At 72.7% G+C, this 113,187-nt stretch carries 92 protein-coding genes and 2 pseudogenes (2 of these 94 running past the window's edge); 45 read left to right on the forward strand and 49 right to left on the reverse strand.

The genetic code is table 11. The features are described from left to right. The 3 genes from ACZ4E1_RS12985 to ACZ4E1_RS12995 form a co-directional block, all read right to left on the reverse strand. A protein-coding gene (locus tag ACZ4E1_RS12985; protein ID WP_467538676.1) for an APC family permease crosses the window boundary here: on the reverse strand, nt 1-1,876 show its 5' portion. 77 nt of this gene lie to the left of the window's left edge; only the first 1,876 of its 1,953 coding nucleotides appear in the window; it begins with the start codon at nt 1,874-1,876; its stop codon lies beyond the left edge, outside the window. 185 nt (nt 1,877-2,061) lie between these two features. Next, a complete protein-coding gene (locus tag ACZ4E1_RS12990) occupies nt 2,062-3,264 on the reverse strand; it encodes a bifunctional class I SAM-dependent methyltransferase/NUDIX hydrolase (protein ID WP_467538679.1) in 1,203 nt (400 codons plus the stop codon). Nucleotides 3,265-3,284: 20 nt separating this feature from the next. Further along, nucleotides 3,285-5,285, reverse strand: a complete 2,001-nt coding sequence (locus ACZ4E1_RS12995; RefSeq protein ID WP_467538681.1) for an ABC transporter ATP-binding protein — start codon at nt 5,283-5,285, stop codon at nt 3,285-3,287. 465 nt (nt 5,286-5,750) lie between these two features. On the opposite strand from ACZ4E1_RS12995, the gene ACZ4E1_RS13000 reads away from it, so the two are divergent. The 3 genes from ACZ4E1_RS13000 to ACZ4E1_RS13010 all read left to right on the forward strand — a co-directional run bounded on the left by ACZ4E1_RS13000 (nt 5,751) and on the right by ACZ4E1_RS13010 (nt 8,860). Further along, nucleotides 5,751-6,200: a hypothetical protein gene (locus ACZ4E1_RS13000; protein ID WP_467538683.1), complete on the forward strand. Its 450-nt coding sequence runs from the start codon at nt 5,751-5,753 to the stop codon at nt 6,198-6,200. A gap of 165 nt (nt 6,201-6,365) precedes the next feature. Further along, nucleotides 6,366-7,592, forward strand: a complete 1,227-nt coding sequence (locus ACZ4E1_RS13005; RefSeq protein WP_467538685.1) for a PLP-dependent cysteine synthase family protein — start codon at nt 6,366-6,368, stop codon at nt 7,590-7,592. After that, nucleotides 7,589-8,860 carry an MFS transporter gene (locus tag ACZ4E1_RS13010; protein WP_467538687.1) on the forward strand — a complete coding sequence of 424 codons (1,272 nt, stop codon included), beginning with the start codon at nt 7,589-7,591 and terminating at the stop codon, nt 8,858-8,860. Before ACZ4E1_RS13005 ends, ACZ4E1_RS13010 begins: the two co-directional genes overlap by 4 nt. 65 nt (nt 8,861-8,925) lie before the next feature. Here ACZ4E1_RS13010 and ACZ4E1_RS13015 read toward each other — a convergent pair whose 3' ends face one another. Beyond that, nucleotides 8,926-11,256, reverse strand: coding sequence for a GH92 family glycosyl hydrolase (locus tag ACZ4E1_RS13015; protein WP_467538688.1), 2,331 nt, complete (start codon nt 11,254-11,256; stop codon nt 8,926-8,928). 184 nt (nt 11,257-11,440) lie between these two features. On the opposite strand from ACZ4E1_RS13015, the gene ACZ4E1_RS13020 reads away from it, so the two are divergent. Beyond that, complete coding sequence (locus ACZ4E1_RS13020) at nt 11,441-13,279, forward strand: SpoIIE family protein phosphatase (RefSeq protein ID WP_467538690.1); 1,839 nt, start codon at nt 11,441-11,443, stop codon at nt 13,277-13,279. Nucleotides 13,280-13,344: 65 nt separating this feature from the next. Here ACZ4E1_RS13020 and ACZ4E1_RS13025 read toward each other — a convergent pair whose 3' ends face one another. Then, on the reverse strand, nt 13,345-16,719 hold the full coding sequence (locus tag ACZ4E1_RS13025) for a pyruvate carboxylase (protein WP_467538692.1): 3,375 nt from the start codon (nt 16,717-16,719) through the stop codon (nt 13,345-13,347). Nucleotides 16,720-17,007: 288 nt separating this feature from the next. Here ACZ4E1_RS13025 and ACZ4E1_RS13030 point away from each other — a divergent pair, with 288 nt between their 5' ends. After that, nucleotides 17,008-17,583, forward strand: a complete 576-nt coding sequence (locus tag ACZ4E1_RS13030; RefSeq protein WP_467538694.1) for a dihydrofolate reductase family protein — start codon at nt 17,008-17,010, stop codon at nt 17,581-17,583. Between the two features lie 60 nt (nt 17,584-17,643). On the opposite strand, the pseudogene ACZ4E1_RS13035 reads toward ACZ4E1_RS13030, so the two are convergent. Beyond that, nucleotides 17,644-18,096: pseudogene (locus ACZ4E1_RS13035) on the reverse strand (glycosyl transferase); the annotation flags it as partial. A 41-nt stretch (nt 18,097-18,137) separates the two neighbouring features. Then, entirely contained in the window at nt 18,138-18,791 is a 654-nt protein-coding gene (locus ACZ4E1_RS13040; RefSeq protein ID WP_467538696.1) for a CatB-related O-acetyltransferase, read from the reverse strand. 105 nt (nt 18,792-18,896) lie between these two features. On the opposite strand from ACZ4E1_RS13040, the gene ACZ4E1_RS13045 reads away from it, so the two are divergent. Beyond that, nucleotides 18,897-19,508, forward strand: a complete 612-nt coding sequence (locus tag ACZ4E1_RS13045; RefSeq protein WP_467538698.1) for a TetR/AcrR family transcriptional regulator — start codon at nt 18,897-18,899, stop codon at nt 19,506-19,508. Nucleotides 19,509-19,531: 23 nt separating this feature from the next. Further along, on the forward strand, nt 19,532-21,127 hold the full coding sequence (locus tag ACZ4E1_RS13050) for a hypothetical protein (protein ID WP_467538701.1): 1,596 nt from the start codon (nt 19,532-19,534) through the stop codon (nt 21,125-21,127). On the opposite strand, the gene ACZ4E1_RS13055 is transcribed toward ACZ4E1_RS13050, so the two are convergent. Further along, entirely contained in the window at nt 21,115-21,888 is a 774-nt protein-coding gene (locus ACZ4E1_RS13055; protein ID WP_467538703.1) for an SDR family NAD(P)-dependent oxidoreductase, read from the reverse strand. The two genes, ACZ4E1_RS13050 and ACZ4E1_RS13055, sit on opposite strands and share 13 nt — an antisense overlap. Before the next feature lie 236 nt (nt 21,889-22,124). Between ACZ4E1_RS13055 and ACZ4E1_RS13060 the strand changes: the two genes are divergently transcribed. The 5 genes from ACZ4E1_RS13060 (at nt 22,125) to ACZ4E1_RS13080 (ending at nt 27,556) form a co-directional block, all read left to right on the forward strand. After that, on the forward strand, nt 22,125-23,330 hold the full coding sequence (locus ACZ4E1_RS13060) for an ABC transporter substrate-binding protein (RefSeq protein WP_467538705.1): 1,206 nt from the start codon (nt 22,125-22,127) through the stop codon (nt 23,328-23,330). Further along, nucleotides 23,327-24,184, forward strand: coding sequence for a branched-chain amino acid ABC transporter permease (locus tag ACZ4E1_RS13065; protein ID WP_467538707.1), 858 nt, complete (start codon nt 23,327-23,329; stop codon nt 24,182-24,184). The genes ACZ4E1_RS13060 and ACZ4E1_RS13065 overlap by 4 nt, the downstream gene beginning before the upstream one ends. 2 nt (nt 24,185-24,186) lie before the next feature. After that, a complete protein-coding gene (locus ACZ4E1_RS13070; RefSeq protein WP_467538710.1) occupies nt 24,187-25,995 on the forward strand; it encodes a branched-chain amino acid ABC transporter ATP-binding protein/permease in 1,809 nt (602 codons plus the stop codon). Further along, nucleotides 25,992-26,750, forward strand: coding sequence for an ABC transporter ATP-binding protein (locus ACZ4E1_RS13075; protein WP_467538712.1), 759 nt, complete (start codon nt 25,992-25,994; stop codon nt 26,748-26,750). Before ACZ4E1_RS13070 ends, ACZ4E1_RS13075 begins: the two co-directional genes overlap by 4 nt. Before the next feature lie 164 nt (nt 26,751-26,914). Further along, nucleotides 26,915-27,556, forward strand: a complete 642-nt coding sequence (locus ACZ4E1_RS13080) for a TetR/AcrR family transcriptional regulator (protein ID WP_467538713.1) — start codon at nt 26,915-26,917, stop codon at nt 27,554-27,556. Between the two features lie 29 nt (nt 27,557-27,585). On the opposite strand, the gene ACZ4E1_RS13085 is transcribed toward ACZ4E1_RS13080, so the two are convergent. After that, nucleotides 27,586-28,323: a glucose 1-dehydrogenase gene (locus ACZ4E1_RS13085; RefSeq protein WP_467538714.1), complete on the reverse strand. Its 738-nt coding sequence runs from the start codon at nt 28,321-28,323 to the stop codon at nt 27,586-27,588. Nucleotides 28,324-28,543: 220 nt separating this feature from the next. Between ACZ4E1_RS13085 and ACZ4E1_RS13090 the strand changes: the two genes are divergently transcribed. Continuing rightward, complete coding sequence (locus ACZ4E1_RS13090) at nt 28,544-29,341, forward strand: IclR family transcriptional regulator (RefSeq protein WP_467538716.1); 798 nt, start codon at nt 28,544-28,546, stop codon at nt 29,339-29,341. Nucleotides 29,342-29,360: 19 nt separating this feature from the next. Here ACZ4E1_RS13090 and ACZ4E1_RS13095 read toward each other — a convergent pair whose 3' ends face one another. Continuing rightward, entirely contained in the window at nt 29,361-30,566 is a 1,206-nt protein-coding gene (locus tag ACZ4E1_RS13095; protein ID WP_467538718.1) for a cytochrome P450, read from the reverse strand. 190 nt (nt 30,567-30,756) lie between these two features. Here ACZ4E1_RS13095 and ACZ4E1_RS13100 point away from each other — a divergent pair, with 190 nt between their 5' ends. The 3 genes from ACZ4E1_RS13100 to ACZ4E1_RS13110 all read left to right on the forward strand — a co-directional run bounded on the left by ACZ4E1_RS13100 (nt 30,757) and on the right by ACZ4E1_RS13110 (nt 35,057). After that, nucleotides 30,757-31,710 carry a PDR/VanB family oxidoreductase gene (locus ACZ4E1_RS13100; RefSeq protein ID WP_467538721.1) on the forward strand — a complete coding sequence of 318 codons (954 nt, stop codon included), beginning with the start codon at nt 30,757-30,759 and terminating at the stop codon, nt 31,708-31,710. 97 nt (nt 31,711-31,807) lie between these two features. Then, nucleotides 31,808-33,469 carry an HAL/PAL/TAL family ammonia-lyase gene (locus tag ACZ4E1_RS13105; protein WP_467538725.1) on the forward strand — a complete coding sequence of 554 codons (1,662 nt, stop codon included), beginning with the start codon at nt 31,808-31,810 and terminating at the stop codon, nt 33,467-33,469. 199 nt (nt 33,470-33,668) lie between these two features. Next, nucleotides 33,669-35,057, forward strand: a complete 1,389-nt coding sequence (locus ACZ4E1_RS13110; protein WP_467538727.1) for a DEAD/DEAH box helicase — start codon at nt 33,669-33,671, stop codon at nt 35,055-35,057. A gap of 31 nt (nt 35,058-35,088) precedes the next feature. On the opposite strand, the gene ACZ4E1_RS13115 is transcribed toward ACZ4E1_RS13110, so the two are convergent. Next, nucleotides 35,089-35,496 (reverse strand): FKBP-type peptidyl-prolyl cis-trans isomerase, encoded by a 408-nt coding sequence (locus ACZ4E1_RS13115; protein ID WP_467538728.1) that lies wholly within the window; start codon nt 35,494-35,496, stop codon nt 35,089-35,091. Nucleotides 35,497-35,551: 55 nt separating this feature from the next. After that, nucleotides 35,552-36,205 (reverse strand): DUF1326 domain-containing protein, encoded by a 654-nt coding sequence (locus tag ACZ4E1_RS13120; protein WP_467538730.1) that lies wholly within the window; start codon nt 36,203-36,205, stop codon nt 35,552-35,554. Between the two features lie 223 nt (nt 36,206-36,428). Between ACZ4E1_RS13120 and ACZ4E1_RS13125 the strand changes: the two genes are divergently transcribed. The 4 genes from ACZ4E1_RS13125 (at nt 36,429) to ACZ4E1_RS13140 (ending at nt 43,275) form a co-directional block, all read left to right on the forward strand. Next, nucleotides 36,429-37,244, forward strand: a complete 816-nt coding sequence (locus ACZ4E1_RS13125; protein ID WP_467538733.1) for a DUF2182 domain-containing protein — start codon at nt 36,429-36,431, stop codon at nt 37,242-37,244. A gap of 26 nt (nt 37,245-37,270) precedes the next feature. Then, a complete protein-coding gene (locus tag ACZ4E1_RS13130; protein WP_467538735.1) occupies nt 37,271-40,603 on the forward strand; it encodes an ATP-binding protein in 3,333 nt (1,110 codons plus the stop codon). Between the two features lie 72 nt (nt 40,604-40,675). Then, on the forward strand, nt 40,676-41,836 hold the full coding sequence (locus ACZ4E1_RS13135) for a class I SAM-dependent methyltransferase (protein ID WP_467538737.1): 1,161 nt from the start codon (nt 40,676-40,678) through the stop codon (nt 41,834-41,836). Continuing rightward, nucleotides 41,833-43,275 carry an amidase gene (locus tag ACZ4E1_RS13140; RefSeq protein ID WP_467538739.1) on the forward strand — a complete coding sequence of 481 codons (1,443 nt, stop codon included), beginning with the start codon at nt 41,833-41,835 and terminating at the stop codon, nt 43,273-43,275. Before ACZ4E1_RS13135 ends, ACZ4E1_RS13140 begins: the two co-directional genes overlap by 4 nt. Here ACZ4E1_RS13140 and thpR read toward each other — a convergent pair. Beyond that, on the reverse strand, nt 43,272-43,886 hold the full coding sequence (thpR, locus tag ACZ4E1_RS13145; RefSeq protein WP_467538741.1) for an RNA 2',3'-cyclic phosphodiesterase: 615 nt from the start codon (nt 43,884-43,886) through the stop codon (nt 43,272-43,274). The genes ACZ4E1_RS13140 and thpR overlap by 4 nt on opposite strands. A 153-nt stretch (nt 43,887-44,039) precedes the next feature. On the opposite strand from thpR, the gene ACZ4E1_RS13150 reads away from it, so the two are divergent. Further along, nucleotides 44,040-44,639, forward strand: coding sequence for an SRPBCC family protein (locus tag ACZ4E1_RS13150; RefSeq protein ID WP_467538743.1), 600 nt, complete (start codon nt 44,040-44,042; stop codon nt 44,637-44,639). A 25-nt stretch (nt 44,640-44,664) separates the two neighbouring features. On the opposite strand, the gene ACZ4E1_RS13155 is transcribed toward ACZ4E1_RS13150, so the two are convergent. After that, nucleotides 44,665-45,237 (reverse strand): hypothetical protein, encoded by a 573-nt coding sequence (locus ACZ4E1_RS13155; RefSeq protein WP_467538746.1) that lies wholly within the window; start codon nt 45,235-45,237, stop codon nt 44,665-44,667. Between the two features lie 124 nt (nt 45,238-45,361). On the opposite strand from ACZ4E1_RS13155, the gene ACZ4E1_RS13160 reads away from it, so the two are divergent. Next, complete coding sequence (locus ACZ4E1_RS13160) at nt 45,362-45,793, forward strand: MarR family winged helix-turn-helix transcriptional regulator (protein ID WP_467538747.1); 432 nt, start codon at nt 45,362-45,364, stop codon at nt 45,791-45,793. A 55-nt stretch (nt 45,794-45,848) separates the two neighbouring features. Here ACZ4E1_RS13160 and ACZ4E1_RS13165 read toward each other — a convergent pair whose 3' ends face one another. Together ACZ4E1_RS13165 and ACZ4E1_RS13170 are read right to left on the reverse strand one after the other, a co-directional pair. Continuing rightward, complete coding sequence (locus tag ACZ4E1_RS13165; RefSeq protein WP_467538750.1) at nt 45,849-46,703, reverse strand: alkaline phosphatase family protein; 855 nt, start codon at nt 46,701-46,703, stop codon at nt 45,849-45,851. Nucleotides 46,704-46,756: 53 nt separating this feature from the next. Next, nucleotides 46,757-48,883 carry an alpha-galactosidase gene (locus tag ACZ4E1_RS13170; protein WP_467538752.1) on the reverse strand — a complete coding sequence of 709 codons (2,127 nt, stop codon included), beginning with the start codon at nt 48,881-48,883 and terminating at the stop codon, nt 46,757-46,759. 130 nt (nt 48,884-49,013) lie between these two features. Between ACZ4E1_RS13170 and ACZ4E1_RS13175 the strand changes: the two genes are divergently transcribed. From ACZ4E1_RS13175 to ACZ4E1_RS13205, 7 genes are all read left to right on the forward strand, one after another. Continuing rightward, a complete protein-coding gene (locus tag ACZ4E1_RS13175) occupies nt 49,014-50,204 on the forward strand; it encodes an ROK family protein (RefSeq protein ID WP_467538754.1) in 1,191 nt (396 codons plus the stop codon). A 142-nt stretch (nt 50,205-50,346) separates the two neighbouring features. Next, nucleotides 50,347-51,630 carry an ABC transporter substrate-binding protein gene (locus tag ACZ4E1_RS13180; RefSeq protein WP_467538756.1) on the forward strand — a complete coding sequence of 428 codons (1,284 nt, stop codon included), beginning with the start codon at nt 50,347-50,349 and terminating at the stop codon, nt 51,628-51,630. Between the two features lie 5 nt (nt 51,631-51,635). Beyond that, nucleotides 51,636-52,649: a carbohydrate ABC transporter permease gene (locus tag ACZ4E1_RS13185; protein WP_467538758.1), complete on the forward strand. Its 1,014-nt coding sequence runs from the start codon at nt 51,636-51,638 to the stop codon at nt 52,647-52,649. Between the two features lie 7 nt (nt 52,650-52,656). After that, nucleotides 52,657-53,502, forward strand: a complete 846-nt coding sequence (locus ACZ4E1_RS13190) for a carbohydrate ABC transporter permease (protein WP_467538760.1) — start codon at nt 52,657-52,659, stop codon at nt 53,500-53,502. 93 nt (nt 53,503-53,595) lie between these two features. After that, entirely contained in the window at nt 53,596-55,533 is a 1,938-nt protein-coding gene (locus ACZ4E1_RS13195; protein WP_467538761.1) for a glycoside hydrolase family 5 protein, read from the forward strand. Nucleotides 55,534-55,568: 35 nt separating this feature from the next. Then, nucleotides 55,569-57,314, forward strand: coding sequence for a glycoside hydrolase family 35 protein (locus tag ACZ4E1_RS13200; protein WP_467538763.1), 1,746 nt, complete (start codon nt 55,569-55,571; stop codon nt 57,312-57,314). A gap of 87 nt (nt 57,315-57,401) precedes the next feature. Continuing rightward, nucleotides 57,402-60,443: an alpha-mannosidase gene (locus ACZ4E1_RS13205; RefSeq protein WP_467538765.1), complete on the forward strand. Its 3,042-nt coding sequence runs from the start codon at nt 57,402-57,404 to the stop codon at nt 60,441-60,443. A gap of 21 nt (nt 60,444-60,464) precedes the next feature. On the opposite strand, the gene exaC is transcribed toward ACZ4E1_RS13205, so the two are convergent. The 5 genes from exaC to xylB all read right to left on the reverse strand — a co-directional run bounded on the left by exaC (nt 60,465) and on the right by xylB (nt 67,316). After that, nucleotides 60,465-61,988: an acetaldehyde dehydrogenase ExaC gene (gene exaC / locus ACZ4E1_RS13210; RefSeq protein WP_467538767.1), complete on the reverse strand. Its 1,524-nt coding sequence runs from the start codon at nt 61,986-61,988 to the stop codon at nt 60,465-60,467. 79 nt (nt 61,989-62,067) lie between these two features. Beyond that, the gene (locus tag ACZ4E1_RS13215; protein WP_467538769.1) at nt 62,068-63,333 is read right to left on the reverse strand and encodes a GAF domain-containing protein; all 1,266 of its coding nucleotides are present in this window, start codon (nt 63,331-63,333) and stop codon (nt 62,068-62,070) included. Between the two features lie 121 nt (nt 63,334-63,454). Beyond that, nucleotides 63,455-64,087: an N-acetylmuramoyl-L-alanine amidase gene (locus ACZ4E1_RS13220; protein WP_467538771.1), complete on the reverse strand. Its 633-nt coding sequence runs from the start codon at nt 64,085-64,087 to the stop codon at nt 63,455-63,457. Between the two features lie 406 nt (nt 64,088-64,493). Continuing rightward, entirely contained in the window at nt 64,494-65,702 is a 1,209-nt protein-coding gene (locus tag ACZ4E1_RS13225) for an ROK family protein (protein WP_467538773.1), read from the reverse strand. Nucleotides 65,703-65,876: 174 nt separating this feature from the next. Next, entirely contained in the window at nt 65,877-67,316 is a 1,440-nt protein-coding gene (xylB, locus tag ACZ4E1_RS13230) for a xylulokinase (RefSeq protein WP_467538774.1), read from the reverse strand. Nucleotides 67,317-67,464: 148 nt separating this feature from the next. On the opposite strand from xylB, the gene xylA reads away from it, so the two are divergent. Together xylA and ACZ4E1_RS13240 are read left to right on the forward strand one after the other, a co-directional pair. After that, nucleotides 67,465-68,631, forward strand: coding sequence for a xylose isomerase (gene xylA, locus ACZ4E1_RS13235; protein WP_467538776.1), 1,167 nt, complete (start codon nt 67,465-67,467; stop codon nt 68,629-68,631). 57 nt (nt 68,632-68,688) lie between these two features. Continuing rightward, on the forward strand, nt 68,689-69,138 hold the full coding sequence (locus tag ACZ4E1_RS13240) for a hypothetical protein (protein WP_467538778.1): 450 nt from the start codon (nt 68,689-68,691) through the stop codon (nt 69,136-69,138). Between the two features lie 128 nt (nt 69,139-69,266). On the opposite strand, the gene ACZ4E1_RS13245 is transcribed toward ACZ4E1_RS13240, so the two are convergent. Then, nucleotides 69,267-70,616 carry an esterase-like activity of phytase family protein gene (locus tag ACZ4E1_RS13245; RefSeq protein ID WP_467538780.1) on the reverse strand — a complete coding sequence of 450 codons (1,350 nt, stop codon included), beginning with the start codon at nt 70,614-70,616 and terminating at the stop codon, nt 69,267-69,269. Between the two features lie 243 nt (nt 70,617-70,859). Between ACZ4E1_RS13245 and ACZ4E1_RS13250 the strand changes: the two genes are divergently transcribed. Beyond that, nucleotides 70,860-71,978, forward strand: a complete 1,119-nt coding sequence (locus tag ACZ4E1_RS13250) for a substrate-binding domain-containing protein (RefSeq protein WP_467538783.1) — start codon at nt 70,860-70,862, stop codon at nt 71,976-71,978. A gap of 183 nt (nt 71,979-72,161) precedes the next feature. Here ACZ4E1_RS13250 and ACZ4E1_RS13255 read toward each other — a convergent pair whose 3' ends face one another. From ACZ4E1_RS13255 to ACZ4E1_RS13290, 8 genes are all read right to left on the reverse strand, one after another. Further along, nucleotides 72,162-74,672 carry a polysaccharide lyase 8 family protein gene (locus ACZ4E1_RS13255; RefSeq protein ID WP_467538785.1) on the reverse strand — a complete coding sequence of 837 codons (2,511 nt, stop codon included), beginning with the start codon at nt 74,670-74,672 and terminating at the stop codon, nt 72,162-72,164. Nucleotides 74,673-74,791: 119 nt separating this feature from the next. Beyond that, nucleotides 74,792-76,186, reverse strand: coding sequence for an NADP-dependent succinic semialdehyde dehydrogenase (locus ACZ4E1_RS13260; RefSeq protein WP_467538787.1), 1,395 nt, complete (start codon nt 76,184-76,186; stop codon nt 74,792-74,794). Between the two features lie 84 nt (nt 76,187-76,270). Next, nucleotides 76,271-76,759, reverse strand: coding sequence for an NUDIX hydrolase (locus tag ACZ4E1_RS13265; RefSeq protein WP_467539589.1), 489 nt, complete (start codon nt 76,757-76,759; stop codon nt 76,271-76,273). A gap of 28 nt (nt 76,760-76,787) precedes the next feature. Then, nucleotides 76,788-78,311, reverse strand: coding sequence for an MFS transporter (locus ACZ4E1_RS13270; RefSeq protein ID WP_467538789.1), 1,524 nt, complete (start codon nt 78,309-78,311; stop codon nt 76,788-76,790). A 153-nt stretch (nt 78,312-78,464) separates the two neighbouring features. After that, nucleotides 78,465-79,736, reverse strand: coding sequence for a cation:proton antiporter (locus ACZ4E1_RS13275; protein ID WP_467538791.1), 1,272 nt, complete (start codon nt 79,734-79,736; stop codon nt 78,465-78,467). A gap of 4 nt (nt 79,737-79,740) precedes the next feature. Next, entirely contained in the window at nt 79,741-80,226 is a 486-nt protein-coding gene (locus tag ACZ4E1_RS13280) for a cation:proton antiporter regulatory subunit (protein WP_188335287.1), read from the reverse strand. A gap of 84 nt (nt 80,227-80,310) precedes the next feature. Next, entirely contained in the window at nt 80,311-81,861 is a 1,551-nt protein-coding gene (locus ACZ4E1_RS13285; protein ID WP_467539590.1) for an ATP-dependent DNA ligase, read from the reverse strand. Between the two features lie 78 nt (nt 81,862-81,939). Beyond that, nucleotides 81,940-82,125 carry a hypothetical protein gene (locus ACZ4E1_RS13290; RefSeq protein WP_467538793.1) on the reverse strand — a complete coding sequence of 62 codons (186 nt, stop codon included), beginning with the start codon at nt 82,123-82,125 and terminating at the stop codon, nt 81,940-81,942. 142 nt (nt 82,126-82,267) lie between these two features. On the opposite strand from ACZ4E1_RS13290, the gene ACZ4E1_RS13295 reads away from it, so the two are divergent. Continuing rightward, entirely contained in the window at nt 82,268-82,912 is a 645-nt protein-coding gene (locus tag ACZ4E1_RS13295) for a phosphotransferase (RefSeq protein ID WP_467538795.1), read from the forward strand. A gap of 114 nt (nt 82,913-83,026) precedes the next feature. Here the strand turns inward: ACZ4E1_RS13295 and ACZ4E1_RS13300 are convergent, their stop codons facing one another. After that, nucleotides 83,027-83,818 carry an ABC transporter permease gene (locus tag ACZ4E1_RS13300; RefSeq protein ID WP_467538797.1) on the reverse strand — a complete coding sequence of 264 codons (792 nt, stop codon included), beginning with the start codon at nt 83,816-83,818 and terminating at the stop codon, nt 83,027-83,029. A gap of 117 nt (nt 83,819-83,935) precedes the next feature. Here ACZ4E1_RS13300 and ACZ4E1_RS13305 point away from each other — a divergent pair, with 117 nt between their 5' ends. Further along, nucleotides 83,936-85,021, forward strand: coding sequence for an S-(hydroxymethyl)mycothiol dehydrogenase (locus ACZ4E1_RS13305; RefSeq protein WP_467538801.1), 1,086 nt, complete (start codon nt 83,936-83,938; stop codon nt 85,019-85,021). Beyond that, nucleotides 85,021-85,668 (forward strand): MBL fold metallo-hydrolase, encoded by a 648-nt coding sequence (locus ACZ4E1_RS13310; RefSeq protein ID WP_467538804.1) that lies wholly within the window; start codon nt 85,021-85,023, stop codon nt 85,666-85,668. Before ACZ4E1_RS13305 ends, ACZ4E1_RS13310 begins: the two co-directional genes overlap by 1 nt. A 60-nt stretch (nt 85,669-85,728) precedes the next feature. On the opposite strand, the gene ACZ4E1_RS13315 is transcribed toward ACZ4E1_RS13310, so the two are convergent. From ACZ4E1_RS13315 to ACZ4E1_RS13325, 3 genes are all read right to left on the reverse strand, one after another. Beyond that, complete coding sequence (locus ACZ4E1_RS13315; protein WP_467538805.1) at nt 85,729-86,133, reverse strand: ATP-binding protein; 405 nt, start codon at nt 86,131-86,133, stop codon at nt 85,729-85,731. 117 nt (nt 86,134-86,250) lie between these two features. Next, nucleotides 86,251-86,556 (reverse strand): hypothetical protein, encoded by a 306-nt coding sequence (locus tag ACZ4E1_RS13320; protein WP_399123769.1) that lies wholly within the window; start codon nt 86,554-86,556, stop codon nt 86,251-86,253. A 92-nt stretch (nt 86,557-86,648) separates the two neighbouring features. Next, nucleotides 86,649-88,226, reverse strand: a complete 1,578-nt coding sequence (locus tag ACZ4E1_RS13325) for an FMN-binding glutamate synthase family protein (RefSeq protein ID WP_467538808.1) — start codon at nt 88,224-88,226, stop codon at nt 86,649-86,651. A gap of 141 nt (nt 88,227-88,367) precedes the next feature. Here ACZ4E1_RS13325 and ACZ4E1_RS13330 point away from each other — a divergent pair, with 141 nt between their 5' ends. Beyond that, the gene (locus tag ACZ4E1_RS13330; RefSeq protein WP_467538810.1) at nt 88,368-89,063 is read left to right on the forward strand and encodes a DUF2470 domain-containing protein; all 696 of its coding nucleotides are present in this window, start codon (nt 88,368-88,370) and stop codon (nt 89,061-89,063) included. Here ACZ4E1_RS13330 and ACZ4E1_RS13335 read toward each other — a convergent pair. The 7 genes from ACZ4E1_RS13335 to ACZ4E1_RS13365 all read right to left on the reverse strand — a co-directional run bounded on the left by ACZ4E1_RS13335 (nt 89,044) and on the right by ACZ4E1_RS13365 (nt 96,728). Then, nucleotides 89,044-90,219: an acyltransferase family protein gene (locus ACZ4E1_RS13335; RefSeq protein ID WP_467539591.1), complete on the reverse strand. Its 1,176-nt coding sequence runs from the start codon at nt 90,217-90,219 to the stop codon at nt 89,044-89,046. The genes ACZ4E1_RS13330 and ACZ4E1_RS13335 overlap by 20 nt on opposite strands. Before the next feature lie 165 nt (nt 90,220-90,384). Continuing rightward, nucleotides 90,385-91,173 (reverse strand): SDR family NAD(P)-dependent oxidoreductase, encoded by a 789-nt coding sequence (locus ACZ4E1_RS13340; protein WP_467538813.1) that lies wholly within the window; start codon nt 91,171-91,173, stop codon nt 90,385-90,387. 8 nt (nt 91,174-91,181) lie between these two features. Continuing rightward, entirely contained in the window at nt 91,182-91,847 is a 666-nt protein-coding gene (locus ACZ4E1_RS13345) for a TetR/AcrR family transcriptional regulator (RefSeq protein ID WP_467538815.1), read from the reverse strand. A gap of 82 nt (nt 91,848-91,929) precedes the next feature. Continuing rightward, nucleotides 91,930-92,970 carry a beta-ketoacyl-[acyl-carrier-protein] synthase family protein gene (locus ACZ4E1_RS13350; protein WP_467538817.1) on the reverse strand — a complete coding sequence of 347 codons (1,041 nt, stop codon included), beginning with the start codon at nt 92,968-92,970 and terminating at the stop codon, nt 91,930-91,932. Between the two features lie 62 nt (nt 92,971-93,032). Beyond that, a complete protein-coding gene (locus tag ACZ4E1_RS13355; RefSeq protein WP_467538818.1) occupies nt 93,033-93,875 on the reverse strand; it encodes an MmyB family transcriptional regulator in 843 nt (280 codons plus the stop codon). A 704-nt stretch (nt 93,876-94,579) separates the two neighbouring features. Then, nucleotides 94,580-95,773: a DUF4032 domain-containing protein gene (locus ACZ4E1_RS13360; RefSeq protein WP_467538820.1), complete on the reverse strand. Its 1,194-nt coding sequence runs from the start codon at nt 95,771-95,773 to the stop codon at nt 94,580-94,582. A 49-nt stretch (nt 95,774-95,822) separates the two neighbouring features. Then, complete coding sequence (locus ACZ4E1_RS13365) at nt 95,823-96,728, reverse strand: Gfo/Idh/MocA family protein (protein ID WP_467538822.1); 906 nt, start codon at nt 96,726-96,728, stop codon at nt 95,823-95,825. 250 nt (nt 96,729-96,978) lie between these two features. Here ACZ4E1_RS13365 and ACZ4E1_RS13370 point away from each other — a divergent pair, with 250 nt between their 5' ends. From ACZ4E1_RS13370 to ACZ4E1_RS13385, 4 genes are all read left to right on the forward strand, one after another. After that, nucleotides 96,979-98,436 (forward strand): MFS transporter, encoded by a 1,458-nt coding sequence (locus tag ACZ4E1_RS13370; protein WP_467539592.1) that lies wholly within the window; start codon nt 96,979-96,981, stop codon nt 98,434-98,436. Between the two features lie 4 nt (nt 98,437-98,440). After that, nucleotides 98,441-99,037, forward strand: a complete 597-nt coding sequence (locus tag ACZ4E1_RS13375) for a TetR/AcrR family transcriptional regulator (protein ID WP_467538824.1) — start codon at nt 98,441-98,443, stop codon at nt 99,035-99,037. A gap of 43 nt (nt 99,038-99,080) precedes the next feature. Further along, a complete protein-coding gene (locus ACZ4E1_RS13380) occupies nt 99,081-99,374 on the forward strand; it encodes a DUF1330 domain-containing protein (protein WP_467538827.1) in 294 nt (97 codons plus the stop codon). A 74-nt stretch (nt 99,375-99,448) separates the two neighbouring features. Next, nucleotides 99,449-100,174 carry a dienelactone hydrolase family protein gene (locus ACZ4E1_RS13385; RefSeq protein ID WP_467538829.1) on the forward strand — a complete coding sequence of 242 codons (726 nt, stop codon included), beginning with the start codon at nt 99,449-99,451 and terminating at the stop codon, nt 100,172-100,174. Between the two features lie 127 nt (nt 100,175-100,301). Here the strand turns inward: ACZ4E1_RS13385 and ACZ4E1_RS13390 are convergent, their stop codons facing one another. From ACZ4E1_RS13390 to ACZ4E1_RS13405, 4 genes are all read right to left on the reverse strand, one after another. Beyond that, on the reverse strand, nt 100,302-102,176 hold the full coding sequence (locus ACZ4E1_RS13390; protein ID WP_467538831.1) for a DUF2264 domain-containing protein: 1,875 nt from the start codon (nt 102,174-102,176) through the stop codon (nt 100,302-100,304). 130 nt (nt 102,177-102,306) lie between these two features. After that, complete coding sequence (locus ACZ4E1_RS13395) at nt 102,307-103,107, reverse strand: arylamine N-acetyltransferase family protein (RefSeq protein WP_467538833.1); 801 nt, start codon at nt 103,105-103,107, stop codon at nt 102,307-102,309. Nucleotides 103,108-103,169: 62 nt separating this feature from the next. Next, the gene (locus ACZ4E1_RS13400; protein ID WP_467538836.1) at nt 103,170-103,409 is read right to left on the reverse strand and encodes a hypothetical protein; all 240 of its coding nucleotides are present in this window, start codon (nt 103,407-103,409) and stop codon (nt 103,170-103,172) included. 46 nt (nt 103,410-103,455) lie between these two features. Further along, the gene (locus ACZ4E1_RS13405; protein ID WP_467538837.1) at nt 103,456-104,910 is read right to left on the reverse strand and encodes a cytochrome P450; all 1,455 of its coding nucleotides are present in this window, start codon (nt 104,908-104,910) and stop codon (nt 103,456-103,458) included. A 142-nt stretch (nt 104,911-105,052) separates the two neighbouring features. On the opposite strand from ACZ4E1_RS13405, the gene ACZ4E1_RS13410 reads away from it, so the two are divergent. Next, nucleotides 105,053-105,685, forward strand: a complete 633-nt coding sequence (locus ACZ4E1_RS13410; RefSeq protein ID WP_467538840.1) for a TetR/AcrR family transcriptional regulator — start codon at nt 105,053-105,055, stop codon at nt 105,683-105,685. A 66-nt stretch (nt 105,686-105,751) separates the two neighbouring features. Then, nucleotides 105,752-106,207, forward strand: coding sequence for a MarR family winged helix-turn-helix transcriptional regulator (locus tag ACZ4E1_RS13415; protein WP_467538842.1), 456 nt, complete (start codon nt 105,752-105,754; stop codon nt 106,205-106,207). 11 nt (nt 106,208-106,218) lie between these two features. On the opposite strand, the gene ACZ4E1_RS13420 is transcribed toward ACZ4E1_RS13415, so the two are convergent. Further along, complete coding sequence (locus ACZ4E1_RS13420) at nt 106,219-107,028, reverse strand: slipin family protein (RefSeq protein WP_467538845.1); 810 nt, start codon at nt 107,026-107,028, stop codon at nt 106,219-106,221. A gap of 292 nt (nt 107,029-107,320) precedes the next feature. Here ACZ4E1_RS13420 and ACZ4E1_RS13425 point away from each other — a divergent pair, with 292 nt between their 5' ends. The 3 genes from ACZ4E1_RS13425 to ACZ4E1_RS13435 all read left to right on the forward strand — a co-directional run bounded on the left by ACZ4E1_RS13425 (nt 107,321) and on the right by ACZ4E1_RS13435 (nt 109,737). After that, nucleotides 107,321-108,109, forward strand: a complete 789-nt coding sequence (locus ACZ4E1_RS13425; RefSeq protein WP_467538847.1) for a putative protein N(5)-glutamine methyltransferase — start codon at nt 107,321-107,323, stop codon at nt 108,107-108,109. A 102-nt stretch (nt 108,110-108,211) separates the two neighbouring features. Next, a complete protein-coding gene (locus tag ACZ4E1_RS13430) occupies nt 108,212-108,829 on the forward strand; it encodes a TetR/AcrR family transcriptional regulator (protein ID WP_467538849.1) in 618 nt (205 codons plus the stop codon). Then, nucleotides 108,826-109,737 carry an SDR family oxidoreductase gene (locus ACZ4E1_RS13435; protein ID WP_467538852.1) on the forward strand — a complete coding sequence of 304 codons (912 nt, stop codon included), beginning with the start codon at nt 108,826-108,828 and terminating at the stop codon, nt 109,735-109,737. Before ACZ4E1_RS13430 ends, ACZ4E1_RS13435 begins: the two co-directional genes overlap by 4 nt. Before the next feature lie 491 nt (nt 109,738-110,228). Here the strand turns inward: ACZ4E1_RS13435 and otr(A) are convergent, their stop codons facing one another. From otr(A) to ACZ4E1_RS13450, 3 genes and pseudogenes are all read right to left on the reverse strand, one after another. Further along, nucleotides 110,229-112,199: a tetracycline resistance ribosomal protection protein Otr(A) gene (gene otr(A) / locus ACZ4E1_RS13440; RefSeq protein WP_467538854.1), complete on the reverse strand. Its 1,971-nt coding sequence runs from the start codon at nt 112,197-112,199 to the stop codon at nt 110,229-110,231. A gap of 137 nt (nt 112,200-112,336) precedes the next feature. After that, nucleotides 112,337-112,793 (reverse strand): annotated as a pseudogene (locus ACZ4E1_RS13445) (protein-tyrosine phosphatase family protein). Between the two features lie 225 nt (nt 112,794-113,018). Further along, nucleotides 113,019-113,187, reverse strand: the final stretch of a protein-coding gene (locus ACZ4E1_RS13450) for an SPW repeat protein (RefSeq protein WP_399123795.1). Its footprint extends 278 nt past the window's final position; 169 of the gene's 447 nt are visible here — the last part of the coding sequence; the start codon falls outside the window, past its right edge; it ends in the stop codon at nt 113,019-113,021.

Genomic DNA, 113,187 nt, shown 5'->3' on the forward strand with positions numbered 1-113,187 from the left:
TCTCGCCCTGGCCGAAGAGGAAGAAGCGCAGGAAGTTGGCGAAGGGGTTGCCCTCGGTCCACTCGAAGTAGATGTGGGGGCGGACGCCGGTGAGGTCGCGGGCGTGCAGGAGGAGCGCGGCGAGGCCGTTGGGGACGGAGGAGGCCTCGACGGTCAGGACCCGGAAGCGGTTGTGGAGGACCTCGCCGCGGACGGTGAGGCCGGCCTCGAACTCGGACGGGTCGGTGATGGTGACCTCGACGAAGACGAAGTCCTCGGCGCCGGGGATGTCGTTGTCGGCGCGGATCTGGTCCTTCTTCGCCCGGTACTCGTCGGCGTCGCGGTTGTCCGGCTCGTTCGCGATGAAGCGCGGCGTGCGCTTGCAGATGTCGCGGATGAAACGCTCGGCCGTTGCGTCGAGCTCGACATGGGTGACGCGCAGCTCGAAGGCGCGGCCGAGGCGGGAGAGCAGGGAGATGAGGATGATGCCGGCGATGAAGCAGGCGCCGATCTTCACGCCGTCCGGGCGCTCGATGATGTTGACGACGGTGGTGTAGAGGAAGACCAGGGCGATGACGCCGAAGCCGATGGTCCAGCCGCGCTGGCCCGCCTTGTTCGCGGCGATGGTGACGGCGATGGCGGCGGAGCAGATGAGGACGAGGACGCCGGTGGCGTAGGCGCCGCCCTGGGCGTCGACGTTGGCGTCGAAGAGCCAGGTGACGAGGAACGCGACGAGGATGAAGACGATGACCATGGGGCGCACCGCGCGCGCCCAGTGGGGGGCCATGCCGTACTTGGGCAGGTAGCGGGGCATCAGGTTGAGCAGGCCCGCCATCGCGGAGGCGCCGGCGAACCACAGGATGAGGATCGTCGAGATGTCGTAGACGGTGCCGAAGGAGTTGCCCAGGTACTCGTGGGCGAGGTAGGCGAGGGCGCGGCCGTTGGCCTTGCCGCCGGCCTCGAACTCGTCCTGCGGGATCAGGACCGTCGTGATGAAGCTCGTGCAGATCAGGAAGACGCTCATGATGAGCGCGGCCGTGGTGAGGAGCTTCTTGGTGTCACGGATGCGGCCGGCGGGGTTCGCCTCGGTGTCCGTGTCCGCGCCCTTCACGTGGGGCATGACGGCGACGCCGGTCTCGAAGCCGGACAGGCCGAGGGCGAGTTTGGGGAAGACGACCAGGGCGACGCCGATCATCACGAAGATGTTGCCGTGCTCCTGGGTGAGGGCGGCGGTCCAGTCGGTGACGACGTGTTCCTCGGTGACGACGTGCCACAGGCCGGTGACGACCACGACGACGTTGAGCGCGAGGTAGATCCCGACGAGGGCGGCGGCGACACCGATCGCTTCGAGGAAGCCCTTGAGGAACACCGCGCCGAGGAGCGCGATGAGGATCATCGTGATCAGCACCTGCTTGTCCTGCAGGGCTGATTCCAGATGCGGGTTCTCCACCAAGTGGGTGGAGGCGTCGGCCGCCGACAGCGTGATGGTGATGAGGAAGTCCGTCGCGGCGAAGCCGAGCAGCGTCAGGACGAACAGCTTGCCCTTCCAGAACGACAGCAGTCGCGACAGCATCGCGATCGAGCCCTCGCCGTGCGGGCTCTCCTCGGCGACGCGTCGGTAGACGGGCAGCGCGCCCGCCAGCGTCACGATCACGAGGACGATCGTGGCGACGGGGGAGAGGAGTCCGGCGGCGAGCGCGGCGATGCCGGGCTGGTAGCCGAGGGTCGAGAAGTAGTCGACGCCGGTCAGGCACATGACGCGGTACCAGGGCTGGCCCCGGTGCTCGGTGCCGGCGTCGGGCTTGGGCACGGACGGCCGGCCCTTGCCCATGTCCGACAGGCCCTCCAGCATCCACGCGCGCAGTCGCCCGCCGCGCGCGGTGTCGGTCGTGGACATGGATGCTCCTGGGGCTGCGGGAAAAGGGGGACGGACCACCGCGCGGACACCCGCACTGACGGTCGAGTCAGCGTAAGCAGCCCCGACCGGTCCGTCCCCGCTCCAGGCGTCAGGGAAGCGTCAAGATCCCCCAGAGGGACGTCGTGTGCCTCACACTCGTACCCTCTCTCCTGGTAGGCACCCCGTCACCGGCCGTGCCGGCCCCCTCCTGCGAAGGCGGTGAAATGCGCCGGCGGATGGTCCAGGGGCAGGTCGGGGTGCCACGCGGTGAGGATCTGCGCCGAGCACTCGAACAGGCCGTGCGGCAGCGCGTCGAGCGGCCACCAGGACCAGTTCCCGACGCTCTCACCGGGCCGCGTCCGCGGCGCGCCCCGCCAGGCCGTCACGACGGCGCCGACGGTGACCCGTACGACGTCCTCGACCCGGTCGACGAGGGTGCCGAGCAGTTCGACGTCCGCCGCGTCGGCCACCAGACCGGTCTCCTCGCGGAGCTCACGCACCGCCGCCCCGGCGAAGGACTCGCCCGGCTCGACGGTGCCGCCGGGCAGTTCGAGCGTGCCGCGCCGGTGTCGGCCGAGCAGCAGCCCCGCCTCGCCGAGCACGATCGTGCCCACGCCGACCGCCGCGTGCGGCACGGGCGCGTGGCGGCCGCGCGGGCGGCTGGAGATCCGCCCCTCCCCGGAGGACAGGCGGCGGGCCCGGATCAGCGTGCAGACCACGGGATTGTCCGGATCGGGCGAGCTCAGGAGACCGGTCTCCTCCAGGCCGAATCCGTACGCGGACAGCAGGCTCTCCCACGCCTCACCGGTCAGCACCCAGGTGTTCAGCGGCAACGGCGTCATGCCGACGACCCCGAGCATCTCCTCGCGCGGGGCCACGGTCGCCGACGGGCCCACACCGTGGACATTGGTGTGCAGGACGGAGAAGACGAACGGGGCGCCCGGCGCGAGCGCGTCGCGCAGTGTGGGCAGGACGCGGTGCGGATCGATCCCGGCCAGCGTGCAGACCGCGTACGCCCCGTCGTACGGCTGCTCGGTGCGGCGCAGATGCTCGACGACGTCGCCGTGGACGAAGGAGACTCCGGGCACCTCACCGAAGTGCGTGACGGCCCGCTCGTGCTGGGTCGGCGACAGTTCGACGGCGTCGATCCGGGCGCCGTGGGTCCGCGCCAGGTGCACGGCGTAGTGGCCGGCCCCGGAGCCGATGTCGACGAGGCGGCGCCCGGCGAGCGGTCCGAGGACCTCGTCGCCGGGCCCCACCCCGTCCCAGAAGCCCCAGCGCATCCGGTCCGGCAGCGGGGGCATGTACTTCCGGCCGATCTGGTGGCGGCCGTACGCGGTCCAGGCCTCGGCGTTCGAGGTGTGCGGGGACGGGGTGTGCGGGGACACGGAGCCTCCTGAGGGCGCGGTCATGCGGGGTCGGTGACCGCCGGGGCGGTCGGTGCCGCGGGGTGCGGGACGGTGGGTGGGACGGGGGCGTACTGGTCGGCCTGGGCCGTGAACATCGCGGCATAGCGGCCCCGGGCGGCGAGGAGTTCCGCGTGGGTGCCCTCTTCAGTGAGGCGGCCCTGGTCGAGGACGAAGATGCGGTCGGCGTGGCGGACACCGGACATGCGATGGGTGACGAGGACGACGGCCCGGTGCGGGGCGGCGAGGCGGCGGATGCGGTCGAACGCCGCGATCTCGGCCTCCGGGTCGAGGGCCGAGGTCGGCTCGTCGACGATGAGGATGCTGTCGGCGCCGGACGTCGCGCTGCGCCAGTGCGTACGGGCGAGGCCCATCTTCTGCCACTCGCCGCCCGAGAGCTCGATCGCGCCGCGGAACATCCGGGCCAGCAGGCTCTGCAGGCCGTCGGGGAGCTTCGCGACGATCGGGCCCGCGCCCGCGTAGTCGAGGGACGGGCGCAGGTCGTCGGGCTCCGCCGGGTGCTCCGGGCGGCCGATCCGTACGTTCATCGCCGCCGTCACCGGCCAGCGCTGGAAGTCCTGCGTCAGCAGCGAGACCCGGCCGTAGACCTCGGCGCGGTCCAGGTCCCGGACCTGCGCGGCCCCCCAGCGCACGGTCCCCTCCTGCGGCAGCAGCAGCCCGGAGAGGATCTTCATCAGCGTGCTCTTGCCGGAGCCGTTCTCCCCGACGACCGCTGTGACCGACCCCATGGGCAGCGTGAGCGACACCTTGTCCAGCGCCGGGGCGTCGCGGTCCGGATAGCGGTAGGTGACCTCGTCGAGTGCGATCTCCGTGACCCGCTCGGGCAGCGGCGCCCCACCCGTCGGGATCGCACGCTGCGCCGCCTCCACCAGAAAACGGGAGTGGTCGCGTACGTAGAGGGACTCCTCGTGGAGCTGGTTCACGTTCATGACGAGCGCGCCGAGACTGGCCGAACCCGAACGGACGGCGATCACCGCCGTACCGGCCACCGCCAGGCCCATGCGCCCGCTCATGATCAGCCAGATCATCGCCCCGTACGTGGCGGCCATGGCGAGCCCCGACAGCGCGGACGCCACCCATTCGGTGACCGCCTTGCTCGTCGCGAGACGCTCCTGCTCCGCCTCCGCGCTGCGGGCCATGCCCCGGTAGCGGTCGAGCAGGAACGGACCCACGGCATGGATCCGGACCTCCTGCGCCGCCGTCCGCTCCGTGAGGAGATTCCCGATCAGCCGGCTGGCCCGGACATGCTCGATCCAGCTCATCATCGACACGTACCGCTCCTGCGCGACCCGCATCGCGCCCCAGCCGCGCGGCGCCGCGATCACCAGCAGCATCGGCAGCAGCACGGGATGCAGCACCGTGAGCACACCGGCCGTGGCGATCAGCGAGATCGTGCTGTTCAGCGCCGAGACGCAGCAGCTGATCATGCGGCGCGCGGAAGCCGCCCCGTACTGCGCGATGTCGATCAGACGGCGGAACTCCGGGTCGTCGATCGCCTCCAGCTCGACCGCCGTCGCCGCCGCCAGGTACTGCGTCGTCGCGATCCGTTCGACCAGCGGCTCCAGCCGTCCGGCCTGAGCGGTGGACCAGCCGGCCAGCGCGGAGTTGACGACGGCGACCGCCGCGGCGGCGAGCAGACCCGGGAGCAGGGCGTGCAGCCGTTCGGTGGCCGTGCCGTCGCCGAGCAGGGCGTGCATGACGGCGTTGACCGCGAGCAGCCCGACGGCGGCGGCCACGCCCTGCCCGATCTCGCTCAGCGCGACGACGAACAGGGCCCGCCGGTCCGCGTTCCACGCCATGCGCAGGGCGGCCCCGACGAGCGCGGGCATCTGACGTAACGCCGAGCGCATCGTCAGGTCGAGGGTCGCGTTCTCGTGCCGGGACCAGCCCATGTCGTAGCGCAACGGGCCGCCGAACAGCTCCCGTTCGGCCTCCGACACACGCGGCTCGGCCGGCCGCACCTTCCCGAAGAACCTCTTCAACTGTCGCCCTCCCAGAGCATCGGCACCCGCGGTGAAGGAACCGTGAGGGCGCTATTTAAAACGGGGATCCGTGGGCGTGGGGCGGCTCTGGGAGGCCTGGGGCGGAGGGGTCCGATGCGGTGCGTGGGGGGTGGTGAGGGGTGGATTCCGGGGGCGCGCGGGACGCGGAGTTCTCGGGGCGCGGCCCGGCTCCTTGCGCCGGCCTCGGCACGGGTGCGGTGTCGTGGCGCGGAGGCCGTGGGCCGTTGAGGCAGGCCGAGTTCCCGCACCAGGCACGGTTCACCCGATCCGGCGATCATGGGCGATCGGTTCGGCCCAGCCCGGGCCGGGCGGAAGCGATCGTTCCGGGGCGGGGGTTCCTTGGCGCCGCTGAGATCCGAGCGGTCCCGGCCGCGCCGGGAGGCGCCTCGCCGCGACCGGTCTTCACGCGCACTTTATGCGCTCACCCGATTACTCTCTGTCGTCATGAGGATCTCGCCCGCACGTCACGACAGGAGCCGCCCCGGTCACCGCACCGGCGCGGTCCTCGCCGTGCTGCTGGCAGCCCTCGTCCATCTCCTGTGCTGCGCCCACGGTCCTGTCGCCTCCGCCGCCGGACGCGCCGACACGCTCACGGCCGTCGCGCCCGCCCCGTGCGGTCCGCCCGCCGGACCGCAGGCGCACCTGGGCCACCAAGGCCACTTCGGTCACGACGGTCACGAGGGCGACGCGCAGTGTTCGGGGACCGACGAGCCGAGCGTGCAGGCCCCGCGCGGCCTTCAGCCGGCCGCTGACATCACGCCGGTCACTCCGCCCGGCGCGGACCTCGACCGGGCGCCCTTGCCCACCGCGCGCAGACCGTTCGGGGGCAGCGGCCCGCTCCTCGCCGTCCCCGCGGAACAGCGGCGCGCCCACCTGGGTGTCTGGCGGACCTGACCGGCCTCGCGCCGTCCCGCCGGCCCGCGCGGCACTCACGTGCCGGGCGCCCACGCCGACCGGACGACGTCCCGGACCATCAGAATCCGCCCGACACGCGGCCCGGCAGGGCCTCGGAACCTCCAGGTCTCCTCCCTGCCGACGGCGCCGCAGGAGAAGCACGCCATGACACACGCCCTCACTCACGGCACGAGCCATGCCAAGAGCCATGCCGCGACCCACAACACCACGTCCCACGCCACCCCTCATGCCACGGCACACCTGGACGCCCCCGCCCGCCTACTCGCCGACACCAAACGCCCCCAGCACACCCCGGGCGGCCTCGTCGGCGACACGCCCGTCCTGTGGATCGGCGCCCCCTTCACCGCCGAGGGCCGCGGCTTCTGGGCCAAGCTCGAAGGGCACAACCCCGGCGGCATCAAGGACCGCACCGCCCTCCACATGGTGCGCGCCGCTCGCGAGCGAGGCCGCCTCCTGCCCGGGGCGCGCATCATCGAGTCCACCTCCGGCACCCTCGGCCTCGGGCTCGCCCTCGCCGGTGCCACGTACGGGCACCCCGTCACCGTCGTCACCGACCCCGGCATGGAGCCGCTCATGACCGGCCTGCTCACCGCCTACGGCGCGGAGGTCGACCTCGTGGACCGGCCGCACCCCGAAGGCGGCTGGCAGGAGGCCAGGCGCCTGCGGGTCGCACGGCTTCTCGCCGAGGACCCCGCGGCCTGGTGCCCCGACCAGTACCACAACCCCGACAACGTGGCCGCCTACGCCCCACTCGCCCACGAACTCGTCGCCCAACTCGGCCGCATCGACACCCTGGTGGTCTCCGTCGGCACGGGCGGGCACTCGGCGGGCGTCGCCTCCGTCCTGCGCGGCTACTTCCCGCGCCTGCGGGTCGTCGGCGTCGACACCACCGGGTCGACGATCTTCGGCCAGCCCGCCGCCGCCCGCCTGATGCGCGGCCTCGGCAGCAGCATCTATCCGCGCAACGTCGCCTACGGTCTGTTCGACGAGGTCCACTGGGTGGCCGCGCCCGAATCCGTCTGGGCGGCACGGAACCTGGCCCGCCGGCACTACGCCACCGGCGGCTGGAGCGTCGGAGCGGTCGCTCTCGTGTCCCGATGGCTGGCCCGCACCCGCCCCGCGGAGGAACGGATCGTCACCGTGTTCCCCGACGGCCCGCAGCGCTACATCGGCACCGTCTTCGACGACGCCTACGGACACCGGCACGGGCTGCTCGACCGGCCGCCGGCCGACGACCCCGACGAGATCGCGCACCCCACCGACCGCGTCGTCACCCGCTGGACCCGCTGCACCCACGTCACCGACCCCCTCGGCCCCGACGCGGCAGGACCGACCCGCGCGGCGGGAACGACGACCGGGACCGCGCGATGACCGGCCTGTGGCGGCAGACCCGCTCCTTCCCGGCCCCCGTGCGGCTGCTGATGGTCAATCAGTTCGCCATCAACCTCGCCTTCTACATGCTCATGCCCTACCTCGCCGCCCATCTCTCCGGATCGCTCGGCCTCGCCGCCTGGGCCGTCGGACTCGTCCTGGGCGTACGGAACTTCTCGCAGCAGGGCATGTTCCTCATTGGCGGCACCCTCGCCGACCGCCTTGGCTACAAGGCCCCGATCATGGCCGGCTGCCTGCTGCGCACCGTCGGGTTCGCCCTGCTCGGCTGGGTGGACAACCTGCCCACGCTGATCGCCGCCTCCGCCGCCACCGGATTCGCGGGCGCCCTGTTCAACCCCGCCGTGCGCGCCTACCTGGCCGCCGAGGCGGGGGACCGGCGCGTCGACGCCTTCGCCACCTTCAACGTGTACTACCAGGCCGGCATGCTCCTCGGCCCGCTCGTCGGACTCGCCCTGCTGGCCGCCGACTTCCGGCTCGTGTGCACCACCGCGGCGGCCGTCTTCGCCGCGCTCACCGTGCTCCAGGCCCGCGCCCTGCCCGCCCGGCGCGGCACGGCATCCGACCGACCCGAAAAGGAGGACGCCGCCGACGAGAGCGTCCTCGCCCAGTGGCGCACCGTCGTCGCCAACCGGCCGTTCCTGCTCTTCGCCCTCGCCATGATCGGCTCGTACGTGCTGACCTTCCAGGTCTACCTGGCGCTCCCGCTCGCGGCGCGGAGCGCCCTGGGGGAGCGCGGCACCTGGGCGACCAGCCTCCTGTTCGTGGTGTCGGCAGCCGTCGCCGTCGCGGGCCAACTGCGCCTCACCGGCTGGGCGAAGACGCGATGGAGCCCGCCGCAGGCGCTCGTGCGCGGGCTGACCGTCATGGGGCTCGCGTTCCTGCCGCTCGCCCTGGTCCCGTCCGACGCGGCCTGGCCCGTACTCGGCGCGCTCGTGACGACCGTGACCCTGCTCGCGCTGGGCGGCGCCGTCGCCTACCCCTTCGAGATGGACACCGTCGTCACCCTGTCCGGCAACCACCTGGTCGCCACGCACTACGGGCTCTACAACACCGTCTCGGGTCTCGGCATCACCCTCGGCAATCTCGCGACGGGCGCCCTGTGGGACTTCGCCGAGCGGTACGACGCCCTGTGGCTGACCTGGTGCGGGCTCACCCTCACCGGGCTGGGCTGCGCCGCCTCCGTCGCCGCGCTCGCCCGCACCGGCCGCCTCACCGCGCGGCCCGAGCCCCGCTTGGCGACCGCGTGAAAAGGGTGCGGGGCGAAGCGCCCCGCAGGCACCCCGCCCCGCACCCCTTCACTTCACGCGACCGCTCAGTCCTGCGCCACCGCCGGCGGCGCCGCGTCGACACCCCAGTTCGTCGGCCGGTCGGAGAGCGTGACCTTGATCGAGCCAGCGTCGAGCAGCTCCCGGTGCGACAGCCAGCTCCGCTGCAGCGGACCCGCACCCGCGCGCACCGAGGACACGTACTGCATCTTCGACGCGTCGGCCCCCGGCGCCTCGATGGCGATCGGCTTGCCGTGCGCGGGCCGGATCTCGACCTTGTCGAACATCGGGGCCGTGACGATGTAGTTCGCCGACCCGGGCTGCGCCTCGAAGATCCCGGCCATCGCGAAGACCAGCAGCGACGAGGTCGCCCCGAGGTCGTCGTTGCCGGGCATCCCGTACGCGTCGTCCGTGAACAGCGTGCGCATCGCGCGCAGCACCGCCGACGTCTTCCACGGCGCGTCCGTCCACGTGTACATCCACGGCGCGTGGAAGTCCGGCTCGTTGTTCGGGTTGAAGGCGAAGTTGTTGTGGTAGTCGTACGCCCCGTTCACCCAGGACTCCGAGGCCGCCTTCGCCGGGTCGGTGAGCACGGTCGGCATGTCGAAGAACGTGTCGAGCCGCTGCTCGGCCGCCCCCGCCCCGCCCATCAGCCCGTACAGGGTCTGCGGGTCCTGCTGGGCCAGCCACTGGTACTGCCAGGCCGTGCCCTCGTGGAAGGCCCCCGACTGGGTCGGGTCGGTGTCGCCGGCCGGCGAGCCGTCCGCCTTCTTCGCCACCGGGAACCCGGAGAAGCCCTTGGAGGAGATACCGGAGTCCCACAGCTTGGTGAAGTTGTCGCAGCGTCCCGCCAGCAGGTCCGCCTTGTCCTCGTGACCGAGCCCGCGCGCCATCGTGGACAGGGCGCAGTCGCCGAGTGCGTACTCCAGCGTCGCCGAGCCCGCCTGCCGGGTGTCGCCGAACTGGTAGCCCGGCAGATCCTGGTAGCCGATGAAGCCGTTCTTCACGTACGTCGGATTGCCGTCGCGACCGCGGAAGCGGGACTGGTCCGCGGGGACCTCGTTGACGTTCTTCCACAGCGCGTCGAACAGGCCGCGCGCGGTGCGGTCGTCGAGCAGACCGCGGTTGTACAGGTCGACGATCCACGGGGTGACGGGGTCACCGCTCATCACGTTGGTCTCGCCGTTGCCGAGCCCCCAGCGCGGCAGCCAGCCGCCGTCCTCGTAGACCCGCAGCAGCGACTTGGCCATGTCCGCGGCCTTGTCCGGGTTCAGCAGCGCCACCAGCTGGTTCTGCGAGCGGTACGTGTCCCACAGGGAGAACATCTGGTAGTACGGCGTGTCCGAGCGGTGCACCTGGTCGTCGAAACCCCGGTAGCGGCCGTCGACGTCGGAGCCGACGGACGGATGCAGCAGCGAGTGATAGAGCGCGCTGTAGTACGTGCGCTGGTCGGCCCTGCTGCCGCCGGCCACCCGCATCCGGTTCAGCTCGCCCTGCCACGTGTCGTGCGCGGCCGAGCGGACCCTGTCGAAGGATTCCGGCTGCTCGGCCCGCCGGTTCAGGCGCGCCCCGTCGACCGACGTGTAGGACAGGCCCACCGAGGCGCCCACCCGGTCGCCCTTGTCCCGGTCGAAGGAGAGCCAGGCGCCCGCCCGCTTGGTGCCGCGCTGCGCCTCCCGCTTGCCCGGCGTGAGCGTCCCGTCCGTCCAGGTGCCGAACTTCGAGAACGTGCGGTCGAACTTGGCGCTGAAGTAGACCCGGTAGCGCTCCTTGACGGTCTCCCAGCAGAAGTTGCCGCCCTGGACCCAGCCCTCCACGGTGTCGTCGCCGACCACCTTGAGGTCACCGGCGAACGTGGCGCCGTTGCTCTCGCCGGCCTCGATCAGCACGTTCTCCGCGCCGGACCCGCTCGGGAACGTGTACCGGTGCTGGCCCGTGCGCTGCGTCGCCGACAGCTCGGCCTCGATGCCGTTGTCGAACGTGACGCCGTAGTAGCCGGGCGACCGGGTCTCGTTGTCATGGCTGAACTTCGCCCGGTACTGCGCCGGGTCCGAGGACGTGACGTCCCCGGTCGTCGGCATGAACCGGATGTTGCCCATCGTCTGACAGCCGACGCCCGACAGATGCGTGTGGCTGAAGCCGAGGATGCTGTCCTGCGCGTAGTCGTAGGAGGCGTACTTGTTCAGCTGGGTGTCGGGGCTCAGCTGCACCATGCCGAAGGGCGTGGCCGCGCCCGGGAAAGTGGTCCCGTCGCCGTTGTTGCCGATCGAGGTGTCGACCAGCGTGGTGGGGTCCTCGGCGAACTTCGGCCCCTGTTCACGGGCGCTCGCGGCGCCCGTGGCGGTGACGGAGGCGGCGGCCAGAGTGGTGGCGATCAAGGCTGCGGTGAACGCGCGTCTCAACGCTCGCATCGCGATCCTCTCGTACGACAACGTTGTCAAAGGGCGTGCCCGTCGATCTTTCTCTCCTGGGCATGCATCCGTCAATGCCGCGACACCGACTCATCACGGATGGCCGCTCCCGGCGCCGGTGAGCAGGCGAGCCACGGCCGATCGTCGGAACATGGAGAAAGCGGAGGGATCACAGGGCGCCGAGCAGACGGGAGTGCCGCACGTGGGAGGCGGGCGCGAACACGGCAACACCGAGGAGCACGACGCCGAGATGCGCCAGGTCGACGCCCTCAACCGACTGGCGGGCCCGGCCACCGCGGGAGCGGGCAGGCCGCCGGACGACCTGCGCCACCGCGGCGCCGACCTCCTCGTCACCGGTCACGCCCTGGCCCGCGTCGCCTCACTGGGCGAGGCCCTCACCCTGATCTCCGGACTGACCGACCCCTCACTGCCCCTGTGCAGCCAGGCCGTGTTCCGCGCGGATCGGGAAACGCTGCACTGCGTCGGCCAGTTGGGGCTGCGCGACGACGGCCGGGACGCGTACCGCATGCCGCTGGGCACCGTGCACCCCGCCGCCCAGGTCGCCCGTACCGGACGGCCCGTCTTCCTCGGCTCGCCGCAGGAGTTCCGCGACCGGTTCCCCGAGGGGCACTCCCTCTCCACCCACACCGGGCACCAGTCCTGGGCCTTCCTGCCCCTGACCACGTACGGCCAGCTCACCGGCGTGTGGATGGCCGCCTTCGACGCCCCCGTCACGATCACCGACGGTCTGGGCGTCTTCCTCATGACCGTCGCCCGGCTCCTCGGCCAGAGCATCGAGCAGACCTACGACGGCCAGGCCGACCGCGCCCTGTCGCAGACCCTGCGCAACAGCCTGGGCGGGGTCGGCTCCGGCGTCGACGGCCTCAGCGTCGCCGCCCGCTACGTCCCCACCGGCGGCGGACTCATGGTCGGCGGCGACTGGTTCGACAGCATCGCCCTGCCCGGTGGCCGCCTCGGGCTCGTCATCGGCGACGTCCAGGGCCACGACCTCCAGGCCGCGGGACTCATGTCCCGGCTGCGCACCGCCATCCACGCCTACGCCGCCGAGGGCCACGGCCCCGACGCCGTCCTCGTGCGCGCCTCGCACTTCCTCGCCTCCCTGGGCGAGGACCGCTTCGCCACCTGCATCTACGTGGAGGCCGACCCCGCCACCGGCACCCTCCGCATCGCCCGCGCCGGCCACCCGCACCCCGTCCTGCGCCTCCCCGACGGCACCTGCGTGCTCAAGCACGTGCGGGGCGGCCTGCCCCTCGGCCTCGACCTCGACGAGGACGACTACCCGGTCAGCGTCGTCACCCTGCGCGAGAACGAGATCATGATGCTGTGCACCGACGGACTGATCGAGTCCGGCGGCCACGACATGTACACCGGATGGCTGCGCGTGCGCGCCGCGCTCGAACCCGGGAGCGCCGGCGACCTCGGCGGACTCGCCGACCGGCTCATGAACGCCGTCGTCGCACCGACACCGGCGCGCAAGGGCGAACAGCCCGCCGCCGCGTTCACCGAGGACGACATCGCGCTGCTGCTCCTGCGCCGCGATCCGTCCGCCGTCCCCGTCGACGGCACCGGCCGGAACCTGCGCTTCACCCTCGAACAGGACCAGGCCCAGGGCCTCGCCGACGCCCGCATCGAGTTCCAGGGCCTGCTCCACGACTGGGCCCGCCCCGAACAGGTCGACACCGTCCTGCTGCTCGTCTCCGAGCTCCTCGGCAACGTCCTCGTCCACACCGAGCAGGCCGCCGCCCTGCGCGCCGACATCCACGGCGCGCACGGCCGGCGACGGCTGCGCGTCGAGGTCTCCGACCGCAGCGACGAGGTCCCGCACCGGCGCGCCCCCGGCGAGCTCTCCTCCTCCGGCCGCGGACTCGTCCTGCTCGACCTGCTGGCCCACCGGTGGAACATCCGGCCCGAACCCGAGGGCAAGACGGTCTGGTTCGAGCTCGACGAGGACGGTCCGGAGGAACCGTGAGCACACGGCGGCGGCCGGGACGGACCAGGCCGCCCCGGCCGCGCACCGCGCACCGGCTCCTCAGATCACCGGATCTCGACGAGCAGGTCGCCGCCCTCCACCTGCTGGATCCGCGAGATCGCGAGACGCGAGACCCGCCCGCCGCGCGGTGCGGTGATCGAGGCCTCCATCTTCATCGCCTCGATCGTCGCCACCGTCGCACCGGCCTCGACCTGGTCGCCCTCGGCGACCGCCAGCGTGACCACACCGGCGAACGGCGCCGCGACATGCCCCGGATCGCCCTTGTCGGCCTTCTCGGTCACCGGCAGGTCGGCCGCCGCCGCGTTGTCCCGCACCTGGATCGGCCGCAGCTGCCCGTTGAGCGTGGACAGCACCGTGCGCAGGCCCCGCTCGTCGGCCTCGCCGACGGCCTCCAGCTCGATCAGCAGCCGCACACCGGGACCGAAGTCGACGCTGTACTCCTTCCCCGGGCGCAGCCCGTAGAAGAAGTCCTTGCTGTCGAGCACACTCGTGTCGCCGTACGCCTCGCGATGCGTCTCGAAGGCCTTCGTCGGACCCGGGAACAGCAGGCGGTTGAGGGTCGCGCGGCGGTCCTTGGCGAGGCCGTCGCGGTCCTCGGCGCTCAGGTCCTGGACCGGCTTGGGTCCGGCCCGGCCCTCCAGGGCCTTGCTGCGGAACGGCTCGGGCCAGCCGCCGGGCGGCGTGCCCAGCTCGCCGTGCAGGAAGCCGATCACCGAGTCCGGGATGTCGTACCGGTTCGGCGTCGCCTCGAACTCGGCGGGCTCCACGCCCGCGCCCACCAGATGCAGTGCGAGGTCGCCCACCACCTTCGACGACGGTGTCACCTTCACCAGCCGGCCCAGCATCCGGTCGGCCGCCGCGTACGTCGACTCGACGTCCTCGAAGCGGTCGCCGAGGCCGAGCGCGACGGCCTGCGTACGCAGGTTGGACAGCTGTCCGCCGGGGATCTCGTGGTGGTAGACCCGGCCGGTCGGCGCGTCCAGACCCGCCTCGAACGGGGCGTAGATCTTGCGGACGCTCTCCCAGTACGGCTCCAGGTCGCCGACGGCCTGGAGATCGAGGCCCGTGGGGCGCGCCGAGTGGTCGGTCGCCGCGACGATCGCCGACAGCGACGGCTGCGAGGTGGTCCCGGCCATGGAGGCCACCGCGCCGTCCACCGCGTCCGCCCCGGCCTGGATCGCCGCGAGGTACGTGGCGAGCTGGCCGCCCGCCGTGTCGTGCGTGTGCAGGTGCACCGGGAGGTCGAACTCGCGGCGCAGCGCCGAGACCAGCGTGGCCGCGGCGGGGGCGCGCAGCAGACCGGCCATGTCCTTGACCGCCAGGACGTGGGCGCCCGCGTCGACGATCTTCTCGGCGAGCCGCAGGTAGTAGTCCAGCGTGTACAGCTTCTCCGCCGGGTCGGACAGGTCGGACGTGTAGCAGAGCGCGACCTCGGCGACGGCGGTGCCGGTCTCCCGCACGGCCTCGATCGCCGGCCGCATCTGGTCGACGTCGTTGAGCGCGTCGAAGATGCGGAAGATGTCGATGCCGGTGGCGGCGGCCTCCTGCACGAAGGCGTCGGTCACCTCGGTCGGGTACGGCGTGTACCCCACGGTGTTACGGCCCCGCAGCAGCATCTGCAGACAGATGTTCGGCACGGCCTCGCGCAGCGCGGCGAGCCGCTCCCACGGGTCCTCGGCGAGGAAGCGCAGCGCGACGTCGTAGGTGGCGCCGCCCCAGCACTCCAGCGAGAGCAGCTGCGGCAGGGTGTGCGCCACCGTCGGGGCCACGGCCAGCAGGTCCTTGGTGCGCACCCGGGTGGCGAGCAGCGACTGGTGCGCGTCGCGGAACGTGGTGTCCGTGACGCCGAGCGTCGGCGCGTCCCGCAGGCTCCGGGCGAAGCCCTCCGGCCCCAGCTCCGCGAGCCGCTGCCGCGAACCGGCCGGCGGCTCTCCCGTGGGCAGGGGCGCCAGCTTGGAGGCGGGCGAGATCAGCTCGGGGCGCGGCCCGTGCGGCTTGTTCACCGTCACGTCCGCGAGGTACGTGAGCAGCTTCGTGCCCCGGTCCGCCGAGTGACGGGCCGTCAGCAGATGGGGCCGCTCCTCGATGAACGAGGTGGTGACCCGCCCGCCCTGGAAGTCCGCGTCGTCGAGCACCGCCTGAAGGAACGGGATGTTGGTGGACACGCCCCGGATGCGGAACTCGGCGACGGCCCGCCGCGCCCGGTCCACGGCCGTACGGAAGTCGCGGCCCCGGCAGGTCAGCTTCACCAGCATCGAGTCGAAGTGGGCGCTGACCTCGGTGCCCGCGTGCGTCGTGCCGCCGTCGAGCCGGATGCCCGAACCGCCGGGGGAGCGGTAGGCGCTGATCATGCCGGTGTCGGGACGGAACCCGTTCGCCGGGTCCTCGGTCGTGATGCGGCACTGCAGCGCGGCGCCGTGCAGCACGACGGACTCCTGCGACAGGCCGAGGTCGGCGAGGGTCGCGCCGGACGCGATGCGCAGCTGCGCCTGCACCAGGTCGACGTCCGTGACCTCCTCGGTCACCGTGTGCTCGACCTGGATGCGCGGGTTCATCTCGATGAAGACGTGCTTGCCCTCGCGGTCGAGGAGGAACTCCACGGTGCCCGCGTTGCGGTAGCCGATCCGGCGGGCGAACTTCACCGCGTCGGCGCAGATCCGCTCACGGATCTCGGGGTCGAGGTTCGGCGCGGGCGCCAGCTCGATGACCTTCTGGTGGCGGCGCTGCACCGAGCAGTCGCGCTCGAACAGATGGATGACGTTGCCCTCGCCGTCGGCGAGGATCTGCACCTCGATGTGGCGGGGGTCGACGACCGCCTTCTCCAGGAAGACCGTCGCGTCACCGAAGGCCGACTCGGCCTCACGGGCCGCGGCCTCGATCGACTCGCGCAGCAGCGCGGGGTCGTCCACCCGCCGCATGCCGCGCCCGCCACCGCCGGCGACGGCCTTCACGAACACGGGGAAGCCGATGCCCTCGGCGGCCGCCACCAGTTCGTCCACGTCGGTGGACGGCGCCGAGGAGCCGAGCACCGGCACTCCGGCCTCGCGCGCGGCGGCCACGGCCCGCGCCTTGTTGCCCGTCAGCTCCAGCGTCTGCACGGACGGGCCGACGAACGTGATGCCCGCCTCCTCGCAGGCGTGCGCCAGTTCGGGGTTCTCGGAGAGGAATCCGTAGCCCGGGTACACGGCGTCGGCCCCCGCGAGCCGGGCCGCGCGGATGATCTCCTCCACCGACAGATAGGCCCGCACCGGATGCCCGGCCTCGCCGATCTCGTACGCCTCGTCGGCCTTCAGCCGGTGCAGCGAATTGCGGTCCTCGTGCGGGAACACGGCGACGGTGCGCGCCCCCAGTTCGTAGCCGGCGCGGAACGCGCGAATCGCGATCTCCCCGCGGTTGGCCACCAACACCTTGCGGAACATCCTGACCCCTTCACCTGGCCGGTGACGAGCACCGTGGATCGTGCCCGGCTCGTTTCGGCAACGCTAAGGGCAGCGCGGGCGCGTACTGAAGGTTCGGCGACCGTGACATGGATCATCGAGCCGAAGGGGCCGCCAATGGCGCAGAGTGGACCCCTTTGCCTCCGTGCCGCCCGCGCGCCGCCCGCCGGCCGATGAGTTCCGCCGGCCCCCACGGTCCTACCCACCGACAGGCCGTTGATCCTCCTCCCCCCACACACACGCAGGCAGCCATCCGCACGGGAGCACGTCATGACCGCCACGTACACCTTCGACATCTTCAGCAGCCTCGACGGCTTCGGCGCCGCGAGCGGCGACTGGACCGGCTACTGGGGCAAACAGGGCCCCGAACTGCTCGAACACCGGCTCCGTCAGTACGACCGGGACCAGCGGATGGTGCTCGGCGCGAACACCTACCGGGCGTTCGCCGAGATGCTGGCCGAGAACACCGAGCCGGGCGTCCGCGACCCGTGGGTCACCCGGATGCGGAACCTGCCGCTCACCGTCGTGTCGACCACGCTCCAGGAGCCGCTCGACTGGCCGGACGCCACGGTCGTGAGCGGCGACGCGGTCGACGTCGTGGCCCGCCTGAAGAAGGAGTCCGACGTCCCGCTGCGCTCGCACGGCAGCCTGTCGATGAACCGGGCCCTGATGGCCGCCGGCCTCGTCGACCGCGTCCAGATCACGGTCTTCCCCGTCATCACGGGCCGCACCGGTCTGGACCCGGTCTTCGCCGGCGCGGAGGACTTCGACCTGGAGCTGATCGAGACCCGTACCCTCGACGGCCGCACCCAGGAGTTCGTCTACCGCCCGACCCTGCACGGCTGAACGCGCACGGCGCCGCGTCAGCCGCGCATGATCGAGGGCGCGGGCGGCTCAGTGGGCGGGGTCGGCGCCGGGCAACTGTCGCAGGTGGACGGCGACTTCCTCCTCGTAGCCGTCCCAGGCGACGAAGGTCGGGGACAGCTGTACGAGCGGGCGGTCCTGCGTCTCGGCCAGGACGCGTGCGGCGTACGCGCCGATGTCGTAGAGGTACAGGTCGGCCGGGTCGTCGTCGTACGCGGCGTGCAGGTGTGGGAGCGCCTGGGTCGCGTCGTCGAGGAAGAGGGACGCCGCCGCGATGGGATCGTCGGGCCACTTGTTGTCCGCGAACGGCAGCGTGGAGGAGCACGGGACGAGTTCGGCACCGGTGGCCTCGATCCGCTCGGCCATCACCGGGTCGTTGGCGTACGTGACCCGGTGCCCGCGGGCCACCAGTTCACGGATCACCGCGAGGCCGGGCAGGACATGGCTGACGAGAGGGACGCCGACCATCGCGATGTGGGCGCGGCTGCGGGACATGAGCGATCACTCGATTCCGGGGCAGGAGGGGCGGACGGGGTTCAGGTCCGGGGGAGCAGGGCGGCGGCCGCCTCCAGTTCCGTGATCGACCCCGACATGATCGTCCGTACGTGCGCGGTGATGTGCTCGACGGGCCAGTCCCACCAGGCGACCGCGAGCAGCCGGGCGACGTCCGCGGCGTCGTAGCGGGTGCGGATGATCCGGGACGGGTTGCCGCCCACGATCCCGTAGTCCGGCACGTCGCCGGTGACGACGGCGCCGGAGGCGATGATCGCTCCGTGTCCGATCCGCACCCCGGGCATGACCATGGCGCCGTGGCCGAACCACACGTCGTTGCCGACCACCGTGTCCCCGCGGCCCGGCAGACCGGTGATCAGGTCGAAGTGCTCCGCCCAGGAGCCGCCCATGGTGGGGAAGGGGAAGGTCGACGGGCCGTCCATCCGGTGGTTGGCGCCGTTCATGATGAATCGGGTACCGGTGCCGAGCGCGCAGTACTTGCCGATCAGCAGCCGCTCGGGCCCGTAGTGGTACAGGACGTTGCGCGTCTCGAACGCGGTCGGGTCGTCCGGGTCGTCGTAGTACGAGAAGTCGCCGACCTCGATGAGCGGCGACTTCACCAGTGGCTTGAGCAGGACGACGCGCGGGTGTTCGGGCATCGGGTGGAGCACGGTGGGATCGGCGGGAACGGGCGGCATCGTGAAGGCGGTCCCTCTCGGCAGGCGGAGCGTTAGTGCGACAACTGTTGCGTTAAGATGCTGTCACAGCCCACCGACGTGGATCAACCGGATACTGGATTCCCGATGTCAGAACCCATGGCCCCCGCGCCCGACCGCCGCCCGGGCGGCCGCACCGCCCGCGTCCGCGCCCAGGTCCTCGACGCGGTGCGCGCCGAACTCGCCGAGGGCGGGCACGAGTCGCTCACGATGGAGGGCGTCGCGACGCGCGCCGGAGTCCACCGCGCCACCGTCTACCGGCGCTGGCGCGACGTCGGCGGACTGCTCGTCGACGTCATCGACGCCGCCGGCGAGATCGACTGGCAGCCCCCGGACACGGGTTCGCTGCTCGGTGATCTGACGGCACTGAACCGGGAGATCCAGGAGTCCCTGACGGTGCGGCCCTCGCTCGCCGTCGCCCTGATGTCCGCCTCGTTCCACTCCGAACAGGCGGCGCGGGCCCAGACGCGGCTGTGGGCGGACCGGTACGCGCAGTGCGCGGTCCTCGTCGAGCGAGCCGTCGAGCGCGGCGAACTCCCCTCCCCGCACACCGACGCGCAGGCCCTGCTGATGGCGGCGACGGCGCCGCTCTACCACCGACTCCTGCTGCTGCGCGCCGACCCCGACCCGCACCAGCCCGAACGGGACGCGCGGGCGGCGGTGCTGGCGGCCGGCGCGGGAGCCTTCACCGTCCCGTAGCCGCGGCCGGATAGGCTCCCGCGATGCGCATGCGCCTGATACCCGACGAACCCTTCCCCGAGATCGGCCACCCCTTCACGACCGACGTGAGCGCGGACGGTCGCTGGATCGCCGTGAGTTGCCACGCGAACGGCCGCGACGACCGTGGGCGCATCGCCGTGTACCGGACGAGCGATCTCGCCCTGTGGGACCAGATGGTGGTCGGACGGTCCGTCGAGACGCTCGCCTTCCACCCGGCGCTGCCCCTGCTCGCCGTGGGCACGGGCGAGGGCGACGAGTTCGAGGCGCAGGGCGCACTCCACCTGTACGAGCCGGAGACCCGCCGCCGCGTCGACGTGGAGGTCGCCGGAGCCGAGGTCGTCGCACTGCGCTGGCGGAACGCGCGGTACCTGGAGGTGACGTTCAGTGCGCCGATCGTCGACTTCGAGGACCTGGGGAACGTCGCGTACATGCGCGCCGTCGCCGAGCACGACGACTGGAGCCGGATCACCGCGGACGTGCTCGCCGCGCGGATCGCCTGGCCGCAGACACCGACGAAGGTCGACTGGACCGTGGCGAAGGGCCCGGCTGTGGACGCCCCGCAGCGGTACCTGGCCGCCGTCGCCGCGGAGCACGGCACCTCCTGGAGCAAACGCAGCGGTCCGGCCGCGGTGGAGACGCTGAGCGACGGCCGGGTGCTCGTCGCGCGGCCCACCGGCACGCTGGTGGAGTGCTGGTCGCGGGACGGCGCCCTGCTGTGGTCGCTGCCGGAACCCGAGGACACCTTCGAACGCAGCGGCGACCTGCTCCACGTCACCCCGGACGAGGAGAGCGTCTGGGTCACGATCCTGGTCGGCACGAGCGACAACCGCCGCACCCGGCTGTGCCGGTTCGACCTGGCCGACGGCGCCCCGCTCGCCGAACTCGCCCTCGACTTCCCGGTCGTCGTCGCCGCGCGCACGGACGGCGCCTGGGTGGCCAGGGACTCGCGCGACCTCTTCCCCTGGGCGCACTGGCCGCCCGGCCCGAGCGTCGTCCTGACCCCCACGGGACGGCAGTTGGGCACCCTCGAACTGGGGGAGTGCCACACCTCGTTCGACCTCCCGGTCCGCCGCTCCCCGCATCTGCTGTTCCTGTACGGCGACGGCCCGGCCGACGTGCAGCCCCCACTCCTGGAGAAGTGGGTCGTGCGCGCCGGCCCCGACGGGATCGAGCGGCTGTTCCCGCTCTCCTGGGACGACACCGCCGGCGTCCACCACGGCGGCCCCGCCGTGTTCGTCGACGACGCGCGCGGCGCCGGGCTCGTCCACGGCTGCACGGGTCGCGACGCCTCGCACCTCGTACGCCGCTCCTACCCGGACGGCGCCGTGATCTGGTCGCACCGCTTCGACACGAGGATCGCCGGAGTCGACGCGCACGACGACCTCGTCCACGCCGTGACGGCCGGTCCGGCCTGCGAACTGCTCACCCTGCGGGCGACGGACGGCGCCGTGCTGCGGCGGGCGCCGCTCGCGCTCGGCGAGCACGTCTACACGCCGACCTGTCTGAGCGCGGGCCCGGACGGCGAGTTGGTGATCGGTACGGCCGAGGGGCGGCTGATCCGAGCCCGGATGGAGCCGGGGCCCGCTCAGACCCCGTAGCCGCCGTCGACGTCGAGCTTCTGGCCCGTGATGAAGCGCGCGCGGTCGGAGGCCAGGAAGCACACGGCCTCGGCGATGTCCTCGGCGGTGCCGAAGGTGCGCAGCGGGATGTTGGCCATGGCCGCGTCGAGCGCGCGCTGGTCGAGATCGCCGGAGTCCATCAGCCGCGCGGCCATCCCGTCGGTCAGCATCCCGGGCCCCACGCAGTTCACCCGCACCCCGAACCGGCCCTCCTCGGCGGCGAACGCGCGGGCCAGCGCCTCCACCGCCGCCTTCGGGCCCGCTGACAGCCCGTCACGGACCGGATAGCGGCGCGTCGCCGCCGTCGTGACCGCGACCACCGCGCCCCGGCTCGCGCGGAGGGCGGGCAGCGCGGCGTGCAGCAGGTTGAAGAAGGCGGACGCGTCGGTGTCGAGCTGCTCGCGCCACTGCTCGGGTGAGACGCGCGAGAGATGCACCATCGGCACGTGCGGGCCCGCGCAGTGGACCACGGTGTGGACCGCGCCGAACCGGGAGACCACCGACGCCAGGCAGTCGCCGGTGGCTGTGGCGTCCGACAGGTCCAGCCGGTGCGTCGCGACGGCGACCCCGTACGCGGAGGCCAGCTCGGCGGCCACCGCCTCCGCCTGCTCCTTGTTGTGCCGGTACGTCAGGGCCACGGCCGAACCGGCGGCGGCCAGAGCGCGGCAGACGGCCGCCCCGATCCCTCCGGAGCCGCCGGACACGACGGCCACGCCCGCCCTGTTCCCGAAGTCGCGCATCGCGCCCGCCTCTCGTGTACGGAGCACCGCCCGGCGAACAAGCAGACGCTTGGTCGCCGATCACGGTAGGTGCGGCGCGAGAGGCCGGTCAAGGGGCCGGAATCAACACCAAACAAATGCTTGACCGGTGCGCGATTCACCGTGCTACGTTTCGCGGCACTAACAAGCGCTTGGTTCGGTAGCGCGGTTTCCTCGGCTCTTCTCGACTCTCCATCGGCTCTCCATAAGGGTTGAAAATGAACAGACGAATCGTTGCGGTGATCGCGTCGGCCACGGGTGTCGCCTTCACCCTCACCGGATGCGGGGCCGGTTCCGCCACGGAAGGCAAGAGCGCCGACGGGCCCTATCGCGTCCTGGTCACCGGCGGCCTGAGCGCCCAGGGCGTCCTCGCGGACAACTCGGCGACCTCGGTGCTCTCGGCCAAGGCCGGCGCCAAGGTGGTCAACGCGGCGGGCGGGATACTCGGCCGCAAGGTCGAGGTCACCGTCGTCGACGACGCGGGCGACCCGACGACCGCCGTCACCAAGCTCCGTGAGGCGATCAACTCCGACAAGAAGCCGGACCTGTTCCTCGACTCCGGCCCGTCCACCGTCACCGCCGCCGTCCTGCCGATCCTGAAGCAGAACAACATCCTGTCCATGAACGTCGGCCCCACCGCCGACTCCTCGGACCCCAGGACGTTCCCGCTCAACTTCGACCTGTCGCCCGGCCCTTCCGACTACGCGAAGGGCTTCATCCCGCACCTCAAGGACAAGGGGTACGAGAAGGTCGGCATCATCCACGGCAGCAGTTCCTACGGGGAGACCTTCGACGCCGAGATGACGAAGGCCTTCGGCGACGCCGGGATCAAGGTCGTCAAGAGCGAGGAGTACGACGTCGCCGCGCTCGACATGACCCCGCAGCTCCAGGCGGTCCGCGCCGCCCGCCCCGACGCCCTGATCATGGACGGCTACGGCGCCCCGGTCGGCTACCTGCTGAAGAGCATGAAGAAGCTCGGCTGGGACGTCCCGGTCGTGGCCAACACCTCGGTCTCCGCGACCGGCCTGATCTCCACACCGCCGCCGGCCGGGGTCCTCGGCACCGACCAGGTGAAGAACCTGGTGATGCAGGTGTACACGAGCACCAAGTACGACGCCGGGGACAAGGCCATGAACGAGGCGGTCGCGGCCATGAAGTCGCTCGGCAGGATCCGCTCCACGCTGATCCTCGGCTACAACTACGACGCGCTGCCCCTCATCGCCGCGGCGGCCGAGAAGGCCGGCTCGCTCGACGACCCGAAGGCACTCGCCAAGGCGTTGGAAGAGCAGTCCGTCCAGGACAAGGCGAAGACGGCGATCCTGAACGACTACCACTTCAGCACCACGGCGCACCGGCCGAACGCCGACGCGGGGGTGTTCCTCTTCATCGCCCCGTCCGAGATCAAGGACGGGCAGTTCCAGTGACGCTGATCTGGGGCGGGCTGGCCCTCGGAGCGGTCTACGCGCTGGTCGCCGTCTGCTACAACATCGTCTTCATCTCCTCGAAGACGTTCAACTTCGCCCAGGCCCAGCTCATCATGGTCGGCGCCTTCGTCACCTACACCGGCCTGGTCACCTGGAAGCTGTCCGTCCCGGTCGTCCTGCTGCTCGCCGTCGCCTCGGTCCTCGCCCTGGCGGCGGTCGAGGAACGGCTCGCGGTGCGCCCGGTCAAGGACCCGCACAACATCCTCGTCACCACCCTCGGCGTCTCCATCCTCCTCAACGGAGTCACCCAACTGGTGTGGGGCACGCAGCCGTTGAACGTCCCGTTCTTCGGCGGAAACGAGGTCATGCGGCTGCTCGGCGGCCAGACCTACCCGGTGGAGCTCGCACTCGTCGTCGTGGCCGTCCTCCTCGTGTGGGCGCTCACCCGGCTCAGCCGCCGCTTCCTGGTGGGCCTCGCGCTGCTCGGCATGTCGGAGGACCGCGAGGCGGCGATGCTGCGCGGCGTCGACGTCCGCCGGCTCGCCTTCGGCGCCTTCGCGTTCTCCGGCGCCGTCGCCGGCGTGCTCGGCATGTTCGTCGGCCCGAAGACCTTCGCGGTCGCCACGCTGGGCGCGTCCCTCGCCCTCAAGGGCTTCGTCGTCCTGGCCATCGGCGGGTTCGGCTCCATGCCGGGCACCCTCGTCGGCGGCCTGGTCGTCGGCCTCGCCGAGGCCCTGGCCGCCCGCTACCTGGGCGGCGCCTACGCCAACATCACTGTCTTCGTCATCCTCGTCACCATCCTTCTGGTGCGACCGGCGGGCCTCTTCGTACGGGTCCAGGAAAGGACGGTGTGACCATGGCCCTGTGGCGAACCGTTCGCGCGGTGCCGGGCTGGGCCCCGGCCCTGGCGCTCGGACTGCTGGTCCTCGTCCTCCCGTGGGTGGGCCTGGACTTCTCCACGACGCGTCAGGTGCAGCTCACCCTCATCCTCGCCCTGGTGGTGAGCGGCCTCAACCTCAGCCTCGGATACGCGGGTGAACTCGCCCTGGGGCAGGCCGCGATGTACGCATCCGGTGCCTACGTCGCGGGCCTGCTCTCCAAGGCGGGCCACACCGACATCCTGCTCCAACTGCTGCTCGCCGCCCTCGGCGCGCTCGCGGTGGGCGTCGTCACCGGCATCCCCGGGCTGCGCCTGGGCAGTTGGTCCCTGGCGATGACCTCGTTCTTCCTCGTCCTGCTCGTCCCCGACGTGCTCGCGATCTTCCCCGGCGCGACCGGCGGCCGGAACGGCCTCAGCGGCATCCAGAGCCCCACCCTGTTCGGCTCCCTGCTCGACGGCACGGGCTTCTACCTCGTCATCGCCGTGGTCGCGATCCTCTGGTTCGCCGTGCTGCGCAACATCGTGACCTCCCGGCACGGCATCGCCCTGCGCGTCCTCAAGCAGAGCCCCGTCCTCGCCGCGTCGACCGGTATCTCGGTCTTCCGGATGAAGCTCCTCGCCTACGCGCTCGGCGCCATCCCGGCCGGCCTCGCCGGAGCCCTCTTCGCCAACCTCGACCTGTACGTCTCCCCGGAGGCGTTCTCCTTCGCCTTCGCCACCACCGTCCTGTCCGCCTCCATCCTCGGCGGGTCCGCCAGCGTGTACGGGGCGCTGGTCGGCGCGGCCGTCATGCAGTTCGGGCCCAACCAGTCCTCGGGCTTCCAGCAGTACGCCCTCGTGTTCACCGGCGCGTTCCTGGTCATCGGCGGCGTCCTCCTCACGGGCGGACTCGCCCGCGTCTTCCGCCTCCTCGTCGCCCGCCTCGACCGGAGGGCCGAGCAGGCCGGGAGCGCCGTCCCGGCGGAGGCGGGCCCCGCACCGGAGCTCCCCCCGTTCCGGGGAGCGACCCTCACGATCCGCCACGTGTCCAAGGCGTTCGGCGGCAACCAGGCCCTGAAGGACGTCCCGCTCGACGCCCGCCCCGGCACCGTGACCGCCCTCATCGGACCCAACGGCTCCGGCAAGACCACGCTCCTGAACATGGTGTGCGGCTTCTACCGCACCGACGCGGGCGAGATCACCCTCGACGGCACCGCCCTGCACGGGCTCCCGCCCGACGGGGTCGCGCGCGCCGGAGTCGCCCGCACCTTCCAGACGCCGAACATCCCCGCGGGTGTCACCGTCCTCGAAGCGGTCGCGTCGGGCCGCTACACCGGACACCGCGCCTCCCTTCTCGCGGCCGTGCTGCGCACTCCCGGGTTCCGGCGCGTGCGCCGCGGCGACCTGGAGGAGGCGGAGCGGATGCTCGCGCTGGTGGGCCTCGGGCATCTGCGCGACGCCGAGGCCGTCTCGCTGCCCCTGGGGATGCGCCGCCTCCTGGAAGTGGCCCGCGCCCTGATCGACGCACCGGGCGTGCTCCTCCTCGACGAGGCGGCGTCCGGTCTCGACGAGCACGAGGTCGAGCGGCTCGCCGCGTTGATCCGGCAGATCCGGGACGCCGGCGGCACCGTCGTCCTCGTCGAGCACAACTTCCGGCTGGTCCTCTCCCTCGCCGACGACATCGCCGTCCTCGCCCACGGACAGCTCATCACCACCGGCCCGCCGGAGGAGATCGAGCGCGACCCGCGCGTCCTCAGCGAGTACCTCGGCGTGGAACCCGCCACCACCTCCGGGGAGACCTCATGACGACACAGCAGCCCGGCGCACCGCTCCTGCGGGTGAGCGGACTCGGCACCGGCTACGGCGACCTGCGCGTCGTCTGGGACGTCTCCTTCGAAGTCCGGCCCGGACAGCTCACCGTCCTGCTCGGCCGCAACGGCGCGGGCAAGACCACCACCCTCCGCGCCGTCTCCGGCCTCAACAAGGCGACCGCGGGCCGCGTCGAACTCGACGGTCGGGACATCACCAAAGCCGCCGCGCACACCCGGGTGAAGCGCGGCATGGCCTACGTCCAGGAAGGCAAGCGGGTCTTCCACGCGCTCACGGTGGAGCAGAACCTGCTGCTCGGCGGCTACACCCGCCGCCTCAAGCGGCCCGCCCTGCGCGAGGAGGCGGAACGGATGTACGAGCTGTTCCCCGTCCTCGGCGACAAGCGGTCGCAGCTCGCCGGCACCATGTCCGGCGGCCAGCAGCAGATGCTCGCCATCGCGCAGGCCCTCATGGCCGGCCCGAAGCTCCTGATGCTCGACGAGCCCTCCGGCGGCCTGGCCCCCGTGATCGTCAACGAGGTCATGGAACGGGTCGGCCGGCTGAAGGAGACCGGCATCGGCATCCTGCTCGTCGAACAGGCCGTGGAGGCGGCCGTCGCCGTCGCCGACCACGTGGCCGTCCTCGACATGGGCCGCGTCGTCCTGTCCTCGCCCGCCGAGGACGTGGACGACCTCCAGGACGCCTACTTCGGCAGGACCCCGGCACCCCGAACACCCGCTCCGGGCTCCTGAACCCGCGGCCCGCGCCGCCCTGCCCCGGCCCCCGCCGAGCACCCTCGGCGGGGGCCGGGGCGTGCCGCGCTCCGGTGTGGCAAGCTGCGCTTACCGGGGGTAGTAGCGACAGATCGAGCACTTGCTTGGTGGGGGACGTCCCCCTGCCAGGAGGGACGGACGACATGGCGGCAGGGCGGTCCGGGCAGCCGGCGACCACACGGCGCGGATCCAGGGCCGGCGGCAACAGCGGCTCGCGACGCCGGGGCGAACTCCTCGGCATCGCCGCGGAGATGTTCGCCACGCGCGGCTACGCCCAGACGACCGTCCGGGACATCGCCGACGAGGCGGGCATCCTGTCGGGCAGCCTCTACCACCACTTCAGCTCCAAGGAGGAGATGCTCGACGAGATCCTCCGCGCGTTCCTCGACCCGCTCCTCGAACGTTTCCTCGCGATCGAGAAGCAGGGGGAGAACCCGGAGCAGGTCCTCGACGAGCTCGTCCGCCACTCCTTCGCGGCCATCCACGACTCACCCGTCGCGGTGGCGCTCTACCAGAACGAACTCACCATGTTCAGCAGCCGGCCCGGCTTCGAGTACGTCGGCCGGACCGGCAAGAAGATCGAGAAGATCTGGCTCACCGTGCTCAAGGCGGGCCAGAAATCAGGGGTGTTCCGCCCCGACGTCGACGTGAACCTCACCTACCGCTTCATCCGCGACGCGATCTGGTCCACCGTCCGCTGGTACCGCCCGCGCGGCACGTACCGGCACGAGGCGGTCGCGGTGCAGTTCCTCCTGGTCCTCCACGGAGGCCTCCACACCGCGTAGTCCAGCCCCGGTCGTGCGGACCCGGCCCCTCACTGGCTGGCGTATCCGCCGTCCACCAGGAACTCTGCCGCCGTCGAGTAACTCGCCTCGTCCGACAGCAGGTAGAGCACCATGTTCGCGACCTCTTCCGGTGCGGCCTGGCGCTGGATCGGCTGGTGCTTCACCGACTCGTGCGAGCGCTCCGAGTGCGCCGTCATGTCCGTCGCCACCATGCCGGGATGCACCGAGTTCACGCGGATGCCGTACGGCGCGAACTCCTGCGCCGCCGCCTTCGTCATCCCGCGCACGGCCCACTTCGAGGCCACGTAACTGATGATGTAGGGGAAACCGATGACGCCGCCCAGCGAGGAGATGTTGACGATCGAGCCGCCGCCGGCCGCCCGCATCGACGCCAGTACCGTCTTCATGCCGAGGAAGACCCCGACCTCGTTGACGTCGATCACCCGGCGGTAGTCCGCCTCCGACAACTCCTCGACGGGGCAGCGGTGCACGACCCCCGCGTTGTTCACCAGCCCCGTCACCTCGCCGAACGCCTCCCGAGCACGGGCCACCGCTGCGCTCCACGACGCCTCGCTCGTCACGTCCAGCTCGATGAACAGGGCGTTGTCCGCGCCCAGTTCCGCCGCCAGCGCCTCGCCCTCCTTCGTCAGGATGTCGCCGACCAGCACCTTGGCGCCCTCCGCGACGAGGCGCCGCGCGAACGCCGCGCCCATGCCGCGCGCGCCGCCCGTCACCACGACCACCTTGCCGTCCGCCCGTGCGCCCATCCCGTGCCCTCCGTACCCGTCGACGGCCGTCTGCCGTGTGCGCCGTGATGCTCGCAGCGGACCCCGCCCCCGCGCCCGGTCCCCGTCCCGGTCACCGGAACACACGCTCCCCGCGGCGCCACGCCGACGGCTGAGAGGGTGATTCTCAGAGTGTGAGAAGGGGGTGTGCGCGGAGCCCTCCCGTGCGGCACGGTCGTGCTCTCAGGCCGAGGGAGGCTCCGTGGCACCAACCGTCCCCGAGCGCGAGGGGCGTACCGGCACGTCGTCGGCGGGCTCCTTCCAGCGCGGACTCAACGTACTGATCACCGTGGCCGAATCCGGCGAGGCCCGCGTCGAGAAGATCGCCGCCGACGTCGGCATCCCCGTCAGCACCGTCTACCGGTACCTGCGCACCCTGCGCGACATGGAACTGGTGGAGGAGCGCGGCGGCACCTACGCCCCCGGCTGGCGCCTCCTGGAGATCTCCGGACAGCACCTCACGCACACCCGCCTCGTCGAACTGGGCCAGGGCGTGCTCGAAGAACTCACCGAGACCACCGGCGAGACCGCCGTCCTCACCGTCCGCGTCGGCACCCAGGCCATGTGCCTGCGCCAGACCCAGTCGGCCCAGCCGCTGCGCATGGCCTTCCGCATCAACCAACTCCTGCCGCTCTACGCGGGAGCCGGCCAGCGCGTCCTGCTGGCCCACGCCCCGCGCACCGTCATCGACCACGTGCTCCAGCAACCGCTGCGCAGCATCACGCCCCGCACCCTCGGCCGCGCCCAGCTCGCCGGCGAGATCGAGACGATCCGCCGGCGCGGCTTCCTCGTCACCCGCGGCGAGCTCAACGAGGGCGCCGTCGCCGTGGCGGTGCCCGTCGTCGCCGGGGGAGAGGTGCTGTGCGCGCTCACCGTGGCCGGGCCGGAGAACCGGTGCGGCTCGGACTGGCGCCGGCACACCCGCGGCCGGCTCCAGGCGGCCGGGCTGCGGCTCGGCGAGATCCTGGAGCACCGCGCCGGGCCGCCGCCCACCGGCTGAGCGGCGGCCGAGCCCGGCCTCAGGCCGGGGTGATCCGCACCGGCAGGCTCTTCCAGCCCCGCAGCGTGTTGTGCAGGAACGGCACCGGCTCGCCCGCGAGCTCCACCGTGCGGACCCGCCGGGCCAGCTCGCTGAACAGCACGTCCATCTCCAGGCGGGAGATCGGCTGCCCCACGCACTGGTGGATGCCGATCCCGAACGCCAGGTGCCCGGACGCGTCCCGCTCGATCCGGTACGCGTCCGCGTCCTCGCCGAACCGGCGCGGGTCCCGGTTGGCGGCCCCCATGAACAGCGCGACCTTCGTGTCCTCGTCGAGACGCACCCCGTCGATCACCGTCTCGCGCGCCGTCGTACGGAAGAACGACTGGAACGGGGACTCGAAGCGCAGCGCCTCGTCGATCGCGAACCGCGCCAGGGACGGGTTCTCGTGCAGCGCCGCCCACTCGGCGGGGTGGGTGACCAGGCACTTCATGGTGTTGCCGATGGACAGCACCGTCGTGTCCAGGCCCGCCGACAGCAGCGCGCGCACCAGCCGCGTCGCCTCGTCCGGGCTGATCACACCCTGGTCCGCGTACTCCCAGATCTTGGCGCCGAGCCCGTCCGGAGTCAGGTTCTCGCGGGCGCAGTTGTTCATCACCCACTCCACGGTCCCCTCGCCGGCGGCGAAGTAGGCGTCGTAGCGGGCGTCCTCCGGGCCGAACGCGGAGAAGTTCATCGCACCGTGCGGCAGCAGGTTCTCGGCGCGCCCCTCGCGGGGGATGCCGACCGCGTTGCCGAACACCTCGATCGGGAACAGCTCGGCGAGATCCGTGATCGCGTCGAACTCCCGCTCGTCCAGGACCCGGTCCACGAGCTCCACCGCGAACTCCTGGAACGCGGCCCGCAGCACCCGCACGTTGCGCGGCGAGATCACCCCGGCCATCGTCGTGCGCAGCGGGGTGTGCATCGGCGGGTCCGAGTCCAGGATGCCCGCGGGGCGCCACGGCGGCTGCTGATGGTAGTTGCGCGGGCCGACCCCGGCCCCGGAGACGAACGTCTCGTGGTCGGCCAGGATCCCCCGGCACTCCTCGAACCGGGTGAAGGCGTGCACCCCGTACTTCTCCAGCCACACCGCGGGCCCGGCGTCGCGCATGCGGGCGAACAGCGGATACGGATCGGTCAGGCTGGCGTCGTCGTAGGGGTCGTCCAGGACGGTGGTGACGACGTGGCCGGCGGTCCCGGTCATCGGGCCCCCTTCGGATCGGTGTACGGGTGGACGTGCCGAACCGTAGGCGCGCGGCGGACACCCCGGACACGGCCGTTATCACCTGCTGAGAACCACCGTTGCCGCACCCCGGCCGACGTCAGCACGATGCGGGTGTTCGGGGCGCCGGAAGAAGCACCCCGCGGACGGCGAGTGCGGAGACGGAGGAGTCATGTCGGCGCAGCAGTTCGTGACCGTCAAGGTCGAGGAGGTGACGCGGGAGGCGGCGGGTGTCGTCTCCTACGTCCTGGCGTCGCGCGACGGCCGGGCCCTCCCGGCGTGGACCCCGGGAGCCCACATCGACGTCGTGCTCTCTCGCGACCTCGTCCGCCAGTACTCCCTCTCGTCGGCCCCCGACGCGGCGCGCTGGCGGATCGCCGTGCTGCGCGAACCCGACGGACGCGGCGGCTCCGCCCACCTCCACGACCGGGTCAAGGTGGGGGACCACCTGCTGGTGAGCACGCCCCGCAACACCTTCCCGCTGGACCTCGCGGCCGACCGGCACGTCCTCGTCGCCGGCGGCATCGGGATCACGCCGCTCCTGCCGATGGCCGCCGCACTGGAAGCCGCGGGCAAGCGGTGGACCCTGCTCTACCTGGGACGCTCGGCGACCTCCATGGCCTTCGCGGACGAGCTGGGGAAGTACGGCGACAAGGTCGTCCTCCACCGCGACGACGAGTCCGGCGTCCTCGACGTCGCCGCCGCACTCGACCGGCTGGGAGCCGGACACGCCGACCTGTACGCGTGCGGACCGGCCGGCCTGCTCGCCGCCGTCGAGGGCTACGCCGGGAACCGCCCCGGCAGCCGGCTCGTCCTGGAGCACTTCACCGCGGCCCCCGACGCCGCGGGACGCGAGGACGACCGCCCGTTCACCGTGGTGACCCGCGACGGCCGCGACATCACCGTGGGCGCCGAGGAGTCGATCCTCGACGCGCTGACCGCGGCGGGCGTACGGTCGCTCAGCTCCTGCCGGGAAGGCGTCTGCGGGACCTGCGAGACCGGCGTCCTCGAGGGCGAGCCGGACCACCGCGACCGCGTGCTCTCCGAGGAGGAGCGCGCCGCGGGCGACACGATGATGATCTGCGTCTCGCGGTGCCGCGGAGAGCGCCTGGTCCTCGACGTGTGAGGGCCGCGGGCCGCCGCCGTCACGGCTGCCCATCATGAGAAGTGCCGCGACACCGTCGCGTACGACGAGGTACGGAACCGACATCAGGAGGAAACCCATGACCGAGCCCGTGACCCTGGGCGAGGCGCCCGTCTCGCTCGACGACCTCGTCGCCGTCGCCCGCGGCGGCCGGGAGGTCGTCGTCGGCGACGCGGCCGTCGAGGCCATGCGCGCCAGCGAGCGATGGGTCGGCTCGATCATCGAGGACATGCGCGCCGGAAAGCCCGTCGAGCCGATCTACAGCATCAACACCGGCTTCGGCTCCCTGGCCGGACGCCAGGCCTTCGACACCGTCGAGGACGCCGCCGAACTGTCCCGCCGCCTGATCGTCTCCAACGCCAGCGGAGTGGGCCGGCACCTCGACCACGAGGTCGTCCGCGCCGCCATGCTGATCCGCGCCGCGAGCCTCACCCGCGGCTACTCGGCCGTCCGCTCCGAACTGCCCGAGACCCTCGCCCGCATGCTCTCCGCGGGCGTCCACCCGGCCGTCCCCGAGTACGGCTCCCTCGGCGCCAGCGGCGACCTCATCCCGCTCGCGCACCTCGCGATCGTGCTGTCCCGCCCCGCCGGGGAGGACGCCGAGATCGACAGCGGCGAGGCGTTCTGGGACGGCGAACTCATGAGCGGCGTCGCCGCCATGAAGCACGCCGGGATCGAGCGGATCACCCTGCGCGCCAAGGAAGGCCTCGCCCTCACCAACGGCACGTCCTTCTCCACCGCGCAGGTCGCCCTGGCCGTCGCCGACGCGGAGAACCTGCTCGCCACCGCCGAGATCACCGCCGCGATGTCCATCGAGGCCCTGATGGGCTTCGGCGACGCGTTCCTCCCGCAGATCCACGAGGCCCGCGGCCACCAGGGGCAGATCGAGTCCGCCGCCCGCATCCGGCAGCTGCTCGGCGACAGCGCGCTGATCGACGGCGACGTGGACCGCGACCCGACCCGCAGGCCGCCCCAGGACGCGTACTCGCTGCGCTGCACCCCGCAGGTCCTCGGCCCCGTCCGCGACACCCTGCGCTTCGTGCACGGCATCGTCGAGACCGAGATCAACGCGGCCACCGACAACCCCCTGGTCTTCCCCGACCTGCCCGCCGGCCGCTCCCTGAAGGCCGTCTCCGGCGGCAACTTCCACGCCGAGTACCTCGCCTTCGCCGCGGACTTCCTCTCCATCGCCGTCACCGAGATCGGCAGCATCGCCGAACGCCGGCTGTTCCGCCTCGACGACGGCTCGCTCAACCGCGGACTCCCGGACATGCTCGTCGCCAGCGAGAAGGTCGGCATGGACTGCGGCTACATGCTGCCGCAGTACCTGGCCGCGGCCCTGGTGTCGGACTGCAAGACCCTGGCCCACCCCGACAGCGTCGACTCCATCCCGACCTGCGCGAACCAGGAGGACCACGTCTCGATGGCGAACAACGCCGGCCGTCACGCCCGGCAGGTCGTCGGCAACATCGAGGCGGTCATCGGCATCGAGCTCCTCATGGCGGCGCAGGCACTCGAACTGCGCCTCGCCGAACAGGATGCCGACCCCTCGGTGCTCTCCTCCGCGAGCCGGGCGGTGCTCGACATGCTGCGCTCGACCCGCTCGGCGGACGGCCGGCCCGTCGACCACATCACGCAGGACGTCGTCATGTACCCGAGGGTCCGCGCGGCCATCGACCTCGTGCACCGCGGCGCCGTCGTCGACGCCGTCCGCACGGTGCACGCGCACGAACCCGCCTGAGCCGGCGGCAGGGTGCGGGGGCGGCGCGTGATCGCCCCCGCACCCGTGGCTCCTGATCACCGAGGGCCGGGCCGGCCGCCCGTGCTAGCCTTGTGCGTTTGTGGCCTCGCCGCGCCGCCGCTCCGTACGGGGGCTCCGGCCGGTGGCCGCGTCCCCGCCGCGCCTTCCTCGGTACGGTCCCTTCGGAGGAAGGCTCACTGTGAGCGATTCAGCACGCGCCGACGCCCGGCAGCAGGACGACGTGCCCGCCGCGTCCTTCAGTGAACTGGGACTCCCGGCCGCGCTGCTGCGGACGCTCGACGTGTACGACGTCACCGTTCCCTTCCCCATCCAGGCGGCGACGCTGCCCCACGCCCTCGCGGGACGGGACGTCCTCGGCCGGGGCCGCACGGGCTCCGGCAAGACGCTCGCCTTCGGTCTCGCCCTGCTCGCCCGCACGGCCGGCCGGCGCGCCCAGCCGAAGGAACCCCTGGCGCTCGTCCTCGTGCCCACCAGGGAGCTCGCCCAGCAGGTCGGCGAGGTGCTCACCCCGTACGCGGAGGCCCTGAAGCTGCGGCTCGCGACCGTCGTGGGTGGCGTGTCCATCGCCCGGCAGGTCGCCGCGCTGCGGGACGGCGCCGAGATCGTCGTCGCCACCCCGGGACGCCTGCACGACCTCATCGAGCGCAAGGGCTGCCGCCTCGGCCGGGTCCGCATCACGGTCCTGGACGAGGCCGACCAGATGTGCGACATGGGCTTCCTGCCCCAGGTCACCGAGATCCTCGACCAGGTACGGCCCGACGGGCAGCGGATGCTCTTCTCGGCCACCCTCGACGGCGACGTCGACCAGCTGGTGCGCGGCTACCTGAGCGACCCCGGCGTCCACTCCGTGGATCCCTCGTCCAACGCGGTCTCCGGCATCGCGCACCACGTCTTCGTCGTGCACGGCCCCGACCGGTGGTCCGTCGCCACGGAGATCGCCGCCCGGGACGGCCGCGTCCTGCTGTTCCTCGACACCAAGCACGGCGTCGACCAGCTCACCCGGCACCTGCGGGCCAGCGGCGTGCCCGCCGCCGCCCTGCACAGCGGGAAGTCCCAGCCGCAGCGCAGCGCGACCCTGGCCCGGTTCAAGAACGGGCAGGTCACCGCGCTGGTGGCGACGAACGTCGCCGCGCGCGGCCTGCACGTCGACGACCTGGACCTCGTCGTCAACGTCGACCCGGCCACCGACCCCAAGGACTACCTGCACCGCGCGGGCCGCACGGCCCGGGCCGGCCGCTCCGGCACCGTCGTGACGCTCGCGCTCTCCGGGCAGCGCCGCGAGACGAGCCAGGTCATGGCGGACGCCGACGTCACCGCCAAGGTCACCAAGGTGCGCTCGGGTGAGGCGGAGCTGAGCCGGATCACCGGCGCCCGGGTCCCCTCCGGCACGCCCCTCGACGGCGGGCCCTCGTCACGCCCCAAGAACCACAACGCCCCGTTCCGCGGCATCGGCACCAGCAAGGACACCAAGAGCGGCGCCTCCGGTGCGAAGCCGTCCCGCAAGGGCAGCGAGGCCCGCAAGCTCGCGGAGGCCCGCAAGGCGGCCCGGGTCCGTCGCGGCGGCTGACCAGCAGCCGCCGGACCTTTGACGTAGGCAGTCAGGCTGGCTTGCTCCACCCCGCCGTGCTCGAATACACGTCGATCAGGTCCACCACGAACACCAGGGTCGAGCCCGGCGGGATGAGCGGCGAGGGGGACTGCTTGCCGTAGGCGAGGCGTGGGGGAACGACGATCTCGCGCCGGCCGCCGACTCTCATGCCCTTCACCCCGCGGTCCCAGCCCTTGATGACCCGGCCGCTGCCCAGCGCGAACTTGAACGGTTCGCCCCGGTCCCAGGAGGCGTCGAACTCCTTCCCCGTGGCGAAGGTGACCCCGACGTAGTGGACGCGGACCACCATGCCCGACTTGACCTCGGGGCCTTCCCCGACGACCAGGTCCCGTACGGTCAACTCGGTGGGGGCGTCGCCCTCCGGAACGTCGACCTCGGGCTTGGTCGGTTCACTCATCGCGGCCTCGTCGCTCTCCGTAGGAAGTCTTCGGGGCCACGCTACGGCAGTCCGCTCAGGTGGGTCCCGACCAGTCGAAGGTGATCGTCTTGCTGGACTTGCCGGTGCGGTCCCAGGTGAAGCCGAACGCGTCGGCCCGGTCGGTCACGGCGCGGCCCCAGGTGGCGAGTTGGCCGGGGCCGGTCTCGCAGCCGGGGAGGTTCGTCGACTGCACGCGGGCGCCTTCCGGGGTGGTCGGACCCGTGAGCGCCTCGGCGCGTGCCTCGAGCTTCCCGGGCACGGAGGCCCGCCAGGTGCCCCGGTCCTCGTCGATCTCCACGTCGATCGGCGCGAAGTCCATGCCCCGCACCTCGAACGCGCCCATGGTCACCAGTTGCTCGGGCCAGCTGCCCGCCTGACCGCTGAAGATCATCTGCAGGGCCTGTCGCTGCCCGTCGTCGGCCCGCTCGTCGAAGATGAACGCGGCGTACGAGTCCGAGTGCTCCGCCCACACATTGCCGACGAAGGAACCGAGCATCACCATGTTCAGGCCGTCCAGCCGGACATCACCGTAGGCACCCTCGCGGATGTGCCACACCAGGATGCCTTCGCAGTCACCGGTGGTCGGCGGCTGGGCGAACGAGCACGGGCACGGAATGCTGCACTTGCACACGTCGAACCAGTCGCCCGCCAGGCGCCAGGCCGGCACCGTCTCTGTCGCCGGGGTCATCGCTTTCACCTCACACAGCCATGGCCGCGGGGCGTGGGAGCGGAGCCTCGGACCCGGTGATCCGGGTGCGTCCGGCCCCCGGCGGCCGGAACGGGTCGATTCCTTTCCTCCCCTCCATCGTGCGCCCGGATCGCCGGCACATCCAGCGGTGAGCGGCTCGCGGCGAACGGTTTGCCTTCCCCGGAATCCGTGCTGTGCTGGAAGGGTCCGGGAGGAGTGCGTCATGCATGCCTTTCAGCGGCCGGCCACGAGAGACCATCCGCTGCGGACGGGAGCGCTGCTGCCGGTCCGGGATCTCGCCGTGGCCTGGACGTTGATCGTCCTGATCGCGGCCCTGGCCTGGGTGCTCACGGTGGGCCAGGCCCGCGACATGGGGGTCGAGCCCGGCACGATGGGGATGGCGCTGCCGCTGTTCCTGCTGCTGTGGCTGGCCATGATGGCGGCGATGATGCTGCCCTCCGTCGCCCCCGTCGCGCTGACCTGGGCCAAAGGCATAGCCCGCCAGTCCAGCGGTGCCCGACGGGCGCTGCGCACCACCGAGTTCCTCTCCGGCTACCTGCTGGTCTGGACGGCGTTCGGCCTCCTCGCGTACGGCGGCCTCGCCCTCACCGGTGACCTGGTCGACCGGAACCCGGACTCCGCACGGTGGATCGGGGCGGCCGCCTTCGTGCTGGCCGGGCTGTACCAGTGGGGCCCGGTCAAGGACATCTGCCTGCGCCACTGCCGCAGCCCGATGGCCCAGCTGATGCACTACGCCTCGTACCGGCCCCGCCTGCGTGACCTGCGGGTGGGGCTGCACCACGGGGCGTACTGCCTCGGCTGCTGCTGGGCCCTGATGGTCGTCCTGATCCCGCTCGGCGTCATGAACATCGCGGCGATGGCGGCCGTCGCGGCCCTGATCTTCCTGGAGAAGCTCTGGTCCCGGGGGCCGCAGCTCGCCCGGGTGTCCGGCGTCGCGTTCCTGGTGCTGGCCGCGCTGGCGCCCTTCCAGGACTGGCTGCTGCCGGGCCTGCAGAGTGCGACGACGATGCCGATGTGACGCGGGCCCGGTGGGACAATGCCAGCGTGGGCCGGCACGTGGAGTCGCTACTGGTGGGCCGGACCGCGCTGTTGACATCGCTGCGCAGACAGGTGGACGCGGCGGTCCTCGGGCGCGGCGGGCTGGTCCTGCTGGCCGGGGAGCCCGGCATCGGGAAGACGGCGCTCGCCGCCGAGGTCCTGAGCCACGCGCGAAGCCTCGGGGCGACCGTGGCCTGGGGCAGTTGCGAGGACGGCGGCACCGCCCCCGGCCTGTGGCCCTGGCAGCAGATCCTCCGCTCGGTCACCGGGCGACCGGAGCCGCTCGACGGGGGCGAGGGCGGGCCGTCGCCGGGCCACGACGGTGAGGACGCCAGGCCGGCACTCTTCGAAGACGTCGCCCAGCGGCTCCTGGACGGTGGCAGGACACTGGTCGCCGTGCTCGACGACCTGCAATGGGCGGACACCGCGTCGGTGCTGCTGCTCGGCCACCTGGGGAGGCGGGCCCGGCACGAGTCGCTGCTCCTGATCGGGACCTACCGCGACGTCGAGCTCGCGCCCGATCACCCGCTGCGCTCGCTGCCGGACGCGGACGTGGTCGTACTCGGCGGTCTGGCACCGTTCGAAGTGGCCGTGCTCCTCGACCGTTTCAGCGGTCGGGCCGGAGCGGAGACAGATGGTCCGGAGACGGCCGGTCCGGGGGTGGCTGGTCCCGTGTCGGTTGGTCCGGGGGCGGCTGGTCCCGAGTCGGCTGGTCCGGAGTCGGCTGGTCCGGGGGTGGCTGGTCTCGCGTCGGCTGGTCCGGAGTCGGCTGGTCCGGGGGCCGCTGGTCCCGCGTCGGCCGGTTTGGAGGCGGCCGGTCCGGAGACGGCCGGTCCCGGCGCGGCCGGAGCGGAATCCGCCTCCGCGGAGAGCGCGCAGGCCGTGCACCGCCGTACCGGAGGCAACCCCTTCTTCGTCCAGCAGATCGCCCGGCTGCGCGCCGCCGGCGGGGACAGCGGGGCGCTCCCGGTCGCGGTCGGGCAGACGGTGGCCCGGCGCCTGGCCCGGCTGCCGGACCGGACGGCCCGTCTCCTGGCCACCGCGGCGGTGCTCGGCCGCCGGTGCGCGATCGGCCACCTGGCGGTCGCAGCGACCGTTTCGCCCACCGAGGTGCCGGGCCTGATGGAGCCGGCGGTCGACGCGCGGATCGTCACCCGTGACGGTCCGGACGGATACCGGTTCGTGCACGACCTCTTCCGCGAACAGCTGATGGCCGAACTCGATCCGGCCCGGCGCGCCCGCATCCATCTCGCCGCCGCGAGAACGCTGGAAGGCGTCGGCCGTCCCGCCGAACTGGCCTGGCACTACGCGCAGGCCCTGCCGTTCGGCCCCCGCGAACCGGCCGTCCGCCACGCGGTGCGGGCCGCACACCAGGCGCTGCGTCAGCTGGCGTACGAGGAAGCCGCCCACTGGTGGCGGCAGGCCGTACGACTGACCCCTGCGCACGATCCCGGACGGATCGGGCTGCGTGCCGCCCTGGCCCAGGCCGAGCTGTGTGCCGGTTCGCGGGACACGGCCGCGCACGAGTTCGCCGAGGTCGCGACGCAGGCGCAGGCGCAGGCGCGGGAGCAGCCGGAGATGCTGGCGGCGGCAGCGCTGGGTCTGCATCGCGCGGGGGTCCGCAGCGGCGACTCGCGGCGCGAACTGGTCGGCCTGCTGGCCCGGGCCGAGGCCGCGCTGCGCGGCGGTCCCCGTGCCGCGCTGCACGCCGAAGTGCTGGCCGCACTGGCACGGGAGTTGGCCGACGGGCCGGAGCAGGACCTGGCACGGGCGCGGGAGCACGCCCGGCAGGCGGCGGCCAGGGCCCGTACCGCAGGAGATCCCCGCGCGCTGGCCACCGCGCTGTTTGCCCAGCACGACGTCGAATGGGCCCCCGGCACGGCGCGGCGGCGGCTGGCGCTCGCCGAGGAGATGGTGGTGGCCGCCGTGGACGCCGACGACGCCGCCTTGGAGTTCGAGGGGGCGCTGTGCCGGTTCGTGGCGCTGCTGGAACTCGCCGAACCCGGCGCGGCGGCGGCGCTGCGCCAGGCGTCGGCCGCGGCCGAGCGCTCCCGCCTGCCGCGCGCCCGCTACCTGGTGCGCTCGCGCGAGGCCGCGTTGGCCCTGATGGAGGGCCGGTTCCGGGAGGGCCGGCGGCTGTCCGACGAGGCGTCCGCGCTGGCGGAGGCCATCGGTGAGCCGGACGGCCGGGGCGTGACCGCGACCCAGCGCGTCGCCGACGCGCTCGCCCGGGAGGGGCCGGGCGCCGTCGCGGCGGCGTTCGACGCGTTCGGCGACGGCGGGCTGCCGCCCGAGTTCCTGCCGCTCGGCCGCTGCTTCGCGTACCTGGCGGCGGACGAGCCCGAGGCGGCGGCTGCGGTCCTGCGGGCGCTGCCCCCGGCCGAGAAGCTGTCGCGTTTTCGGTGGCGGGCCCTGGCCGGCATGGCCTTCGACGTCGAGATCGCGGTGGCGGCCGGGGTACCCGACGTGTGCGCCGACCGCTATCAGCGCCTGCTGCCGTACGCGCAGGAGACCGTCGTGATCGGTGGCGGCGTCGCCGTTCTCGCTCCGGTGGCGCTCTACCTCGGCCTCGCCGCCACCGGGCCGAAGGCCGTGGAGCACCTTGAGGACGCCCTGACCGCCGCCGACCGCCTGGGCGCGCGACCCGTCGCCGCCCGGGCCCGGCTCGAACTCGGCCGCGCCCTCCTGGCACGCGAACCCGCGGACGAACGCGGCAGGCTGCTGCTCTCCCAGGCGCTGCTCGCGGCCGAGGAGCTGGGCCTCGACCGGCTGCGCGACCGGGCCCGGGACGCACTCGCCCACGCGGACGCCGCCCACGTCTTCCACCGTGACGGACAGCTGTGGACCCTCGGATACGCCGGACGCACGGTGGTGCTCCCGGACGTCAAGGGGCTTCATGACCTCGCCCTGTTGTTGTCCTGCCCCGGCCGGGAGATCTCCGCGACCCGCCTGCTGACCGGAGAGGACCTGCCGTCCCCCGGCAGTGACGAGGTCGCGGACGACACGGCGCGCGCCGCCTACCGGGTCCGTCTGGATCGCCTCGACGAGGAGATCGCCGAGTCCCACGAGGAGGGCGCGGCCCGACGTCTGCGCCGCGCGGAGGACGAGCGCGACGAGCTGATCACCGAGCTGCGCAGGGCGTACGGCCTCGGTGGGCGCCGGAGGCGCCTGGGCGATCCGGGCGAGCGGGCCCGGACGACGGTCACGGCGCGGATCCGGGACGCCATGCGCCGGATCGAGCGGGAGCACCCCGAGCTCGGCCGGCACCTGCATGCGACGGTCACCACCGGGCGAGCCTGCGCCTATCGCCCCGAGGAACCGGTCCACTGGCAGCTGTGAGCCCCGGTCCCACAGTTCGTGAGGAGCCTTCTCACGCCTACGGGTCACCAACGACCCGAAAAGGTGATCGAGATGACCTCCCTGGACACCACTTCCCCGGACCGGACCTCTACGGACCGGACCTCTCCTGACACGACCCCTCCCGACACGACCCCTCCCGACCCGGCCGCTTCCGAGAGCGCCGCGGTCGAGGAAGCCATGGGCACCGTCTTCACCGACCTCGGCGTCAACTGCACCGCCCCGCTGATCGTCCTGGGCGACCGGCTCGGTCTCTTCCGCACCCTCGCGGGCGCGGGCCCCCTGACCTCCGGCGAACTCGCCGAGCGCACGGGACTGGTCGAGCGGTACGTCCGCGAATGGCTGCGCGGCGTCGCCGTCGCCGGATACCTCGGGTACGAGCCGGCCACGGACCGCTTCACCCTCACCGACGCGTACGCGGCCGTCCTGGCCGACGACACGGCCCCGACCGCGCTGATCGGCGTCTTCCCCGGCCTCCAGGCGCTGTGGGCGGACCTCGACCGCGTCGAGGAGTTCTTCCGCACCGGCGGCGGCATGGCCTGGGGCGACCACCACCCCGCGCTCGGCGCCGCACAGGAACGCTTCACCCGCCCCGCGTACGTGCACGGCCTGATCGCCGAGTGGATCCCCGCCGTCGACGGCATCGCCGCGAAACTCGACGCCGGAGCGACCGTCGCCGACCTCGGCTGCGGTCGCGGCCTCTCCTCGATCCTGATCGGCGAACGGTGGCCGCACGCCCGGGTGCACGGCTTCGACCCGGACGACGCCTCCATCGCCCACGCCCGGTCCGCCGCGGCCCGGGCAGGAGTGGACGACCGGGTGACCTTCGAGGTCGCGGACGCCACCACCTACCCCGGCGGCGGCTACGACCTGGTCACCTTCACCGACTCCCTGCACGACATGGGCGACCCCCGAAGGGCGGCCGCGCACGCCCGCGACACGCTCGCCGAGGACGGCGTCGTCCTGGTCGTCGAGCCCCTGGCGGCCGACCGCTTCGAGGACGACTTCGCCAACCCGTACGCCCGCGTCGGCTACGCCATCTCGACCCTCGTCTGCACCCCCTCGTCACTGGCCCAACCCGGAGCCGCCGCCCTCGGCACGATGGCCGGCGAAACCCGGCTGCGGGACGCCCTCACCGCGGGCGGCCTCACCCGTGTCCGGCGCGTCGCCCAGGACAGCGCCCCGATGAACATCGTTCTGGAGGCACGGCCATGACCACCCTCGCCCCCTCCGACGTCGAGGGCATCACCGCTCTCGACGCCACCGCCCAGGCCGAGCTGGTCCGCAGCGGCCGGCTGAGCGCCGAGGAACTCGTCACCGCCGCGATCACCCGCGTCGAGGCCCTCGACCCGCGCCTCAACGCGGTGATCACACCCACCTTCGACCGGGCCCTCGACGAGGTCCGCGCGGGGCTCCCCGACGGTCCCTTCACCGGCGTCCCGTACCTGCTCAAGGACCTCGCCACCGAGCAGACCGGTGTGCGCTTCACCGAAGGCTCGGCCTTCCTGCGCGACCACGTCTCGCGGCACGACCAGGAACTCGTCCGGCGGCTGCGCGCCGCCGGGGTCGTCCTGCTCGGCAAGACGAACACCCCCGAGTTCGGCATGGCCCCCACCTGCGAACCCCTCCTGCACGGGCCCACCCGCAACCCCTGGGACCCGACCCGCACCACCGGGGGCTCCTCGGGCGGCTCGGCGGCGGCGGTCGCCGCCCGTATGGTCCCGGCCGCGCACGCCAACGACGCCGGCGGTTCCATCCGCTTCCCGGCCTCCTGCTGCGGCCTGTTCGGCCTCAAGCCCACCCGGGCCCGTGTGCCGTTCGGACCCGCCTACGGAGACGCCTTCGGCGGCTGGGCCGCCGAACACGCCGTCACCCGCACGGTCCGCGACTCGGCCGCCCTCCTGGACGCCGTCGCGGGCCCGGCACCCGGCGACCCGTATCCGGCCCCTCCGACGCCGGAGTCCTTCCGGACGGCGGCGGAACGGGACCCGGGACGCCTCCGGATCGCGTACAGCCTGCGCACCAGCGGCGGCCATCCCGTCCACGCCGACTGCGCGGCCGCCCTGTGGGACGCCGTCCAGCTGTGCACGGACCTCGGTCACGACCTCGTCGAAGAAGACCTGCCGGGCCTCACCGAGGACGTGAGCGAAGCTGTCGGCACCGTGTACGGCGCCGCCATGGCGTGGATCGTCGGCTACTGGATCCGGGAACTGGGCCGCGAGCCGGGGCCCCAGGACCTGGAACCGTACACGCGCGCCAACTGGGAGTGGGGCCGGGGCGTCACCGGGGGCGACTACCTGCTGGCCGTCACCACGCTTCAGGCGTTCGCCCGCACCGTCGCCCGGTTCCTCAACCGGTACGACGCGTTCCTCACCCCGACGCTCGCCCAACCACCCCTTCCCCTGGGCGAGATGACCTCCACCGAGGACGACCCCTGGCGCACCGCCCGCAACAGCGCGCCCTTCATCGCCTTCCCCGCCGTGGTCGCCAACCTCACCGGTGATCCGGCGATGTCCGTCCCGCTCCACCTGTCGCCGACCGGGCTGCCCGTCGGTGTCCACTTCCTCGGCCGCTACGGCGACGAGTGCACCCTGTTCCGCCTGGCCGGCCAGCTCGAACGCGCCCGGCCCTGGGCCCAAGGGGCGCCGCTCTAGACCCCCGGCGGACTCGGATCGAGGCGCCTTCGGCCGGCGACGAGGGTCCATGCGTCGACATCCTGATAGAGGCGCGGGCCCACGTGCCCTCGCAGCGTGCTGCCGACCAGGTGGAGGCGCTCGGTCCGCCACGGGCGTCCGGTGAATCCGTCGAGGCAGGCCGCCGCCGCGGTCACCGACGCGTTGTCGGAGCGGCGGGCGCGGGCCAGCGTGAGGTGAGGGCGCAGCGGACGCTCTACGAAGGTGACGCCGCAGTGCCTGACCCGCACCCGCACCGCCTCGGCCAGTTCGTGGAGTGGATCGAGGTCGCCCCCGATGCCGCTCCACAGCACACGCTCGTCGAAGTGTCCGCCCCCGACCAGCGACAGTTCGAGCGCGGGGCGCGCTGCCGCCAGGTCGGCGAGGGGCGCGCGAAGCCGCTGAACGACCCGCACCGGCAACTCGCCCAGAAAGGCGAGGGTGATGTGCCAGTCCTCGATGCGGTTCCAGCGCAGGTCTGGGTGGGCGGCGTAGGCCGGGCCCAGCGCGCGGGCCAGTTCGTCCTTCGCGTCGTCGGGCGGTGCGAGGGCGATGAACGCGTGCTGGGTGGCGGTCTGCGGTGCTTCGGTCACGGACGCCTTCCTACCCCATGAGCCCGCGGCCCATGATTTCGCTACGACCGTTGCGTAAGCATCGGAGTCGACCTAAAGTCGCTTTACGAAACAGTCGTAGCGAAATAGGGGCACCGGCGCCCTCGGCGGCGCCCTTCCTGTCAGGGAGAGCTGATGACCGTATCGACGGAAACAACGGAAGCGCCGGACGTCACGGAAACGGGGGAGGCGCCCGCCCGGTCTCGCCGCAAGCGGCTGCGCCGTCGGCTGACGGCTGTACTCGTGCCCCTCCTCGCCCTGCTGGCGGGCTACACCGTCTGGACGAACGCGCGCCCCCACACCCTGAATGCGTCGATCGAGCTCGACGCCACCCCCGACGAGGTCTGGCGGGCCCTCACCGACCTGCCCGCCTACGACGAGTGGAACCCGTTCATCGTCTCCGCAGGCGGCGCCGTCGAGCGGAACGCCACGTTGCGCCTCGTGATGCGTGACGAGACCGGCGACACCACCTTCACCCCCACGGTCCTGGCCGCCGACGCCGGCAAGGAGCTGCGCTGGATCGGCCGGATCGGACCGGGCCTGATCTTCGACGGCGAACACCGCTTCCTGATCGAGCCGTTGGGGGAGCACCGCGTCAGGCTGACCCAGAGCGAGAAGTTCCGTGGCGTGGTGGTGCCGTTCTTCCAGGGCAGCCTCGACTCCCGCACGCTGCCGCAGTTTCGCGCGATGAACCGGGCGCTCGCCGACCGCGTCGCCGCACTGCGGGCGCGGTGACGCACCGCGGGCCACGGGGCCGGGCTCAGTGCTTGTCGACGAGTGCGTGGTGGAGCGTGTAGTGCCGGGTGTCGTGGCTGTCACCGCGGAGGTGGTCGGCGGCGGTGGGATCGGCCCACTCGCGGACGAGGTGCGCCCGCTGCCCGTCGGGCGTCAGGTGGACGTGCGCGGCGACAAGGCCGGGGTGCCGGACCAGGGCGATGTCCGTGTCCTGCGCGGCCGTTGTCGTCACGGTGAACACCTCGGTGGAGCGGTCCGGGTCGTGGACGACGCTGCTCGCGAGGCGGGTGCGCTGGAGTCCGGGACGCTTGATGTCGGGGACGAGGGTGTCCACGCGGCTGACCGTGTCGTCGCGGTGGGTCCGCGCCCAGGCCAGATGGGCTTCGTCGCTGGTCCACTGGGCGTAGAAGAGCAGGCCGGTGCCGTCCAGGGACAGGAAGACGTGCTGGGACAGGCGGCCGGGAGGGGGTGCGGCGGCGGCCCATTCCGCGCTCACCGCGGTGGCGGCCGCGCGGGAGCGTGCGGCGGTTCCGGTGAGCCACTGGCTCAACAGGGCGGTGCCGGCGGCGGGTTGAAGGATGTCCGTGAAGCGGGTCATGGGAGTGCCTCCGGTCCTCGGGCCTACTCGTAGGGGCGGCGACGCATCAATTAGGCACCTAACAATATGGAGCCATATGAGTGGCGTCAAACATGATCGGGGGCCGTACCGTTAGGATCCGTACATGACGCGTGAGGTGGAACAGCTGGAACAGGCGGTCGCGGACCTCTTCGCCGCCTTCCGGCGCAAGCGAGGCCGTGAGCAGGCGATCGGCGACGGCCTGTCCGGGACCCAGTTGCGGGCTCTGGACGGGCTGGCCGATGCGGGCCACGCGACCGCCCGCCAACTCGCCGCGTACGCGGACGTGACTCCGGCCACCATGACCGGCCTGCTCGACACGCTGGAAGCGAGAGGGGTGATCCGGCGCGAACGCAGTCCCGTGGACCGCCGGGCGATCCAGGTCGTCCTGACCGACCGCGGGCGTGAGCTGACCGAGGAGGCCAGAGACCGATGGCGTCAGCGGTGGCAGGAGGCGATGGCGGACGTCCCGCCCGAAGAACTCCGGGCCGCCGTCCGCGTCCTCGGCAAGGCGGCCGGTGTCTACGACGGGATGTGACCCCGGAACGCGACCGTGACAGCGGCGAGGATTGCCGCGGACGTCGTGGGACCGCTCATGCGCCGAAAGGGGTGCCGTCCAAGGTCCAGTGGGGGTCGGGCGTGATGCCGAGGGCGGTGTACACATGGGCGGCCACGTCGGCGTGGTGGAGGACCGGCGGAGCCGTGCCGGCGGACAGACCGGGGCCGCACGCGGCGATCCAGGCCGTACGTTCCTGCGCGCTGCGGCCTCCGTGGCCCCCTTCGTCGCGGTGGCCGTGGTCCGTGACCACGATGACCGTCCAGCGCTCCTCCGCGTAGGCGGGACGACGGCGCACGGCGGTGAGGAGTCGGCCGAGCCGCTGGTCAGCGGCCTCGATCGACCTGCGGTACTCCGGACCGCAGCCCAGGAAGTGGGCGGTCTCGTCGACCGCGCCCAGGTAGACGAAGCCGGCGTGGAGCTCCTCGTCCAGGCCGAGCAGGTGTTCGGCGTCGGTGGTCACCTGCCCGTCCACCTCCTCCCACGCCTCGGGGGTGTCCGCGTGGGGAGCGACATAGCCGAGCCGGGTCGGGGCGATGAACAGGGGGCCGCCCTGCTGGGCGAGGAAGAGCGGCGCCCAGCCTCCGACGGCGAACGTGCGGCGTCCGCAGTCGGTGGCGAGCCGGGTCGTGAAGTCCGGGAAGACGTCGAGGCGGTTGCCGTCCAGGCGATGGCCCCACACGCCGTGCTTGGCGACGCCGACCCCGGTGGCGATGGTGGCCCAGCAGGGGCCGGACATCGTGGGTGTGGCGGCGTCCACCTCGACCGGCGCCAGGAAGCCCGCGCGGGCTATGCCGTCGAGGTGCGGGGTGTGGAGCTCGGGGAGCAGGTCGAGACGTACGCCGTCGATGCCGACCACCAGGACGCGGGCGGTGTCCGGTGCGTTGTTCATGGGCGGATCCAGGGGTGTCGTGGGAGCGGACGGGGATGGGGCGGGGCCGGGGCTCAAGCGCCGACGCGGTGGAGCCGGATCAGACTGCTGGCGTAGTCGCCGTCGGGAAGCCGTGGGTCGATGCCCAGGTTCACCAGGACGGTGCCGCTGTGCACCTGGTTCAGGTCCGGGTCCAGGTAGCGCGCGCCGGGGTCGAGCGCGGGCAACCGGACGGGGGCCGGCGCGTGTCCGAAGCGCGTCGTGGGGCGCCAGGCGAGGATCGCGTGCTCGCTGTCGTCCGGCGCCGCGTAGTGGACCGCCCAAACCGGGCCGTCGAAGGCGACGCGGTGCTGGTGTCCCCGCTGGACGAGCGGGCGGATGCGCTTGTACGCGGCGACGAATCCGGCGGCCTCCTCCAGGTCCCCGTCGGACCAGGACGTCAGGTCCCCGCCGATCCCCAGCGCCCCCGCCATGGCGACGTGGAAGCGGAATCGCAACGGCGTGCGCCGGCCCGTGGCGGGGTTCGGGCTGTCCGTGACCCATGCGGCCATCGCCCGGGCGGGGAAGAGCTGGGAGAAGCCGTGCTGGATGCCGATCCGGTCGACCGGATCCGTGTTGTCGGAGGTCCAGGCCTGGTCGGTGCGGGCCAGCATGCCGAGGTCGACGCGTCCGCCGCCGCCCGCGCACGCCTCGATGCCCAGGCGGGGGTGCGCGGCACGGAGCCGGTCCATGATCCGGTGCACGGCCCGGGTGTGCTCGATCCAGAGCAGGTCGGGGTCGGGGTGGCCGTCCCAGCCCGCCTCGGTGACGGGCCGGTTGGCGTCCCACTTGAGCCAGTCCACGTCGTCGTCGCGGACCAGGCGGTCGAGGGTCTCCTGGGCCCAGGCCTCCACCTCGGGCCGGGCGAGGTTCAGCATCAGCTGGTTGCGCAGTTCGGTCGCGTCGAGCCGGCCGGAGTGGACGACCCAGTCCGGATACGCCCGGTACAACTCGCTGTCGCGGTTCACCATTTCCGGCTCCACCCACAGACCGAACCGCATGCCGAGGCGGTGCACCTCGTCGGCGAGCGGACGCAGCCCGCGGGGGAAGGCCGCGGGGCGAGGCGTCCAGTCGCCGAGACCGGATCGGTCGTCGCGGCGGGTGCCGAACCAGCCGTCGTCCAGGACGAAGAGCTCCGCGCCGAGCCGGGCGGCCCGCCGCGCGAGGCGGATCTGGCCGGCCTCGTCGACGTCGAACCCGGTGGCCTCCCACGAGTTGTAGAGGACCGGCCGGTCACGGTCGGGCGCCGGCAGCACCTGTCGGCTCACGTACGCGTGCCAGGTGCGACTGGCCCCGCCGAAGCCGTGCGGCGTGTAGAGACCCGCGTACACCGGGGTGTGCAGGCTCTCACCGGGTTGCAGCGTCCAGCCGACTCCCTCGTGGCCGAAGCCGCCGGTCCAGATGGTGCGGCCGACCGGATCGCGGTGGACCGTGACGCGCCAACTCCCGCTCCAGGCGAGCGCGGTGCTCCACACCTCGCCCCGCTCCTCGCTCGCGGTGCCGTCGTCGACGGCCAGCCAGGGGCTCGCGTGATGGCCCGTGAATCCCCGACGGCTCGTCAGAACGGTCTCGGCCACCGGCAGTCGGTCCCGTTGGAGCTGGAACTCGCTGTTCCAGCCGCCCACCAGATGGCTGAGCCGGTAGTCGGCCAGCGGGGGAGCGGTCCAGGAGGCCGAGTCCAGCCGGTCGACGGTGATCGGATCGGGTGATCCGTCCGCCGCCCCGGTGTGGGTCAGCTCCGTCCACCGTTCGACGACATCGGTGTCCGGCCGTACGCGGTAACAGAGTTCGGCCCGCAGCGGGCGGCGGCGGTCCTCCAGCCGAAGCCGCAGTTCGCCGCCGTCCACGCGGTGACCGGCGAAGCGCCACTGGGCACCGCGGGTGCCGTCGGCGAAGCGGACCTGGAGGCCGGCCGGCCCGAAGCGCGCCCCGGTCTGCGGCGCGAGCTCGTCGGGCGCGGCGTCCGCCTCGAAGCTGCTCGCGGCGGGTGAGACCACGTCCGGCAGAGAGGCCAGAACATCGGTGTCCAGCGGTGCGCCCCAATGGACGTGCCGGGGACTGCCGTCGGCGGCGACGCGGAGCGCGTAGACGCTGTGGGGCGTACGCAGAACCGCGAGGCCGAGGCCGGGATCGAAGGTGACGAGCGGGTGCGTGGCGAGCACGGGCGGTCCTCTGACGTCAGAAGTGAAGCGGGGCCCTGGAGTTGGGCGCAGAAGAGGGCCCGAGCGTAGGGGAGCCCCAACTCCCTAATCAATACTGGAAGAAGTTATTTATTTGCTCTATGTTGCACCCGTGTTTCGACATCACGCCCCGCCTCTGGTCACTGCACCTGCCGAGACCGCGGTCCTCGCCCTGCTCCTTGCGGAGGGGCCGCTCAGCAGAGTGGAACTGGCCCGCCGCACCGGGCTCTCCTCGACGGCCGTCACCAAGGCGGCCCGCCCGCTCATCGACGACGGGTACCTGTACGAACTCCCACCGGAGCGCACCGCACCCGGGGCGGGCCGGCCGGTCAACCCGCTCGCGGTGGCCGCCGACAGGGAGTACTTCATCGGGCTGAAGATCAGCGCCGACCAGGTCCTGGGCGCCGTCTGCGACCTGCGGGCCGGCATCCGGGCCACGGCACTGCGCTCATTGAGCGAGTGCACACCCGAGGCCGTCACCGCCCTGGTCGCCGAGCTGGTCGACGAACTGCTCGACACCGACCCCTCGTTCCGGGACCGCACCCGCCACCTCGGCGTCGCGGTGAACGGGGACGTGGACCGCGACAGCGGCACGCTCCGCCACTCCGGCCTGCTCGGCTGGCGTGACGTCCCGATCGCCGAACTGCTCTGCGCCGCGACCGGGTTGACGGTCACCGTCGAGAACGACGTCCGGGCCCTGACCGTCGCCGAGCACTGGTTCGGCGAAGGAATCGGCACCGGCTACTTCGCGCTGGTCACCATCGGATCGGGCATAGGCTCCGCCCTCGTCGTCAACGGGCACCTCCTGCGCGGGGCCTACGGCGTCGCGGGCGAGGTCGGGCACATCTGTGTCGACCCGTCCGGGCCGCGCTGCCGGTGCGGCGCGCGCGGCTGCGTCGAGGGAGTCGCCTCGACGGACGTGATCCTCGCCGAGGCCCGCGAACTCACCGCCGATCCGGACCTCACGCTGGAGAAGGTCGTCGCCATGGCGCGCGACGGCCACCCCCAGCTGGTGGAGCGGTTCGCCCGGGCCGGACGTGCCATCGGCGTCGGCATCGCCACCCTGGTCAACGTCGTCGGCCCGGAACGGGTCGTCGTCAGCGGTGAGGGAGCCGACGCCTACGACCTGCTCGGCCGCCACATCCAGGACGCGTACGCCGCGCACGTCTTCGGCGCCGCGTCCCGCTGTCCGCTGTCGCTGCGACCGCTTCCCTGGGAGGAGTGGGCCCGCGGCGGCGCGGCGGTGGCGATCCAGGCCCTCTTCCCGCAGCCCCCGGCGACCGCCACGATCGGCGCCGGCTGACCGGCGCGGCGAAAGCCGCCGTTCCCCAGCTGTCTCGCGCACGACCCCCTGGCCGCGCCCTCTTCTGCCGGCAAGCACTGACGAAGGCGCCGACCAGGGAGCACATCCGCCCCGCACACACCCTGAGAGAAGGACATGCGACATGAGCGCACGCAGATCCGAGCTTAGCCGACGCGGGTTCCTCACCGGCTCACTGCTCGTAGCCGCCGGAACGGTCCTGACGACCGCCTGCAGCACCGACCCCACGGGCGGCTCGGCCTCCGGGGCGAAGACCACCCTCAACGTCTGGTACCACGCCTACGGCGAAGCCGGCACCCAGCAGGCCGTGCTCCGCTACGCCAAGGAATTCACCAAGGACAACCCGGACATCGCCGTCAAGGTGACGTGGGTTCCCGGAGACTACTCGAGCAAGCTCAACGCGACCCTGCTGACCGACGCGGCCCCGGACGTCTTCGAGATCGCCGACTTCAGCGAGGCCCTGGTCCGGCGGGGGCAGATCGCCGCGCTCGACGACGTGTACGGCAGCGCCAGAAGCGATTTCAACGCCAACGCCATCAGTTCGGTCACCGTCGACGGCAAGCTCTACGGCGTCAAGGAGATCGACGACGTCATCATGCTCTACTACCGCAAGAGCGCCCTGTCGAAGGCCGAGATCACCCCGCCCAAGACCTTCGACGAGCTTGCCGCCGCGGCGAAGGCCCTGACCACCAAGAAGCAGAAGGGGCTCTTCTTCGGCAACGACGGCGTCGGCGACAGCGCCGGCAACGCGGTCTGGTCCAACGGGGGCGACCTCGTGACCCCCGACGGCAAGGTCGCGTTCGGATCCGACCGGGCACTGGAGGCGATCACCGCCCTGAAGCGCCTGCACGACGACAAGTCGCTGCTGCAGGGCTTCACCACCGACTGGTGGGACCCCGCGGCCTTCACCCAGGGGGTCGTGCCGATGCAGTGGTGCGGCCTGTGGGCGATGCCCGCCGTCGAGTCCGCGCTCGGTGACGACTTCGGCGTGCTGCCGTGGCCCGCCTTCAAGGCCGGCGGCACGCCTGTCGTACGGGTCGGCGGCTGGACCAGCTGCGTCAACGCCAAGGGCAAGAACGTGGCGGCGGCGAAGAAGTTCACCCAGTGGCTGTGGGTCCGACAGTCCGCCCTGCAGCGGGACTTCGCCGAGAGCTACGGGTTCCACGTCCCGCCGCGCAAGTCCGTCGCGGCGTCCGCGAAGAAGCTCTCCACCGGCACCGCCAAGGAAACCGTGGAGCTGTCCGAGAAGTACGGGAAGCACAACCCGGGAACCTGGGAGCTCGCGGTGAGCAGCACCTTCAACGCGGCAGCGGCGAAGATAGCCGGCGGGCAGGGCGACCCGGCCGCGCTCCTCGCCGGCGCGGTGAAGAAGGCCCAGCGCGAGATCGACAAGCAGCTCGGCCGGTGAGACCGATGAACTCGGCGACCACCACCACGCCCAAGTCCGAGCGCGCCGGGCGCCCCGCGGTCATCCCGCGGGGCGCCGCCCGCGCCGCCCGCGCCGGCCGGTCCGGCCCCGGCCGGCCCCGCGTCGGCCGGTCCGGCTGGATCGCGTTCGTGCTGCTGACCGCGCCGATGCTCATCGGGCTCGGCATCTTCAAGTACGTCGCGATCGGCTGGAGTTTCCTGCTCAGCCTCAGCGACGCGCGCGGCTCCATCTCCCTCGGCACGTGGGTCGGACTCGACAACTACCGGACTCTCCTGTCCGCCCAGGACTTCCGCGGCTCGCTGGTCCAGATCCTGCTCTTCACCGCCGTCATCGTGCCGGTCACCTTCGCCGCCTCCCTGGGACTCGCGCTCCTGGTGCACCGGATCCGGCGCGGCCGTGCCCTGCTCCGCACCACCTTCCTCATCCCGGCGGCCGTCTCGTACGTCGCGGCCTCGCTGCTGTGGAAGATGTCCCTGTTCAACGGGTTGCCGGCCGGGATCGCCAACACGATCGGCGGATGGTTCGGAGCGGAACCGGTGGCCTGGCTGCAGTCCACCTCGCCACCGCTCTACTGGGTCGTCCTTGTCACGCTGCGCCTGTGGCTCCAGGTCGGCTTCTACATGGTGCTGTTCCTGGCCGGCCTCCAGGCCATCCCGAAGGAGCTGTACGAGGCCGCCGCCCTCGACGGGGCCACCGGTCGACGCCTCTTCACCGGGATCACCCTGCCCATGCTGCGCAACACCTCCGTCGCCGTGCTGATGCTGCTCTTCATCGCCGCCTTCCAGGCCTTCGACGAGTTCTACAACCTGTTCAACAGCGGCCTCTCCGGCACCGGAACCGCCCCCGTCCAGACCCCGCTGATGCACCTCTACGACACCGCGATGGGCAGCCAGAACTACGGCCTCGGCTCCGCCGGAGCCTTCGTGCTCACCGCCCTCATCGTCGGAGTGACCCTGATCCAGGGCCGGCTCACCGGCTTCGGCAGGAGTGGAGAGTGAGAAGCGCATGATCACCCTGCCCCGACTGTCCCGCGCCGCGCGCCTCACCACCCGGGGCCTGCTCGTCGGCCTGCTGACCGCGGTGTTCCTCGCGCCCTTCTACCTGATGCTCCGCAACTCCCTGATGGACTCGCAGGGCCTGACGTCGCCGGAGTGGACGTGGTGGCCCTCGACGATGCACTTCGAGAACTTCACCGCCCTGTTCGACGACCCCTCCGTGTCCATGGGCCCGGCCCTCGGCAACTCGCTGCTCATCGCCGCCGTCACCGCGCCGGTGTCCACGCTCCTCGCCTCCGCCGCCGGCTACGCCCTCGCCAGGATCCCGGTCCCGGGACGCGGGGTCGTGCTCGCCCTGGTGGTCGCCACGCTGATGATTCCGAGCTCGGTCACCTTCGTACCGACGTTCGTCGTGGTCGGCTCCATGGGCGGCGTCAACACGCTGTGGGGCCTGCTCGTGCCCGGCCTCTTCAATCCGTTCGCGGTGCTGCTGTTCCGCAACTTCTATCTGCAGTTCCCGAGCGAGGTCGAGGACGCCGGACGGCTCGACGGCCTCGGCTGGCTCGGCCTGTACCGCCGGATCGCCCTGCCGAGTTCCGGAGCGATGCTGGCCTCGCTCGGGGCGCTGTCCTTCATCGACAGCTGGAACGCCTTCCTGTGGCCCTTGGTCATCGGTCAGGACCCGTCCGCCTGGACCGCGCAGATCGCGCTGTCCACCTTCCTCACCTCGCAGACCATCAACCTGCCCGGCCTGTTCGCCGGCGCCGTCGTCACCGTCCTGCCCCTGGTCGTCATGTTCCTCGTCGCCCAGCGCCACATCGTCGAAGGCATCGCCACCAGCGGCCTCAAGGGCTGACCGGACACGTCTCGGCCCTCCAATTCTCCCGGACACCGTGTCCGGGGCCGCACCGTCCTGCTCTCCCTCACCCCACCTTTCCGGAGGGAACACATGAGAACCGCACGATCCGCGCCGCGCAGCCTGCGCGCGCTGTTCGCCACCGCGGCGCTGCTCGCCGTCACCGTCCCCGGCGCCCATCCCGCCGCGGCACAGGCCGCCGAATCCGCCCCTGCCGCCGAGACGGGTGCGCAGCTCGCCGCCTCGTGGACGGGACCGCTCTCCACCCGTGGTCGTTACGTCGTGGACGCCGACGGTGACCGCTTCAAGCTGAAGTCCGGCAACTGGGCCGGTGCGCAGGGCACTTGGGAGGGAAGCGGAGACGTCGACGACCCCGCGAACCACCAGGCGGACCAGAAGTCGAACAACATCCCGCTCGGCCTGGACCGGAAGCCCATCGGCGAGATCCTCGCGGACTTCCACGCGCTCGGCCTGAACAGCATCCGCCTCCCGTTCGCCAACGCGCTGGTGCACGACACGGCCCCGGTCCCCGACGCGGCGGTGGTCGCCAACCCGCAGCTCAAGGGCAAGACCCCGCTCCAGGTGATGGACGCCGTGATCCAGGCGCTCACGGACGACGGCTTCGCGGTCATCCTCAACAACCACACCACCAGCTACCGCTTCTGCTGCGGTCTGGACGGCAACGAGCGCTGGAACAGCGGCCAGACCACCCGGCAGTGGATCGACGACTGGGTGTTCCTCGCCAAGCGTTATCAGAACAACAAGCGCGTCGTGGGCACCGACCTGCGCAACGAGGTCCGCCGCGACACCTGGAACGACGCCAACTGGGGCTGGGGCAACGACTACGACCTGAACAAGGCCCTCGAACAGGCAGGCAACGAGATCCTGCGGGCCGACCCGGACCTCCTGATCGTCATGGAGGGCATCAACTGGCAGGGGATACCCACCGACCTGACCCCGCACAGCCGCCCGACGCTCACCCCGGTCGCCACGCTCTCCAACACCCTGATCCACTCGGACAAGCTGGTCTACTCGGCGCACTTCTACGCGTACACCGGCCCCAACCACACCGGCGCCACGGGCACCGGCGAGACCAGCGACCCGCGCTACCAGGACCTCACCCCCGAGGAACTCGTCAAGGTCGTCGACGACCAGGCGCTGTTCGTCACCCGGTCCGGCCAGCACTTCACAGCCCCGGTGTGGATCAGTGAGTTCGGCGCCTCCGGGCGCGGCGAGCCGAACGCCAAGGAACGTGACTGGTTCCGCCGCTTCACCGACATCCTGGTGAACAACGACTCCGACTTCGCCATCTGGCCGCTCGTCGGCTGGACCGACGTGAACGGCAAGCCGCAGGACAACTGGGCCATGGTCAACTACACCACCGGCGGCACCCGGCTCGGCGTCATGGATCCCGGCGACTGGCGCGTGACCGACTGGACCAAGCTCGTCACCGCGCCCGGCAAGACCGGCCGCGTCGCCGTGACCCCCCGCTGGAACATGCTCAACCTGGACCACGCCGACTACAACGTCTCCGCCACCATGCTGGCGAAGCCGGACTGGTCACCGGGCAACCGCAAGGCCAACTGCCCCGACACCCAGCGCCTCGTCGGCCTCGGCCGCAGCGACAGCCGCGGTCTGTGCACCGACGCCGGCCAGCCGGCGAAGGGGACCGGCGCCTGGACCACCGTCACCGACGAGCGGTACGTGACCAACGGCGACTGGGCCTCCGGCTACAACAAGCTGGAGTGCCCCCGCAACACGTTCGCCGTCGGCTACAGCGTGAACGCCAACGCCATGGCCGCCCTCCTGTGCGCCCCCGCAGCGGCCACCCTGCCCACCACCAACCGGGTGGCCTGGTTCGACAAGGGCGACAACCGGCCCGCCACCGGCGGCTCGAACGCCAGCGACTGGGCGCCGGGCTACTTCAAGGGCCAGTGCGCCGACGGCGAGTACCTCGCCGGCGTCGCCTACACCTGGAAGTGGCAGCACGGCGGCGTCCCCGACGCCCTGCTCTGCCGTCCGCTCGCCTGATCACCTCCCGCACCCACACCTAGGAGCACCAAGGCATGCCCCGACTGGAGATCGCCGATGACGGGTTCCGTCTCGACGACCGGCCGTTCCGCATCATCTCGGGCGGACTGCACTACTTCCGGGTCCACCCGGATCAGTGGGCCGACCGGCTCCGCAAGGTACGCCTGCTGGGGCTCAACACGGTCGAGACCTACGTCCCCTGGAACCTCCACGCCCCCCGGCCCGGAGAATTCCGCCTTGACGGAGGTCTCGACCTGCCCCGCTTCCTCGAACTCGCCGCCGCCGAGGGTCTGTACGTCCTGCTGCGCCCCGGCCCGTACATCTGCGCCGAATGGGAGGGCGGCGGCCTGCCCTCGTGGCTCCTCGCCGAGGACGGCATCGAACTGCGCAGCCGTGATCCCCGCTTCCTGGCAGCCGTCGACGGCTACCTCGCCGCCCTCCTCCCGCCGCTCAAGCCGTACCTGGCCACCGACGGCGGGCCGGTCATCGCGGTGCAGCTGGAGAACGAGTACGGGGCCTACGGCGACGACACCGGCTACCTCGCGGACCTCGCCGACCTGCTGCGCACCCACGGCGTCCGTGTCCCGCTCTTCACCTGTGACCAGCCCTCCGACCTCGCGCGCGGCGGCCTGGACGGAGTCCTGCGCACCGTGAACTTCGGCAGCCGCGTCGAGGCCGGGCTCGGCGAGCTGCGCCGGCTCCAGCCGACCGGACCGCTGATGTGTTCGGAGTTCTGGATCGGCTGGTTCGACCGCTGGGGCGCCGTCCACACCACCCGCGACCCCGCCGACTCGGCGGCCGACCTGGACCGGCTGCTCGCCGCCGGAGCCTCCGTCAACATCTACATGTTCCACGGCGGCACCAACTTCGGCCTCACCAACGGAGCCAACGACAAGGGCACCTACCGCCCCACCGTGACCTCCTACGACTACGACGCCCTCCTCGACGAGGCCGGCGACCCGACCCCCAAGTACGAGGCCTTCCGCGGGGTCATCGCCCGGCACGCCGCCGTCCCGGACGAGCCGCTCCCGGCACCCGGCCCGAAGCTCGCCCCGGCCGTCGTCGAGCTCGACGCGTCCGCCGGCCTGTTCGACCAGCCCCACCTGTTCGGGCGGCCGGTCCGCGCCGACCGTCCGCAGACCATGGAACAGCTCGGCCAGTCCTTCGGCTTCGTGCGGTACGAGACGGAGCTGCCGGCCGCCGGGCCGGCCGTGCTGCGGGTGGGCGAGGTCCGCGACCGGGCCCAGGTCTTCGTCGACGGGCAGCCCGTCGGCGTGCTGGAGCGGGAGAACCACGAGCACGCCCTGGCCTTCGTCACGCCCAGGAGCGGGGCCAGGCTCACCGTTCTGGTGGAGAACCAGGGCCGGGTCAACTACGGACCCGGCATCCACGACCGCAAGGGCCTGCTCGGCCGGGTCACCGTCAACGGCGAGGAGCCCGCCGACTGGAGCAGCGGCCCGCTTCCGCTGGACAGCCTCGACGCCCTCACCTTCACCCCCGCCGAGCCCCTGGTCGGCCCGGCCTTCCACCGCGGCTCCTTCGAGCTCGACCGGCCCGCCGACGGCTACCTCGCGCTGGACGGCTGGACCAAGGGCCAGGCCTGGGTCAACGGCTTCCCGCTCGGCCGGTACTGGTCCCGGGGCCCCCAGACCACCCTGTACGTCCCCGCACCGGCGCTGCGTGCCGGACGCAACGAGATCACCGTGCTCGAACTCCACGCCACCACCACCCGCACCGTCGCACTGCGGGACCGGCCCGACCTGGGACCTGCCGAGGACTGACACCGGCAGACGGCCGACACCCGCCGAGGACCGACACCTGCCGAGGACCGACATCCGTCCCGCATCGACACCCGCCCGGAGAGCCCCATGCACAGCAAGCAACGCCTCATCGAGCAGCGCCTGAAGCGGGTGCTGAAGGAACGGATCCGGCCCGCCGTGCACGCTCGGACCGTCCCGCTCCAGGTGGGGATCTGGGACGTCCCCGGCGAGCCGGTGCCGGTCGCCGACGGGCTGGCGGCGCCGTACCGGCCGGTCCAGGTCGGACACCGCTGGGGGCCGCCCTGGTCGACGAGCTGGTTCAAGGTCACCGGCCGGATCCCCGAGGAATGGACCGGACGACGCGTCGAAGCCGTCCTCGACCTCGGCTTCGACGTCACCGGCGCCGGGTTCTCCACCGAGGGCCTGGTGTACCGGCCCGACGGCACCGTGCTGAAGGCGCTCAACCCCCGGAACAGCTGGATCCCGGTCGCCGAGCCGGTCGGAGGGGGCGAGGAGTTCACCGCGTACATCGAGGCCGCCGCCAACCCTGCCCTCTGCGACAACCATGAGCCGACCCCGCTCGGGTACCAGCCCGCGTGGATCACCGGGGACGGCCAGGCCGGCGACCCCCTGTACCGACTGCTCCGCGCGGACCTCGCCGTCTTCGACACCCAGGTCTGGGAACTCGCCCAGGACCTGGACGTCCTCGGCGGACTGATGCACGCCCTCCCCGAAGCCGACCCGCGCCGCTGGCAACTCCTCCACACGATCGACCGGGCCCTGGACGCCGTCGACCTCCAGGACATCTCCGGCAGTGCGCCCGCCGCCCGCGACGTGCTGCGCCCCGCCTTCGCGTCCCCGGCGGCACCCAGCGCCCACCGCGTCTCCGCCGTCGGGCACGCCCACATCGACACCGCCTGGCTGTGGCCGCTGCGCGAGACCGTCCGCAAGGTCGCCCGGACGCTCGCGAACGTCACCCAGCTCATGGACGACCACCCGGACTTCCGCTTCGCCATGTCCCAGGCCCAGCAACTGGCCTGGCTCAAGGAACGGCGCCCCGAGGTGTACGCCCGCGTCCAGGAGAAGACGCAGACCGGTCAGTTCCTGCCGGTCGGGAGCCTCTGGGTGGAGCCCGACACCAACATCACCGGGGGCGAGGCGTTCGCGCGTCAACTGATCCACGGCAAGCGCTTCTACCTCGACGAGTTCGGCGTCGAGACCGAGGAGATGTGGCTGCCCGACACGTTCGGCTACAACGCGGCCATGCCGCAGCTGATGAAGCTGGCCGGCGTGCGCTGGTTCCTCACCCAGAAGATCTCCTGGAACACCACCAACAAGTTCCCCCACCATACCTTCCGCTGGGAAGGCATCGACGGCACTCGGATCTTCAGCCACTTCCCGCCCGTCGACACCTACAACGCCGAGATCACCGGCGCCGAACTCGCCCACGCGGTGAGCAACTTCCAGGACAAGGGGGCGGCCAACAGCTCACTCCTGCCCTTCGGATACGGCGACGGCGGCGGCGGCCCCACCCGCGAGATGCTGGCCCGTGCGGCGCGCCTGGGGGACCTGGAAGGCTCGCCCCGGGTGGTCGTCGAGCGGCCTGCGGACTTCTTCGCGCGCGCCGAGGCCGAGTACCCCGACGCCCCGGTGTGGGTGGGCGAGCTCTACCTGGAGTTCCACCGCGGCACGCTCACCAGCCAGTTGCGCACCAAGCAGGGCAACCGGCGCAGCGAGCACCTGCTGCGCGAGGCCGAACTCTGGGCGGCCACGGCGGCCGTCCGCACGGGATTCCGCTACCCGTACGAGAAGCTCGACCGGCTCTGGAAGACCGTGCTGCTGCACCAGTTCCACGACATCCTGCCCGGCTCCTCCATCGCCTGGGTGCACCGCGAGGCGGAGCGGACCTACGCCGAGGTCCTCGCCGAGCTGGACGGGATCGTCGCCTCGGCGCAGCGCGCGCTGGCCGGCGACGGCGACGGAACCGTGGTGTTCAACGCGGCCCCGTACGCCCGTGGCGACGTCCCCGCCCTCGGCGCGGCCGTCCGCACCACGCCCGCCGACCCGGCCGTCGCGCCCGTGCCGTCCGGCGACGGCTTCGTCCTCGACAACGGGCTCGTACGGATCGAGATCGACGCCCGCGGCCTGGTCGTCTCCGCGGTCGACCGGGCGGCCGGCCGTGAAGCCCTCGCCCCCGGCGCGGCGGCCAACCTGCTCCAGCTGCACCAGGACTTCCCCAACGAGTACGACGCCTGGGACATCGACGAGTTCTACCGCAACACCGTCCGCGACCTCACGGAGGCCGAGGCGGTGCGCGCAGAGCCGGGCGGTGTCCGGATCGTCCGGAGGTTCGGCGACTCCCGGATCGACCAGCTCCTCTCGCTGCGCGAGGGCTCCCGGCGACTCGACATCGACACCGAGATCGACTGGCACGAGAAGGAGAAGCTCCTCAAGGCCGGCTTCCCGCTCGACGTGCGCGCCGACCACTCCACCGCGGAGGCCCCCTTCGGCCACGTGAAGCGCCCCACCCACACCAACACCAGCTGGGACGCCGCCAAGTTCGAGATCTGCGCCCACCGCTACCTGCACGTCGGCGAGAACGACTGGGGCGCCGCCCTGGTCAACGACTCCACCTACGGCCACGACGTCACCCGCGACGTCCGCCCCGACGGCGGCACCACGACGACCGTCCGCCTCACGCTGCTCCGCGCACCCCGCTTCCCCGACCCGGACGCCGACCGGGGCCGGCACCGGCTGCGGTACGGGTTCGTGATCGGGGCCGACGTCGCGGACGCCGTGCGCGAGGGCTACCACGCCAACCTGCCCGAGCGGGCCGTCCCCGGCTCGGCGGCCGTGACACCGCTGGTCGCCACGGATGACGACGCCGTCGTCATCGAGGCGGTCAAGCTCGCCGACGACGCGTCCGGCGACGTCGTGATCCGCCTGTACGAGGCCCACGGCGGACGTGCCCGGACCGCACTGTCCCTCGCCTTCCCGTGGGAGACCATGACCGAGACGGACCTCTTGGAGCGCCCCGTGGACGATGCGGTGCCCGCCCGTCCGGACGTGCCGGACGGCAAGGGACCGCATCTCACCCTCCGCCCCTTCGAGATCCGCACCCTCCGGATCGCCCGCCGATCCGCCCACTGACGGCGCCGACCCTTCGTGCTCCTAGAAGAAGCCGAGCTTCTGCGCCGAGTACGACACGAGAAGGTTCTTCGTCTGCTGGTAGTGGTCGAGCATCATCTTGTGGGTCTCGCGGCCGATCCCGGACTGCTTGTAGCCGCCGAACGCCGCGTGTGCCGGGTACGCGTGGTAGCAGTTCGTCCAGACGCGGCCGGCCTGGATGGCGCGGCCCGCGCGGTAGGCCGTGTTCATGTCGCGGGTCCACACGCCGGCGCCCAAGCCGTACAGGGTGTCGTTCGCGATCTTGATGGCGTCGTCGAAGTCGGCGAACGAGGCCACCGAGACGACCGGGCCGAAGATCTCCTCCTGGAAGACGCGCATGCGGTTGTTGCCCTCGAAGATCGTGGGCTGGACGTAGTAGCCGCCCGCCAGCTCGCCGTCGTACTCGATGCGCTGACCGCCCGTCAGGACCTTCGCGCCCTCCTGCTGGCCGATGTCCAGGTAGGAGAGGATCTTCTGGAGCTGGTCGTTCGAGGCCTGGGCGCCGATCATCGTGTCGGTGTCCAGGGGGTGGCCGGGGACGATCGCCTCGGTGCGGGCGATCGCCGCGTCCATGAACTCGCCGTAGTGGCCCTCCTGGACCAGTGCACGGGAGGGGCAGGTGCACACCTCACCCTGGTTCAGGGCGAACATGGTGAAACCTTCGAGCGCCTTGTCGCGGAAGTCGTCGTCCCGCGCCCAGACGTCGTCGAAGAAGATGTTCGGCGACTTGCCGCCCAGCTCCAGGGTGACCGGCTTGATGTTCTCCGAGGCGTACTGCATGATCAGCCGGCCCGTCGTGGTCTCGCCCGTGAACGCGACCTTCGCGACGCGCGGGCTCGACGCGAGCGGCTTGCCCGCCTCGACGCCGAAACCGTTCACGATGTTGACCACGCCCGGCGGCAGCAGGTCCGCGATCAGGGACATCCAGACGTGGATCGAGGCCGGGGTCTGCTCGGCCGGCTTGATGACCACCGCGTTGCCCGCCGCCAGCGCGGGCGCCAGCTTCCACGTGGCCATCAGGATCGGGAAGTTCCACGGGATGATCTGCGCGACCACACCCAGCGGCTCGTGGAAGTGGTACGCGATGGTGTCGTCGTCGATCTCGGAGAGCGAGCCCTCCTGCGCGCGGACCGCGCCCGCGAAGTAGCGGAAGTGGTCGATGGCGAGCGGGATGTCGGCGGCGAGCGTCTCGCGGACGGGCTTGCCGTTCTCCCAGCTCTCCGCGACGGCCAGCAGTTCGAGGTTCTGCTCCATCCGGTCGGCGATCTTGAGGAGGATGTCGCCGCGTGCCCCGGGCGCGGTGCGGCCCCAGGCCGGCGCCGCCGCGTGCGCCGCGTCGAGCGCCCGCTCCACGTCCTCGGCCGTGCCCCGGGCCACCTCGGTGAAAGGCCGCCCGTCGACCGGGCTCGGGTTCTCGAAGTACTGGCCGCGGGCGGGCGGGACGTACGCGCCGCCGATCCAGTGGTCGTAGCGGGCCTGGTACGAGACGACGGAGCCCTGCGTGCCGGGCGCTGCGTAACGGGTCATCGGGGGAGGCCTCCTGTGCGCGCGGCTGCCCGCCGTCGGGCAGCTTCCGCACCGGACGCTAGGGACGCGGACGTTGCAGCTACGTTGCGTACGATCCCGTGCCCTGCTCGGCGTCGAGCGCGGCGAGGCGGGCCAGGACCGGGGGAGCGGGCCGGGCCGCCGCGAGGGCGCGCCACACGTCGAGGTCGTCCTCGCCCCACGGCGCGTGCGCCCAGTCGGCGAGCAGGTCCGGGTCTCCGCGGGCGATCAGCGCCGCCCGCAGCCCGTCGGAAAGGCGGCGGCGGATCCGGGCCACGGCTGGCGCCTGCGACTGCGGCAGCAGCGGGCCCGTGTACGCGGAGGTGGCCGCCGTCACCGCACCCGAGGCGAGACGGCGCTCCACCACGGCGAGATCCGAGTCGACCGGGACGGCGAGCCGGTACGGGCGGGACTCCAGCACACCCGGGCCCAGCACCCGGCGCAGGCGCGCGAGTTCCGCCCGCAGCGTCACCGGGGTCACCGACTCGTCCTCGTACAGGCAGCACAGCAGCTCGTCGCCCGTCAGGCCCTCCGGGTGGCGGGAGAGGAGGACGAGGAGCTCGCTGTGGCGGCGGCCCAGGCGGATCTTGTGGCCGCCCGGGGTCAGCAGCAGGGCCTCGTCCCGGCCGAGGACGCTCAGCCGCAGGCCCGTCTCCTCGGCGGGCGGCGGGGCGAGCAGGGCCAGTTGGGACTCGGCGGCACGCGCCACCGCCTGCACGAACGCCAGGCTGTGCGGATGGGCCAGCCCGTCGCCGCCCGTGATGTCGACCGCGCCGAGCACCCGGCCGGAGTGCGGGTCGTGCACCGGGGCCGCCGCGCACGTCCACGGCTGGACCTCGCGGATGAAGTGCTCGGCGGCGAACACCTGCACCGGCCGGTCCACCGCGACCGCCGTACCCGGCGCGTTCGTGCCCATCGCCGACTCCGACCAGCGGGCCCCCGGCACGAAGTTCATCCGGCCCGCCTGCCGCCGGGTCGCCGCGTGCCCCTCGACCCACAGCAGCCGGCCCTGCGCGTCGCACACCGCCAGGAGATGCTCCCCGTCCGTCGCGAACGTGCCCATCAGCTCGCGGAACAGCGGCATCACGCGGGCCAGCGGGTGCTCCGCGCGATACGCGCCGAGGTCACCGTCGGCCAGCTCCACCGACGCGGAGGCGTCCGGGCTCACACGGGCGCCCGCCGAGCGGCGCCAGGACGCCGCCACCACCGGACGCACCGGCCGGACCACCGTGCCCGCCGCCGTGAACCGCTCGTGCGCACGCCGCAGCGCCCGCACCCGTTCGGACGGATCGGTGCCCGGCTCCAGCGCGACCCACGGATCGGTCAATGCGGCCTCCCGGACACTCGCTCACGGCCCCGTGATGTGTCGCCATCGTCGCCCCGGGGGGACAGGGCGACAAGGCGGCGGACACGGAAAAGAGCGGCCGATGCGCAGGAGAGCGGCCGGATCAGGCGAAGTTCACCATCCGGATGTACCGGGTCCAGTCCCAGTACGGGCCCGGATCCGTGTGGTCCGTGCCCGGCACCTCGACATGGCCGAGGATGTGCTCGCGGTCCCTCGGGATGCCGTAGCGCGCGCAGATCGACGCGGTCAGCGCCGCGGAGTGCTCGTACATGGCGTCCGTGAAGTACTCGGGCCGGTCCACCCAGCCCTCGTGCTCGATACCGATGCTGCGCGTGTTGTACGTCCAGTTCCCCGCGTGCCACGCGACGTCCTTCTCGCGCACGCACTGCGCGACGTGCCCGTCCGCCGACCGGACCAGATAGTGCGCGCTGACCTGCTTGGCCGGGTTCTGGAAGATGGCCAGGGTGTCGGCGTACGTCTCCTGCGTGACGTGGATGATCACGCGGTCGATCTTGTACGTCGAAGGACGGCTGGACTTCGTGTAGTTGGAGGTGCTCGCCGGGACGGACTCGGCCGGCGGGTAGTCGACGGCCTGGACGCTTGCGGCGGCGCGCCCGGCCGGCAGCAGCAGCCCCGGGACCGCGGCGAGTGCACCGGCCTGGAGGAGGCGCCGGCGGGCGAGGCGGGACGGGTGCGCGGGCTCGGGTCGGCCGCTGACGGATTCAGCTCGGTCCATGACGATCCTGCCTCTCGGACGGGCCCGGGCGGGGCTCGATCGGTGGGGGAGAAGGGGGCGCCGGCGTTCAGTGCGCGGGACGGTGACGAGGGTCGTCACGATCCCGAGCGGACGGGCACGTGCGGCCCGCGGTGAGTCTCCCGTGCGCACGGCCGATCCTTGTGGATCTTGGCCACGTACGGGCGGTCGGTGTCGCGCGTCGGACAGGTGGGCCGGGGTGCGCCGAAGGTGCCTGCGCGTCAATTACGTTACGGGGCCCGGTGGTTGGGGCGGAAGAGGGCGCGGCGGGGTCCGATCGGGGGAACTTCGCACGTCAGAGGTGGGGACCATTGGCGGTGCGGGGCTCCGGCAGGGGGCTGTGGACCTTGACCTGCCGCGAACCGGCGCCGGGGCGTCGTGCCCCGCGTCAGACCCGTACGGAACCCATCGGGTCGTCCAGCACGGCGCGCGTCACCGAGTGTGCCGCCCCGAGCAGGGGGCCCTCCGAGCCCAGGTGTGAGATCAGGACTCCGTCGGCCGGGGTGGTCGCGCGGCGTGTCAACTCCCGTTCCAGGGAGGGCAGAATCCAGGGCGCCAGACGGGAGAGCGCGCCGCCGAGGACCACCGCGCGGGGATCGAGGAGGTTCACCGCGCCGGTCAGTGCGATGCCGAGGGCCGAACCGGCGCCGCGCAGGGCGCGACGGGTGGCCGCGTCGCCCGCATCCGCCCGTTCGGCCAGCAGCGCGGTCCGGTTCGCGCCCGGGGCGAGGCCCGCCGCCCGCAGCACCGCCTCCTCGCCCGCGTACTGTTCGAGGCAGCCGCGCGAGCCGCACGGGCACGCGGGCCCCTCCGGGCGCACCGGTACGTGTCCCAGCTCGCCCGCGAACCCCCGTGCCCCGCGCAGCAGTTCACCCTCCACGACCAGAGCGGCGCCGATGCCGATCTCCGCCGAGACGTGCAGGAAGTCGGCGGGGCGGTCGGCGGTGAGCCAGAGCTCGGCGAGGGCGCCGAAGTTGGCCTCGTTGTCGACGGTCAGCGGCACCTCGTCGCCCCAGGGCAGGTGTGCGGGGAGCAGGGCGCCGAGGTCCGTGTCGTGCCAGTCCAGGTTCGGGGCGCGGACGACCGTGTGCGAGCCGCGCGCGACGAGGCCCGGCACGGCCACGGCGAGACCGGCGGGCCGCAGTCCCTCGGCGGCGGCCTCCTCGCTGACCTGGCCGATCAGCGCGGCGAGATCGCGCAGCACCGGTTCCGCGGCGCGTCCCCGGTTGCTCACCCGGCGCTCGGCGCGCGCCCGCACCGCGCCGCGCAGGTCGACCGCGCACACGGCGAGATGGTCGACGCCCACCTCGGCGCCGAAGCCGGCCGGGCCCTGGCCGCTGACCATCAGTGCGGAACCGGGCCGGCCCACCCCGCCGGGGCGCTGCGGCCCCAGCTCCTCCAGGAGTCCGGCCCGGATCAGCTCGTCGACGAGCGTGGACACGGCGGCCCGGGTCAGCCCGATGTGCTGGGCGACCGCCGCGCGGGACAAGGGGCCTGCGGCGGCTACGGCGTGGAGTACGCGGGAGAGGTTGCGCCGGCGCATGCCCTGTTGGGTGTCGGGGGTTCCGGGGCGGGGCCGGTGCAGTGGTGCGGTCATGTGTTCATGGTCCCAGTTGCTCCGGGCTTGGTCGGCGCGGGATCGCCTTCTCGTCTGCGGGGTTCTGTCTCGTGGCGGCTTCAGCGCCGTCGTGGCTGGTCGCGCAGTTCCCCGCGCCCCTGAAATGCAGACCCTTCGGGTCGCATTTCCCCGATGCGGCAGCCGCGATGGGCATCAAGCTCCCTCCAGTAGCCGCCCCGCCCCCTCGCGCACCCTCGAGATCCGCTCCAACGCTTCCTCGTCCGGCGCCACCGGCTCCAGCACCGGACCCTCGGCCGTTCCCCAGCGGCGGGACACCGCCCCCGGGTCCTCGCCCGTGACCAGGGCCGCCGCTTGTGCCGCCGCGCCCAGCGCCACCAGTTCCCGGGCCCGGGGCACCCGTACCGCGCGCCCCGAGAGGCGGAGGATCGTCTGTTGCCAGGCGGTGCCGCGTGCGCCGCCGCCGATGAGGAGGAGGGGTGCCGTGGGGTCGGCGTCGGCGTCCAGGACGTGGTCGAGCGCGCCGAGCAGCGCGTGCACGGCCCCGTCGTAGGCGGCCTGCAACACCTGCCCGCCCGTCGTGTCGTGGCGCAGCCCCGTGAGCAGCCCCGACGCGTTCGGCAGGTCGGGTGTGCGCTCGCCGTCCAGGTAGGGCAGGAGCGTCGCGGTGCCGCTGGGCTCGACCGCCTCCCGGTCCAGGCCCAGCAGCGCGGCGATCCGGTCCACGGCGAGCGTGCAGTTCAGGGTGCAGGCCAGCGGCAGCCAGTCGCCGCGCGCGTCCGCGAACCCGGCGACCACACCGCTCGGATCCGCGGGCCGGTGCCGCGACACCGCGTACACCGTCCCGGACGTGCCGAGGCTGAGCACGGGTGTGCCGGGCAGCAGGCCGAGCCCCAGCGCGGCCGCCGCGTTGTCCCCGGTCCCGGCGGCCACCGACACGCCCTTGGCCAGGGGGAGGTCAGGGTCGTTCCCGAGCACGGCACCCGCCGCCTCGCCGGGCGCCACTACCCGGGGCAGCAGCGCGGGATCCAGCCCGACCCGGTCCAGCACGTCCTCGTCGTACGCCTCCGTGCGCGACGCCCACCAGCCCGTACCGGACGCGTCACCGCGATCCGTCGTTCCCGGGCCACCCGTGATGCGTCCGGTCAGATAGTCGTGGGGGAGGCGCACCGCGGCCGTGGCCCGTACGGCGTCCGGCTCGTGCTCGGCCAGCCACGCCCACTTCGCCACGGTGAAGGAGGCCCCCGGCACGCTCCCGAACCGCTGCGCCCACTCCTTCGGGCCGCCCAGCTCCGCGACCAGCCGCCGCGCCTGCGGCGCCGAGCGCACGTCGTTCCACAGCAGGGCCGGCCGCACCGGCCGCCCCCGCGCGTCCAGCGTCACCAGGCCGTGCTGCTGCCCGCCCACCGACACCGCCGCCGCCCGCCGCGCCGCGTCCCCGCACTGGGCGAGCGCCGTCCGCAGGGCCCCGTACCACTCCTCGGGATCGCTCTCGCGCCCCGCGCCCGTGGTGACCGTGTGCGGCGCCTGGCCGCTCGCCACCACCGCCCCCGTGGCGACATCGACCACCAGGGCCTTCGTGGACTGCGTCGAACTGTCGACCCCGACGACGAGGGGGCCCTCGGCAGCTGGCATACGGCTCTCCTGACTCGGTCGTTCCCGGGGCGGCTCTTCCCAGGGACGTGCCCGCATACTAATTTGTAAAGTGCGATGACGAAATAGGCGGACGGCGGTCGGTGGCAGCACGGACCCGCCGCCCGCCCGAAGATGAGGGAGCCGCACGATGACGTACCAGCCCACCCCCGAGGACAAGTTCAGCTTCGGCCTGTGGACCGTCGGCTGGCAGGGCCGCGACCCGTTCGGCGACGCGACGCGCCCGGCGCTCGACCCCGTCGACTCCGTGCGCAGGCTCGCCGAGCTCGGCGCGTACGGCGTGACCTTCCACGACGACGACCTCATCCCGTTCGGCGCCTCCGAGGCCGAGCGCGAGTCCCACGTCAAGCGGTTCCGCCAGGCCCTGGACGCCACCGGCCTCGTCGTCCCGATGGCGACCACGAACCTGTTCACGCACCCCGTCTTCAAGGACGGCGGCTTCACGGCCAACGACCGTGACGTGCGCCGGTACGCCCTGCGCAAGGTCATCCGCAACATCGACCTCGCCGTCGAACTGGGCGCGCACACCTATGTCGCGTGGGGCGGCCGCGAAGGCGCCGAGTCCGGCGGCGCGAAGGACGTCCGCGACGCGCTCGACCGGATGAAGGAGGCCTTCGACCTGCTCGGCCAGTACGTCACCGAGCAGGGCTACGACCTGCGCTTCGCCATCGAGCCCAAGCCCAACGAGCCGCGCGGCGACATCCTCCTGCCCACCGTCGGCCACGCCCTCGCCTTCATCGAGCGCCTGGAGCGCCCCGAGCTGTACGGCGTCAACCCCGAGGTCGGCCACGAGCAGATGGCCGGGCTCAACTTCCCGCACGGCATCGCCCAGGCCCTGTGGGCCGGCAAGCTCTTCCACATCGACCTCAACGGCCAGTCCGGCATCAAGTACGACCAGGACCTGCGCTTCGGCGCCGGTGACCTGCGCTCCGCGTTCTGGCTCGTCGACCTGCTGGAGACCGCGGGCTACGAGGGCCCGCGCCACTTCGACTTCAAGCCGCCGCGCACCGAGGACCTCGACGGAGTGTGGGCCTCGGCCGCCGGCTGCATGCGGAACTACCTGATCCTCAAGGAGCGCGCGGCGGCCTTCCGCGCCGACCCCGAGGTCCAGGAAGCGCTGCGCGCGTCGCGCCTCGACGAGCTCGCCCGGCCGACCGCCGAGGACGGACTCGCCGAACTGCTCGCCGACCAGGGTGCGTTCGAGGAGTTCGACGTGACCGCGGCGGCTGAGCGCGGCATGGCCTTCGAGCGGCTCGACCAGCTCGCGATGGACCACCTGCTCGGCGTGCGCGCCTGACGCCCGCTTGAGAAGAAGGGGTCGCGCGCCGGCCCCTTCGCCGGACACCCTGGGGGCATGGCCACACCTCCGATGCCACCGCAGCCGCCCCCGCCGCCGAGCGACGCGCCCCCGCCCGGCGGCGGAGGCTTCGGCGCGCCGCCCGACGCGCCACCGCCCCGCCGCGACTCCGGAGGCCGCCGCTTCCTGGTCCTGGCCGTCGTCGCCGCGCTCTTGGTGATCGGCGCCGCCGTGGCCTTCGCGATGACCCGTGACGACGGCGGCGACGGCGGTGACGGCAAGCCGGACCCGGCAGGCAGCGCGTCCGTCACGCCGTCGCCCTCGCGCAGCCTCCCGAGCGAACTCCCCAGCCTGCCCAGCGAGTTGCCGAGCTCGCTCCCGAGTTCCCTCCCGAGCGAGCTGCCCAGCGGCCTCCCCAGCGACCTGCCCTCGAAGCTCCCGAGCGGCCTGCCCAGTGAACTCCCCAGCGGCCTGCTCCCCAGCGACGTGGAGAGCCTCCTGCCCTGACGTCCGACACGGCCGTTCGACACGGCCGTACGGAACTGCCGTACGGAACGGCCCTACGGAACGGCCCGCGGCCCCCGCTCCCACAGGGACGGAGGCCGCGGGCACCCGGCGTCACGCCAAGGAGTCGCTCAGAGCGCGCCCTTGGGCAGCCGCACGTACGTGACCCGCGTCTCGATGCCGCTGTCGACGAGCCGCCCGTGCGCGTCGAACGCCTCCGCCCCGTCCGTCATCCCGAAGTCGTTGTCGTTGATGAGGGCGAGCGTGCCGCGCCCGGCGAGCGCCACGCCCTCGATCTTGTCCGGCACCCCGTCGACCGCGTTCAGGTCCACGACCAGCCGCTTGCGCAGCACCGGCACGCCCGACGCCGCCGGGTCGTCGAGCTGCTCCAGCGACGGCGACGTACGGTCGTCGTCCCAGCGGTCGCCCAGGATGTTCGCGCCGCGCGTGAGCCGCACCTCCTGGAGCCGGGCCGCCTTGTCGGTGCGCTCCTCGACGAGCAGCCGGTCGCCGCCGAGCGCCACGACCGAGGAGATCTTCAGTTCCGAGGTGTCGTCCTCGCCCGGGTCGACGACGTCCACCGCGTCGAAGCGGTACGCGTACTCGGCCGTCACCGCGGCCTTCTTCGGGGAGAAGCGCAGCAGCCGCGTGGTGCGCGAGGCCTCGCCGGCGTCCTGGTCCGGCAGGGACAGCGGGCTCTGCACGGCCAGGACCAGATCGCCGTCCGGGAGCTGGGCGAGGCCCTCGAAACCGCGGTTGACCTTGCGGTGCAGCAGGATCGACGGCAGCGACTCGACGACCGGGTAGTCGGCGCCCTTCAGCGCGAGGCCCTTCGGCACGTGGCGGGCGAGCACACGGCCGTGCGCGGAGACGTGCACGAGGGAGGGGCCGTACTCGTCGACCAGCCAGAAACTGCCGTCGGCGGCCCGTACGATCCCCTCCGTGTCGAGCCCGTTCGGGTCGAAGGCGAGCGGCGTCCGGGCGTCGTACGTGTACGGCTTCTCGTCGCGGCTCTCCTGGTTCGGCAGCCCCGTGACCGCCTTGCCGGAAGCGGTCGTCAACGGGATCGCGTCGATCACCTCGACCGCGTCGCCCGTCACCTTGATCTTCACGATCGCCGGGTCGAACCCCGGCACCGGGAACGTGCGGCGCTTCTTGCCGTCGACCTTGATCTGACCGTTCGGGCCGCGGTCGGTCACCGTCCAGTACTCGCCCTTGCGGCCCGCCGGGTAGAGGTCCGAGCCGATGCCGCCCAGGTCGACGCCGCGGTCGTCGGCGACGGTGCCCGGCAGGAGGTGGTTGCTGAACTCGCCGAGCGGCAGGTCGGGAAGCGTCGCGCCGCCCGTGACCTCGGCTGCGGCCGGCCCGGCCGGGGCACCCGACGCGGTGCCGGCCACGACGACGGCGGCCAGCGCGGCGAGCGGCACCCCGACGGCGAGGGTGCGGCGGACGCGGCGCTTGCCGGGGACGAGCGGGGACATGGGACCTCCTGGACGCGGTGCTTCGCTCGGACTGGGCACACGGTCGGCCCCGGGCGCGAACTGCCGGTGGCCGGAGGGTGAATGCGGGCGAACGAGCGGACGGCGCGCTGCCCGTCGGCGGGGGCGCAGCCGCCCGGTCGGAGACGGCACGTCGTGATCGTTGCGAGCGGACCCGATCGATACGATGCACCACGGTCCGACACGGTCCGAGGGACGGACGGGAGCGGGGGAGGGGCCGACATCATGCGGCTGCACGTCGACCGGCGCCACGCGCGGGTGCTCGAACTGCTCCGCGAGCGCGGCACGATCCGCGTCGCGGACCTGGCCCGCGAACTCGGCGTCTCCCCGGTGACACTGCGCCGCGACGTCGAGGCGCTGGCCGTCCAGGGGCGCCTCCTTCGGCTGCACGGGGCCGTCGTCTGGCCCGGCGACTCCGCCGCGGGCCCGCCCCGACGGGGCGCGCTCGCCACCGACGCGGCCCCGGCCCCGTCCGGCCTCGTCGTCGGCATGCTCGTGCCCACCACCGAGTACTACTACGCGGATGTGGTGCGCGGCGCCCGTGAGGCGGTCGAGGCGGCCGGCGCCCGGCTCGTCGTCGCCCTGTCCCGCTATCTGCCCGGCGAGGACTCCGCGCAGGTCGAGCGGCTGCTCGCGGGCGGCGTCGACGGGCTGCTCCTGACACCGAGTTGGGAGACCGGGGTGCCCGGGCCGGGTGAGGGGTTGCGCATCGCCGGGCGGGAGGTGCCGACCGTGCTCGTGGAGCGCTCGGCCCCGCACGGCCATCCCGCGGCCGCGCTCGACCGCGTCCGCTCGGACCACGCCCACGGCGCGGCGGTCGCCGTCCGTCACCTCGCCGCGCTCGGACACCGGCGGGTCGCGCTCGCCGCGCAGGACTCGCCGACCAGCGCGCAGTTGCGGCGCGGTCACGAGGCGGCCGTCGAGGCGCTCGGCCTCGACACGGCGCCCGAACCGGCCCGGACCCCCGCCGGTACGACCGAGTCCGACCGCTTCGAGCGCGCGTTCGCCTTTCTGCGCGAGGCGGTGGAGGAGCACGGTGTGACGGCCGCCGTGCTGCACAGCGACGCCGACGCGATCGTGCTCGTCCCGCGCCTGCGCGCCCATGGCATCCGCGTCCCCGAGGACCTGGCCGTCATCACGTACGACGACGAGGTGGCGGAACTGGCCGATCTCCCCCTCACGGCGGTGGCTCCCGCGAAGCGCACGGTGGGGTACGAGGCGGCGACCCTGCTGCTCACCCGCCTCACCGGCGCCCGGGACGCACCGGCCCGGCACCTGGACATCCTCCCGGAACTCCGCATCCGGCAGTCCTGCGGAGCCCCGGCGCGAGCGGCCCTCACATGAAGACCCGGCAAGCCGCGCTGACGGATGCCGCCTCGCCCGCGTGGCGGACCAGGGCCGACGCCGCCCGCGCCCTGGCACCCTGGGCCCACGTCCCCGAGGGGGTCGATCTCGACTCCGGTCTAATGCGCCTGGCCACCGGTGGCGCGAGCCGCCCGGTGGCCTCGCCGGCCTCGGACCGCCCGGCTACGACAGCCGTACCGTCACCTTCTGTGTGACCCCGCCCACCCCCGTCAGGTCCCCGAACGTCAGCTTCAGCTCGCGCCCCGTGGACACCCCGGTCACCGACCCCGGCTTGGACAGCACCGAGCGCACGGGCCGACGCCAGACGAGCGTCGCGCCCGGCACCTCGCGGTTCGGGTTGCTGACGGACACCGTCGCGGTGCCGTCGCGGCGTTCGTGGATCTGCACGACCAGCGGCGCGTCCACGCTCACCTTGCCGATCGTGCCCGGCGCCCAGAACACCGCACCGGTGAAGCCCAGGGAAGGGACCCGGACGCCTTGTGCGGCACCGGAGTTGGCGGTCAGCTCCAGCCACGCCGCGTCCGCCGCCCGCTCCGCCGTACGCTGCTCGCTCGCCCCCGGCATCAGGACGTACGCGTACGCCGCGTCCGACGGATCCGTGCCGTGATCGGCGACGAGCGTGACGTAGCGCCGCGTCACCGGGTCCGTCGAGCCGCCGCCGTTGATCGCCTTCCAGGTCCCCGTGCGCTCCTCCCGCAGGGCCTCGATCGCCGCCCCGCCGGGGAAGACGTAACCACCGTGACCGGCGACATGCGCCCAACGGGCCTTCGGGAAACTCCGGTTCCACGGCAGGGCGGTAGGCTGGGCCGTGCCGTCCACCGTGAGGCGCGCCGTCCCCGCCGCCCCGAGGTTGCGCGTGTCGACGACCGACTCGACGCCCGCCCCGTCCGCCGCCGTGATGCCCGCCCCGAGGCAGACCACCGCGTCGTCCACGAAGAACCAGGCCTTGCGGCCCCGCAGCGTGGAGGACAGACCCCGCACGTCCTGCGCCGCGATCCCGTACGTCCCGTCCGTCGCACCGCCGACCCACGTCGTGTCGGGACGCGCCGCGCCCCACGCCCCGCCCGCCGCGTCCGCGAGGGGCTTGCGCGAGACGGTCGTGCCCGGCAGCCGGTACGGATCGACCGTCGGCCAGAAGCCGTCGCTGTACTGCCCGCCGCCCGTGCTGTCCCCGGCGGCCCACCAGTAGAGCATTCCCGAACCGGTGTGCCAGCCGCGGACGTTCTCGCCGTTGCCGTTCTCGTAGAACGTGATCGCCTTCGACGCCATCGACACGGACGCCGTGAAAGCGGCGGAGCGGTGTGCCGCGCGTGCCATCGCCGGGAACACCTGGTGCCCGGCCGGCTCGGGCGCCGCCTTGACCGCCCCGTCGGCGAGCAGCGCGGTGACCCGCGACAGCGCGGCGACCCCGAGCGTGCCGCCCGTCGTCACGTCCTTGTAGCGGTCGCGCGTGAACCAGCCCTTCGCCAGCCCCTGCCAACGCGCGTTCTCCTCCGCGCTCGCCCCCTGCCCGAGCAGCAGGATCGACGCGATGATCGCGTGACCGCGCGTGTGGTCGTCCTGCTGGACCTTCAGCGGGTCGCCCGCGACGAGCCCGCGGCTGATCGCCCGCCCCGACACGTTGTCGACGACGAGCCCGTCGTGCAGGAACGGCGCGTACGCGCCCTCGACCGAGTCCAGGAAGATCTGCCGTCCGCTGTCCGTGATCGCCCACGTCGACCCGCCGAGCAGCGCGAACAGCTTGCTCAGGCCGTCGATGAGGACCGCCCCGTACGACCCGGTGTACGGCACGTACGTGTGCTGGATCAGCGAGCCGTCGGCGTACAGGCCGTCGCCCGAGGTGACGTACGGGAAGACCGGCGAGACGGCGTCGCGCGCGAGGGCGAGCTTCGCGGCGGTGCCGCCGAGGACGCCGCGCAGGGCGAGGACACGGCACAGGTCGATGCGGTTGGCGCCGGTGCTCGTGCCCGTGTACTTCGCGACGAGCGAGTCCGGCACGAAGTGGTCGACCGCCTCGACCGCGGCCGTGATCTGCTCCGCGCTCAGGTGCTCGTACATGAGGACCGCGATGTCGAGCAGCCGCTGCGGGGCGCCGATCTGGAAGTTGTACCAGTTGCCGTACTGGGCCTGGGACTTGTTGTAGACCTGTGTGCTCAGGTGGTCGATCGCGGTGAGCACGTCCGCCTTGAGCCCGGCGTCGCCGGTCAGGCCGGTGCCGGGCTGGCAGAAGGCCTCCGCCATCACGCGGACGCGCTCGTAACTCGTCTGGATCTTCTCGGAGTAGCCGTACGACTCGGAGTCCGTGTCGGGCTCGGGGTCGCCGAACACGGCGTCCGGCCACAGCGAACCGGACGCCGGGGCCATCGCCGCCTGCCAGGCCCGCGCCTGGGTGCCCAGCGCGGCCAGCTTCGAGCGGAACGGCTCGGCGGTCGGGCTGAAGCCCTCGCCGAGGTACAGCGAGCGCCACTTGGCGCGCAGCGCGGCGAACTCGTCCACGGCGGCCTCCGATGCTTCTGAGGTGACGGTGGAGGCCGCCGACGCCTGCTGCGGTATCCCGGCGGCGAGCGCGACGCCGGCGACGGCGGTCGTGGCCAGGAAACCGCGGCGGGACCACGGCGCGCGAGGCGAGGGCACCTCGGAGGACAGTGCGGAGGACGTGTGCTCGGGCGTCATGAAGGGCTCCGGGAGGCTGGAGGGTCCGCTGGGAGTAAGCGGTTTCTAGCACCCGGTGATTCAAACGCTCAAGAGAATCAGCCGAATTGATCGTTTCGATCGGTTGGGGCGCCGAGCGGTCAGGCGCCGATCCACACCGTCGTGATGTCGCAGAACTCCTTGATCCCGTGTCCCGAGAGCTCCCGCCCGTACCCGGACCGCTTGTTCCCGCCGAACGGCAGCGCGGGATGCGAGGCGGTCATCCCGTTCACGAAGACACCGCCCGCCTGACTGTCCCGGGCGAACCGCTCGATCTCCTCCGCGTCACCGGTCCACAGGTTCGAACTCAGCCCGAACGGCGTGTCGTTGGCCAGCTCGATCGCCGCGTCCAGATCCGTGACCCGGTACAGCGTGGCCACGGGCCCGAAGGTCTCCTCGCGGTGGATCCGCATCTCCGGCGTGATGTCGGCCAGCACCGTCGGCTCGTAGAACCAGCCGTGCCGGTCGAAGTCCTTCGGCCGCTGCCCGCCGCACAGGACCGTCGCCCCGCTCTCCACCGCCTCGTCGACCAGCTCCTCCAGGTCCTTGCGGCCCTGCTCACTGGCCAGCGGGCCGATGTCGGTCTCCTCGTCGAGCGGATCGCCGACCTTGAGCGCCCGCATCCCCTCCACGAACGCCTCCCTGAACTGCTCGAACACGTCCTCGTGCACGATGAACCGCTTCGCGGCGATGCACGACTGCCCGTTGTTCTGCGTCCGCGCCGTCACCGCGGTCTTCGCGGCCTTCGCGACGTCCGCCGACGGCATGACCACGTACGGGTCGCTGCCGCCCAGCTCCAGGACCGTCTTCTTCACCTCGTCGCCCGCGATCGACGCCACGGAACGGCCCGCGGGCTCGCTCCCGGTCAGCGTCGCCGCCACCACCCGCTCGTCCCGCAGCACGCCCTCGACCGCGCCCGACCCGATCAGCAGCGTCTGGAAACAGCCCTCGGGGAAGCCCGCGCGCAGGAACAGGTCCTCCAGGTACAGCGCGGTCTGCGGCACGTTCGAGGCGTGCTTGAGCAGCCCCACGTTCCCCGCCATCAGCGCAGGCGCCGCGAACCGCACCACCTGCCACAGCGGGAAGTTCCACGGCATGACCGCGAGCACCGGGCCCAGCGGCCGGTAGCGCACCTCGGCGCGGGCCGCGCCGGAGTCCTTCACGTCGGACTCGGCCGGATGCTCCGGCGCGAGCAGCTCCTGCGCGTGGTCCGCGTACCAGCGCATGGTGCGCGCGCACTTGGCCGCCTCCGCACGGGCCGCCTTGATCGGCTTGCCCATCTCGGTCGTCATGATCCGGGCGATCTCCGGCGTGTCCGCGTCCAGCAGATCGGCGGCGTGCCGCAGCATCCTGGCCCGCTCCTCGAACGCCGTCGCGCGGTACGCGGCGAAGGTGCGGGCGGCCAGGGCCAGTTTCTCCTCCAGGGCCTCGGGGGAGAGGGCCTCGTACGTTTCGAGCGTCTCGCCGTTCGCGGGGTTGACCGTCGCGATGGGCATGGGGCGACCTCCTGAGCGCGGTTCCTTCGACCTTCCCGCGCCGTGCGGGGCGGCGCAACGCGAGCACGCCGCCCGCGCCCCGGCTCAGAGCCGCTCGGCGAGCCGGTCCAGGAACACCGTCTGCGCCGTGACCATCACCGCCCGCGCCGCGTCCAGGCCGAACCACGCCACCCGGTCCAGCTCGGGGAACTCGGCGCTGCGGCCCGAGCGCGGCGGCCACTCCATCGTGAACGTGCCGGGCACCACGTCCGCCGGGTCCAGCTCGCCCTCCAGCGCCCACACCGTGACGTGCTTGCCGCCCGACTGCACGACTTCGCCGAGCGCCAGCGCGGGCCCGTCCGGCGCCGGCAGCCCCAGCTCCTCGCGGAACTCGCGGCGGGCCGCGTCCCACGCTGTCTCGTCCTCCGCGTACTCGCCCTTCGGCACGGTCCACGCGCCCGCGTCCTTGCGCGCCCAGAACGGGCCGCCCATGTGCCCGAGCAGCACCTCGGGCCCGGCGTCGGTGCGGCGGAACAGCAGCAGGCCCGCGCTGCGCCGCGGTCCCTTCCCAGCCTTGTCGGTCATGGGGGTCATGGGAGACATGGGGGTCATGCCCTCAGGCTCACATGTGGACGGCTTCGCCGGTCAGCGAGCGGGGCGGACCCGGCCGGTACAGCACCAGCGTCACCGCGAACCCGACCGCGAAGAAGAGCGCCGACCACCAGTACGCCGTCGAGTAGCTCTCCAGCGCGGCCTGTGTCCTGACCTGCGGAGTCGGCTGCTTGCCGACCATGTAGTTCGTGGCGGCGCTCGTCGCCAGCGAGTTGAGCAGCGCCGTGCCGATCGAACCGCCCACCTGCTGGCTCGTGTTCACCATCGCGGAGGCCACCCCCGCGTCGTGCGCGGCCACACCCGCCGTCGCCAGGTTCATCGCGGTGGCGAAGACCAGGCCGAGGCCGATGCCGGCGAGCAGCAACGGGGGCATGACATGGGCCGCGTACGAGCTGTGCGTGTCCAGGGCGGTCAGCCAGGCCATGCCTGCGGCGGCGAGCGCCATGCCCAGCGGGACCAGGGGTTTCGGACCGAGCCGGGGGAGCAGCGAGTTGGTCGCCACGACCGACGAGAAGATCATGCACGCCACCATCGGCAGGAACGCCACACCCGTGAGCACCGGCGAATAGGCCAGGACCTGCTGGAGGTAGTACGTCAGGAAGAGGAACACGCCGAACAGGCCGGCGCCGGAGATGAACATCGCGAGGTACGAGGCCCCCCGGTCCCGGTCCGTGACCACCCGCACCGGCAGCAGCGGATGCGCCGCCCGCGTCTCCCACCAGGCGAACACGACCAGCAGCACCGCGCCGACCACCAGGAAGCCCCAGGTCTGCGCGTCGCCCCAGGCGTGCGACTCGGCGTTCGAGAAGCCGTACACGATGCAGAACAGGCCGACGGACACCAGGATCGTGCCCGGCACGTCCAGCTTGGGCCGGTCGGCCGGCCGCCCGCCGTGCAGCAGCCGCGCGCCGCCGAGGATCGCGACGACCGCGAACAGCAGGTTCACGTACAGGCACCAGCGCCAGTCCAGGTACTCGGTGAGCACGCCGCCGAGCAGCAGTCCGACCGCGCCGCCCGCGCCCGCGATGGCGCCGTAGATGCCGAAGGCCTTCGCCCGCTCGCGCGGGTCCGTGAACGTCGTCGTGAGCAGGGACAGCGCGGCCGGTGCGAGCAGCGCGCCGAACATGCCCTGCAGCGCCCGCGCCGCGACGAGCATCCCGAACGTGGTGGCGGCGCCGCCGAACGCGGAGGCCGCGGCGAAGCCCACCAGGCCCGCGAGGAACACCGCCTTGCGGCCCACCAGGTCGGCGATCCGCCCGCCGAGCAGCAGCAGACTGCCGAACGCGAGCGCGTACGCGGTGACGACCCACTGCCGGTTGCCGTCGGTGAACCCCAGATCCCGCTGGGCCGACGGCAGTGCGATGTTCACGATCGTCGCGTCGAGCACGACCATGAGCTGGGCGATGCCGATGACGGCGAGGATCAGCCAGCGGTGCTCGTGCCGGCCGCCGCCGGGGTACGCGGTGCTCGGGCCCGGTGGGGCGGAGGCGGGTACGGATCCGGCGGTTGCTGCGGAATCGGGCGAGCGATCCATGGAGGCCTCCAGACACCCAGGTGCACCCCCCGATCAACATCGCCCACCACGCTATGCGCCCGAACGGGGGACGGCGACCGGGGAGAGAACGCGTGCGTTCTCCTCGCGGTCGCCGTCCGGGCGAGCGGTGCGGGACCTGGCCGGTCCCGGGGTTCAGGCGCGGGGCGCCCCGTCCGAGGCGTCCACCGCGGCCGGCTCTTCCGCCGCCGGTTCCTTCGAGGGGCGCGGCTCTGGCACGGCGGGGGCCGTCACGGGCGCGGTAGGCGCGGCACGCGGCTTGAACAGGCGCTGCGCGAGCGGCTCCGTGAACCGCGCCGTCAGCGGACCCACGATCACCAGGATCAGCACGTACGCGGTTGCCAGCGGGCCGAGCCGCGGCTCGATCCCCGACGTGACGGCGAGACCCGCGATGACGATCGAGAACTCGCCGCGCGCCACGAGCGCGCCGCCCGCCCGCCAGCGGCCCTTGACGGAGATCCCCGCCCGGCGCGCCGCCCAGTACCCGGTGGCGATCTTCGTGCAGGCCGTGACGACGGCCAGGAGCAGCGCGGGCAGCAGCACCGGCGGGATGCTCGCCGGGTCCGTGTGCAGCCCGAAGAAGACGAAGAACACCGCGGCGAACAGGTCCCGCAGCGGGGAGAGCAGCGTGTGCGTGCCCTCGGCCACCTCGCCGGACAGCGCGATGCCCACGAGGAACGCGCCGACCGCGGCCGACACTTGGAGCTGCTGGGCGATCCCCGCGACCAGGATCGTCAGACCGAGGACCACCAGGAGCAGCTTCTCCGGGTCGTCGCTGGAGACGAAGCGCGAGATGTGCCGCCCGTAGCGGACGGCGACGAACAGGACGAGCCCGGCCGCGCCCAGCGCGATCGCGAGCGTCAGCCCGCCCGCGGCCCAGCCGACCCCGGCGAGGAGCGCCGTGATGATCGGCAGGTACACCGCCATGGCGAGGTCCTCGAGGACGAGGATGCTGAGGATCACCGGCGTCTCGCGGTTGCCGACGCGGCCCAGGTCGTTGAGCACCTTGGCGATGACGCCCGAGGACGAGATCCAGGTGACGCCCGCGAGCACCACGGCGGCGACCGGGCCCCAGCCCATGAGCAGCGCCGCGGCGGCGCCCGGCAGCGCGTTGAACGTCATGTCGACGAGGCCGGCCGGGTACTGGGTCTTGAGGTTCGTGACGAGGTCGCTCGCCGTGTACTCCAGTCCCAGCATCAGCAGCAGCAGGATCACGCCTATCTCGGCGCCGATCGCGACGAACTCCTCGCTCGCGCCGAGCGGCAGCAGCCCGCCCTCGCCGAACGCGAGACCGGCCAGCAGATACAGCGGGATGGGCGAGAAGCGCAGCCGCCCGGCGATCCGGCCGAGCAGGCCGAGCGCCAGGATGATCGCCCCGAACTCGATCAGGAAGACAGCGGAATGCATCCGATCACTCCCGACCCAGGATCGTGGCCGCCGCCTCGACGCCCTCGCGGGTGCCGATGACGATCACGGTGTCGCCGCCCGCGAGCCGGAAGTCCGGCGCCGGGGACGGGATCGCGTCCGCACGGCGCAGCACGGCCACGATGGACGCTCCGGTCTCGGTGCGCATCTGTGTCTCGCCGAGCAGCCGCCCGTTCCAGTACGAGGTCGCCGCCACCTCGATGCGTTCGGCGACCAGGCCCAGGTCCGTGGTGTGCAGCAGGTTCGGGCTGTGGTGCGAGGGCATCAACGCGTCGATGAGCGCCTCGGCCTCACCCGACGTCAGCTTCAGCGACAGGGAGCAGGCGTCCGGGTCGTCGGCCTGGTACGCGCTCAGGGTGCGGCCACCGTCCCGGTGGGCGACGACCGACAGCAGCCGCTGCTCGCGCGTGGTCAGGTCGTAGCGGATGCCGATCCCTGGCAATGGTGTTCTGCTCAGGCGTGAAGCGGGCACGTCTCCCCCTGCGAATGGATGTCGGATGCACCTTGTTCGGCGCTCGGGACACCTTATACGTGCCATGTTTTGGCAAAGAAACGGTCAGGTGCCCGAGGGGCGGTCCCGCTGGGCGAGGACGGTCTCCACGGTATCCGCCTGCTCGGGCGCCTTGTCCTCCCGGTACCGCACCACCCGCGCGAAACGCAGCGTGACGCCCTCCGGATAGCGCGAGGAGCGCTGCAGACCGTCGTAAGCGATCTCGACGACCAGCTCCGGACGCACCGTCACCACATGCCCGTCGTCGGACACCGCGAGCTCCCGCAGCCGCTCGGTCTGCCAGTCGAGCAGTGCGTCCGTCAGCCCCTTGAACGTCTTGCCGAGCATCGCGTACGAGCCGTCGGCGCGCCGCGCCCCCAGATGCAGGTTCGACAGCCGGCCGGTCCGCCGCCCGTGCCCCCACTCCGCCGCGAGCACCACCAGGTCGAGCGTGTGCACCGGCTTCACCTTCAGCCAGGACGCACCCCGGCGCCCCGCGCTGTACGTCGCCTCCAAGCCCTTCAGGACGACGCCCTCGTGACCGCGCTCCAGCGTCGCCGCGAAGAACGCGTCGGCGGCGGACCGCTGGGCGGGGTCCGACTCGTCGTCCACCACCATGCGGCGCACCCGCATCGGTTCCGGGACCAGACCGGCCAGCCGCTCGTGCCGGCGCGCGAACGGGAGATCCAGCAGATCCTCCCCGTCCACGGACAGGACGTCGAAGAAGACGGGGGAGACCGGCACGGCCTCGGCGGCCCGCGCCACGTCGACCCGGGAGCCGACCCGGCCCGCGATCTCCTGGAACGGGCGCGGACGCCCCTGCGCGTCGAACGCGATGACCTCCCCGTCCAGCACGAACGACGTCCCGTACAACGCGCGTGCCGCCGCGCTCACTTCGGGCAGGCGGTCCGTGATGTCGTCCAGGGTGCGCGTGTAGATCCCCACCTCGTCCCCGGACCGGTGGACCTGCACGCGGATGCCGTCGAGCTTCTCCTCCACTGCGCACGCCCCGAGCTTGTCGAGGCCCTCCCCGACCGAACCTGCGCTGTGCGCCAGCATCGGCAGCACGGGCCGGCCGACCGTCAGCCGGAAGTCCTCCAGGGCGGCCGGCCCCCGCGCCAGCAGCGCCTGCGCCACCGGCTGCACCCCGCCCGCCAGCATCACCGCCCGGCGCACCTCGGCGGGTGCCGCGTCCGTGGCCTTCGCCAGCCCGTCGATCGCCACCGCGTCCAGCGCGCCCTGACGCACCTCGCCCGTCACGAGCCCGAACAGGAACCGCTGCTCCGGCTCCGTCGCCGCGCCCAGCAGCTCCCCGACCAGGCGTGTCCGCTCCGCCTGCGAACCGGCGCCCGAGACATCGCCGATGACGGTGAGCGCGGCGTCCACGTCCTGGACCGTGAGCCGGGGCTCGGCCGCGGGCTCCACCCGCCGGCTCAGCACCCGCCAGCCGATCCCCAGGCGCCCCTGGGGCAGCCGCCCGGCCAGGTACGGGATGACGATCGCCACGTCGTCCGGATGCGTGTCCCGGAACAGCTCCGCGAGCAGCTCGATCTTCCGGGACCGCGCCGAGGTGGCGGCGACCTCCTGGGACACCTGGGCGAGCCGGGCCAGCAACATGCGGTCCATGGTCCTACGCGAGCGGGGGCCGCCGCATGTCAGAACGGCGCGGGAGCCGGCCGGGAGGACCCGAGAACGTCACAGGAACAGGAACGACACCACGAACCCGACCGGCACGAGCGCACAGGCGAGCCCGGCGGCCAGCAACAGCCACGCGAGCACCTTGAACAGGGCCGTCCGTTGCGCACGGCACGCCGCGAAACCCGTGAAGCAGAGCACCGCCAGACAGGGCAGGACGACGAAGACGAATCCCAGCGCCGCCATGTCCCCCGCCCGTAGATGAAAGAGCCGCCCACCCGGCTCGCCCCCGTGTTCGACAGGAACGTACTGCAACGCCGGAGGCTCTTCCGCACCGGCCCCGCACCGTTGTCTGCGAACCTGTGCAGGTGCCTACGGACCTGCCCATGTGGACCAGAGCACCAGAGATCGACGAGCCCCTCGTACGGGCCCCTGCTCCACGAGCAGCACGCGGACCTCGCCGACCTGCCCCTGCGCCACGCGGCCACCGGCCCACGCCCCTGAAGCATGCGCGGCGCGCAACTTCCCCGGGGAAGGCGGAGCCTTCCAGGGGCGCGGGGAACTGCGCGACCAGCCACGACGCGGCCCGCACTCGGCGACGAGACCGCAGAGGGCAGACGAACTGCCGATAGGGGGCAACGAGGGCATCCGGGACCTCCGCTGCGCGCGCTGTGGGCAGACGCCGCCCCCGCTGTGGAGCGGCCCGCGCCTATGGCTGCACAGCGACCTGCACCCGGCCAATGTCGTCGTCGACGGCAACGGGCGTCTGTCCGGCGTCATCGACTTCGGGGACCTGTGCGCCGCCTGGATGCTGCTGCCCGAGGGCGAGGCGAGGCCGTTCCTCGCCGCGTACGGGGCGGACCCGGCGACGGTGCGCCGCGCGCGGGGCTGGGCCGTGCTGCGGGCGCTCGGCCTCGTGCTCATCGGCCGGGCCGGTGACCGGGGCCTGCCCGGCGGACAGCCCACGTGGGGTCCGGCCGGGCGCGCGGCGCTGCGCAAGGTCGTGCGCGACGCGGCGCCCGAGGCAGGCTGAGGGTCACGGTCCCGGCCGGGCGCCTGAGGCGGGCTGAGGGGCACGGCCCGGGCCCGGCGCCTGAGGAGGGCTGAGGCTCACGGCTCCGGCCCGGCGCCTGAGGCGGGCTGAGGGTCACGGCCCCGGCCGGTGCAGGCGGCCCCGGGCCACGAGCTCCACCGTCGCCGCCACCGCGATCGCCTGCACCGCCATCAGCGCCACCAGGACGAACAGTTGCACCGCGCCCGCCGCCACCGGGGACGCGCCGCCCAGGAGCATGCCGACGAACGCGCCGGGGAGCGTGACCAGGCCGACCGTGCGGGTCTGGTCCAGGCCCGGGAGCAGAGCCTCCGACGCGGCGGGGCGGGCGATCTCCAGGCGGGCCTCGCGCGGGAGCAGCCCGAGCGAGAGACAGGCCTCCACCTCCCCCTTGCGCAGCGTCAGCTCGTCCAGAGCCCGCCGCCCCGCGAGGACCGTCGCCGTCATCGCCCCGCCGATCAGGATGCCGGTCACCGGGATGAGCGCGATCTCGCGCGTCGGCAGCAGCCCCGACAGGACCAGCGCCCCCACGATCGGCGCCACCGGCAGCGCGATCGGCACCGCAGCCCAGGCCCACGTCCACCCGCGCGCCCGCGTCACGCGCCGCCCGGCCGTCACCGCGGCCACGGCTCCCATCACCAGCAGGAAGCCGAGCAGTGCCGCCCCGTGCCGCACCACCCAGCCGATCACCAGCGCCACGACGGCGAGCTGCACCGTGGCCCGCACCCCCGCGAACACGATGTCCCGCGCCCGCCGCCACGAGCCGTCCGGCGCGAGCCGGAACACCGCCGCGACCGTGGCCGCGAGGACCAGCAGCACGATCAGCGCCGCCGCGAGCGACCCGTCGACCGGCAGCAGAGTGGACGCCGCAAAGGTTGTCTCCCGCACATGCGCAGCCTAGAACGCCCCGACCTGCGCACCCCTGCTGCGCCGCACCCCCGCCGTGAGCGACGATGGGCGGGCAACAAGCGTGAACGAACGCGTAGAGAAAGAGGGCTGACCGTCATGGCACAGCAGGTTCAGGGCGTGATCGCACGGGCCAAGGGCGCACCGGTGACCATCGAGACGATCGTCGTGCCGGACCCCGGGCCGGGCGAGGCCGTCGTGAAGGTCCAGGCGTGCGGGGTCTGCCACACCGATCTGCACTACCGGGAGGGCGGGATCAACGACGAGTTCCCGTTCCTGCTCGGCCACGAGGCCGCCGGCGTCGTCGAGTCGGTCGGCGAGGGCGTCACCGAGGTCGCCCCCGGCGACTACGTGATCCTCAACTGGCGCGCCGTGTGCGGCCAGTGCCGCGCCTGTCTGCGCGGGCGCCCCCAGTACTGCTTCAACACCCACAACGCCAAGCAGAAGATGACGCTGACGGACGGCACGGAGCTGTCCCCGGCGCTCGGCATCGGCGCCTTCGCCGAGAAGACCCTCGTCGCCGCCGGCCAGTGCACCAAGGTCGACCCCGCCGCCTCGCCCGCCGCCGCGGGCCTGCTCGGCTGCGGCGTCATGGCGGGCCTCGGCGCCGCCATCAACACCGGCGAGGTCGGCCGCGGCGACTCCGTGGCCGTCATCGGCTGCGGCGGCGTGGGCAACGCGGCGGTCGTCGGCGCCCGCCTCGCCGGCGCCGCGAAGATCATCGCCGTGGACATCGACGACAAGAAGCTGGAGACCGCCCGCTCGCTGGGCGCCACCCACACCGTCAACTCCCGTTCCACCGACGCGGTCGAGGCCGTGCGCGAGCTGACCGGCGGTTTCGGCGCCGACGTCGTCATCGACGCGGTCGGCCGCCCGGAGACGTACGAGCAGGCCTTCTACGCCCGCGACCTCGCCGGCACCGTCGTCCTCGTCGGCGTGCCCACCCCGGAGATGCGGCTCGACCTGCCGCTGCTCGACGTCTTCGGCCGTGGCGGCGCCCTCAAGTCCTCCTGGTACGGCGACTGTCTGCCCTCGCGCGACTTCCCGATGCTCATCGACCTGTACCTCCAGGGCCGCCTCGACCTCGACGCGTTCGTGACGGAGACCATCGAGCTCGCCGACGTCGAGAAGGCCTTCGAGCGGATGCACCAGGGCGACGTGCTGCGTTCCGTGGTGGTCTTCTGATGGCCGCCACCGAAGCCGGCGCCGCGCGCGTCGAACACCTCGTCACGTCCGGCACGTTCTCGCTCGACGGCGGCACCTGGGACGTCGACAACAACGTGTGGCTCGTCGGCGACGACCGTGAAGTCGTCGTCATCGACGCCGCCCACGACGCCGACGCCATCGCCGAGGCCGTCGGTGAGCGCCGGCTCGTCGCCATCGTGTGCACCCACGCGCACGACGACCACATCGACGCCGCCCCCGCGCTCGCCGAGCGCACCGGAGCGCCGATCCTGCTGCACCCGGCCGACACCGAACTGTGGAAGCGGACCCACCCGGACCGTGCGCCCGACGGTGAACTCGCCGACGGGCAGCGCCTGTCCGTGGCCGGGGTCGAGCTGACCGTGCTGCACACGCCCGGCCACTGCCACGGCGCCGTCAGCCTGCACGCCCCGGCCCTCGGCACCGTCTTCACCGGCGACACCCTGTTCCAGGGCGGCCCGGGCGCCACCGGCCGTACCTTCAGCGACTTCCCGACGATCATCGAGTCGATCCGCGGGAAGCTCCTGACGCTGCAGGCCGACACCGTGGTGCGCACCGGCCACGGCGACACGACGACGATCGGCGCCGAGGCGCCGCAGCTGGAGGAGTGGATCGCGCGGGGCCACTGAGCCTCACGCCCCACCTGGACGCGGCGTCGGCCCCGATGGCCGTCGTCGCGTCCCGCGCGTTCAGCAGGGGCCGAGAACCGCCCGCACCGTCTTGCCGCCGTACGGATGCCGCTCCACGCTCCAGCGGTCGGCCAGCGCGTGCACCAGGGCGATCCCACGCCCCGACTCGGCGCTCGTGGACGACGGCTGCAACCGGGGGAGACCCGGGGCGTCGTCGTGCACGGCCACCGTCAGCTCGCCCGCGTCGAGGCGCAGGCTCATCCGCACGCTGCGGCCCCGTGAGGCGCGGGTCGCGTTCGTGACCAGTTCGGAGACCACCAGCTCGGCGTCGCCCGTCGCGCACTCCAGCTGCCCGGCGAGGAACGATCGGGTCATGCGACGGGCCCATCGCGCTGCTCCCGAGCCCTGCGGCATCAGGAACTCCACGCGCGCGGTACGCCGGTCGGCGCCCATGGACGCACGCATGACGATCACTCCCTCTCGTTCGCGTCAGGGGCGGAGCCCTCTCGTAACGAGCCACATTCCCCGGGAACCTGATCGCCAAGCAGATCGCGGGCGGGAGACGTGCGCGCCCGCCCGGGCTCAGGCCGGGTCGGAGGCCGCCGCCGGGTCGGCGGGATGGGCCAGCGTGTCGAGGAAGCGGTCCAGTGCCGGTGACGAGGCGCCGCCTGCGCAACGCGCCCGCTCCAGATGCGGTATCGACAGCTTGCCCAGGTGCGGGGCCTGGACCTCCAGAGCCTCCGTCAGATGCAGGCGCTCCAGAGCCCGCTCGGCGGCCGACCGGGCCACGTACTCGCTCACGGTCACTCCCAGATGGTCCGCGTGCCTGCGGACCGCCTCGTACTCGTCGGCCGTGAAGAGCTCTCGGAGCAGCGCAGTACCGTCCATGGCGGGCATGATGCCGCTCGCGACGCCGGGCGCGTGGGCGGATGGCATATTCACCCCCCCGTTCGCGTGGAGTTGGGGTGAGCGGGTGGCGCTCAGAAGCGGTCGGGGTCCGCGGCCGCCCAGTCCCCGGCCCAGCCCGCGCGGGGATCCCCGGTCAGCTCGCCCGGTTCCAGCCACGCGTAGAGATGCGCGTAGGAGGCCAGTTCGTGCGGTGCGATCCGGCGGACCAGCTGGTCGGGGCCCAGATCGCGCGGGTCGCGGACCCCCATCGCCGCCATGATCTGGGCCGCGCTGCGCACGGTCGCCCGCTGGTAGTGGTAGACGCGGGCGGCCTTGTCCCCGATGTCCAGGGCGCGCACCCGGCGCGGATCCTGGGTGGTGACCCCGACCGGGCAGGTGTTGGTGTGGCAGCGCTGGGCCTGGATGCAGCCGACCGCGAACATCATCGCGCGGGCCGCGTTCGTGAAGTCCGCACCCTGGACGAGTCGTTTGACGATGTCGGCGCCCGTCGCGACCTTGCCGCTCGCGCCGATCCGGATCCGGTCCCGCAGCCCGGCCCCGACCAGAGCGTTGTGCACGGTGATCAGGCCTTCGGTGAGCGGTGTGCCGAGATGGTCGGCGAACTCCAGCGGGGCCGCGCCGGTGCCGCCCTCGGAGCCGTCCACGATCACGAAGTCCGGGCTCACCCCCTCGGCCAGCATCGCCTTGCAGACCGCGAGGAACTGGACGCGGGAACCGACGCACAGCTTGAACCCGACCGGCTTGCCGCCCGCCAGCTGCCGCAGCTCGGCGAGGAACAGCACCATCTCGCGGGGCGTCGCGAACTCCCGGTGGTAGGGCGGCGAGATGACCGTCTCGCCCACCGGCACGTCCCGCACCCGGGCGATCTCGGCGTCGACCTTGCCGCCCGGGAGCACCCCGCCGATCCCGGGCTTCGCCCCCTGCGACAGCTTCAGAGACACGCACTTGACCTGGGGGTTCGCCGCCTTCTCGGCGAACTCGGCGCGGTCCATGCCTCCGTCCTTCGTGCGGCAGCCGAAATACCCGGTGCCGATCTCCCAGACCAGGTCGCCGCCCGGTGCCAGGTGATGGTCCGACAGGCCGCCCTCCCCGGTGTCGTGCGCGAAGCCGCCGCGCGCCGCGCCCGCGTTGAGCGCCCGGATCGCGTGGGAGGACAGCGCGCCGAAACTCATCCCGGAGACGTTCAGCAGGGACATGTCGTACGGGCGTGAGCAGTCGGGCCCGCCGAGCCGCACGGTCGGCGCGGCCTCGGGCGCGTCCACCGGCCGCATGGACGGGACCAGGAACTCGTGACCGGAGGCGTACACGTCCTGCTCGGTGCCGAAGGGCTCCGCCGCCTCGGTGTCCTTGGCCCGCTCGTAGACGATGCTGCGCACGTCGCGGTCGTAGGGCCGGCCGTCGTAGTTGCGCTCGATGAAGTACTGCTGCATCTCGGGCCGCAGCGACTCCATCAGGAAGCGCAGATGGCCGACGAGCGGGTAGTTGCGCAGCACCGAGTGGCGGGTCTGCGCCAGATCGGCGACGCCGAGCGCGGTCAGGGCGAGCAGCGGACCGGCGGCGCACCACCACCACGGCGACACCAGGAGCGACAGGACCGTGGTCGCGGCCGCTGCGGCGGTGACGAGGACGAACACGAGGAATCGGCGCATCCGTCGAGTCAAGCGCACGGCGACGCGCCCGGGCGGGGACGACACAGGGCCGTGGGGTGGACCGGAGGACCGGTCCCCGGGGTGGACCCTCCCCGAGGTCTCCGATAAGTTAGGCAAGGCTTACCTAATGGAGGTTCCGGGATGGGTGTCCGATCGATCGCTGCCGCCGTGCCCACCACGGCGGCCCACGCACGCTCCGTGCTCGCCACCGCGTTCAGCTGCGGCGTCACCACCGACGTGGGACGGGACGACCTCGTCGGCGCCCACCGCGTCGACGAGGACGGCACCCTGCGCATCGCGCCGCCGCCCGACAGCGTCCTCGCCGCCGCCGCGCTCTGCGCCCCGCACGGCCGGCCCACGACCCTCGTGGAGTTCGCCGACACCGCACCCGTGCCCGTACGGGACCGGATCCGCGCCCGCCTCTGGCTCTCCGGCGAACTCGTCCCGGACGGCGACGAACTGGTGCTGCGTACCGAACGCGCCGTGCTCCAGACCCGCACCGGCCGCACCGGCATCGACCTCGACGAACTCGCCGGCACCCGCGCCGACCCGCTGGCCCGCGCCGAACCCCGGCTCCTGACCCACCTCGCCGACGTCCACCCCGAAGCTGTCGAACAGCTCACCCGGCTCATCTGTCCCGACAGCCTGCACGGCGTCACGCGCGTCCAGCCGCTCGCCGTCGACCGGCACGGACTGACGCTCCGTCTGGAGCGCGCCCGCGGCCAGGCGGACGTCCGCATCCCGTTCCACAGCCCCGCCGACGACCTGGCCGCCCTCACCGAACGCATGCAGTGCCTCCTCGCCTCGGCGCAGGCCGTCACCCACCGCCGGATGTGACCCGCGACGGCTCTCGTGCGGACTCCTCCCGGGCCGCCGCCCGGCGCTCGCGCCGCGTCGGCCGGAACGCCCATTCCATGGCCGGCTCCACCACCGGCCGGAACACCCGGCGCACCGGCCCGGTGCACAGCAGCGTGATCCCGCCGACCGCCAGGCCCGTCACCGCCAGTTCGCCCAGCGGCGTGTGCAGCCACGGATGCGCGTACCAGTCCCCGAACCGGGCCGCCTTGATGACGAACCCGTGCAGCAGATACGCGTACAGCGTCCCCGTGCCGAGCGCTGTGCACCACAGCCTGCGGCCCGGCACCCACGCGAGGAAGCAGGCGGTCAGCACCAGCGCCAGCACGAACAGCGCCGGGGTGAAGATCAGCCCCGTCCACGCCGGTACGCCCTGCTCCGCGACGCTGGCGCGGTGGTAGAACCAGCCGGCGTCCAGCCACGGCTCCACGGCGTACGCCGCCACGGCCGCCGCCGCGAGGACCGCCAGTGCCACCCGGCGCACCCGCCACGTCCGCAGCCGTGCGAAGTGCTCCGGCCGCAGCACGAGCCCCACCACGAAGAACGGCAGGAACTGCAGCACCCGCTGCAAGGCCAGATCCCCGCCCGCGTCCGGCCACATCGACATGGCCGTGCCGATCGCCAGCGCCACCGGCACCGGGTGCCGCAGCTGCAGCCACAGCGGCGTCGACATCCGCCACACGAACAGTGCGACCAGGAACCACATCAGATACCAGGGATCCAGCAGGCTGAGCGGGTACCCGGGATCGTCCTGCGCCCAGCGGTAGAACAGCGTGTACACCACCTCGAAGACGACGTACGGCACGACCACCCCGGTGACCAGCCGCCGCAGCCGGCTCGGCGCCATGTCGAAGCTGCGCGAGAAGTACCCCGACACGAGGGCGAACGCCGGCATGTGGAAGGCGTACACGAACAGGTACACCGCGTGCACGGTCCGGCTGCCGTACGTCAGCGGTTCCCAGGCGTGCCCGCACGCGACGAGCACGATCGTCAGGTACTTCACGTTGTCGAAGTACGACTCGCGGGCGGCGGGTCTGACCTGCGGGGGAGCCGCCACCGGTTCCTGGACCGGTGCCTGCGTCCGTGCCCCGGGTGGTGTCTGCGTCGGTGTCGGTGTCCGTGCCGTCCGTTGTGCCATCGCGTCGCGGTGCCCCTCGTCGTACGTGTCGCCCGTCGGGTGAGTCCAGGCCTCCCGTCTTCCCGGCTTCGACCGTTCCATGGCACCCCGAAACGGAACAAGGGCCCCCGGCGGCGAGTCGGAACTCGCCGCCGGGGGCCCTCGGGTGAGCGGCGCCCGGGCGTGTCACACGGCCGTGTAGCCGCCGTCCACGAGGTGGTAGCTGCCCGCCACGAACGAGGCGCGGTCCGAGAGCAGGAACACGATCAGCTCCGCGACCTCCTCGGAGCGGCCGAGCCGGCCCGCCGGGTGCAGGGCGACCAGACCGTCGTAGGCGGCCTGGTCCATCTCCTTGAGCAGCGGGGTGTCGATGAAGCCCGGACCCACCGCGTTGACCCGGATGCCCTTCGCCGCGTACTCGGCGGCGGCCGTCTTGGTGAGGCCCACGACGCCGTGCTTGGCCGCCACGTAGGCCGGGGAGCCGGCGAAGCCGACCGAGCCGAGGATCGAGGCGACGTTGACGATCGCGCCGCCCCGGCCCGAGGCCTGCATGGCCGGGATCTCGTGGCGCATGCTGAAGAACACGCCGTCCAGGTTGGTCCGGACGACCCGGTGATAGACATCGATGTCGTACTCGCCGGTCGGGGCGCTCGCGCCACCGATGCCCGCGTTGTTGACGGCCAGGTCGAGCCCGCCGAACGTGTCGACCGTGAACGTCACGGCGGCGCGCACGGACTCGGGGTCGGTCACGTCGAGCGCCACGGCCGCCGCCTCGACGCCCTCCTCGCGGAGCGCCTCCACGGCGTCCCGCGCGCCCTGCTCGTTGAAGTCCGCGACGACGACCTTCGCTCCGCCGAGGCCGAGCCGGCGGGCGGTGGCCAGGCCGATGCCGGAGGCGGCGCCGGTGACCAGGGCGGTCTTCCCGGCGAACTCGGTGGCGTAGTCGGGGGTGATGGTGGAGGGGGTGGTGCTCATGGTGCGGTTCACTCTCTGGTTGCGTTGTCGGCGGTCGCCGCGCGGGCGGCCTCCCCGAAGAGGGCGTCGTAGGCCCGCGCCACCAGATCGGCGAGGTCTTCGGCGTCCGAGCCGGCGCCGCGCGCCCAGGTGCGCAGCGCGGCGGTCAGCACACTGGCGGCGGCGCCGACCACGATCCCGGGAAGCGGGTCCCGGGCCGGGTCGGTGCCGAGCCGGTCGGCGATGATGCGTACGGACTCCTCCTGGGCGTCGACCCGGATGCGCTCGTACGCGGCGAACAGGGCGGGCTCCGCGTCCACGACCGCGTACAGCTCGCGCAGGCGCGGACGGTGGTGCCAGCCGGGGGTGTCCCGGTCGGTCAGCCAGTCCGCGACGGCCCGGCGGTACGCGAGGAGCGGGGGCTCGGCGGCGGGGCGCTCGCGCAGCGCGGCGTTGATCCCCGCGCCGTCGGCCCGCGTGAAGTCGAGCGCCGCGTCCTCCTTGCCGGTGAAGTGCCGGCTGAAGGTGCGGCGGGTGACGTCCGCGCGCTCGGCGATCGCCTCGACGGTGACGGCCGCGAGCCCCTTCTCGAGCACGAGCTCGACGGCTGCCTCGGCCAGCGCCTCACGCGTCCTGAGCGCCTTCAGCTGCCGCCGGTCGACCCCTTGGGTCCCCGCACCCTCGTTCGCCTTCATGCCCCCAGAGTACACCTTGATGTCCCGTCGGGACATGAGTCCCGGTGAGACATCTTTCACGGGGAGGTGGCGGGGAGTGGGGTCAGGCGTGCCAGTGGCACTTCAGGGCCGCGCTGAAGAACCCCGGGCCGTAGGCGACGGCGAGCCCGCGGGCGTCCGCTGCCGGCGGCGCGGCACAGGTGCGCTCCAGGACGCGCAGGATGCTGACGCCGCCCAGGTTGCCCTCGTCGGCGAGGGACTCGGTGGAGTGGCGGGTGAGCTCGGGATCGATCCCGAAGGCGTCGGCGGTGTCGCCGATGATGCTGAGGCTGCCCGGGTGGATCACGGTGAAGTCCGGGACGTGTGCCCCGTACCAGTCCTTGACGACGGTCAGTGTCTCCGCGGCGGTGGTGGGGGCGAGTTTCGTCGACTCGAAGTGCATCCCCTTGTCGTCGAGCCGGCCTCTGTAACGGGTGACGCTGTCCGGGAGCGTGTACTCGAAGGTGTCGTCGATGGCGAGCCCCGGGCCGAGCGGCTCGCTCGTGACCACGGTGGCCGCCCCCGCGTCGCCGAAGAGCGCCTTGTAGATCATCGACTCGATCGACGACGCCGCGTGGTTGTACGTCGCGGAAAGCACCTCGGACGCGACCACGAGGACGGCGCTGCCGGGGCGCACGGCGACGAGGTCCGAGGCGCGGATGAGCGCCTGGGCGCCACCCCCGCAGGCCGCCGTCGCCATGGCGATGCGCCGGGTCGTCGGCCGCAGGCCGAGACGGTGGATGAGGTGGATGTCCAGATTCGGCACGGCCCAGCCGGTCGCGTGCGTCGTCACGATGGCATCGATGTCGTCCACCGTCAGGCCGGCGGCCTCCAGTGCGGACACCGAGGCTCGCTCGGCCATGTCCAGCGCGTCCTCGAACGCGAGTCGTGTGCGCTCGTCCACGCCGGCGGTGCCCGAGATCGTGGCCGCGTCGAGCGGCCGGGTGAAGTGGCGGGTGCGGACCCCGCAGTTGTCGACGACCCGCAGGACGGCCCGCAGTCGCGGGTGGTCCGGGTGGTGCAGTCGTATGTCGTCGGATATCTCCTCGGTGGTGACCTTATGGGTGCCGAGGACGGTCCGGGGCGGTGAGACGTACGCGGGCATGGCAGCTCCCACAGGGGTGAGTAGGGAGTGGGGGGTGCTGCTCAACGTACTTCACAGGAACCTCAGTCACTCCAGTCCCGGGTGCGGTCGGCGCGCAGGTTGGGTGGTGTGGGAGCGGAGCGTTCCGGACCCGGGCGGAACAACAGGATGAACATGCGGGACCCGGGCGCCGTCATGGGCTGCGCCGCACAGATCGACACCCAGCCGGCGCCCTTGAGCGCGTGGCGCAGCGGGCGTTCGTGCCCATCGGGGTGAACCAGGGCGCCGCCCTCCTCGTAGAACGGGGCGATCTCCGGGTCGTCCAGGATCTCGCGCTCGATCCGCGCCAGCGTCGCGTCCTCCGGGCGCGCGGTGATCGCCGCCCGCAACTGGGGGATGATCCAGGGCACCCATGCGGTGTTCCACTGCAACAGCGTGCCGCGCGCCTCGGGTTCCAGAAGCATCCAGCGCATCGTGTTGGCAGGGACGCGGCCGTCGGGGAACAGTTCGGCGAACGCGGAGTTGTAGGTCAGCAGGTCCCAGGATGCGTCGGTCACGTAGGCGATGTGCTCGATGCCGTCGACGGCCTCCTGCCAGATGCCCGGGATCTCCTTGCCGGAGGAGGAGTGCAGCGGGCCGGGCGGGTCCTGGTGCAGGGCGAACCTGCACAGTGAGCTCCACTCCTGCTCGTCCAGACCGAACAGAAGGGCGATGTCGCGCAACAAAGAGCTGGGCGGATTAGGATAGTTGCCCGATTCCAGCCGGTGATACGTGCCCAGCGTCCGGTGCAGCAGCTGGTCCACCTGATGCTGCGAAAGGCCCGGCGCCCGTCTGCCCTGTCCCGTCGGACGCGTGAAGCCGTGGGACTCGGGGGCTATCAGGGCGCGCCGTTCACGGAGCAGGGCGCGGAGCGCCTTCTTGTTCATGGTGGGTAATCCCCATTCGTACACGCCGAGTTGAGCACCGGCAGTCTAAATACTCCCAACGGCTTTGGTAATAAACATTGCCCGAAGAAAACGATCAGTCGGTCCGCCATGATGAGTCGTGCGAGGTTGCTCACCTGCCGGTTTCATCGTCTGTGCGTACGTAGACACAGTGATGTGGCACCTGTGCCGGGCCGCTCGAAAATGGCCGAAATTTCCCGGCGGCGGGTAACCCGCGAGCCTCCTGGGGCTGTTCGAGGAAGAGAGTGGGACCGGGCCACCAATTCGTTCGATGTGGCCGGAAAATGCGTTGCACGACGCACGTCCCGCGCTCGCCCGCGACGCCCCGACGGGGCTTCTGGCTGCGGTCGGTGCCGTCACTCGCCATTACGTAGCGGCCACGGCACCGGTCGCGCCCGCTCCGCCCCGCACCCGCGGGGCATACTCGGCCCAGCCCATCGCGCTGAAGGGCGCCTTCCTGTGCACTGCGGCCCGCGAAGAGGAACGGGTCCGGGGTGCCCTCGCCCGGTTGGCCGGACGCCGGGGGCTCGGCGTCGGCAAGGTCAGATCGGCCCTGGAGAAGCTCGGTTACCGGCCCTCCGGGATCACGGTGGCCGGATCCGGCTCCCTGGTCACCTACGTCGTCGACCGGCACGGGCTGCGTGAAGCCCGAAGGCGGCCACCAGTCCGGCGGTTTCGGCCGCGGCTCAGTCAGGCCTCCGGGCCACGTGCGTCACGTAGTCCTCGGCCGCCGCCTCCAGCCCGATGTCGTGCCCGTCGCGCTCGGACACGTACCAGCGGTGCTCCAGCAGCTCGTGGTACAGCTCCGCCGGGTCCACGGGGGAGGGGAGACGGTCGCGGACCGCGCGGACCGTCGGCCGGAACACGTCGCGGACCCAGCGGTGCGCCAGCACCTCCGGCCGGGCGCCCCGCGCGTCGTCCTGCGTGGCCATCCAGCTCTCCAGGTCGTTCAGCAGCCGCCGCGCCTGGTTCTCCTCCGCGTCCAGGCCGGTGAGCCGCAGCAGTTGACGCTGGTGGTGCCCCGCGTCGACGACCTTCGGCACGAACGTCACCGTGTCGCCCTGGGGCGAGCGCGAGATCTGCATCTCGGCCACGTCGAAGCCCAGGTCGTTCAGCCGCCGGATCCGCCGCTCCATGTAGTGGTGCTTGCCCGGCGGGTACACGGAGGTGCGGGTCAGCTCGCTCCACAGGTTCGCGTACCGCTGCCCGATCTCCGTACCGAACTCGATCGGGTCGATGGACGGATGCAGCGCGCCCGAGGCCTCCAGGTCCAGCATCTCGCCGCTGATGTTCACCCGGGCCAGATCGATGTCGTACTCCCGCTGTCCGTCGCTGAGCCGCGGATGGATCTCCCCCGTCTCGGCGTCCACCAGATACGCGGCGTACGCGCCGGCGTCCCGGCGGAACAGCGTGTTGGAAAGCGAGCAGTCGCCCCACGCGAAACCCGCCAGGTGCAGCCGCACGAGCAGCACCGCCAGCGCGTCCATCAGCCGGTGCACCGTGGACGGACGCAGCGTCGTCTCGAACATCGAGCGGTACGGCTGCGAACCGCCCAGATGCCGGGTGATCAGGACCGGTTCGAGCGGGGCGCCGTCCGCCGTGGTGCGGCCCGTGACCACGGCCAGCGGATCCACGGCCGGTATGCCCGTCCGGTCGAGGGCGCGCAGCATCTCGTACTCGCGCAGCGCCGGCCGCTCGGCGAGCTCCTTCACGGCCACGACCTCGTCGCCGGCGCGCGCGTACCGCACGACGTGCCGGGAGATGCCGCGCGGCAGGGGCACGAGGTGCTCCTCGGGCCATTCCTCGAGCGGCAGGTGCCAGGGGAGGGCGAGCAGGAGCACCGGATGCTCCGGGTTGGTGGCGCTGATCTCGAGCGGCATGCGCCCAGCGTAGGCAGGGCGGGCGAACGAGTGCCCCGGAAGGCACAGTTCAACGGTCGGACAAGGACCGTTCCGCCTCCGCCAGGATCTCCGTCAGCCGCAGGCCGAACCGCGCGTCGCACGCGTGCGGCGCGCCCGTGCGCGCCGAGTGGAGCAGTACGTCGACGGCTGCGGCCAGTGCCTCCTGGTGCGGGCCCGCCTCCGGCATCGCCGTCACCCCGGCCGTGCCGCGGAACTCGACCGCCGCACCGCCCGCCGCGCGCGGCGCCGTCAGGCTCAGCGCCGCCGTGCTCGACGCCCCCGACGCGTGCCGCAGCAGCAGATGCACGGTGTCGCCCGGCCCGCGCCCCGCCGTCACCCCGACCACGTCGCCCAGCACCGGCAGCAGCATCGACAGGGCGTGCGGACCGACGTCCCACAGCGCGCCCCGCTCGGCCCGCCAGGGCGTCGCGGCCCGTACGGCGTCGGCGTCCTCGGCGGAGAACAGCGCGCCGTACCAGTCGGCCCGCCCCGTGAACCAGCCCTCCGTCGCGGACTGCTCCGCCAACCAGGCCGTGACGTCCTGCGCGTAGCGCATCGTGCAGAACACCGCGGAGGCGACGCCCGCCGCGTCGGCGGCCTCGACCACGGCACGGGCTGCCGCCGGATCCGTCGCGAGCGGCTTGTCCAGGAGCAGATGGCAGCCCGCCGCGGCGGCGCGCTCCGCCAGCGGCGCCTGCACGTCCGGCGGCACCGCGAACGCGACCGCGTCGCAGGCCGCGAACAGCGCGTCCACGTCCGCGTAAGCCGTCGTCCCGTGCGCGGCGGCCAGCTCCGAGGCCGCTTCCGGGCGCCGGCCCCAGACCCCGGCGAACCGCACCTCCGGATGAGCCTGGAGAACGGGGGCGTACGTGCGCCGCGCCCAGGGGCCGGTGCCGACGAGTCCGAAGCGCGGAGTGTCCGTGGTGAGCGTCATGGCCCGCAGTATCGCCCGGACGTACCGGCCCGCACAGGCCCGGCGCGGTGGGCCGTGGGCCGTGGTCCGTCGTCCGTGGGGCGGGGGCCGGTGGGTGTGACGCAGGTGGCAGGACCGGCGTGCGACAGGCGCAGACAGCCGGGCCCTCGGTGGTGAATACTGATTCACCATCGGGTGAATGGCCATTCACCCCACGCGGGCGCCCACCGGAGCGCACCGGCCCGCGCCCGACGCCCCGAGCAGGAGACCCATGGACCACGTCCCGATACCCGCGACGCGGCGCCCGCGCGAGCGGTTCACCGTCCCCGTCCTCGCCTTCGGCGGCATCCTCATGGCGGTCATGCAGACCGTCGTCGTCCCGCTGTTGCCCGACCTGCCCCGGCTCACCGGCGCCTCCCCGGCCGCCGTGTCCTGGATGGTCACCGCGACACTCCTGGCCGGCGCCGTGCTCACCCCAGTGCTCGGCCGGGCCGGCGACATGTACGGCAAGCGACGCGTCCTGCTCGGCGCGCTCGCCCTCATGACCGCGGGCTCCGTGCTCTGCGCGCTGACCTCCGACATCCGCGTCCTCATCGCGGCCCGCGCCCTCCAGGGCGCCGCCGCGGCCGTCGTACCGCTGTCCATCAGCATCCTGCGCGACGAACTGCCGCCGCACCGCACCGGCTCCGCCGTCGCCCTGATGAGCTCCACCGTCGGCATCGGCGCCGGACTGGGACTGCCGCTCGCCGCGCTCGTCGTCCAGTACGCGAACTGGCACGTCATGTTCTGGGCGACCGCCGCGCTCGGCGCCCTCGGCCTCGGCGCCGCGTGGTGGGCGGTACGGGAGTCGCCGGTCCGCTCGCCCGGACGCTTCGACGCCCTCGGCACGACCGGGCTCGCCGCCGGACTCGTCTGCCTGCTGCTCGGGGTCTCGCAGGGCGGCCAGTGGGGCTGGGGCAGCGCGCCGGTCCTCAGTCTGTTCGCGGGAGCCGTCGTGATCCTCGCGCTGTGGGCCCTGTGGCAGCTGCGCACCGCTCAGCCGCTGGTCGACCTGCGGCTCGCGGCCGGCCGCCGCGTCGGACTCCCGCACCTGGCGGCCCTGTTCACGGGCTTCGCCTTCTACGCCAACTCGCTCGTCACCGCGCAGCTCGTGCAGGCTCCCGTCGCCACCGGCTACGGGCTCGGCCTGTCCATCGTCGCGACCGGCGTGTGCATGCTGCCCAGCGGCGTCATCATGCTCCTCTTCTCGCCCGTGTCCGCCCGCATCTCCACCCGGTGGGGCCCCCGCGTCACCCTCGCCGCCGGCGGCGTCGTCCTCGCGCTCGGCTACGGGATCCGCATCGTCGACAGCACCGACCTGTGGGTGATCCTCGTCGGCGCGGCCGTGGTCTCGACCGGCACGACGCTCGCCTACTCCGCCCTGCCCACCCTCATCCTGCGCGCCGTCCCCGCCGCCGCGACCGCCTCCGCCAACGGCGTCAACGTCCTGATGCGCACCATCGGACAGGCCGTCTCCAGCGCGGCCGTCGCCGCCGTCCTCGTCCACCACACCGCCGACGTCGGCGGCCTCCCCGTCCCGACCCTGCACGGCTACCAACTGGCCTTCGCCATGGCCGGTAGCGTCGCCCTCGTGGCCACCGCCATCGCCCTGGCCGTCCCCGACGACCGCGCGGCGGGAACGGCCGGCACCCCCGTGGCGGCCCCCGTCGCCACCGCGAAAGGAGCGTGAGGCGATGGACGGCACCGACACGGCGCACCCGGGCGGAGCGCGGCCCGCACCGGTCCGCCGGGACGCCGAGGCCAGCAAGGCGGAGATCGTGCGCGCCACCCGCTATCTGCTCGCCCGGCACGCGCAGAGCGACATCACCCTGAAGGCCATCGCGGACCGGGCCGGGGTCAGCCCGCCGCTGATCCTCAAGTACTTCGGCAACAAGGACGCGTTGCTCGCCCACACCATGGACTTCGAGGCCGACGTCGACGCTCTTCTCGACGCGCCGCTGACGGATCTCGGCCGGCACATGGTCCGCTCGGTGCTCACCAGCCAGGCCGGGAACGGCACCGACCCCATCCTGCGCATCGCGTTCGCCCCGCTCCACGGCGCCCAGGGCGAGATCCTGCGCGCCAACTTCCGCGCCCAGGTCACTCAACGCCTCGCCACCCGACTGACCGGCCCCGACACCGGGCTGCGCGCCGAACTCGCCGTCGCCGCGCTGCTCGGCCTCGGCGTCGTCTACGGTCTGGCCCGTGGCCCGCACGTCCGCGCCGCGGACATCGAGGACGTCGTCAACCGCTACGTCCCCGCCGTCCAGGGGCAGTTGGACCAGCCGTAGGCAGATCATGGCTGGGCACACGCATCCCGACACTGGAGGTTCCATGCCCAAGGGCTACTGGGTCAGCGTCTACCGCACCATCTCGGACCCGGAGAAGCTGGCCGCGTACGACAAGCTGGCCGGTCCGGCCGTCCGGGCCGGGGGCGGTCGGGTCCTCACCCGCGGCGGTCGGGTCCTCACGCATGACGCCGGAATCGCCGAGCGGGCCGTCCTGATCGAGTTCGACAGCTTCGAGCAGGCCGTCGCGGCGCGCGAGAGCGCGGCCTACCAGGAGGCGCTGGCCGTCCTCGCGGACGCTGTCGAGCGCGACTTCCGCATCGTCGAAGGACTCGACTGACCGGGGTCAGGTCGGATCTGCCCGCGGCAGAACCCGGACCCGACCGGACGCGACGATCACTACAGTCCAGGCTCATGACGACGGTTACCACGCGCACGATCGCCTACGAGGCCGACGGCCTGACGATGATCGGGCACCTCGCGCTCCCGGCCGGAACCAGCCGCCGGCCCGCGGTCCTGGTCGGGCCCGAGGGGGTCGGGCTCAGTGACGTCGAGCGCCGCCGGGCCGACGCGTTCGCCGAACTGGGATACGTGGCGCTGGCCTTCGACCTCCACGGCGGGCGCTACCTGGGCGACCCCGAGGAGATGCTGGCCCGCTGCATGCCGCTGTTCGCGGACCCCGACCGGATGCGCGGCATCGGCCACGCGGCGCTCGACGTGCTCCGCGCCGAGCCGCGGACCGACCCCGGCCGGATCGCCGCCGTCGGCTACGGCACCGGGGGCGCGATCGCACTGGAACTCGGGCGCGACGGCGTCGACCTGCGCGCGATCGCGACGGTCAACGCGCTGACCACGGGCCGACCGGGCGAGGCCGCGCGCATCCACTGCCCGGTGTGGGCCGGGGTCGGATCGGAGGACCCGATCATGCCGCCCGCGCAACGGGACGCGTTCACCGCCGAGATGCAGGCCGCGGGCGTCGACTGGCGCCTCGTCGTCTACGGCGGCGCCCTGCACGCCTTCCACCACCCGACGGTCGACCACACCGTGCGCCCCGGCGTCGGCTACCACCCGCGGCACGCCCGGCGAGCCTGGCGGGACGTCGTCGACCTGCTCACCGAGTGCCTGCCCTTGACGGAGTGACCTGACCGGCCCCCACGATGCCGTTCCACGAACTCGCGGACCGGAGCGAATCGGCTCGGCCGATCGTTGACCGGCGACCGCCGGCTACACATCGCGGATCGCCGAATCCCGGCCGCCGGCCCCGAACTCACTCGCAGCGCACGGTCAGCGGCGTGAAGGTGATCGCGGTCGTCGGGCCGTCCGACCAGGCGACCCGTAGCTCGCCGTCCGTGTACGTCACCTCGGACACGGCGTCCGGTGACACGACACCGTCGGCCGACCCGCCCAGGGAAGCCAGGGCCGCGAAGACCCGGGTGCCCTCGACCGGCGCCCCGAGGCGAGGCACCCGTACCCACGGCTCGTACGCCGTGCCCTGCGGTGCCCGTATCGCGTCGCGCTCCTGCCAGCCGTGCAGGCCGGTCAGTTCCGAGGGGAGCGCGTCCGTGGCCCAGCCGGTCAGCGAGACGTGCGCGCCGTGTGGGGCGCCGACGACCCGGTGCACGCGCAGCTCGTGCCGGCCCCGGGCCACGGTCACGCTCTCCACGCGCAGCCCGGGCACCATCGGGGCGCCGGCCGGGAACACCGGGCGGTGCCAGGACGCCGCCCAGCCCCAGCCGTCCCCGTGCCCCGCGCCGAGCGGCTGGATACGGCGGCGGACACTGCGGGCCCCGCCGATCTCCACCGACAGGTGGTTGTCGGGGATGTTCGTGAGCGAGGTCGGGCCGGTGTGCGTGGAGTACGCGTGCCGGCTGTAGTGGGCGTCCTCCTGGGACGCGACCTCGCCCGCGTGCGGCGGGATCTGGTCGCTGCCGTGGTTGTGCAGCCGCACGATCCCGTCGGCGCCGGTCGACTGCACGAGCAGACCCGGCGCGGGCAGCGCGAGCACCCGGTCGGGGCCCTCGCTCGGCGCCGCCTCCTCCCGCGCCGTCCACAACGGATGGCCCGCGGGCGCGAGGAGCGCCACGAACCCCTTCGACGCCCAGTACGGGGACGCGGGCCCCGAGTAGTTCTGCAGCGTGGCCGCGTGCGGACCGTGCCAGCCGAGGCTCAGCAGGCCCTGGTCCGTGACGGCGCCGCGGTCGAGGAAGTACCGCAGGCTCCCGCTCGCCAGCCGCCGCGACGCACCGGGGGACAGCGGCGTGTGTCCCGTGAGCGCGCCCACGCCGATGGCCGCCGTCGCCGCGAACCGGTACGTCAGCGACCGCCCGAAGTGCACCGGCGCCCCGTCGCCTCCGAACAGCAGCGAGAAGCCCTCCAGATGTTCCCGCAGCCGCGGCCCGAACCGTTCCAGCAGCTCCGTGTCGTCCGACAGATGGGCGTGCAGCATCGGATACAGGTGCAGGGCCCACCCGTTGTAGTGGTCGAAGGACCGCCCGTCCCCGTCCGCGTACCAGCCGTCGCCCCGGTACCAGGTCTCCATCAGGTCGAGCGCGCGCTCCCGGGCCCGCGCCGTGACGGCGTCACCGCGGCCCACCGACTCCAGGAACGAGGCGACCGTGAACGGGAAGAGGTACCAGTTGTTCGGCGCGGGCGTGTGCGTGAGCGCCCCGCGCAGCCAGGCCTCGGTCCGGTCCCGCACCCCGTCGTCGAGCCGGTCCCACAGCCAGGGCCGGGTCAGTGCCAGACCGAGCGCGACCGATGCCGACTCCACCATCGGCTGGCCCTGCACGTGATGGTCCAGGATCAGCGGCCACGACTCGGCGTCGTCCTGGCCCGGCGTCGCGGTGCCCGCGGCGAGCCCTTGCGCGTACCGGTCGAGCCAGCCGTGCGGATCCTTGCCCTCGGCGCCCGCGACCCGGAACCCGGCCGCGAGGAACGTGCGCGCGTACCCTTCGAGACCGTCCGAACGGACCCCGGACACGGACGGTGCCCCCGGCAGGTCGAGCAGCGCGCCGCGCGGGGTCGCCCAGCGCCAGGCCGCGCCGAGCAGCCCGTCGGCGACGGCCTCCCAGTGCGCCCGGGTGTAGCCCGTGACCTGGCTCAACTCCCGGTCTTCCTGCGGCAGTTCGAACGGGATCGTCATACGGGGAACGCCAGCCTCTCGCGTCGTACGGAAGGAACTCCCGCGTCGCACGCGAGGCAGGAGACGGGACGGTCGCCCGGGGTGCCGGAGAGCTCCGGCGCGCAGCATAACCAGGCGGCGGCGCCGCAGGTCAGTCCCCTGACGGCGCCGGTTCCGGCGGGATCCGGTCGAGCGCGATGCCGAAGTGCCGGGCGTACGCGTCGAGCACGGCGGCGTCGGAGGGCAGCACCACCTCGACGCGCCCCTCGCCCGACGTGGTCTTCAGCGTGCGGCCGGTGAGCGTGATCCGGCCCTCCTCGGTGAGCAGCGAGCAGACCAGGGAGCGGGTGAACCGCGAGGCGGGCGAGGTCCGGTGGTACCAGGCCCCCACCTCGAAGTCCGCCAGCGCCCGGGGCCGCAGGTCGAGCAGATACTGCGGCACCCCGTCGCAGCGCAGCAGCAGATCGCCCCCGGCGGCCTCCTCGACGCGGAAGACGCCGCCCGGGTCCGCCTGGTCGCCGCGCTCGTCGAACCGCAACGGATAGTGGCTGAGCGCGCCGAACCCGACGTCGGCCAGCCAGTCCGTCCCCTCCGTGGTCCGCACCCGCAGGGCCAGATGGTCGTACGGGATGCCGAAGCCGCCGCCCTCGCGTGCCACCCGCGCCTGCAGCAGCGTCACCTCGAAGCCCAGCGCGTCGAGCAGCGCCGCGAACGCCCCGTTCAGTTCGTAGCAGAAGCCGCCGCGTCGCCGGTCGACGACCTTGGCGAACAAGGCCCCGGGGTCGAGCGACACGTCCTCGCCCAGATGCACCGACAGGTTCTCGAACGGCACGGTGCGCAGATGCGCGTACTGCAACGCGCGCAGAGCCTGCGCGGTGGGCGCGGCGGGGCGCTCGGCCCCGATGCGGTGCAGGTAGGCGTCGACACGGCCCGGATCCCACTGATCTTCCATCCGGCCAGTGTCACCGACCTTCCGCACCACGGGGGAGACCGACGCCGTGCGCGCTCCGCAGATCACGATGCCGCGTCCAGCCCGTAGATCCGCTCCAGCAGCCACGCCTCGTTGCCCGCGAGGCCCGCGCGCCGCAGCGCCTCGTCGGCCTCCTCGATCGGCACGGCGAGCACCGACGCCGTGTCCGGTGGCTCCGTGCCGCACAGCGCGGCCCGCGCCGTGTGCGTGAGGCGCAGTAACGCCTGTGCGGCCGCCCGCTCGTGGTGTGTCGTCCGCTGCCCGAGGTTCGTCGTCCCGTTCATGCCCCCACTCTTGCGCACGGCACTGACAATCCCGCCCCGGCGCAGGTCAGCGGCGCGTGAGGTGCAGTCGAAGGCCCTGCGGCATCAGCGTCAGCCGCTCCGCGATCCGCAGCCGGTAACCCGGCTCCGGCGCCAGGTCGTAGCGGCGCAGCAGCAGCCCGAGCACCAACGTCGCCTCGTGCAGCGCGAACTGACGGCCGATGCAGGCCCGCGCCCCCGTGCCGAAGGGCTTGAACACGTGGCCCGGACGGGCCCGCACAGCCTGCGGCGCGAACCGCTCCGGATCGAAGGCCTCCGGATTCTCGCCCCACGCCGCCGGATCACGGTGCAGCATCGTCGTCAGGACCAGCGCCCACGCCCCGCGCCGCATCGGATGCACCCCGCCCAGCGTGGTGTCCGTGACCGCCTCGCGCGCGAACGCGGGCGCCGTCGGCCACAGCCGCAGCGACTCGTCCAGCACCCGCCGCAGATACCGCAGCTTCGCCACCTGCTCGTACGCCGGCACCTCCACGTCGCCCCACACCCGGTCGACCTCGTCCCGCGCCTTCGCGAGGACGTCCGGGTGCTGCGCGAGATAGTGCAGCGCGAACGACAGCGCGCCCGACGTCGTCTCGTGCCCGGCGACCAGGAACGTGATCACCTGCCGTCGGATGTTCTCGGGCGTGAGCCGCTCACCCGTCTCTGGATGCGCCACCTCCAGCATCCGGTCCAGGAGATCGCCCGGACCGTCGCCGGACGCGCGGCGGGCCGCGATCACCTCGTCTACCGTACGGTTCAGATAGGCGCGGTCCGCCGCATTGCGCCGCTCCGCGCCCCGCAGCAGCACCGAGAGGAGCGGCGGCACCACGTTGCGCCGCTGGGCGAACGAGAGGGCGCCCACCATCGCCGAGATGAACGGGTGCGGGCCTTCCTTGTCGAAGTCCCGCTCGAACGAGCCGAAGTCGTACCCGAACCCGGTCCGGGCGATCGTCTCCAGCGTCAGCTTCGTCATGTCGACCGGCACGTCCACGCTGCGGCCCGCCGCCTCGCTCGCGTCCCACGCGCTCATCAGCCGACCCGCCACATCGAGCATCAGCGGGTGGTATCCGGCCATCGCGTCCCGGCTGAACCCGGGGGCCAGGACGTCGTGCGCCAGCTGCCAGTTCGGCTCGTGGTTGTACGCCGTGAACAGGCCGTCGCCCGCCAGCGGACGCAGATTGGCGACCCCGAGCCCGACGTGCTTGGCGAACCGGGACTCGTCCGCGAGCTCCGCCGCGAGATCGGCGCCCCAGACGAAGACGATCTCCTTGCCGAAGCCCTTGCGCCGGAAGATCGGGCCCAGCTCGGCCGCGATCCGCATCGAGTCCTGGATCGGCGTGCGGACGTTCGCCCCCACCACGTCACCGATCAGCGGCACCCGGCGCGACGGGTGCGGAATCCGGTCCAGGCGCGGCCACCCCTGCTCGGCACTGCGAAAACCCCGCGGCAGCACACCGCCGGGCGCCTGAGTCACCTGCGCCATCGTGCCCATCTCCCTTGCGCCGACCGTCCGTTGACCGGACCCGAGCACCTTGTTAGACGTGGATTCAATAATGCGCCACAGTCTGGGCCTGTTGTTGAACTCACGTCAAGTAAAGGGGCGAAGCCGCAGTAGAGTGCCGTCCATGGCGACGGACCGAGGGGGAACGGGCACGTCGGGAGAGCGCACCACGCGCCGCCGGCTCAGCACTGAGGAGCGGCGCGAGCAACTGCTCGGCGTCGGGGCGCGGCTCTTCGCCCAGCACCCGTACGACGATGTGTGGATCGAGCAGGTCGCCGAGATCGCCGGCGTCTCGCGCGGGCTGCTCTACCACTACTTCCCGACGAAACGGGACTTCTTCGCGGCCGTCGTCCGGCGCGAGAGCGCGCGCATGCTGCGGCTGACCGCCGCCGTCCCCGGCGTCCCCGTCCTCGACCAACTGGGCACCGGACTCGACACCTTCCTCGACTACGTCGCCACCCACGCCGAGGGCTTCCGCGCCTTCCACCGCGCCGAGGCGGCCGGCGACCCGACCGTGCGCGCCGTCTACCGCGAGGGCCTCGCCGCGCACGAGGCGCAGATCAGGGCCGCCCTCGCCGCCGACCCGCACCTCGCCGACCGGCTCCCCGCGCCCGACACGCTCGGCATCGCCGTCCGCGGCTGGCTCGCGTTCCTCGTCGCCGTCTGTCTGGACTGGCTCGACCGGCCCGAACTGCCCCGCGCCCACGTCCGCGACCTGTGCGCGCGCACCCTGCTCGGGGCGATCGCCGCCGGCTGACCCCGCCCGCCGCGTCGCAGGTGGCGCGGCTTGTGAGGCCGCGCATCCGCCTCGTACGGTGAGTGCATGCCAGGAACGCAGGGCCGCACGGCCGAGGACCCGCCCACCGAGCGGATCGCCGCCGACCTCGCGACCGCCGTGGGCCGGCTGGCCCGCCGCCTGCGCACCGCGTCGCCGGACAGTCTCCTCACCCCGACCCAGCGCACCGTCCTGGCCCGGCTCGCCGTGGAAGGCCCCGCGACGACCGCCGCGCTCGCCCGCGGCGAGTACGTACGCCCCCAGTCCATGCGGCTCACCGTCGGCGCGCTGGAGGACCGCGGCCTCGTGTCCCGCGCGCCCGACCCGGAGGACGGACGGCAGTCGGTCGTCTCGGTGACCGACGAGGGCCGCGCCGTGCTCGACGCGGTCCGCGCCGCCAAGCACGGCTGGCTCGCCGCGGCGGTCGACGCCGCGCTCGACGCGGACGAGCGCCGCACCCTCGCCGAGGCGATCACCCTGATGGAACGGCTCACCGGCACGTAGCGTCCGGCGCCCTACGGTTCGACCTCCGGCGGCGGCGACTGCTGCGCGGACGGCGGCTGTTGCTGCTGCGCCCGCTCCAGGAACCGCAGCAGCTCCACCGGGAACGGCAGCACCAGCGTCGAGTTCTTCTCGGCCGCGACGGCGACCACGGTCTGGAGCAGCCTCAGCTGGAGCGCGGCGGGCTGCTCCGCCATCTGGGCCGCGGCCTCGGCGAGCTTCTTCGAGGCCTGCAGCTCCGCGTCCGCGTTGATGACCCGCGCCCGGCGCTCCCGGTCGGCCTCGGCCTGCCGGGCCATCGACCGCTTCATGGTGTCGGGCAGCGACACGTCCTTGATCTCCACCCGGTCGATCTGCACACCCCACCCGATCGCCGGACTGTCGATCATCAGCTCCAGACCCTGGTTCAGCTTCTCCCGGTTCGACAGGAGATCGTCGAGGTCGCTCTTGCCGATGATGGACCGCAGCGAGGTCTGCGCCATCTGCGAGACCGCGAACCGGTAGTCCTCGACCTCGATCACCGCGTTCGCCGCGTCGATGACCTTGAAGTAGACGACGGCGTCGACGCGCACCGTCACGTTGTCCCGCGTGATCCCTTCCTGGGCCGGCACCGGCATCGTGACGATCTGCATGTTCACCTTGCGCAGCCGGTCGACGCCGGGCACGACCATCGTGAACCCGGGCTCGCGGACCCCGCCGGACAGTCTGCCGAGCCGGAACACGACGCCGCGCTCGTACTGCTTCACCACGCGGGCCGCTGCCGCCACGTACACCATGCAGGCGGACACCGCCGCCGCACCCGCCACGACGAGTTCCTGGACCATGACTGCCCCCAGGCGTCCGAAAGGTCCCCTCAGCCAACGATATGCCCGCCAGGGGCGGCGCGGCGAGGGTCGTGCGGGCGGTGGCTTCCCCGGTGGGCGGGGGAGCGGTGCGGTAATGTGACGGGGCCGTACAGGCCGTGAACGAGAGAACGAGGAGGTGGGTCCGATCACCGCAGTGTCAGGTCGGGAGCTCCCGCCTCCCGCCGTGCGCCGCGTCCGCTCCCGCTGAGCGGTCCGACGGCGGCGCGGCGGCCGGGAGCCCCATCGGCTTCCCGAGAGGTCACGCTTTTCCATGTCTGATCCGCTCCTCCTGCTGCCCGAAGCCGCCCCGGTGGTGTCCGCGCTGCGCGCCGCCGGCTGCGTCTTCGCCGAGGACGAAGCGCGCGTCCTGCTGTCCACCGCCCGCGACGGCGCCGAACTCTCCGCCATGGTGGAGCGCCGCGCCGCCGGGCTCCCCCTGGAGCACGTCGTCGGCTGGGCCGAGTTCTGCGGTCTGCGCGTCGAGGTCGATCCCGGCGTCTTCGTGCCGCGCCGCCGCACCGAGTTCCTGGCCCGTCAGGCCGCGGCCCACATGCCCGCCGGGGCCGTCGTCGTGGATCTGTGCTGCGGCACGGGTGCCGTCGCCGCGTTTCTCGCCGGGCGTCGCCCCGCGCAGCTCGTCGCCGCGGACCTCGATCCGGCGGCGGTGCGCTGCGCCCGCCGCAACCTCGCCCCGCTGGGCGGCGAGGTCCACGAGGGCGACCTGTACGACCCGCTGCCCCGGTCCCTGGCCGGCCGCGTCGACATCCTCATCGCCAACGGCCCCTACGTCCCCACCGAGGACATCCCCCTGCTCCCGCCCGAGGCCCGCGACCACGAGCGCCGCATGGCCCTCGACGGCGGGGCCGACGGCCTGGACATCCTGCGCCGGGTGGCCGTGGAGGCCCGCGCCTGGCTGTCCCCCGGCGGGCGCGCGTTCATGGAGACCAGTGCCCGGCAGTCGGACGCGGCCCTGCGGGCGGTCAGGGAAGCGGGCCTCGCCCCCACGCTCGCCGAGGACGAGGACCTCGCGGCGACCGTGATCATGGCCACCGCGCACTGACCCGGCCGCGGATGACGCCGCGCGGGTCTTGCCGCGCGGCTGTCCGGGCCCTTTAATGAATGAACGGACATTTATTAATGGATGCCGGAGAGGGGAACAGTGATGGCGGGACGTCCTCGCGGTGTCGACGACGCGGTGATCCTGCGGGCGGCAGCCGACGTGATCGGCCGGGTCGGCCCGGTCGGCCTGACCCTGGCCGCCGTGGCACGGGAGGTGGGACTCGTGCCCGGCACCCTCGTGCAGCGGTTCGGCTCCAAGCGCGGACTGCTCCTGGCCCTCGCCGAGCGTTCCGCGAGGGACGCCGCCGCGCTGCCCGGGACCGTACGCGAGCACCACGCGTCGGCGCTGGAGGCGCTCACGGCGCTGGTCGTGGAGCCGATGGCCGCGATGGCGACGCCCGAGACCTTCGCCAACCACCTGGCGTTCCTGTGCATCGACCTCACGGACCCGGAGTTCCACGCGCACGCCCTGGCCATCCACCTCGCCCGGGGCCGCGCCGTCGGGGAACTGTTCGCCGAGGCCCTGGAATCCGGCGAGCTACGCGCCGGGACGGACGTCGCCGCCCTGGCCGGAACCGTCCAGGCGATCGCCTCCGGTACGGGCCTGACCTGGGCCCTCGATCGCCGGGGCACCCTCGACCAGCGCCTGCGGCGGGAGCTCGCCCTCGTGCTGGACCCGCATCGCCCGCACCACCACGGCCACGACCCGGAGGAATCATGACGAGCAACGCACGGCCGCTGACCGGCAAGGTGGCCCTGGTCGCCGGCGGCACCCGGGGCGGCGGCCGCGGCATCGCCGTCGAGCTCGGCGCCGCCGGTGCGACGGTGTACGTCACCGGTCGCAGCAGCGCCGCCGGACGCTCGGACCTGGACCGCCCCGAGACCATCGAGGAGACCGCCGGCCTGGTCACCGACGCCGGAGGCCTCGGCATTCCCGTCCGCACCGACCACAGCCGCCCGGACGAGGTCCGCGCCCTGGTCGAGCGGATCGCGGCCGAACAGGACGGGCGGCTCGACGTCCTCGTCAACTCCGTATGGGGCGGGGACCCCTTGACCGACTGGGCGCACCCGCTGTGGGAGCAGGACCTCGACACCGGACTCCGGTTGCTGCGGCAGGCGGTGGAGACCCATGTGATCACCAGCCGGTTCGCCCTCCCGCTGATGGTCGCCCGGGGCAGCGGTCTGGTGGTGGAGGTCACCGACGGCAACACCGCCCGTTACCGGGGCTCGTTCTTCTACGACCTCGCCAAGTCGGCGGTCATCCGGCTCGCCGTGGCCCAGGCCGCCGAACTGAAGGAGCACGGCGTCGCGGCCGTGGCCGTCACACCCGGCTTCCTGCGCTCCGAGGCCATGCTGGAGGGCTTCGGCGTCACCGAGGCCAACTGGCGGGACGGCGCCGCCAAGGACCCGAACTTCGCCGCCTCCGAAACCCCGGCCTACCTGGGACGCGCCGTCGCAGCCCTGGCCGCCGACCCCGACGTCCTGGCCAGGACCGGGCAGGCCCTGGCCACATGGGGCCTGTACAAGGAGTACGGGTTCACCGACGCGGACGGGACGCAGCCGGACTGGCCTGCGCACTGGGCCGAAGCCCTGGAAGAAGAGCACGGCCCGCTCGGCGACCCGCTGTGACCTGCGCCGCCCACCGCCACCACGTGCCGCGCAGCCACAGAACGCAGGCTGCGGTCAGGGTGCCCCCGGGGACCTGGCCTCGTGGTGGGCCAGTTCCCCGAGGCCGCGCGAGGCCGTCGCCCCCGTGAGACCCGCGAGCGCTTCGGTGGCGCGACCAGCGAGCCGGCCGACGATCCTCGTCCGATCCGGCTGGCCGTCACGGCATCACCCGAGCAGCTCCGTCTCGGCCCCATCGGAGACGCAGGACCACGCCCCTCGTTCCATGAATCCCGGTGCGGCTGGCGTCCGGGCCGAGAGGCGTGACGGTCACGCTCCGCCTCCGAGGCGCCGGATGACCGCACCCCCGCACCCCACCGGTCAGGGCGCGGTCGGTGTCCGGGGCGGGAGGCCGATGTGGGCGACGTGGACGTCTACGTCTTGGTCCCCCGGGAAGCGGGACGGTCACGTTCCGCCCCGAGGCGCCGGATGACCGCGCCCCCTCACCCCACCGGTCACGGTGCGGTCGGTGTCCGGGCCGGGAGGCCGGGGCCCGTGCCCGCTGTGGGGATGTCCACGGCTCGGTCGCCCGAGACGTCGGACCACCAGACGCCCTCGCCGTGCGTGAGTCCGGGCAGGGCCATCTCGATCTCTCGCACCCGGCGCGCCACGATCTCTCCCCGGACGACCCATGAATCCCGGCCCCCGACGGTGTCCCGGAACGAGGCACCGAGGCCGGCCAGTGTCCCGGTCACCGCGGCCAGCGTCTCCAGGGGTACCTCGACCTCGAAGGTGTGCACCGGCTCGAACACCTCCGTCCCGGCCCGCTCCAGCGCCCGCCGCACCACCAGCTCCGTGACCACGCGGAAGTCCCCGGCCACGCTCAGCACCGAGTTGAAGCCCGAGTGCGTCAAGGTGACCCGGCAGTCCGTCACGGGCCAGCCGTGCGGGCCGCCCCGTCCTGCCAGCACGCCCTCCACCGTCTCGGCGATCGCCTGGTGAAAGGCCCGGGGGAGCGCCCCCAGCTCCGTCTCGTACGAGAAGACGCGCCCGGAGCCCCGCGGCCCCGGTTCGACCCGGAGCCCGACGGTCGCGGGCAGCCGTGTCGTGCTGTGCGGCCCCATCTCCTCGACGGCCGCCCCCACCCCGGCGGGGCGTTCCACGCACCGGATCCGGCTCGGCTCGAAGACGGTCTCGATGCCGAACTCCTGCGCCAGCGTGGCCGCGAGCACCTCCTTCTGCACCTCCCCGTACAGGAGCAGCGCGGTCGCGCCGTCGTCGGCGGCCCGGGCGTGGATCAGCGGATCCTGGTCGGCCAGATCGAGCAGCGCGGCCCGCAGCGCCGCCCCCTGGCCGGGCCGGACCGCCCGCACGACCGATGCGAGCGTCGGCGGAGCGAACCGCACCCGCCCGGCCCGCGGCGCCCCGAGCCGGTCACCGACCCGGACCCCGTGCAGCCCCCGCACCTCGGCGATCTGCCCCGGCCCGGCCACCGCCGGCCCGTCGCCGGACGCGGTATCCGACCCGACGACCCGCAGCCCGGTGATCCGCCCGGGCCGGCGCTCGGTGCCCCCGTCCGCGTCGGGCCGCAGCAGGGTCACGTCCTGGCGGGCCCGCAGCTCGCCCGCGTACATCCGCAGCTGTGCGATCCGTTCCCCGGCGGGTCCCCGGTGCACGGCGAACACGGTGCCCGAGGGGCCGTCGCCGGTCTCCGCGACCGGCGCGGGCGGCAGGAACTCCCGTACGGCGGACAGCAGCCGGCCGACTCCCTGCCCGCCGAGCGCGGAGCCGAGCAGCAGCGGATGGACCTGTCCCCGCGCGGTCCGTGCCGCGAGGGTCGCGCGGACGGTCGCGGCGCTCGGCGCGGGCCCGTCGACGAGCGCCGCGAGCAGGTCGTCGTCGACCTCGGCGAGGGTCAGCGCGGCGGCCTCCCGCACCGCCGGGTCGTCCAGCGAGCGGGCCACGACGCGGGCGCCCGGAGTCCCCTCCGCGCGCACGTCCGCCAGCGGCACCACGTGCGGAGTGAGCCGGCGCCGGATGTCGTCGAGCAGCGGGGCGATCCGTGCCCCGGCCCGGTCGACCTTGTTGACGAAGATCAGCGTGGGCAGGCCGAGCCGCCGCAGCGTCTTGAGGAGCAGGCGGGTCTGGGCCTGCACGCCCTCCACCGCGGAGACGAGCAGGACGGCCCCGTCGAGCACGTCGAGCGCGCGCTCGACCTCGGCGATGAAGTCGCTGTGTCCCGGGGTGTCGATGAGGTTGATCCGGGTGTCGCCGACGGTGAACGACGCGACGGCGGAGCGGATCGTGATACCGCGCTGTCGCTCGATGGCGCCGGTGTCGGTGCGGGTGTCCCCGGCGTCGACGCTGCCGAGCCGGTCGATGGTGCCCGTGTCGAAAAGGAGCCGCTCGGTCAGGCTGGTCTTACCGGCGTCGACGTGGGCGACGATCCCGATGTTCAGGGTGGAGCGGAGCTGCTGGGGCTGCATGGAAGGTCGAGTCCTCGAAAGTGTTCGTCCGGCGGGGGCGCTGAACTGCTTCGAGGAATCGGCGCATTCGGGTGCTCCAGATCAAGCGGGGTCGGTGACCGGCCCATGGTGCCCGAAGGGCGGGGGCGGGCCGCAACTCATTTTCGCGGGGCCCCGAACTTCCGTACGTACCGCTTCTGCCAGGGCGTCTCCACCGCACGGGGGTCGTAGTGCCGGCGCACATAGGCGACGGCCTCGGCCGCGGGCACGCCGTCCAGGACCGCCAGACAGGCGAGCGCCGTCCCCCGTCCTGCCGCGCCCGCCCAGGCAGGCGAGCTCGACCCGCTCGCCGGAGCTCCGGCGGAGCACGTCGCCGAGGACGGCGCGGGTGCGGGCCGGATCGGCGGGGAGGCGGAAGTCGGGCCAGCGCAGCCAGTCGGACTCCCAGTCCACGGGCTCCGGCGGCGCGCCGAGCAGGTAGACGCCGTACGCGGGCGGGGGTCCCGCCGGGAGTGCGTGGCGCAGGCCGCGTCCGCGCACCAGCCGGCCGGACGGCAGCCGCAGCACGCCGGGAGCGTCCGCGTCCCAGGTCGGGTGGGGGTCCTCGGTCACCATGCGGCCAGCCTAGAGCGGGACACGGGGCCAAGGGGCGGGAACGGCTGCGGCCCGGAGGGGCGTGCCCTCCGGGCCGCAGCCACTGGTTCTCCGTCCGTGCGAGGGATCCGTGAGTGAGATCCGTGTCTGTGATCAGTGACGGTGATCCGTGGGGAGACGGATCAGTGTGTGGGGATGGATTCGGGTGTGGCGACGGGGTTCGTGTCCTGGTTCGCCCGCCCGGGCCTAGGTCGTGGTGTCGCGTCCGCTCTTCATCGCGACGCCGACACACGCCAGGCCCAGCAGCACCGCGAGGCCACCGATGATGACGTTGTTGATGATCACGCCGCGGTCGGGGCTGTCACCCACGACCCAGGGGGAGATGATCATCCACACGCCCATCGCGCAGATGGCC

This window comes from Streptomyces sp. NPDC025806, assembly GCF_055558275.1.

Excerpts from the sequence above, each read along its gene's own strand:
- ACZ4E1_RS13325 (WP_467538808.1), bottom strand. The coding sequence starts at position 88,226 with ATGCGCCGATTCCTCGTGTTCGTCCTCGTCACCGCCGCAGCGGCCGCG.
- ACZ4E1_RS13120 (WP_467538730.1), bottom strand. The coding sequence starts at position 36,205 with ATGACCCCGGCGACAGAGACGGTGCCGGCCTGGCGCCTGGCGGGCGAC.
- ACZ4E1_RS13290 (WP_467538793.1), bottom strand. The coding sequence starts at position 82,125 with ATGGCGGCGCTGGGATTCGTCTTCGTCGTCCTGCCCTGTCTGGCGGTG.
- ACZ4E1_RS13155 (WP_467538746.1), bottom strand. The coding sequence starts at position 45,237 with ATGACCCGCTTCACGGACATCCTTCAACCCGCCGCCGGCACCGCCCTG.
- ACZ4E1_RS13275 (WP_467538791.1), bottom strand. The coding sequence starts at position 79,736 with ATGCATTCCGCTGTCTTCCTGATCGAGTTCGGGGCGATCATCCTGGCG.
- ACZ4E1_RS13395 (WP_467538833.1), bottom strand. The coding sequence starts at position 103,107 with ATGGAAGATCAGTGGGATCCGGGCCGTGTCGACGCCTACCTGCACCGC.
- ACZ4E1_RS13320 (WP_399123769.1), bottom strand. The coding sequence starts at position 86,556 with ATGGACGGTACTGCGCTGCTCCGAGAGCTCTTCACGGCCGACGAGTAC.
- xylB (WP_467538774.1), bottom strand. The coding sequence starts at position 67,316 with ATGCCAGCTGCCGAGGGCCCCCTCGTCGTCGGGGTCGACAGTTCGACG.
- ACZ4E1_RS13265 (WP_467539589.1), bottom strand. The coding sequence starts at position 76,759 with ATGACCCCCATGACCGACAAGGCTGGGAAGGGACCGCGGCGCAGCGCG.
- ACZ4E1_RS13195 (WP_467538761.1), top strand. The coding sequence starts at position 53,596 with ATGAGAACCGCACGATCCGCGCCGCGCAGCCTGCGCGCGCTGTTCGCC.
- ACZ4E1_RS13060 (WP_467538705.1), top strand. The coding sequence starts at position 22,125 with ATGAACAGACGAATCGTTGCGGTGATCGCGTCGGCCACGGGTGTCGCC.
- ACZ4E1_RS13080 (WP_467538713.1), top strand. The coding sequence starts at position 26,915 with ATGGCGGCAGGGCGGTCCGGGCAGCCGGCGACCACACGGCGCGGATCC.
- ACZ4E1_RS13255 (WP_467538785.1), bottom strand. The coding sequence starts at position 74,672 with ATGACGCCCGAGCACACGTCCTCCGCACTGTCCTCCGAGGTGCCCTCG.
- ACZ4E1_RS13135 (WP_467538737.1), top strand. The coding sequence starts at position 40,676 with ATGACCTCCCTGGACACCACTTCCCCGGACCGGACCTCTACGGACCGG.
- ACZ4E1_RS13315 (WP_467538805.1), bottom strand. The coding sequence starts at position 86,133 with ATGCGTGCGTCCATGGGCGCCGACCGGCGTACCGCGCGCGTGGAGTTC.
- ACZ4E1_RS13260 (WP_467538787.1), bottom strand. The coding sequence starts at position 76,186 with ATGCCCATCGCGACGGTCAACCCCGCGAACGGCGAGACGCTCGAAACG.
- ACZ4E1_RS13310 (WP_467538804.1), top strand. The coding sequence starts at position 85,021 with ATGGCCGCCACCGAAGCCGGCGCCGCGCGCGTCGAACACCTCGTCACG.
- ACZ4E1_RS13140 (WP_467538739.1), top strand. The coding sequence starts at position 41,833 with ATGACCACCCTCGCCCCCTCCGACGTCGAGGGCATCACCGCTCTCGAC.
- xylA (WP_467538776.1), top strand. The coding sequence starts at position 67,465 with ATGACGTACCAGCCCACCCCCGAGGACAAGTTCAGCTTCGGCCTGTGG.
- ACZ4E1_RS13370 (WP_467539592.1), top strand. The coding sequence starts at position 96,979 with ATGGACCACGTCCCGATACCCGCGACGCGGCGCCCGCGCGAGCGGTTC.
- ACZ4E1_RS13250 (WP_467538783.1), top strand. The coding sequence starts at position 70,860 with ATGCGGCTGCACGTCGACCGGCGCCACGCGCGGGTGCTCGAACTGCTC.
- ACZ4E1_RS13435 (WP_467538852.1), top strand. The coding sequence starts at position 108,826 with ATGACGAGCAACGCACGGCCGCTGACCGGCAAGGTGGCCCTGGTCGCC.
- ACZ4E1_RS13225 (WP_467538773.1), bottom strand. The coding sequence starts at position 65,702 with ATGACCGCACCACTGCACCGGCCCCGCCCCGGAACCCCCGACACCCAA.
- ACZ4E1_RS13200 (WP_467538763.1), top strand. The coding sequence starts at position 55,569 with ATGCCCCGACTGGAGATCGCCGATGACGGGTTCCGTCTCGACGACCGG.
- ACZ4E1_RS13350 (WP_467538817.1), bottom strand. The coding sequence starts at position 92,970 with ATGCCCGCGTACGTCTCACCGCCCCGGACCGTCCTCGGCACCCATAAG.
- ACZ4E1_RS13205 (WP_467538765.1), top strand. The coding sequence starts at position 57,402 with ATGCACAGCAAGCAACGCCTCATCGAGCAGCGCCTGAAGCGGGTGCTG.
- ACZ4E1_RS13085 (WP_467538714.1), bottom strand. The coding sequence starts at position 28,323 with ATGGGCGCACGGGCGGACGGCAAGGTGGTCGTGGTGACGGGCGGCGCG.
- ACZ4E1_RS13240 (WP_467538778.1), top strand. The coding sequence starts at position 68,689 with ATGGCCACACCTCCGATGCCACCGCAGCCGCCCCCGCCGCCGAGCGAC.
- ACZ4E1_RS13340 (WP_467538813.1), bottom strand. The coding sequence starts at position 91,173 with ATGAGCACCACCCCCTCCACCATCACCCCCGACTACGCCACCGAGTTC.
- ACZ4E1_RS13335 (WP_467539591.1), bottom strand. The coding sequence starts at position 90,219 with ATGGCACAACGGACGGCACGGACACCGACACCGACGCAGACACCACCC.
- ACZ4E1_RS13405 (WP_467538837.1), bottom strand. The coding sequence starts at position 104,910 with ATGGCGCAGGTGACTCAGGCGCCCGGCGGTGTGCTGCCGCGGGGTTTT.
- ACZ4E1_RS13420 (WP_467538845.1), bottom strand. The coding sequence starts at position 107,028 with ATGGTCCAGGAACTCGTCGTGGCGGGTGCGGCGGCGGTGTCCGCCTGC.
- ACZ4E1_RS13360 (WP_467538820.1), bottom strand. The coding sequence starts at position 95,773 with ATGCCGCTCGAGATCAGCGCCACCAACCCGGAGCATCCGGTGCTCCTG.
- ACZ4E1_RS13040 (WP_467538696.1), bottom strand. The coding sequence starts at position 18,791 with ATGCCGCCCGTTCCCGCCGATCCCACCGTGCTCCACCCGATGCCCGAA.
- ACZ4E1_RS13390 (WP_467538831.1), bottom strand. The coding sequence starts at position 102,176 with ATGACGATCCCGTTCGAACTGCCGCAGGAAGACCGGGAGTTGAGCCAG.
- ACZ4E1_RS13410 (WP_467538840.1), top strand. The coding sequence starts at position 105,053 with ATGGCGACGGACCGAGGGGGAACGGGCACGTCGGGAGAGCGCACCACG.
- ACZ4E1_RS13000 (WP_467538683.1), top strand. The coding sequence starts at position 5,751 with ATGAGGATCTCGCCCGCACGTCACGACAGGAGCCGCCCCGGTCACCGC.
- ACZ4E1_RS13075 (WP_467538712.1), top strand. The coding sequence starts at position 25,992 with ATGACGACACAGCAGCCCGGCGCACCGCTCCTGCGGGTGAGCGGACTC.
- ACZ4E1_RS13285 (WP_467539590.1), bottom strand. The coding sequence starts at position 81,861 with ATGTTGCTGGCCCGGCTCGCCCAGGTGTCCCAGGAGGTCGCCGCCACC.
- ACZ4E1_RS13245 (WP_467538780.1), bottom strand. The coding sequence starts at position 70,616 with ATGTCCCCGCTCGTCCCCGGCAAGCGCCGCGTCCGCCGCACCCTCGCC.
- ACZ4E1_RS13425 (WP_467538847.1), top strand. The coding sequence starts at position 107,321 with ATGTCTGATCCGCTCCTCCTGCTGCCCGAAGCCGCCCCGGTGGTGTCC.
- ACZ4E1_RS13345 (WP_467538815.1), bottom strand. The coding sequence starts at position 91,847 with ATGAAGGCGAACGAGGGTGCGGGGACCCAAGGGGTCGACCGGCGGCAG.
- ACZ4E1_RS13415 (WP_467538842.1), top strand. The coding sequence starts at position 105,752 with ATGCCAGGAACGCAGGGCCGCACGGCCGAGGACCCGCCCACCGAGCGG.
- ACZ4E1_RS13160 (WP_467538747.1), top strand. The coding sequence starts at position 45,362 with ATGACGCGTGAGGTGGAACAGCTGGAACAGGCGGTCGCGGACCTCTTC.
- ACZ4E1_RS13125 (WP_467538733.1), top strand. The coding sequence starts at position 36,429 with ATGCATGCCTTTCAGCGGCCGGCCACGAGAGACCATCCGCTGCGGACG.
- ACZ4E1_RS13105 (WP_467538725.1), top strand. The coding sequence starts at position 31,808 with ATGACCGAGCCCGTGACCCTGGGCGAGGCGCCCGTCTCGCTCGACGAC.
- ACZ4E1_RS13185 (WP_467538758.1), top strand. The coding sequence starts at position 51,636 with ATGAACTCGGCGACCACCACCACGCCCAAGTCCGAGCGCGCCGGGCGC.
- ACZ4E1_RS13165 (WP_467538750.1), bottom strand. The coding sequence starts at position 46,703 with ATGAACAACGCACCGGACACCGCCCGCGTCCTGGTGGTCGGCATCGAC.
- ACZ4E1_RS13020 (WP_467538690.1), top strand. The coding sequence starts at position 11,441 with ATGGAGAAAGCGGAGGGATCACAGGGCGCCGAGCAGACGGGAGTGCCG.
- ACZ4E1_RS13010 (WP_467538687.1), top strand. The coding sequence starts at position 7,589 with ATGACCGGCCTGTGGCGGCAGACCCGCTCCTTCCCGGCCCCCGTGCGG.
- ACZ4E1_RS13115 (WP_467538728.1), bottom strand. The coding sequence starts at position 35,496 with ATGAGTGAACCGACCAAGCCCGAGGTCGACGTTCCGGAGGGCGACGCC.
- ACZ4E1_RS13025 (WP_467538692.1), bottom strand. The coding sequence starts at position 16,719 with ATGTTCCGCAAGGTGTTGGTGGCCAACCGCGGGGAGATCGCGATTCGC.
- exaC (WP_467538767.1), bottom strand. The coding sequence starts at position 61,988 with ATGACCCGTTACGCAGCGCCCGGCACGCAGGGCTCCGTCGTCTCGTAC.
- ACZ4E1_RS13095 (WP_467538718.1), bottom strand. The coding sequence starts at position 30,566 with ATGACCGGGACCGCCGGCCACGTCGTCACCACCGTCCTGGACGACCCC.
- ACZ4E1_RS13380 (WP_467538827.1), top strand. The coding sequence starts at position 99,081 with ATGCCCAAGGGCTACTGGGTCAGCGTCTACCGCACCATCTCGGACCCG.
- ACZ4E1_RS13180 (WP_467538756.1), top strand. The coding sequence starts at position 50,347 with ATGAGCGCACGCAGATCCGAGCTTAGCCGACGCGGGTTCCTCACCGGC.
- ACZ4E1_RS13385 (WP_467538829.1), top strand. The coding sequence starts at position 99,449 with ATGACGACGGTTACCACGCGCACGATCGCCTACGAGGCCGACGGCCTG.
- ACZ4E1_RS13055 (WP_467538703.1), bottom strand. The coding sequence starts at position 21,888 with ATGCGCGACTTCGGGAACAGGGCGGGCGTGGCCGTCGTGTCCGGCGGC.
- ACZ4E1_RS13070 (WP_467538710.1), top strand. The coding sequence starts at position 24,187 with ATGGCCCTGTGGCGAACCGTTCGCGCGGTGCCGGGCTGGGCCCCGGCC.
- ACZ4E1_RS13355 (WP_467538818.1), bottom strand. The coding sequence starts at position 93,875 with ATGAACAAGAAGGCGCTCCGCGCCCTGCTCCGTGAACGGCGCGCCCTG.
- ACZ4E1_RS13100 (WP_467538721.1), top strand. The coding sequence starts at position 30,757 with ATGTCGGCGCAGCAGTTCGTGACCGTCAAGGTCGAGGAGGTGACGCGG.
- ACZ4E1_RS13220 (WP_467538771.1), bottom strand. The coding sequence starts at position 64,087 with ATGGACCGAGCTGAATCCGTCAGCGGCCGACCCGAGCCCGCGCACCCG.
- ACZ4E1_RS13330 (WP_467538810.1), top strand. The coding sequence starts at position 88,368 with ATGGGTGTCCGATCGATCGCTGCCGCCGTGCCCACCACGGCGGCCCAC.
- ACZ4E1_RS13430 (WP_467538849.1), top strand. The coding sequence starts at position 108,212 with ATGGCGGGACGTCCTCGCGGTGTCGACGACGCGGTGATCCTGCGGGCG.
- ACZ4E1_RS13050 (WP_467538701.1), top strand. The coding sequence starts at position 19,532 with ATGCGCATGCGCCTGATACCCGACGAACCCTTCCCCGAGATCGGCCAC.
- ACZ4E1_RS13030 (WP_467538694.1), top strand. The coding sequence starts at position 17,008 with ATGACCGCCACGTACACCTTCGACATCTTCAGCAGCCTCGACGGCTTC.
- ACZ4E1_RS13005 (WP_467538685.1), top strand. The coding sequence starts at position 6,366 with ATGACACACGCCCTCACTCACGGCACGAGCCATGCCAAGAGCCATGCC.
- ACZ4E1_RS13365 (WP_467538822.1), bottom strand. The coding sequence starts at position 96,728 with ATGACGCTCACCACGGACACTCCGCGCTTCGGACTCGTCGGCACCGGC.
- ACZ4E1_RS13375 (WP_467538824.1), top strand. The coding sequence starts at position 98,441 with ATGGACGGCACCGACACGGCGCACCCGGGCGGAGCGCGGCCCGCACCG.
- ACZ4E1_RS13190 (WP_467538760.1), top strand. The coding sequence starts at position 52,657 with ATGATCACCCTGCCCCGACTGTCCCGCGCCGCGCGCCTCACCACCCGG.
- ACZ4E1_RS13045 (WP_467538698.1), top strand. The coding sequence starts at position 18,897 with ATGTCAGAACCCATGGCCCCCGCGCCCGACCGCCGCCCGGGCGGCCGC.
- ACZ4E1_RS13305 (WP_467538801.1), top strand. The coding sequence starts at position 83,936 with ATGGCACAGCAGGTTCAGGGCGTGATCGCACGGGCCAAGGGCGCACCG.
- ACZ4E1_RS13400 (WP_467538836.1), bottom strand. The coding sequence starts at position 103,409 with ATGAACGGGACGACGAACCTCGGGCAGCGGACGACACACCACGAGCGG.
- ACZ4E1_RS13150 (WP_467538743.1), top strand. The coding sequence starts at position 44,040 with ATGACCGTATCGACGGAAACAACGGAAGCGCCGGACGTCACGGAAACG.
- ACZ4E1_RS13270 (WP_467538789.1), bottom strand. The coding sequence starts at position 78,311 with ATGGATCGCTCGCCCGATTCCGCAGCAACCGCCGGATCCGTACCCGCC.